105 protein-coding genes, 1 tRNA gene, 1 pseudogene and 1 riboswitch (1 of these 108 cut by a window edge) are annotated in these 112,216 nt (G+C 74.3%); of the genes and pseudogenes, 52 read left to right on the top strand and 55 right to left on the bottom strand.

The annotated features are described in order from the left end of the window. Nucleotides 1–110 precede the first annotated feature (110 nt). On the top strand, nt 111–3,296 hold the full coding sequence (locus ACFYON_RS10280) for a penicillin acylase family protein (protein WP_387188410.1): 3,186 nt from the start codon (nt 111–113) through the stop codon (nt 3,294–3,296). Between the two features lie 97 nt (nt 3,297–3,393). Further along, nucleotides 3,394–4,581 (top strand): DNA polymerase IV, encoded by a 1,188-nt coding sequence (gene dinB / locus ACFYON_RS10275; RefSeq protein WP_355095978.1) that lies wholly within the window; start codon nt 3,394–3,396, stop codon nt 4,579–4,581. Nucleotides 4,582–4,586: 5 nt separating this feature from the next. Here dinB and ACFYON_RS10270 read toward each other — a convergent pair whose 3' ends face one another. Together ACFYON_RS10270 and ACFYON_RS10265 are read right to left on the bottom strand one after the other, a co-directional pair. Then, on the bottom strand, nt 4,587–5,300 hold the full coding sequence (locus ACFYON_RS10270; RefSeq protein ID WP_387188412.1) for an RraA family protein: 714 nt from the start codon (nt 5,298–5,300) through the stop codon (nt 4,587–4,589). A 117-nt stretch (nt 5,301–5,417) separates the two neighbouring features. Then, complete coding sequence (locus ACFYON_RS10265) at nt 5,418–6,170, bottom strand: dienelactone hydrolase family protein (protein ID WP_355097453.1); 753 nt, start codon at nt 6,168–6,170, stop codon at nt 5,418–5,420. Nucleotides 6,171–6,304: 134 nt separating this feature from the next. Between ACFYON_RS10265 and ACFYON_RS10260 the strand changes: the two genes are divergently transcribed. Further along, nucleotides 6,305–6,700 (top strand): DUF2267 domain-containing protein, encoded by a 396-nt coding sequence (locus ACFYON_RS10260; protein WP_354863427.1) that lies wholly within the window; start codon nt 6,305–6,307, stop codon nt 6,698–6,700. Here the strand turns inward: ACFYON_RS10260 and ACFYON_RS10255 are convergent. Continuing rightward, on the bottom strand, nt 6,694–7,623 hold the full coding sequence (locus ACFYON_RS10255) for a diacylglycerol kinase family protein (RefSeq protein ID WP_357707845.1): 930 nt from the start codon (nt 7,621–7,623) through the stop codon (nt 6,694–6,696). The two genes, ACFYON_RS10260 and ACFYON_RS10255, sit on opposite strands and share 7 nt — an antisense overlap. A gap of 111 nt (nt 7,624–7,734) precedes the next feature. On the opposite strand from ACFYON_RS10255, the gene ACFYON_RS10250 reads away from it, so the two are divergent. Genes ACFYON_RS10250 through ACFYON_RS10230 form a run of 5 tightly spaced genes read left to right on the top strand, consistent with a single transcriptional unit; the run spans nt 7,735 to nt 14,826 of the window. Then, on the top strand, nt 7,735–9,441 hold the full coding sequence (locus ACFYON_RS10250) for a sugar ABC transporter permease (RefSeq protein WP_357707847.1): 1,707 nt from the start codon (nt 7,735–7,737) through the stop codon (nt 9,439–9,441). 47 nt (nt 9,442–9,488) lie between these two features. After that, complete coding sequence (locus tag ACFYON_RS10245) at nt 9,489–10,040, top strand: hypothetical protein (protein ID WP_357707849.1); 552 nt, start codon at nt 9,489–9,491, stop codon at nt 10,038–10,040. Between the two features lie 11 nt (nt 10,041–10,051). After that, a complete protein-coding gene (locus ACFYON_RS10240) occupies nt 10,052–10,597 on the top strand; it encodes a hypothetical protein (protein WP_357707851.1) in 546 nt (181 codons plus the stop codon). Next, on the top strand, nt 10,594–12,027 hold the full coding sequence (locus ACFYON_RS10235) for a hypothetical protein (protein ID WP_387188415.1): 1,434 nt from the start codon (nt 10,594–10,596) through the stop codon (nt 12,025–12,027). The genes ACFYON_RS10240 and ACFYON_RS10235 overlap by 4 nt, the downstream gene beginning before the upstream one ends. A gap of 48 nt (nt 12,028–12,075) precedes the next feature. Then, the gene (locus ACFYON_RS10230; protein WP_354863433.1) at nt 12,076–14,826 is read left to right on the top strand and encodes an AAA family ATPase; all 2,751 of its coding nucleotides are present in this window, start codon (nt 12,076–12,078) and stop codon (nt 14,824–14,826) included. A 54-nt stretch (nt 14,827–14,880) separates the two neighbouring features. Here ACFYON_RS10230 and ACFYON_RS10225 read toward each other — a convergent pair whose 3' ends face one another. From ACFYON_RS10225 to ACFYON_RS10215, 3 genes are read right to left on the bottom strand one after another with little or no spacing between them, the layout of a single operon-like run. Then, entirely contained in the window at nt 14,881–15,717 is an 837-nt protein-coding gene (locus ACFYON_RS10225; RefSeq protein ID WP_354863434.1) for a Sir2 family NAD-dependent protein deacetylase, read from the bottom strand. Next, on the bottom strand, nt 15,714–16,001 hold the full coding sequence (locus ACFYON_RS10220) for a DUF1905 domain-containing protein (protein ID WP_354863435.1): 288 nt from the start codon (nt 15,999–16,001) through the stop codon (nt 15,714–15,716). The genes ACFYON_RS10225 and ACFYON_RS10220 overlap by 4 nt, the downstream gene beginning before the upstream one ends. A gap of 4 nt (nt 16,002–16,005) precedes the next feature. Continuing rightward, nucleotides 16,006–16,650 (bottom strand): DUF998 domain-containing protein, encoded by a 645-nt coding sequence (locus tag ACFYON_RS10215; protein WP_354863436.1) that lies wholly within the window; start codon nt 16,648–16,650, stop codon nt 16,006–16,008. Nucleotides 16,651–16,783: 133 nt separating this feature from the next. Between ACFYON_RS10215 and ACFYON_RS10210 the strand changes: the two genes are divergently transcribed. Together ACFYON_RS10210 and ACFYON_RS10205 are read left to right on the top strand one after the other, a co-directional pair. Then, nucleotides 16,784–18,067 (top strand): histidine kinase, encoded by a 1,284-nt coding sequence (locus ACFYON_RS10210; protein ID WP_354863437.1) that lies wholly within the window; start codon nt 16,784–16,786, stop codon nt 18,065–18,067. Next, nucleotides 18,064–18,714 carry a response regulator gene (locus ACFYON_RS10205; protein ID WP_387188332.1) on the top strand — a complete coding sequence of 217 codons (651 nt, stop codon included), beginning with the start codon at nt 18,064–18,066 and terminating at the stop codon, nt 18,712–18,714. Before ACFYON_RS10210 ends, ACFYON_RS10205 begins: the two co-directional genes overlap by 4 nt. Nucleotides 18,715–18,720: 6 nt before the next feature. On the opposite strand, the gene ACFYON_RS10200 is transcribed toward ACFYON_RS10205, so the two are convergent. Continuing rightward, on the bottom strand, nt 18,721–19,143 hold the full coding sequence (locus ACFYON_RS10200) for a thioesterase family protein (RefSeq protein WP_354863439.1): 423 nt from the start codon (nt 19,141–19,143) through the stop codon (nt 18,721–18,723). Nucleotides 19,144–19,274: 131 nt separating this feature from the next. Beyond that, nucleotides 19,275–19,580: a DUF1330 domain-containing protein gene (locus ACFYON_RS10195; RefSeq protein WP_354863440.1), complete on the bottom strand. Its 306-nt coding sequence runs from the start codon at nt 19,578–19,580 to the stop codon at nt 19,275–19,277. A gap of 443 nt (nt 19,581–20,023) precedes the next feature. On the opposite strand from ACFYON_RS10195, the gene ACFYON_RS10190 reads away from it, so the two are divergent. From ACFYON_RS10190 to ACFYON_RS10165, 6 genes are all read left to right on the top strand, one after another. Then, complete coding sequence (locus ACFYON_RS10190; RefSeq protein ID WP_354863441.1) at nt 20,024–20,218, top strand: hypothetical protein; 195 nt, start codon at nt 20,024–20,026, stop codon at nt 20,216–20,218. Further along, nucleotides 20,203–20,712 (top strand): hypothetical protein, encoded by a 510-nt coding sequence (locus ACFYON_RS10185; protein WP_354863442.1) that lies wholly within the window; start codon nt 20,203–20,205, stop codon nt 20,710–20,712. Before ACFYON_RS10190 ends, ACFYON_RS10185 begins: the two co-directional genes overlap by 16 nt. A gap of 60 nt (nt 20,713–20,772) precedes the next feature. Beyond that, nucleotides 20,773–21,105 (top strand): putative quinol monooxygenase, encoded by a 333-nt coding sequence (locus ACFYON_RS10180; protein ID WP_354863443.1) that lies wholly within the window; start codon nt 20,773–20,775, stop codon nt 21,103–21,105. Between the two features lie 102 nt (nt 21,106–21,207). Then, nucleotides 21,208–21,567 (top strand): hypothetical protein, encoded by a 360-nt coding sequence (locus ACFYON_RS10175; protein WP_354863444.1) that lies wholly within the window; start codon nt 21,208–21,210, stop codon nt 21,565–21,567. A 413-nt stretch (nt 21,568–21,980) separates the two neighbouring features. After that, nucleotides 21,981–23,426 (top strand): endo-1,4-beta-xylanase, encoded by a 1,446-nt coding sequence (locus ACFYON_RS10170; protein ID WP_354863445.1) that lies wholly within the window; start codon nt 21,981–21,983, stop codon nt 23,424–23,426. A 115-nt stretch (nt 23,427–23,541) separates the two neighbouring features. Continuing rightward, nucleotides 23,542–24,474 carry a superoxide dismutase gene (locus tag ACFYON_RS10165; RefSeq protein WP_357707870.1) on the top strand — a complete coding sequence of 311 codons (933 nt, stop codon included), beginning with the start codon at nt 23,542–23,544 and terminating at the stop codon, nt 24,472–24,474. Between the two features lie 41 nt (nt 24,475–24,515). Here the strand turns inward: ACFYON_RS10165 and ACFYON_RS10160 are convergent, their stop codons facing one another. Further along, on the bottom strand, nt 24,516–26,090 hold the full coding sequence (locus ACFYON_RS10160; RefSeq protein WP_354863447.1) for a Na+/H+ antiporter: 1,575 nt from the start codon (nt 26,088–26,090) through the stop codon (nt 24,516–24,518). Nucleotides 26,091–26,165: 75 nt separating this feature from the next. Next, nucleotides 26,166–26,786: an L-threonylcarbamoyladenylate synthase gene (locus ACFYON_RS10155; RefSeq protein WP_354863448.1), complete on the bottom strand. Its 621-nt coding sequence runs from the start codon at nt 26,784–26,786 to the stop codon at nt 26,166–26,168. Between the two features lie 96 nt (nt 26,787–26,882). Here ACFYON_RS10155 and ACFYON_RS10150 point away from each other — a divergent pair, with 96 nt between their 5' ends. Both ACFYON_RS10150 and ACFYON_RS10145 read left to right on the top strand, forming a co-directional pair. After that, on the top strand, nt 26,883–27,227 hold the full coding sequence (locus ACFYON_RS10150; protein WP_354863449.1) for a hypothetical protein: 345 nt from the start codon (nt 26,883–26,885) through the stop codon (nt 27,225–27,227). Between the two features lie 259 nt (nt 27,228–27,486). Further along, complete coding sequence (locus tag ACFYON_RS10145; protein ID WP_354863450.1) at nt 27,487–30,471, top strand: glycosyl hydrolase; 2,985 nt, start codon at nt 27,487–27,489, stop codon at nt 30,469–30,471. A gap of 55 nt (nt 30,472–30,526) precedes the next feature. On the opposite strand, the gene ACFYON_RS10140 is transcribed toward ACFYON_RS10145, so the two are convergent. From ACFYON_RS10140 to ACFYON_RS10110, 7 genes and pseudogenes are all read right to left on the bottom strand, one after another. Beyond that, nucleotides 30,527–30,907, bottom strand: coding sequence for a VOC family protein (locus tag ACFYON_RS10140; protein ID WP_354863451.1), 381 nt, complete (start codon nt 30,905–30,907; stop codon nt 30,527–30,529). Nucleotides 30,908–30,952: 45 nt separating this feature from the next. Then, nucleotides 30,953–31,819, bottom strand: a complete 867-nt coding sequence (locus ACFYON_RS10135) for an SDR family NAD(P)-dependent oxidoreductase (RefSeq protein ID WP_354863452.1) — start codon at nt 31,817–31,819, stop codon at nt 30,953–30,955. A gap of 109 nt (nt 31,820–31,928) precedes the next feature. Next, nucleotides 31,929–32,126 (bottom strand): annotated as a pseudogene (locus tag ACFYON_RS10130) (glutaredoxin family protein); the annotation flags it as partial. A 15-nt stretch (nt 32,127–32,141) separates the two neighbouring features. Next, the gene (locus ACFYON_RS10125; RefSeq protein WP_354863453.1) at nt 32,142–32,348 is read right to left on the bottom strand and encodes a hypothetical protein; all 207 of its coding nucleotides are present in this window, start codon (nt 32,346–32,348) and stop codon (nt 32,142–32,144) included. Beyond that, complete coding sequence (locus tag ACFYON_RS10120) at nt 32,348–35,140, bottom strand: FAD-binding and (Fe-S)-binding domain-containing protein (protein ID WP_387188422.1); 2,793 nt, start codon at nt 35,138–35,140, stop codon at nt 32,348–32,350. Before ACFYON_RS10120 ends, ACFYON_RS10125 begins: the two co-directional genes overlap by 1 nt. Before the next feature lie 45 nt (nt 35,141–35,185). Then, complete coding sequence (locus tag ACFYON_RS10115) at nt 35,186–35,614, bottom strand: hypothetical protein (RefSeq protein WP_387188424.1); 429 nt, start codon at nt 35,612–35,614, stop codon at nt 35,186–35,188. A gap of 29 nt (nt 35,615–35,643) precedes the next feature. Then, on the bottom strand, nt 35,644–36,585 hold the full coding sequence (locus ACFYON_RS10110) for a diacylglycerol/lipid kinase family protein (protein ID WP_387188425.1): 942 nt from the start codon (nt 36,583–36,585) through the stop codon (nt 35,644–35,646). A gap of 156 nt (nt 36,586–36,741) precedes the next feature. On the opposite strand from ACFYON_RS10110, the gene ACFYON_RS10105 reads away from it, so the two are divergent. The 4 genes from ACFYON_RS10105 (at nt 36,742) to ACFYON_RS10090 (ending at nt 42,960) form a co-directional block, all read left to right on the top strand. Further along, nucleotides 36,742–37,281 (top strand): hypothetical protein, encoded by a 540-nt coding sequence (locus ACFYON_RS10105; protein ID WP_387188427.1) that lies wholly within the window; start codon nt 36,742–36,744, stop codon nt 37,279–37,281. Between the two features lie 143 nt (nt 37,282–37,424). Further along, a complete protein-coding gene (locus ACFYON_RS10100; protein ID WP_387188429.1) occupies nt 37,425–38,084 on the top strand; it encodes a hypothetical protein in 660 nt (219 codons plus the stop codon). 115 nt (nt 38,085–38,199) lie between these two features. Further along, nucleotides 38,200–40,521 carry a transglycosylase domain-containing protein gene (locus ACFYON_RS10095; protein WP_387320714.1) on the top strand — a complete coding sequence of 774 codons (2,322 nt, stop codon included), beginning with the start codon at nt 38,200–38,202 and terminating at the stop codon, nt 40,519–40,521. A 375-nt stretch (nt 40,522–40,896) separates the two neighbouring features. Next, on the top strand, nt 40,897–42,960 hold the full coding sequence (locus ACFYON_RS10090; RefSeq protein ID WP_354863460.1) for a M4 family metallopeptidase: 2,064 nt from the start codon (nt 40,897–40,899) through the stop codon (nt 42,958–42,960). A 155-nt stretch (nt 42,961–43,115) separates the two neighbouring features. On the opposite strand, the gene ACFYON_RS10085 is transcribed toward ACFYON_RS10090, so the two are convergent. Both ACFYON_RS10085 and ACFYON_RS10080 read right to left on the bottom strand, forming a co-directional pair. Next, nucleotides 43,116–43,565, bottom strand: a complete 450-nt coding sequence (locus ACFYON_RS10085; RefSeq protein ID WP_357707878.1) for a YbaB/EbfC family nucleoid-associated protein — start codon at nt 43,563–43,565, stop codon at nt 43,116–43,118. A 220-nt stretch (nt 43,566–43,785) separates the two neighbouring features. After that, nucleotides 43,786–44,424, bottom strand: coding sequence for a transglycosylase family protein (locus ACFYON_RS10080; RefSeq protein WP_354863462.1), 639 nt, complete (start codon nt 44,422–44,424; stop codon nt 43,786–43,788). Beyond that, a riboswitch (cyclic di-AMP (ydaO/yuaA leader) is annotated at nt 44,423–44,568 on the bottom strand. (Overlaps the previous gene by 2 nt.) Before the next feature lie 165 nt (nt 44,569–44,733). Between ACFYON_RS10080 and ACFYON_RS10075 the strand changes: the two genes are divergently transcribed. From ACFYON_RS10075 to ACFYON_RS10065, 3 genes are all read left to right on the top strand, one after another. Then, nucleotides 44,734–46,290, top strand: a complete 1,557-nt coding sequence (locus ACFYON_RS10075) for an LLM class flavin-dependent oxidoreductase (protein ID WP_354863463.1) — start codon at nt 44,734–44,736, stop codon at nt 46,288–46,290. 46 nt (nt 46,291–46,336) lie between these two features. Beyond that, the gene (locus ACFYON_RS10070; protein ID WP_354863464.1) at nt 46,337–46,813 is read left to right on the top strand and encodes a helix-turn-helix domain-containing protein; all 477 of its coding nucleotides are present in this window, start codon (nt 46,337–46,339) and stop codon (nt 46,811–46,813) included. Between the two features lie 160 nt (nt 46,814–46,973). Continuing rightward, nucleotides 46,974–47,222, top strand: a complete 249-nt coding sequence (locus ACFYON_RS10065) for a hypothetical protein (protein ID WP_354863465.1) — start codon at nt 46,974–46,976, stop codon at nt 47,220–47,222. 66 nt (nt 47,223–47,288) lie between these two features. Here the strand turns inward: ACFYON_RS10065 and htpG are convergent, their stop codons facing one another. Further along, nucleotides 47,289–49,172, bottom strand: a complete 1,884-nt coding sequence (htpG, locus tag ACFYON_RS10060; RefSeq protein ID WP_354863466.1) for a molecular chaperone HtpG — start codon at nt 49,170–49,172, stop codon at nt 47,289–47,291. A 137-nt stretch (nt 49,173–49,309) separates the two neighbouring features. Here htpG and ACFYON_RS10055 point away from each other — a divergent pair, with 137 nt between their 5' ends. The 9 genes from ACFYON_RS10055 to ACFYON_RS10015 all read left to right on the top strand — a co-directional run bounded on the left by ACFYON_RS10055 (nt 49,310) and on the right by ACFYON_RS10015 (nt 56,592). Further along, nucleotides 49,310–50,038 carry a GntR family transcriptional regulator gene (locus ACFYON_RS10055; protein ID WP_354863467.1) on the top strand — a complete coding sequence of 243 codons (729 nt, stop codon included), beginning with the start codon at nt 49,310–49,312 and terminating at the stop codon, nt 50,036–50,038. Beyond that, on the top strand, nt 50,035–50,862 hold the full coding sequence (locus ACFYON_RS10050; RefSeq protein WP_354863468.1) for a sterol desaturase family protein: 828 nt from the start codon (nt 50,035–50,037) through the stop codon (nt 50,860–50,862). Before ACFYON_RS10055 ends, ACFYON_RS10050 begins: the two co-directional genes overlap by 4 nt. Further along, nucleotides 50,859–51,527, top strand: a complete 669-nt coding sequence (locus ACFYON_RS10045) for a lysoplasmalogenase (protein WP_354863469.1) — start codon at nt 50,859–50,861, stop codon at nt 51,525–51,527. Before ACFYON_RS10050 ends, ACFYON_RS10045 begins: the two co-directional genes overlap by 4 nt. Beyond that, complete coding sequence (smpB, locus tag ACFYON_RS10040) at nt 51,500–51,991, top strand: SsrA-binding protein SmpB (protein ID WP_354863470.1); 492 nt, start codon at nt 51,500–51,502, stop codon at nt 51,989–51,991. The genes ACFYON_RS10045 and smpB overlap by 28 nt, the downstream gene beginning before the upstream one ends. A gap of 109 nt (nt 51,992–52,100) precedes the next feature. After that, the gene (locus tag ACFYON_RS10035; RefSeq protein WP_354863471.1) at nt 52,101–52,538 is read left to right on the top strand and encodes a VOC family protein; all 438 of its coding nucleotides are present in this window, start codon (nt 52,101–52,103) and stop codon (nt 52,536–52,538) included. 57 nt (nt 52,539–52,595) lie between these two features. Then, on the top strand, nt 52,596–53,171 hold the full coding sequence (locus tag ACFYON_RS10030) for a winged helix-turn-helix domain-containing protein (protein ID WP_354863472.1): 576 nt from the start codon (nt 52,596–52,598) through the stop codon (nt 53,169–53,171). Further along, entirely contained in the window at nt 53,168–54,448 is a 1,281-nt protein-coding gene (locus tag ACFYON_RS10025) for an MFS transporter (RefSeq protein ID WP_354863473.1), read from the top strand. The genes ACFYON_RS10030 and ACFYON_RS10025 overlap by 4 nt, the downstream gene beginning before the upstream one ends. Nucleotides 54,449–54,561: 113 nt before the next feature. Further along, on the top strand, nt 54,562–55,797 hold the full coding sequence (locus ACFYON_RS10020; protein ID WP_354863474.1) for a ricin-type beta-trefoil lectin domain protein: 1,236 nt from the start codon (nt 54,562–54,564) through the stop codon (nt 55,795–55,797). Nucleotides 55,798–55,947: 150 nt separating this feature from the next. After that, nucleotides 55,948–56,592 (top strand): GNAT family N-acetyltransferase, encoded by a 645-nt coding sequence (locus ACFYON_RS10015; RefSeq protein ID WP_354863475.1) that lies wholly within the window; start codon nt 55,948–55,950, stop codon nt 56,590–56,592. Here ACFYON_RS10015 and ACFYON_RS10010 read toward each other — a convergent pair. Further along, complete coding sequence (locus ACFYON_RS10010) at nt 56,589–62,363, bottom strand: TIR domain-containing protein (protein ID WP_354863476.1); 5,775 nt, start codon at nt 62,361–62,363, stop codon at nt 56,589–56,591. The two genes, ACFYON_RS10015 and ACFYON_RS10010, sit on opposite strands and share 4 nt — an antisense overlap. Nucleotides 62,364–62,471: 108 nt before the next feature. Here ACFYON_RS10010 and ACFYON_RS10005 point away from each other — a divergent pair, with 108 nt between their 5' ends. The 3 genes from ACFYON_RS10005 to ACFYON_RS09995 are packed head-to-tail and all read left to right on the top strand — an operon-like array spanning nt 62,472 to nt 64,994. Beyond that, complete coding sequence (locus ACFYON_RS10005) at nt 62,472–63,704, top strand: SLC13 family permease (RefSeq protein ID WP_354863477.1); 1,233 nt, start codon at nt 62,472–62,474, stop codon at nt 63,702–63,704. Nucleotides 63,705–63,714: 10 nt separating this feature from the next. Then, nucleotides 63,715–64,038, top strand: a complete 324-nt coding sequence (locus ACFYON_RS10000; protein ID WP_354863478.1) for a nuclear transport factor 2 family protein — start codon at nt 63,715–63,717, stop codon at nt 64,036–64,038. Between the two features lie 56 nt (nt 64,039–64,094). Beyond that, nucleotides 64,095–64,994 carry a GNAT family N-acetyltransferase gene (locus ACFYON_RS09995; RefSeq protein WP_354863479.1) on the top strand — a complete coding sequence of 300 codons (900 nt, stop codon included), beginning with the start codon at nt 64,095–64,097 and terminating at the stop codon, nt 64,992–64,994. 12 nt (nt 64,995–65,006) lie between these two features. Here the strand turns inward: ACFYON_RS09995 and sigJ are convergent, their stop codons facing one another. Next, nucleotides 65,007–65,873, bottom strand: coding sequence for an RNA polymerase sigma factor SigJ (gene sigJ / locus ACFYON_RS09990; RefSeq protein WP_354863481.1), 867 nt, complete (start codon nt 65,871–65,873; stop codon nt 65,007–65,009). A 139-nt stretch (nt 65,874–66,012) separates the two neighbouring features. Here sigJ and ACFYON_RS09985 point away from each other — a divergent pair, with 139 nt between their 5' ends. Continuing rightward, nucleotides 66,013–66,783: an NAD(P)H-binding protein gene (locus ACFYON_RS09985; protein ID WP_354863483.1), complete on the top strand. Its 771-nt coding sequence runs from the start codon at nt 66,013–66,015 to the stop codon at nt 66,781–66,783. 16 nt (nt 66,784–66,799) lie between these two features. On the opposite strand, the gene ACFYON_RS09980 is transcribed toward ACFYON_RS09985, so the two are convergent. From ACFYON_RS09980 to ACFYON_RS09955, 6 genes are all read right to left on the bottom strand, one after another. Continuing rightward, nucleotides 66,800–67,210, bottom strand: a complete 411-nt coding sequence (locus ACFYON_RS09980; RefSeq protein WP_354863485.1) for a VOC family protein — start codon at nt 67,208–67,210, stop codon at nt 66,800–66,802. A gap of 25 nt (nt 67,211–67,235) precedes the next feature. Continuing rightward, entirely contained in the window at nt 67,236–68,138 is a 903-nt protein-coding gene (locus ACFYON_RS09975; protein WP_354863487.1) for an inositol monophosphatase family protein, read from the bottom strand. A 15-nt stretch (nt 68,139–68,153) separates the two neighbouring features. Then, nucleotides 68,154–68,807, bottom strand: a complete 654-nt coding sequence (locus ACFYON_RS09970; protein WP_354863488.1) for a hypothetical protein — start codon at nt 68,805–68,807, stop codon at nt 68,154–68,156. Beyond that, a complete protein-coding gene (locus tag ACFYON_RS09965; protein ID WP_073828530.1) occupies nt 68,804–69,805 on the bottom strand; it encodes a hypothetical protein in 1,002 nt (333 codons plus the stop codon). The genes ACFYON_RS09970 and ACFYON_RS09965 overlap by 4 nt, the downstream gene beginning before the upstream one ends. A gap of 55 nt (nt 69,806–69,860) precedes the next feature. After that, complete coding sequence (locus tag ACFYON_RS09960) at nt 69,861–70,637, bottom strand: class I SAM-dependent methyltransferase (protein WP_354863490.1); 777 nt, start codon at nt 70,635–70,637, stop codon at nt 69,861–69,863. Nucleotides 70,638–70,744: 107 nt separating this feature from the next. Beyond that, nucleotides 70,745–71,695: an LpqB family beta-propeller domain-containing protein gene (locus tag ACFYON_RS09955; RefSeq protein WP_354863492.1), complete on the bottom strand. Its 951-nt coding sequence runs from the start codon at nt 71,693–71,695 to the stop codon at nt 70,745–70,747. 148 nt (nt 71,696–71,843) lie between these two features. On the opposite strand from ACFYON_RS09955, the gene ACFYON_RS09950 reads away from it, so the two are divergent. The 5 genes from ACFYON_RS09950 (at nt 71,844) to ACFYON_RS09930 (ending at nt 74,051) form a co-directional block, all read left to right on the top strand. Beyond that, on the top strand, nt 71,844–72,437 hold the full coding sequence (locus ACFYON_RS09950; protein WP_354863494.1) for an HD domain-containing protein: 594 nt from the start codon (nt 71,844–71,846) through the stop codon (nt 72,435–72,437). An 82-nt stretch (nt 72,438–72,519) separates the two neighbouring features. After that, nucleotides 72,520–73,161 carry a dihydrofolate reductase family protein gene (locus ACFYON_RS09945; protein WP_354863496.1) on the top strand — a complete coding sequence of 214 codons (642 nt, stop codon included), beginning with the start codon at nt 72,520–72,522 and terminating at the stop codon, nt 73,159–73,161. A 31-nt stretch (nt 73,162–73,192) separates the two neighbouring features. After that, entirely contained in the window at nt 73,193–73,672 is a 480-nt protein-coding gene (locus ACFYON_RS09940) for a DUF2975 domain-containing protein (protein WP_116506070.1), read from the top strand. Further along, entirely contained in the window at nt 73,672–73,887 is a 216-nt protein-coding gene (locus ACFYON_RS09935) for a helix-turn-helix transcriptional regulator (protein WP_354863498.1), read from the top strand. The genes ACFYON_RS09940 and ACFYON_RS09935 overlap by 1 nt, the downstream gene beginning before the upstream one ends. Further along, nucleotides 73,887–74,051, top strand: coding sequence for a hypothetical protein (locus ACFYON_RS09930; RefSeq protein ID WP_354863500.1), 165 nt, complete (start codon nt 73,887–73,889; stop codon nt 74,049–74,051). The genes ACFYON_RS09935 and ACFYON_RS09930 overlap by 1 nt, the downstream gene beginning before the upstream one ends. Nucleotides 74,052–74,083: 32 nt before the next feature. On the opposite strand, the gene ACFYON_RS09925 is transcribed toward ACFYON_RS09930, so the two are convergent. The 3 genes from ACFYON_RS09925 to ACFYON_RS09915 all read right to left on the bottom strand — a co-directional run bounded on the left by ACFYON_RS09925 (nt 74,084) and on the right by ACFYON_RS09915 (nt 76,082). Further along, entirely contained in the window at nt 74,084–75,283 is a 1,200-nt protein-coding gene (locus ACFYON_RS09925; protein ID WP_354863502.1) for an RtcB family protein, read from the bottom strand. A gap of 30 nt (nt 75,284–75,313) precedes the next feature. Beyond that, a tRNA-Glu gene (locus ACFYON_RS09920) sits at nt 75,314–75,386 on the bottom strand. Nucleotides 75,387–75,689: 303 nt separating this feature from the next. After that, on the bottom strand, nt 75,690–76,082 hold the full coding sequence (locus tag ACFYON_RS09915; protein ID WP_354863504.1) for a hypothetical protein: 393 nt from the start codon (nt 76,080–76,082) through the stop codon (nt 75,690–75,692). 145 nt (nt 76,083–76,227) lie between these two features. On the opposite strand from ACFYON_RS09915, the gene ACFYON_RS09910 reads away from it, so the two are divergent. Next, the gene (locus tag ACFYON_RS09910) at nt 76,228–77,001 is read left to right on the top strand and encodes an alpha/beta hydrolase (RefSeq protein WP_387320712.1); all 774 of its coding nucleotides are present in this window, start codon (nt 76,228–76,230) and stop codon (nt 76,999–77,001) included. A gap of 10 nt (nt 77,002–77,011) precedes the next feature. Here the strand turns inward: ACFYON_RS09910 and ACFYON_RS09905 are convergent, their stop codons facing one another. Genes ACFYON_RS09905 through ACFYON_RS09895 form a run of 3 tightly spaced genes read right to left on the bottom strand, consistent with a single transcriptional unit; the run spans nt 77,012 to nt 79,401 of the window. Further along, complete coding sequence (locus tag ACFYON_RS09905; RefSeq protein WP_354863507.1) at nt 77,012–77,518, bottom strand: DinB family protein; 507 nt, start codon at nt 77,516–77,518, stop codon at nt 77,012–77,014. A gap of 44 nt (nt 77,519–77,562) precedes the next feature. Beyond that, a complete protein-coding gene (locus ACFYON_RS09900) occupies nt 77,563–78,387 on the bottom strand; it encodes a M15 family metallopeptidase (RefSeq protein ID WP_387320710.1) in 825 nt (274 codons plus the stop codon). Between the two features lie 48 nt (nt 78,388–78,435). Continuing rightward, nucleotides 78,436–79,401, bottom strand: a complete 966-nt coding sequence (locus ACFYON_RS09895) for an acetylxylan esterase (protein ID WP_357707898.1) — start codon at nt 79,399–79,401, stop codon at nt 78,436–78,438. A gap of 197 nt (nt 79,402–79,598) precedes the next feature. Between ACFYON_RS09895 and ACFYON_RS09890 the strand changes: the two genes are divergently transcribed. After that, the gene (locus ACFYON_RS09890; RefSeq protein ID WP_357707900.1) at nt 79,599–80,624 is read left to right on the top strand and encodes a LacI family DNA-binding transcriptional regulator; all 1,026 of its coding nucleotides are present in this window, start codon (nt 79,599–79,601) and stop codon (nt 80,622–80,624) included. A 15-nt stretch (nt 80,625–80,639) separates the two neighbouring features. On the opposite strand, the gene ACFYON_RS09885 is transcribed toward ACFYON_RS09890, so the two are convergent. The 6 genes from ACFYON_RS09885 to ACFYON_RS09860 form a co-directional block, all read right to left on the bottom strand. Then, on the bottom strand, nt 80,640–81,920 hold the full coding sequence (locus ACFYON_RS09885; RefSeq protein WP_357707902.1) for a D-alanyl-D-alanine carboxypeptidase: 1,281 nt from the start codon (nt 81,918–81,920) through the stop codon (nt 80,640–80,642). Between the two features lie 99 nt (nt 81,921–82,019). Beyond that, nucleotides 82,020–83,294: a serine hydrolase gene (locus tag ACFYON_RS09880; protein WP_357707904.1), complete on the bottom strand. Its 1,275-nt coding sequence runs from the start codon at nt 83,292–83,294 to the stop codon at nt 82,020–82,022. A gap of 101 nt (nt 83,295–83,395) precedes the next feature. After that, the gene (locus tag ACFYON_RS09875; RefSeq protein ID WP_354863518.1) at nt 83,396–83,812 is read right to left on the bottom strand and encodes a protein phosphatase; all 417 of its coding nucleotides are present in this window, start codon (nt 83,810–83,812) and stop codon (nt 83,396–83,398) included. 98 nt (nt 83,813–83,910) lie between these two features. After that, complete coding sequence (locus tag ACFYON_RS09870; protein ID WP_355096519.1) at nt 83,911–84,525, bottom strand: hypothetical protein; 615 nt, start codon at nt 84,523–84,525, stop codon at nt 83,911–83,913. Between the two features lie 13 nt (nt 84,526–84,538). Further along, nucleotides 84,539–86,323 (bottom strand): DUF4012 domain-containing protein, encoded by a 1,785-nt coding sequence (locus ACFYON_RS09865; RefSeq protein ID WP_355096521.1) that lies wholly within the window; start codon nt 86,321–86,323, stop codon nt 84,539–84,541. A 93-nt stretch (nt 86,324–86,416) separates the two neighbouring features. Then, nucleotides 86,417–87,658: a glycosyltransferase family 4 protein gene (locus tag ACFYON_RS09860; protein ID WP_354863524.1), complete on the bottom strand. Its 1,242-nt coding sequence runs from the start codon at nt 87,656–87,658 to the stop codon at nt 86,417–86,419. 144 nt (nt 87,659–87,802) lie between these two features. Between ACFYON_RS09860 and ACFYON_RS09855 the strand changes: the two genes are divergently transcribed. Then, entirely contained in the window at nt 87,803–88,357 is a 555-nt protein-coding gene (locus ACFYON_RS09855) for a low molecular weight phosphatase family protein (protein ID WP_354863526.1), read from the top strand. Here the strand turns inward: ACFYON_RS09855 and ACFYON_RS09850 are convergent. Further along, entirely contained in the window at nt 88,338–89,786 is a 1,449-nt protein-coding gene (locus tag ACFYON_RS09850; protein ID WP_354863528.1) for a polysaccharide biosynthesis tyrosine autokinase, read from the bottom strand. The two genes, ACFYON_RS09855 and ACFYON_RS09850, sit on opposite strands and share 20 nt — an antisense overlap. A gap of 184 nt (nt 89,787–89,970) precedes the next feature. Here ACFYON_RS09850 and ACFYON_RS09845 point away from each other — a divergent pair, with 184 nt between their 5' ends. Both ACFYON_RS09845 and nhaA read left to right on the top strand, forming a co-directional pair. After that, complete coding sequence (locus ACFYON_RS09845) at nt 89,971–91,818, top strand: polysaccharide biosynthesis protein (RefSeq protein ID WP_354863530.1); 1,848 nt, start codon at nt 89,971–89,973, stop codon at nt 91,816–91,818. A gap of 161 nt (nt 91,819–91,979) precedes the next feature. Beyond that, entirely contained in the window at nt 91,980–93,281 is a 1,302-nt protein-coding gene (nhaA, locus tag ACFYON_RS09840; protein WP_354863532.1) for a Na+/H+ antiporter NhaA, read from the top strand. 57 nt (nt 93,282–93,338) lie between these two features. On the opposite strand, the gene ACFYON_RS09835 is transcribed toward nhaA, so the two are convergent. The 7 genes from ACFYON_RS09835 to ACFYON_RS09805 form a co-directional block, all read right to left on the bottom strand. Beyond that, on the bottom strand, nt 93,339–93,926 hold the full coding sequence (locus ACFYON_RS09835; RefSeq protein ID WP_354863534.1) for a TMEM165/GDT1 family protein: 588 nt from the start codon (nt 93,924–93,926) through the stop codon (nt 93,339–93,341). Between the two features lie 223 nt (nt 93,927–94,149). Continuing rightward, the gene (gene egtD / locus ACFYON_RS09830; protein WP_354863536.1) at nt 94,150–95,115 is read right to left on the bottom strand and encodes an L-histidine N(alpha)-methyltransferase; all 966 of its coding nucleotides are present in this window, start codon (nt 95,113–95,115) and stop codon (nt 94,150–94,152) included. Nucleotides 95,116–95,147: 32 nt separating this feature from the next. Further along, nucleotides 95,148–95,894, bottom strand: coding sequence for an ergothioneine biosynthesis protein EgtC (egtC, locus tag ACFYON_RS09825; RefSeq protein WP_354863538.1), 747 nt, complete (start codon nt 95,892–95,894; stop codon nt 95,148–95,150). 9 nt (nt 95,895–95,903) lie between these two features. Next, nucleotides 95,904–97,169: an ergothioneine biosynthesis protein EgtB gene (egtB, locus tag ACFYON_RS09820; protein WP_354864476.1), complete on the bottom strand. Its 1,266-nt coding sequence runs from the start codon at nt 97,167–97,169 to the stop codon at nt 95,904–95,906. Nucleotides 97,170–97,207: 38 nt separating this feature from the next. Then, on the bottom strand, nt 97,208–98,443 hold the full coding sequence (gene egtA, locus ACFYON_RS09815; RefSeq protein WP_354863540.1) for an ergothioneine biosynthesis glutamate--cysteine ligase EgtA: 1,236 nt from the start codon (nt 98,441–98,443) through the stop codon (nt 97,208–97,210). Nucleotides 98,444–98,598: 155 nt separating this feature from the next. Beyond that, nucleotides 98,599–99,348 carry a hypothetical protein gene (locus ACFYON_RS09810; RefSeq protein WP_355014828.1) on the bottom strand — a complete coding sequence of 250 codons (750 nt, stop codon included), beginning with the start codon at nt 99,346–99,348 and terminating at the stop codon, nt 98,599–98,601. Nucleotides 99,349–99,367: 19 nt separating this feature from the next. Next, a complete protein-coding gene (locus ACFYON_RS09805; RefSeq protein ID WP_354863544.1) occupies nt 99,368–100,003 on the bottom strand; it encodes an RNA polymerase sigma factor in 636 nt (211 codons plus the stop codon). A gap of 496 nt (nt 100,004–100,499) precedes the next feature. On the opposite strand from ACFYON_RS09805, the gene ACFYON_RS09800 reads away from it, so the two are divergent. Beyond that, nucleotides 100,500–101,885 carry a serine/threonine-protein kinase gene (locus ACFYON_RS09800; protein WP_387188478.1) on the top strand — a complete coding sequence of 462 codons (1,386 nt, stop codon included), beginning with the start codon at nt 100,500–100,502 and terminating at the stop codon, nt 101,883–101,885. A gap of 67 nt (nt 101,886–101,952) precedes the next feature. Here the strand turns inward: ACFYON_RS09800 and ACFYON_RS09795 are convergent, their stop codons facing one another. The 5 genes from ACFYON_RS09795 to ACFYON_RS09775 all read right to left on the bottom strand — a co-directional run bounded on the left by ACFYON_RS09795 (nt 101,953) and on the right by ACFYON_RS09775 (nt 108,090). Beyond that, nucleotides 101,953–104,433 (bottom strand): ABC transporter permease, encoded by a 2,481-nt coding sequence (locus ACFYON_RS09795; RefSeq protein WP_387188481.1) that lies wholly within the window; start codon nt 104,431–104,433, stop codon nt 101,953–101,955. 5 nt (nt 104,434–104,438) lie between these two features. Further along, nucleotides 104,439–105,203 carry an ABC transporter ATP-binding protein gene (locus tag ACFYON_RS09790; protein WP_387188483.1) on the bottom strand — a complete coding sequence of 255 codons (765 nt, stop codon included), beginning with the start codon at nt 105,201–105,203 and terminating at the stop codon, nt 104,439–104,441. Between the two features lie 147 nt (nt 105,204–105,350). Then, entirely contained in the window at nt 105,351–106,016 is a 666-nt protein-coding gene (locus ACFYON_RS09785; protein ID WP_355097417.1) for a response regulator transcription factor, read from the bottom strand. Further along, nucleotides 106,013–107,230: a sensor histidine kinase gene (locus ACFYON_RS09780; protein WP_387188487.1), complete on the bottom strand. Its 1,218-nt coding sequence runs from the start codon at nt 107,228–107,230 to the stop codon at nt 106,013–106,015. Before ACFYON_RS09780 ends, ACFYON_RS09785 begins: the two co-directional genes overlap by 4 nt. A 164-nt stretch (nt 107,231–107,394) precedes the next feature. Continuing rightward, complete coding sequence (locus ACFYON_RS09775) at nt 107,395–108,090, bottom strand: DUF305 domain-containing protein (protein ID WP_387188489.1); 696 nt, start codon at nt 108,088–108,090, stop codon at nt 107,395–107,397. Between the two features lie 138 nt (nt 108,091–108,228). On the opposite strand from ACFYON_RS09775, the gene ACFYON_RS09770 reads away from it, so the two are divergent. Both ACFYON_RS09770 and ACFYON_RS09765 read left to right on the top strand, forming a co-directional pair. Next, complete coding sequence (locus tag ACFYON_RS09770) at nt 108,229–109,680, top strand: hypothetical protein (protein WP_355096811.1); 1,452 nt, start codon at nt 108,229–108,231, stop codon at nt 109,678–109,680. A gap of 112 nt (nt 109,681–109,792) precedes the next feature. After that, a complete protein-coding gene (locus tag ACFYON_RS09765) occupies nt 109,793–110,221 on the top strand; it encodes a hypothetical protein (protein WP_354863554.1) in 429 nt (142 codons plus the stop codon). On the opposite strand, the gene ACFYON_RS09760 is transcribed toward ACFYON_RS09765, so the two are convergent. Both ACFYON_RS09760 and ACFYON_RS09755 read right to left on the bottom strand, forming a co-directional pair. Then, nucleotides 110,200–111,192: a carcinine hydrolase/isopenicillin-N N-acyltransferase family protein gene (locus tag ACFYON_RS09760; RefSeq protein ID WP_355096809.1), complete on the bottom strand. Its 993-nt coding sequence runs from the start codon at nt 111,190–111,192 to the stop codon at nt 110,200–110,202. The genes ACFYON_RS09765 and ACFYON_RS09760 overlap by 22 nt on opposite strands. A gap of 48 nt (nt 111,193–111,240) precedes the next feature. Beyond that, on the bottom strand, nt 111,241–111,714 hold the full coding sequence (locus tag ACFYON_RS09755) for a DUF1203 domain-containing protein (protein ID WP_354863558.1): 474 nt from the start codon (nt 111,712–111,714) through the stop codon (nt 111,241–111,243). Between the two features lie 122 nt (nt 111,715–111,836). Here ACFYON_RS09755 and ACFYON_RS09750 point away from each other — a divergent pair, with 122 nt between their 5' ends. Next, nucleotides 111,837–112,216, top strand: the beginning of a protein-coding gene (locus ACFYON_RS09750; protein ID WP_387188493.1) for a transglutaminase domain-containing protein. Its footprint extends 496 nt past the window's final position; only the first 380 of its 876 coding nucleotides appear in the window; it begins with the start codon at nt 111,837–111,839; the stop codon falls past the right edge of the window.

Genomic DNA, 112,216 nt, shown 5'->3' with positions numbered 1-112,216 from the left:
AGATAGATATGAGTCATTCTCACCTCCGGGCACGACGCCCGGCGCGGAGGGCGAGACACCGTCAGCCGGGCGTACCGAACGGCCCGACTCCGCGTCCCCGGAGGATCGCCATGCCACGACCCGCCATCCGTGCCCGCCTCGCGGCGCTCACCGCCGCCGTCCTCACCGCGAGCGTCCTGACGGTCACCCCGCCGTCACCGGCGCTCGCCGACACCACGTTCACCCCCGACGACTACTGCCTCGGCCAGTGCGCCGACATCCTGCCGCCCGGCCAGAACGGCAACGCCACGCTCGCCGGCATCCTGGCCCACCAGGCGCTCGGCACCCGGCCCGCGCACTCCAGCGACCAGCTCGACGAGTACGCCAACCTGGTCTACAACTACGCCGGGCTGACCGACGAGCAGATCGCCCACTTCTACAACGACGCCTCGTTCGGCGTCCCCGACGCGCAGGTCGAGAGCAGGATCTCGCCGCGTTCGGACGTCACCATCGTGCGGGACAAGGCCACCGGCGTCCCGCACGTCACCGGCACCACCCGCGCCGGCACCATGTTCGGGGCCGGCTACGCCGGCGCCCAGGACCGGCTCTGGGTGATGGACCTGCTGCGGCACGTCGGCCGCGGCAACGTCACCTCGTTCGCCGGCGGCGCCCCCGGCAACCGGGAGCTGGAGCAGAGCGTCTGGGCCAACTCGCCCTACACCGAGGCCGACCTCCAGGCCCAGGTGGACGCGCTGCGCCTCAAGGGCACCCGGGGCCAGCAGCTCCACACCGACGTGGCCGACTACATCGCCGGCATCAACGCCTACATCGACAAGTCGATCGCCGACGACAACTACCCCGGCGAGTACGTGCTCACCGGCGCCGGCAAGCCGAAGCACTTCACCATGACCGACCTGATCGCCACCGCCGGTGTCATCGGCGGGCTGTTCGGCGGAGGCGGCGGCAGCGAGATGCAGTCCGCGCTGGTCCGGGTGGCCGCCCGGGCCAAGTACGGGCCGACCGAGGGCGACCGGGTCTGGACGGCGTTCCGCTCGCAGAACGACCCGGAGACCGTGCTGACGCTGCACGCCGGGCAGAGCTTCCCCTACGGCGCGACGCCGCCCGGCGCCACCAGCGCGGTGCTGCCGGACGCCGGCACCGTGGTCGCCGAGCCGCTCGCGTACGACGCCACCGGCGGGGCCGCCGCCCGCACCGGCACCAGCGCGGCCACCAAGGACCTGCTCGGCGGCCTGTCCACCCTGCGGTCGCACGGCATGTCCAACGCGGTGGTGGTCTCCGGACGGCACACCACCAGCGGCAACCCGGTGGCCGTGTTCGGCCCGCAGACCGGCTACTTCGCTCCGCAGCTGCTGATGCTCCAGGAACTCCAAGGGCCAGGGATCAGCGCACGCGGCGCCGCGTTCGCCGGGCTGAACCTCTACGTGCTGCTCGGCCGCGGCCAGGACTACGCGTGGAGCGCCACCTCCGCCAACCAGGACCTGACCGACACGTACGCGGTGCCGCTGTGCACCACCGACGGCACCGCGCCGACGCTGCGCTCCAACCGCTACCTCTACCGCGGCCAGTGCGTCGCGATGGAGGTGCTGGAGAAGCGCAACTCCTGGTCGCCGACGCTCGCCGACTCCACCCCGGCCGGCGCGTACACGCTGCGCTCGCTGCGCACCAAGTACGGGCTGGTGGCCTACCGGGGGCTGGTGAACGGGCAGCCCACCGCGTTCACCAAGCTGCGCTCCACCTACCGGCACGAGGCCGACTCGGCGATCGGCTTCCAGGCGTACAACGACCCGGCGGCGATGGGCAGCGCGGCGGCGTTCCAGGCGTCCGCGGCCAGCGTCGGGTACGCGTTCAACTGGTTCTACGTCAACTCGACCGAGGCGGCGTACTTCAACTCCGGCGCGAACCCGGTCCGCCCGTCCGGGCTCGACCCGAACCTGCCGGCCAAGGCGGAGCCGGCGTACGAGTGGGCCGGCTGGAACCCGGACACCAACGACGCCACGTACGCCCCGGCGTCGGCCCACCCGCAGTCGGTCAACCAGGACTACTACGTCAGCTGGAACAACAAGCAGGCGCGCGACTTCGGCGCGGCCGACGGCAACTTCAGCTACGGCGCGGTGCACCGCGCCCAACTTCTCGACGGCCCGGTCAAGGCGGCCATCGCCCAGCGCAAGGTCGGCCGCGCCGACGTCGTGCGGATCACCGCCGAGGCGGCGGTGACCGACCTGCGCGGCCAGCAGGTCCTCGGCGAGTTGCTGCGGGTGCTGGACAGCACGCCGGTCACCGATCCGGCGCTGGCCGCCGCGGTGAGCAAGCTGCGGGCCTGGCAGCAGGCCGGGTCGCGGCGGGTGGAGACGTCGCCCGGGTCGAAGATCTACCAGCACGCCGACGCCATCCGGATCTTCGACGCCTGGTGGCCGCTGCTGGCCTCGGCGCAGTTCCGGCCCGGTCTCGGCCCCGACCTGTACGGCGCGCTCGTCGGCGCCCTCCAGGTCAACGAGTCGCCCTCGGGCGGCCAGAACGCGGCGCGCGACGGCACCGTGAACTGGGCGTCGCAGGGGCAGGCGCACAAGGGCTCGTCGTTCCAGTACGGCTGGTGGGGTTACGTCGACAAGGACCTGCGTGCCGTGCTCGGCGACCCGGTGGCCGGTGGGCTCGGGCGCACCTACTGCGGCAACGGCAACCTGGGCGCGTGCCGGCAGGCGCTGCTCGACACGCTCGGCCAAGCCGCGGCGGCGCCGGCGACCACCGTCTACCCGGGCGACTCGTCCTGCGGGGCCGGCGACCAGTGGTGCGCCGACTCGATCGCCCAGTCCGGGCTCGGCGGCATCACCCACCCGCTCATCGCCTGGCAGAACCGGCCCACCTACCAGCAGGTCGTCTCGTTCCCGGCGCGCCGGGGCGACGCGGTGACCAACCTGGCGCAGGGCCGCACCGCCACCGCGTCGAGCACCCAACTCCTGACCAGCAACACCCCGGCCAAGGCGGTCGACGGCAGTCTCGGCAGCCGGTGGTCCAGCAGCTACAACGACAACCAGTGGCTGCGGGTGGACCTCGGCTCGGCCCGGACGATCAGCCGGGCGGTGCTGCGGTGGGAGGCGGCGTACGCCACCGGCTACCGGATCGAGGTCTCCGGTGACGGCAACTCCTGGCAGCCGGTGTTCAGCACCACCACCGGCAACGGCGGCGTCGACAACGCGACGTTCGCCCCGGTCGGCGCCCGCTACGTACGGATGTACGGCGTCACGCGGGCCACCTCGTACGGCTTCTCGCTCTACGAGTTCGAGGTCTACGGACGGTGACCGCTCGCGACCGGCCGGCGGGTGCTCCCGCCGGCCGGTCGCCTGTGTCCGGGCAGGTCAGTCCCGCCAATTCGAACATGTGTGCGAGAATGTCGGGGTGTCGAGCGAGGCCACCATCCTGCACGCCGACCTGGACGCGTTCTACGCGTCGGTCGAGCAGCGCGACGACCCCCGGCTGCGCGGCCGGCCGGTGATCGTCGGCGGCGGCGTGGTCCTCGCGTGCAGCTACGAGGCCAAGGCGCGGGGCGTGCGCAGCGCGATGGGCGGCCGGCAGGCGCGGCGGCTCTGCCCGGACGCGACAGTGGTGCCGCCCCGGATGGCCGCGTACACCGCCGCCAGCCGGGCGGTGTTCGAGATCTTCCGGCACACCACCCCGCTCGTCGAAGGGCTCAGCATCGACGAGGCGTTCCTCGACGTGGGTGGGCTGCGGCGGCTCGCCGGGCCGCCGGCCGGCATCGCGGCCGTGCTGCGGGATCGGGTACGCCGCGAGGTCGGCCTGCCGATCACCGTCGGCGTGGCCCGGACGAAGTTCCTGGCGAAGGTGGCCAGCGGCGTGGCCAAGCCGGACGGGCTGCTGGTCGTGGAGCCGGAGCGGGAACTGGCGTTCCTGCACCCGCTGCCCGTCGAACGGCTGTGGGGCGTCGGCCCGGTCACCGCCGCCCGGCTGCGCGAGCGCGGCATCCGTACCGTCGGGCAGGTGGCCCGGCTGGACGAGCCGACGCTGGTGTCGCTGGTCGGCGCGGGCGCCGGCCGGCACCTGCACGCCCTGGCGCACAACCGCGACCCCCGGGCGGTGCAGGTGGGCCGCCGCCGTTCCTCGATGGGCGCGCAGCACGCGCTGGGACGCGGGCCGCACTCCCCCGCCGACCTGGACGCGGTGCTGGCCGGCCTGGTCGACCGGGTCACCGGGCGGATGCGCGCCGCCCGGCGCACCGGCCGCACCGTGACGCTGCGGCTGCGCTTCGCCGACTACACCCGGGCCACCCGGTCGCACACGCTCGACGAGCCGACCGCGCAGACCGGGCCGCTGCGTGCCGCCGCCGGTGACCTGCTGCGCGCCGCGCTCCCGCAGATCGCAGAACGTGGCGTCACGCTGCTCGGCGTCTCCGTGGGCAACCTGGGCGGCGGGCACACGCAGCTCACCCTGCCGTTCACCGCCGACCCGGGCCCGGCGCTGGACGCCGCCGTCGACGCGGTGCGAGACCGCTTCGGATCACGGGCGCTGACCCGCGGCGTGCTGCTCGGCCGCGACCCGGGCGTCGAGACGCCCCGGCTGCCGGACTGACCGGGTCACTCCTCGATCGCGCCACCCACCGCGCGCAGGTGCGCCCGGAACGTCAGCGCCGGGTCGGCGGCCCGGGCCGCCAGGTACGCGCCGAACCCGACCTGCGCGCGCAGCGACTGCCCGGCCCGGATCCGGTCGGCCTGCCGCCGCTCGGTGTCCCGGATGGACTCGGCCAGCTCGAACAGCTCCCCGGCCCGATCGGCGGGTACGAACAGCACGCCGTCGTCGTCGGCCAGCGCCAGATCCCGCGGGCCGACAGTGAACGGACCGACCCGGGCCTGCTCCAGCGCACCGTCCGGGCGCGGGTCCAGTTCCAGCGGCCCGCTCGGGGTGGCGCCGAGGCTGAACACCGGCAGGCCGACCGCGACCAGGTCCGCGGTGTCGCGGTGCGCGCCCCACACCACCAGCCCGGCCAGGCCGGCGGCCCGCGCCTCCAGCACCACCAGGTCACCGACGCAGGCCCGGTCGGTGCGCCCGCCGTCGTCGACGACGAGCACGTCCCCGTCGGCGGCCTGCTCGATCGCCTCCAGGAAGACGTCCACGCTACCGGCGTGCCGGGCCGGGCGAACCCGGCCGGCCAGGCGCCGGCCGGGCAGCACCGGGACGACGGCGGCCGGGGCGCAGCGGACGGGGACGCCGGCGCGCAGGCAGGCGTCGGCGACGTGGGCGGTGCTCAGCGCGGCGAAGCGCGCGGCCGGCTCGTCGTGACGGGTGTCCATGCGCCGACGCTAACCAGCCGGAGCGGCGCGGGCAGGTGCCAGTCGGCACCCGGTGGCCTGCGGCCCGGCCCGGCCCGGTGGATCCTCCCCCGGCCGGACCCCGCACGCCGGGGCGGGTCAGCGCCCGAACGTGCGGTCGAGCAGGTCGAACAGGGCCGTCCAGTGCCGCTGCGTGGCCCGCTCGTCGTACATCGGGGTGTCCGACTGGGTGTAGCCGTGGCGGGCGCCGGCGTACACCTCGGAGCGGTAGGTCACACCCGCGTCGTCCAGCGTCCTCTCCAGCGTGGCGATCTGCTCGGCGGTCATCGACGGGTCGGCGTCGGCGTGCCCGAAGTACAGTTCGCCGGTCACCGCGCCGACGGCCAGGTGCGGGCTGTCCGGGGCGTCGGTGACCACCCGCCCGGCGTGGAACGCGGCCACCGCGGCGATCCGGTCCGGAAGCGCCTCGATCGCGCGCAGCGCGTTCGTGCCACCCATGCAGTAGCCGGTGAGCACCGCCGGGCCCGGCGCGACATCCGGGCGGGCGGCGAGGAAGTCCAGGTAGGCGGCGGTGTCGCGGGCCACCGCATCAGGCGTCAACGCGGCCATCATCGGCCCGAGCCGCTCGAACAGGGCGGCCCGGCGGCTGTCGTCGGCGAGCGCGCCGAGGTCGACAAGCGGCGCGCGCCCGGAGCGGTGGAACAGGTTGGGGGCCAGCACCACGTAGCCGCGGGCGGCGATCGTGGCGGCCATCTCCGCCACCCGGGGCCGCAGCCCGAACGCGTCCATGAACAGCAGGACGGGCGGGAACGGCCCGGCGGCCTCCGGCACGGCCAGGTAGGCGTCGGCCGTCCCGTCGGGGGTGGGCACGTCCACGGTCGTCGGCTGCACTGTCGGGGCCTCCTCGCTGCGGGTTCGCGCTGCACGCTACCCGGGCCCGACGACGCCGGCACCCGAGGGCGCACCGGCCGTTTGCGGAGGTCCAGGGCGGGAATCCCGCACTCCCGGCGGAGGAAGGCGGCGAGATGGACCAGGACCAGTTCATCGACGCGGTGGCCCAGCGGTGCGGCGCGTCCGCGGAGCAGGCCACCGCCGTCACCCGGGCCACGTTGACCACGCTGGCCGAGCGCATCGACGGCGGGGAAGCCCGCGACCTCGCGGACCGGCTGCCGGAGGCGCTGCGGGCGTACGCCTTCGGCCCGGCCGAGGATGCCGAGCCGTTCGGCCTCGACGTGTTCGTGGAGCGGGTGAGCGGGCGCGCCGACGTGGACGCGGACGCCGCCCGGGACGGGGTCACCGCGGTGTTCGACGTGCTGCGCGACGCCGTCGACCCGGCCGCCTACGCCCAGGTCGTCGGGCAACTCCCGGCCGAGTACGGCGAGGTCGCCGACCAGAGCGCCAGGTATCTGACCGGTCAGTGATCCGGGCTGTCCGGGCGGGCCATCAGCCGCAGCGCGTTCGGGTCCAGGCCGATGCGGACCGGGGTCCGCCCGTACGGCTCGCCGTCGACCTCGATGCGGGCCGGCCGGTCGGTGTCCAGCCACACCTGGCGTACCGCCAGGAACGGCTCCTCGCCGAGCGTGCGGCGGTGGCCGGCCGCCGCGTTGCGCGCCGTCTCGCGCAGCAGCCCGCGCCGGGTCGGCCCGCCCACCGGGTACGCGACCAGCAGCCGGTCGTCGGCGGTGGCGTCGGCGGTGATCGGCCGGCCGGCGTGGAAGCCGCCGTTCGCCACGTACACCTGGTGCGTGGTGAAGGTGTGCTCGCGGCCCTCGGCGCGGACCGTCACGGCCAGCGGGCGGTGCCGGGCCAGCAGCCCCAGCCCGGTCAGCGGGTACGCGAGCCGCCCGACGACCCGCTTCAGCGCCGGGGGCGCGGCCTGCATGATGTCGGCGGACAGCCCGATCCCGACGTGGTTGGTGAACCGGGTGTCGCCGATCAGGCCCAGGTCGACGTCGATCACCTTGCCGTCGGTGAGCACTCCGATCGCGGCGTCCAGGTCGAGCGGGACGCCGACGGTGCGGGCGAAGTTGTTCGTGGTGCCCAGCGGCAGCAGGCCCATCGCGATGTCCCGGTGGGCGAGCAGCCGGGCCGCCGCGCCGACGGTGCCGTCGCCGCCGCCGGTGACCAGCAGGTCCGGCCCGAGGCCGGCGGCCTCGGCGAGCACCTGGTCCAGCTCGCCCGGCCGGTCCACCGGGTAGGCGCCGAGCAGCGTGAACCCGGCCGCGCGCAGGCGCGAGTGGACGGTGTCGTAGAGCCGCCGGCCACGGCGGGAGTGCGCGTTGACCACCAGCGCCGCCCGCCGCCGTTCCCGGATCGCCGCCGACAGTTCCTGCTTGGTCCGCACGGGTGCGACAGTAGCCGCCCGCGGCCGTGGGCCGGTCGCACTGCCGGTGTTGAGCGGGTCGGTTATCGTCGCGGCGGTCGAGATCATCGAGCTTGGAGGGTGGTTGTCCAGATGAGTCAGCCCGCAGCGCCGCAGGCGACAGTTCCTGGTCCCCCGACCGCACCGCGGAGTCGTCCGGGGCGGACCCTGATCGGGCTGGCACTGGTCGTCCCGGCGGTGATCGCCTGGATCTGGTCGTACGTCCTGCCCACCCTCTCCACAGTGGCCCGCAGCTTCGACAACGACGGGCCGCGCCGCCCGGATCAGGCGGCCGGTGCGTCGAACTACGAGTCCGTGTTCGCCTCGGGGTTCGTCGGACAGGTCGGCTTCGCGGTGCTGCTCAGCCTGATCCCGCTGGCGGTGGCGCTGCTCGCCGCACCGCTGCTCGCCGTCCTCGCCGACCGGGCCGGCCGGGTCGCCCGCCTGGTCACCCGGGGCGTGCTGGCGCTGCCGCTCGCCGCGTACGCGCCGGTCGCCGTGTACCTCGGCCGACGCACCGAGAACATCGAGAGCGGCACCTACACCGAGAATCTGCAGTCCCCCCGGACGTTCCTCGTCTCGGCGCTGGCACAGGTGACGTTCGGGCTGGTCGTCGCGGTAGCCGCGACGCTGTACCTGAGCGCACTGCGCCGCCGTGACCTCGACCAGCGACCCGCGCCCGCCATGCTGGCCGTCGGCGGGCTGCTCGGGCTGGGCGTCCTCGCGGTCGGCCTGCAGACGTTCACCGCCCCGTACATCCTGACCGGCGCCGGGCCGGGCGGCGACTACACGGCGACGCCGGTGTTCAGCATCGCGCAGACCTCGTTCCGGACGTTGCGCCTGGGCGTCGGATCGGCCACGTCGACGCTGCTGCTGGTTCTGCTCGGGCTGCTCGGGTTGGCCGCGGTGGGACTGATCCTGGCGACCCGGCTGCGCATCGAATTCGACGGCTGGCGGGACGGCCCGGCCGTCCGGGAGGCGGAGTCCTTCGCCGGCCGCCGACCGCTGCTCGTCGGGTCGACCGTCGCCGCGCTCGTCGTGGTCGTCGGCGTGACCGTCTGGGCGTCGCTGCCGTGGCTGCGGAACTTCTCCGCCGATACCGGGCCCCTGCCGCGGGGGATCGAGACCACCAACGTGTTCGCCAACACCTGGGTGCCGCCCCTGCTGTCCACACTCGTCGCGGTGACGCTCGCCGCGCTGGCCGGATTCGGGATCGGCGCGCTGCGACCGCTCGGACGCTGGAGCGAACTGCTGCTGGTGCCGTTCGCGCCCTGGTTGTTCGTCGGTGCCGGCCCGCTGGCCATCGCCAATTTCGAACGCACAATGGAGCGCGAACAGCTGGGCCTGTTCCTCGCCCTGGTGCCGCCGACCTGGCTGTCGGTGCCCGCGCTGTTCGCGTTCACGCTGCTGTTCCGGGGCCAGCACGAGCGGTGGCGCTCCGGCGGTGGCGCCAGCCGTACGCTGCTGCTGCCGGCGCTGCCGATGCTGGCCGTGACCGCGTTGCTGACCTGGCTGGCGCACGCCCAGTCGCCACTGTGGACGACACTGGTGGGTAAGGGTCCGGACAGCCTCACCGCGCCCGCGCTGGTGACGATGATCGCGAACCGCGCGTTCGGCGGCGGCGGTGAGCTTCCGCTGGGCCTGATCCTGCCGCTGCCGATGCTGGTGCTGTTCGTGCTGCTGTTCGCCGCGCTCATGATCGGCTACGTGGAGCGGCTCGCCATCCGGGTGGGGCGGCGCAGCGACGCGGACGCGCCGCCCGCCGGGGCGGACGAGCCCGTCGCCAAGGTCACCGCATAGGGAAATCCCCGATTACGGGCGGTGACGTCGCGCCTAGCGTCGCAGGCATGGCAACTGACGCGCTCACCCCGGTCCGGACCGCCCGTCTCCACCGCGCCCGCCTGGCGCTGCCCCTGGTGCTGCTCGCCCTGCTCGCGCCGGCCGGGTGCGACTCCGGCGGCGACGTGTTCGACGGCGGCTCGGCCGACACCGTGGCGGGCGAGGACGGCGGCGACCCGGACGCGGGCGCGGTGGACGACGTGCGGCCACCGTGCCCGTTCACCGCCGCCCAGGTCTCCGAACTGGTCGACCGGAAGCTGCGCGACGAGGGCAACTGCTCGTTCGGCGACGGCATCGCCCAACTGTCGGTCACCACCGCCTCCGTCACCGCCGGCAAGACCACCTACAACTACCAGCACAACCAGGCCGTCGAGCAGTACGAGAAGGTCGTCGACCTGGACCGGGGCGAGCAGGGCTACCTCGCGGTCAAGGACGTGCGCGGCGAGGCGGTGCTGATCGACGGCAAGGGCGCGTACACGGTGACCATCAGCAGCTTCAGCGGCGGCACCACCGGCAACGAACAGATCCTGCGTCGCGCTCTCGACGCGATCCCGGCCTGAGCGGGGCAGGCGTGCGAACCCGCCGACTGATCGCGCTCGCGTTGACCGCGACCCTGCTCATTGCGCCGGCCGGCTGCGGCGGCGACGACCCGCCGGCCGCCGGTGGCGCAGCGCCCGGCGCGGGCACGCCGGTCGCGGACCCGACCGGGGAGGCGCCGGCCGAGCCGAGCACCGAATCGGTGGACGCCGCCGACGCGCCGGACGCCTGCGCCCTGGTGCCCGAGGCCGACGCCGAACGCCTCGCCGGCACGCCGCTCGACGAACCGGTGGTGGCCGGGCAGTCCTGCACCTTCACCGCACCGACGAGCGGGCCGACCGCCCAGGTCGAGGTGTTCGTGGGCGAGGGCGCCAAGAAGTACCTCGACATCGAGCGGCAGCTCGGGCACGAGATCCGCGAGCTGACCGGAGTGGCCGACGAGGCACTGCTCACCTATGAGGCGTTCTTCCTCCGCAAGGGGGACCTGTGGGTCGCGGTGCGGCTGGTGCGGCTCAACGACCCACAGGAGAACCGGGCGCCGCTGGAACGACTCGCCCGTACCGTCGCCGGCCGGATGTGACGGCGGCGGTGCGCGGCCGGCGGCTGCTCGCGGCCGGTCTGGCGGTGCTGCTCCTGGTGACCGGCTGCGGCGGGTCCACGCCGGACCCGGCCGGCGCGGGCGACGGGGAGCAGCCCCGGTACGGGCGGGCGCCGGCGCCGGGGAAGGACGTCACGCTGCAACCGGACGTGGTGCTTGTCGGCGGGGGCAGCCGCACCGTGCGGTCGGTGAGCCCGGACGGGCTGATCTGGCGGCTGGACCCGGACGCGCGCGACGCCGACCGGCTCGCACCCGGCCGGGTCATGTTCCTCACCGGACGCGGCGTGGGCCGGGTGCTCGACCTGGCCGAGGACGGCGGCGACCTGGTCGTCACGATCGGCCCGGTCACGCTCACCGAGGTGATCCGGGACGGCACCTTCGGTGGGGACGACGTCACCCTCGACCGCCCGACGGTCTACGTGGCCGGCGAGCCGTCGTGGACCCGGGAGACCGCGGCGGCCGGCGGCACGCTCGGCCGCTCCCGCCCGCTCTCCGTGGCGCCCGCCCAACCGCCACCGGCACCGGGCGGGCAGGCGGGCGCCACCGCACACGGCTACCGGGTGCGGACGTTCTGCTGCGCCGGTGGTGTCGGCACGCACTTCACGTACGACGACGGCGGGCTCCGGCTCGCCGGCACCGCGACGCTGACGGTCGGGCGGCCCGCCGCGTCGTTCCACCTGGCCATCGGCGCGGGCAAGGTGAATCGGGCCGAACTGGAGATCGGCGGCGGCTTCGGCATCAAGGTGGACTTCACCGCCGGCATCGACGGCGGGCAGAACCACCGCCGCACGTTTCCGGTGCCGGTCGACATCGCGTTCCCGATCGGGCTGGTCGCCGGCCTGCCGCTGTCGTTCACGGTGAGCCAGACGCTGGAGGTGGCCACCGCGTTCGGCGCACGCCGGGGCACGTTCCGCGGCGCCGGCGAGTACGCGCTGGCCGGCAAGCTCGGGTTCGGCTACGCCGGCGGCCAGGTGGGCTCGCGTGTGACGGAGGGCTTCGCCCGCCGGGTGAGCCTGCTCGACTCGCTCACCGGCGTGCCGGTCGGCGTGATGGGCCTGGTCGTCCGGCACGGCGTGCGGTTCACCATGGGCATCAGCGCGTTCCTGTTCACCGCCGGCATCTGGTTCGAGCTGATCACCTCGTACGGCGCCACCATCGGTTCCGCGCTCGGCGCGCCGTACGCGCTGTGCCGGGGTGTCGGGCTCGGCGTGCGGGCGAGATTCGGGATCGGCTACCGGATCCTGGAACCCGTCATCCAGGTGATCAACAAGTTCCTCAGCCTGCTCAGCCCGTCCCGGGCGCCCCGGATCCCGCCGGTCGCGGCGACCGCCGGACCGAGTTGGCGCGCCGACGTCTACCACGACGAGGAGGTCATCCCGCCCGTCTCGATATGCAAACAGGTTCCAGGCTAGGCCGCGCCGACGCTGGGTTCGCGGGCGCCGCTGTGCCACGATCCCGCCATGGACGCCGCACTGGTCGGCCGCGACGCGGTCGTCGAGCGGGTGTGGCGTGCCCTGGCGGCGGGCACTCCGGTGCTGCTCGACGGTCCCAGCGGCATCGGCAAGACGGCGCTGTGGCGAGCCGTGCTCGACCACGCCCGGCGCACCGGCTGGCGGCTGCTGTCCGCCGCGCCCACCGAGGCCGAGACGGCGCTGCCGTACGCGGCGCTCGCCGACGTGCTCCGCCCGCTGGTCGACGCGCTGCCAGGGCTGCCGGCGCCGCAGCGGGCCGCGGCCGACATGGTGCTCCTGACCGGCGAGCACGACGGCGCGGCGGTCGACGAACGGGCCGTGGGCGCCGCCACCCGCACCCTGCTCGACACGGCGGTGACGGACACGCCCCGGCTCCTGCTCGCCGTCGACGACCCGCAGTGGCTGGACCCGCCGAGCGCCCGGGCACTGCGGTTCGCGCTGCGCCGGCTGTCCCGGTGGCCCGCCGTCCTGGCCACCCACCGCACCGGCGGGAACCCGCCGGCGCCGGTGCCGCTCGGGCTGGACGACGACCCGACCGGCCGGCACCCGCTGCTGCGCGCCGACGTACCGCCGCTGCCCGCGCCCGACCTGCACCGCATCCTGCAAGCCCGCCTCGGCGGCACGCTCAGCCGCCCGCTCGTCGAGCGGCTGGCGCGTGACGCGGACGGCAACCCGCTGCTCGCCGTCGAACTGGCCCGGGCGGTGCTGCGGCTGCCCCGCCCGCCCGCGCACGACGAAGACCTGCCCGTGCCGTCGTCGCTGCGCCGGCTGCTCGCCGAGACGCTGCGGACGCTGCCCGGCCCGAGCCGGGAGGCGGTACGGCTGGCCGCGTTGCTCACCGTGCCGGACATGCGGGACCTGACGGCGGCGGGGACACCGCCCGGCGCGCTGGACGCGGCGGAGGACGCTGGGCTGGTCGTGGTCACGCCGAGCCGGATCAGCTTCGCGCACCCCCGGTATGCGGCAGCGGTCCGGGAGAGCATCCCGCCGGGGGCCCGGCGGCGCCTGCACGCGGTGCTCGCCCGCGCGGTCGCCGACCCGGACGAGCGGGCCCGGCAACTGGCCCGGTGCGCGGTCGCGCCGGACGCGGACGTCGCCGCCGACCTGGCCGCCGCGGCGGCCCGGCAGCGGATGCGTGGCGCGCCCGCGCTCGCCGCCGACTGGTTCGCGCGGGCGGCCGAGCTGACCCCGCCGGCCGCGACCGCCGACCGCAACCGGCGTCGCCTGGACGCGGTGCAGTGCCGCATCGACAGCGGGGACTACGCAGCGGCCGGCCGGGCCGCCGAGGCCGCGGCCGCGGAGCTGGCGGGCGCCGAGCGGGGTGAGGCGCTGCTGCTGCGCGCGCTCGTCGCCTGGTGCGCCGACGACCTGGTCACCGCCGTGCGGGTGGCCGAGCAGGCGCTCGCCGCGGCCGGACCGGACGGGCACCTGGCCGGGCGGATCCACACGCACCTGACGATGTTCCACGACCAGCCGGAGGCCGCGCGGGCGCACGCGCGGGCGGCGATCGCCCGGCTCTCCGACCGCGACGACCACCGCCCGCTGCTCACCGCCGCGCTGCTGCTGCTCTTCTTCCACGAGGTACGCGCCGGCGGAGAGGCGCCGACCGGGCTGCTCGACCGGGCGCTGGCGCTGGAGGCCGGTGAACCGTCCTACCTGGCCGGTTCGGTGCCGGCGATCTGGTGGAAGGCCGTCGACGACCACGACCGGGCGCGGGCCCGGCTGCACCTCATGCTGGACCGGGCGGTGGCGCGCGGGGACGACCCGCTGCGGCACGAGGTGCTCACCCACCTCGGCGAGACGGAACTGCTGGCCGGGCGTTTCGCCGAGGCCGGTACGCACATCGCCGCCGCCCGCGACCTGGGTGAGCAGCTGGGCACGGGCCTGGTGGGCGAGAGCTGGCTGGCCGGCATGCTCGACGCGCACCGTGGCCGGCTGGCGCGGGCGGGCGCCGCCGCTGCCGGACTGCGCCGCGACGACGACCACGGCGACGCGTGGAGCCGCCGGCTGCACCGCCAGCTCGCCGGGCTGGTGGCGCTCGCCTCCGGCGAATGGGCCACGGCCGCGGCGGCGTACGGCTCACTCGCGGCCGACCTGGACGGTTCGGGCATCGCCGAGCCGCTGGGGCAGCGGTTCGAGCCGGACTGGATCGAGGCGTGCGTGGGCGCCGGTGACCTGGACACCGCGCACGCGGCGCTGGACCGGCTGGCCCGGCGGCACGGGCGGCTGCCGCGACCGTGGACGACGCTCGGGCTGGCCCGCAGCCGGGTGCTGCTGGCCGGTGCGACGGGAGCGGACCCGGGCGAGGCGCTGGACGCGCTGGCGCAGGCCCGGGCCGCCGTGCCGGAGGCGGTACTGCCGCTGGACCGGGCCCGCTGCCTGCTCGCCGCCGGCCGGGCGTACCGGCGGGTGCGTCGCCGGCGGGAGGCGCGGGCGGCGCTCGACGCGGCGGTGGCCGAGTTCGACGCCCTCGGCGCGTCCGCCTTCGCCGATCGGGCGCGGGCGGAGCTGGGCCGCATCGGCGCCCGCAGTCCGGCCCCGACGACGCTCACCGCGACGGAGGAGCGGGTGGCCCGGCTCGCCGCCCGGGGGCAGACGAACCGGCTCATCGCCGACGCGCTCTACATCAGCCCGAAGACGGTCGAGGCGAACCTGGCCCGGGTCTACCGCAAGCTGGGCATCGCCAGCCGCGCCGAGCTGGGCGCGGCGATGGGCCGGCCGCCCGGGCAGCGACCGTGAGACTCACCCCTCCGCGGGTGCTGCGCGGCCCATCGGGGCGGAGCGGCCCGACGGTCAGCCGGCGTCCGGCCAGGCGGCGCGGACCAGCGCCGGCAGCACCTCGCCGGCCGGGCCGCGCAGGTTCACCGCGCAGATCGCGTCCAGCGGCGTCGGCACCGGGTTCACCTGCACCACCGGTGCGCCGAGGCGGGCCGCCACGAGCGGGATCTCGGCGGCCGGATGCACGAGCGCCGAGGTGCCCACTGTCAACAGCAGGTCGCAGGCGGACGCCGCCTCGACCGCCGCGCTGAGCGCGGTCTCCGGCAGCGCCTCGCCGAACCAGACCACGCCGGGCCGTACCGGCGCCCCGCATCCGGCGCACGCGGGCGGGGTCAGCGGCCCGTCCGGCGGTTCCGGCGCGTGCGATTCCACCCCGCCGTGCGGTTCCGGCTCGCCGGGCGGCACCGGCGGATCGGAGGGCGGCGGCAGATCGGACGGCAACGGCGCGGGGCGGGCGCAGGCCGAGCAGCGGGGCGCGAACAGGCTGCCGTGCAGGCGTACCGGGGCGGGGACGCCGCCGCGCTCGTGCAGGTCGTCGACGTTCTGCGTGATCACCACGGTTTCCGGCAGCCGGGCCTGGATGGCGGCCACGGCCAGATGTCCCGGGTTCGGGCGGGCCCGGCGTACCCCGCGCCGCCGTGCCTCGTACCAGCCCCACACCAGCGCCGGGTCGGCCCGGAACGCGGCAGGGGTCGCCAGCTCCTGCGGGTCGTAGCGCTGCCAGAGCCCGGTCTGGGCGTCCCGGAACGTCGGCACGCCGCTCTCGGCGGACATGCCGGCGCCGGTGAAGACCACCGGCCGCCGCGCGGCGGCGAGCAGCCGGCCCGCCTCGGCCGGCTCCGGCCCGGTCACACGTCCACCGTCAGCCGCACGTCGACCCGGTCACCCAGCTCGATGCCCTCGGCCCGGCGCGCCGCGACCCGCAGCGGCACCACGTACCGCCCGTCCTTCGGCCACAGCGACGTCCGCCAGTCGGTGCCGCCGATGCTCACCGTCACCGGGATCATGCCCCAGCCGTAGGTGACCGACGCCGCGGCGGCCTCGATCGCCGCGCTCTGCTCGTCGGGCACCGTGACGAAGTGGTACGGCGCCGGGCCGCGCCAGAACCACACCTCGCCGCTGAACGCCAGCTCCATCGGCTCAGGATAGGGGCCGGGACCGACGGAACCGGAGCAGCCGCAGCCCGGCCGCCGTCACCCAGGCGAACAGCGGGAACACGGCGACGCGTTCCATGCCGCCCACGCCGATGCCGGCGTCCACCCGGGACAGGAACAGCACGACGCCGGCCAGCCCGAGCAGGCCCAGGAACGTGCTGACGGCCCGCAGCTCGCGCAGCAGCGGCGACCGCCCGGCGAACGCGGCGGCGAGCATCGCGGCGTTTCCGAGGGCGAAGACCAGCAGCGCGCCGAGCACGTGAAGGTTCTCGTCCACGTCCGCCGGATAGGCACCGGCCAGCACGTACCCGAAACCGGCGGCCACCATCGACGCGACGGTGACGGCCGCGGCGCGGCCCGGGCGCAGCGCCCGGTGTGCGAGCAGCGCGCCGAGCGCGAGCAGCAGCCCGGCGCCGACGAACACGGCGTTCATGGCCGGGTGCCACGGCGAGCAGACCGGGCGGGGCCGGCTGGTGTCCCACACGCCGCAGGTCACGTTCCCCAGGTCGCTGATGTTGTGCTCGGCCCAGCTGAACCCGGGTTGCTCCCAGGCCAGGCCCACGATGACGTTGGTGACCAGGAACGACGCGGTGGCGAGCAGCCAGCAGGCGCCCGCGAGGCGGTTTCTCATCCGCCGAGTGCACCGTCGCGGGGCGGCCCGGCGCACGGGGCGTGGCGGGCCGGTTCGGGGTAGGGCCAGACCTACCCGGGAAGCGGGGTCCAGCCGGCTGGGCCGGGCGGCGGGGCCTGGCTAGCGTCGGGCCATGACCGTTGATCACGGGCTGGCCGCTGCGTTACGCCGCCGCCGCTACCTGCTCTCCGCGTGGCCGTGGCGGGCCCTGGCGTACGCCCTCACGACCCTGCCCCTGGCCGGCGCGGCGGCGTTCGGGGCGGCGGTGGTCGCCGCGCCGCTGCTGCTGGTCGTCGGCGCGCTGCGGCGGGGCCGCCCGGTCGACGCCGGGGTGCTGGCGGTGCTGGCCGTGGTGGCACTGGCGGTGGTGGCGCTCGCCCCGCTGGCCGGCGCGCCGGTCGCGGCGGTCGAGCGGTGGCGCCTCGGCGTGGTCGACGACCGTCCGGTGACCGCGCCGAGGTGGCGAGGGCTCGCCGCGCGCCTCACCACCGCCACCGGATGGCGGGAGGGCGCGTACCTGGCCGTGCTCGGGGTGGCGGTGCCGCTGGCGTACGGGATGTTCGGCCTGCTCGTGCTGCTGGACGTGGCGCTCGTCGCCGGTCCGTGGCTGGCCGGCGACGAGGACCGGATCGTGCTGGTCTGGGCCACCGTCGACTCCCCGGCCGAGGCGGTCCCGTACGCGCTCGCCGGCCTGCTGGCCGTCCCGGCGCTGGTCTACCTGGCCGGGCTGCTGGTCGCGGCCCAGGCGGCGGTGGCCCGCCGGCTGCTCGACGACGCGCCCGGCGGGGCTGCCCTGCGCGAGGTGGCCCGGTCGCGCGCCCGCCTGGTGAGCGCCTACGAAGCGGAGCGCCGCCGCATCGAGCGGGACATGCACGACGGCGCGCAGCCACGCCTGACCGCCCTGACACTTCAGCTCGGGCTGGCCCGCCTCGACGTGCCGGACGAATCCCCGGCGGCGACGCCGCTCGCGGTGGCGCACGAGCAGGCCAAGGAGCTGATGGTGACGTTGCGCGGGATCGTCCAGGGCATCCGCCCGCAGCAGCTCACCGAACTCGGCCTGGCCGGGGCGGTCGGCGAGCTGGCCGCGCGGTCGGTCGTCCCGGTCACCGTGCGCGCGGACCTGACCCGCCCGGTGCCCGACCTGGTCGAGACCACCGCCTGGTACGTGGTCTCCGAGACGCTCGGCAACGTCGCCCGGCACGCCGGGGCCGGCCGGGCCGAGGTGCGGCTGACCCGCGACGACCGGCGGCTGGTGGTGGAGGTGCGCGACGACGGCCGGGGCGGCGCCGACCCGGCGCGCGGCACCGGCCTGACCGGGCTCGCGGACCGGGTGGCGGCGGTGGACGGGCGGCTGCTGCTGTCCAGCCCGCCCGGTGGGCCTACCCTCGTGCGGGTGGAGCTGCCGTGCCGTCCGTGATCCGGGCCGTCCTGGCCGAGGACGAGGTGCTGCTCCGGGAGGGCCTGGTGGGCCTGCTCACCCGGTTCGGCTTCGCTGTGGACGCCGCCGTCGGCTCCGCCCCGGAGCTGCTCGACGCGGTTCGCACGCACCGGCCCGACCTGCTGGTCACCGACATCCGGATGCCGCCGCAGCACCGCGACGACGGCCTGCGCGCGGCGGTCGCGCTGCGCGCGGAACGCCCGGACCTCGCGGTGGTGGTGCTCAGCCAGCACGTGCAGAGCGGGTACGCCGCCGCGCTGCTCGACAGCGGCGACGGCAACCGGGTCGGCTACCTGCTCAAGGACCGGGTCGCCGACGTCGCGGAGTTCGCCGAGACGCTGCGCCGGGTGGCGGCCGGCGGCACCGCCGTCGACCCGGACGTGGTGCGGCACCTGCTGCGCCGCCCGCGTGACCCGCTCGCCGCGCTGTCGCGGCGGGAACGGGAGGTGCTGGGACTGGTCGCCGAGGGCCACTCCAACACCGCGATCGCGGCCCGCCTGCACGTCACCGAGGCGGCCGTCGGCAAGCACGTGGGCAACATCCTGGCCAAGCTCGGCCTGCCGCCGGACGAGGACAGCAACCGCCGGGTGCTGGCGGTGCTCGCCTACCTGCGCGCGGAGAGTTGACCGGCGCTACAGGCTCATCGGCGCCGGGTCGGTGACCAGCGCCCGGAACCGCTCGCGCGGGTCGGGCACCAGCCGCCGCTCGGCCAGGTCGAGCAGGCCGCCGATGCCGCTGACCGAGGCGACCGGGATGCCGTCCGCGCGGGTGAACTCCTGGCTGATCCGGAACGTCTTGCCCTCGCCCCAGTGGAACTCGCAGGTGACGTCGACCTCGTCGCCACCGCGCAGCTCCCGCAGGTAGCGCACCGTCACCTCCAGCGCGACCGGCCCGACACCGCCGGCGAGCAGCCGTTCCTGGCCGACGCCGGACGCCCGCAGACACTCCCAGCGGGCGTGCTCGGCATACTGGAGGTAGACCGCCTGGTTGAGGTGGCCCTGGGTGTCGAGCTCGTAGCCGCGCACGGTGACGCGTACCCGGAACGGATCTGCCATGCCGGCAGCCTAACCAGCGGCGCGACGGTGACCGGCATGCGGTCCGGGCCGCGTCGACGTCGACCACGACCGCGCCGCGTACGTCGAGCCCGACGTGTGGTGCGGGCACCCCCTCCGGGCGGGCCCACCGGTCAGGCCGGCCAGGCGTGGCCGATCCCGTCGAGCAGCAGGACGACACCCTCGGTGGCCGCCTCCCGGTCCCGGGAGATCTCCCGGTACTCCGGCGAGGTGGACCAGCGCTCGAAGTCCTCGCGGCTGTCGAACGACAGCAGCACCGCCTTCTGGTGCGGCCAGTCGCCTTCCACCACGCGAGGGGCGATGTCGGCGGCGAGCAGCTTCCCGCCGTAGCGGGCCAGCACCGGCGGGAAGGCGGCGGCATACCTGTCGTAGCGCGCCCGGTCGTGGATGGTGAGCTGCGCGAGGGCGTAGACGGTCACCGGCTCAGGCTATCGACCGCCCGGCCCCGGCGGTGTCGTCCGTCAGGTCGGCCCGGGCGTCGTCGCGGCCCGGACGACTCTCCGTTGTGGTCTGGCGATGATGGCACTGACCTGCGAATACTGGTGGCAGGCTCGCGCCCGCCCCGCGTCGGGTGGGGGGAAGAGGTGGGGCACATGATCGGACACGAGACCCAGCCGGGGGTCATACCCGGGCCCCGCACGCCGGCGGGCCAGGCGGCCCCGCCCACCGCGCCGGTTCCCCGCGCGGTCTGGGAGGTCCGCGTGCGGACCAAGCTCGACGACCTGTACGAGCAGCTCACCGCGCTCTCCCAGCGCGACCCCGGGCGGGCTGCGGCGCTGCTCGCGCTGCTGTCGCGGGTGGAGGGGGTGCTCGGACACAGCGGCGTGGTCGAGTGGTTGCGCGGAGGGAAGCTGGAGTACGCGTGGCAGACGATCCACTCCGTGGAGCGGGCCATGGTGGCGCTGCGCACCGGGGACGAACTGATCGGGCTGCTCCCCGCGTACCGCAGCGCGGCGGCGCGATCCTGCCGCCGGACGACAAGGTGTTCACCGACCTCGACCCGGTGGCCGGCGGGATGTCCGAGGCGCTGCTGCGCGCCCGGTGCAGGGGCTGCTGACCCGCTACCACTCCGCGTCCGACCAGTTCCACGAGTCGGCCCGGCGGCTGCGGAACCGGATCCTGGGGCTGTCGGTGTTCGCGCTGGTGGCGGAGGTCCTGATGGTGGTGGTGCAGTGGCGCAGCACCGACGTGCGGCTGCTGGAGGCGCCGGGCGACGCCGGTGGCGTGCCGGCCTGGCGGCTGCTGTTCTTCGTGCTGGTCGCCGGCGCGCTCGGCGCGTTCCTCAGCGCGCTGCCCTCGATGATCACCGCGCGGTCCGGCGGGCTGCCCTACAAGCTGCCGTTCCAGCAGGGGCTGCTGAAGCTCGCCGTCGGCCCGCTGGTGGCGCTGGTCGGGATCATGCTGGTCGTCGGCGGCCTGGTGGAGACCAGCGTGAGCAGCACCGCCGCGCTGCTCGGCCTGGCGATCGTGTTCGGCGCCGGGCAGCAGGCGGTCACCGCGTTCGCCGACCGGCGTGCGGCCGAACTGCTCGGCCCGGCGGCCAAGAGCTGACGCCGCACGGCCGGGAGCTGATGCGGCCCGGCGGCAGCCGGGCCTGGGTAGCCTGATCCCATGATCTTCATTACCGCCAAGTTCCGGGTCCGCCCGGAAGACGCCGACCGCTGGCCGCAGATCGCCGCGGACTTCACCGCCGCGACCCGGGCCGAGCCCGGCTGCCTGTGGTTCGACTGGTCCCGCAGCCTGGACGACCCGACGGAGTACGTGCTGGTCGAGGCGTTCCGCGACGACGAGGCGGGCGCGGCGCACGTGCAGTCGGAGCACTTCCGGGCCGCCCAGCGCACGCTGCCGCCGCATCTGACCGAGACGCCCCGGATCGTCAACGTGACGGTGCCGCAGCAGGACTGGTCGCGCCTGGGCGAGATGGCGGTGCCCGGCGGCGCCTGAGGTGAAACTTTCCCACCGTTTGCCGCCAGGTATTGAAGCTTGTCTTCAGCCCCCGCTACCCTCGGCGGGAAGATCCACCATCCACCGTGGAGGAGCTGGAGCATGCGCAAGCTGATGGCGGCGTTCGGTGTGTCAGCGATGACTGTGGCGGGCCTGGTCGCGGCCGGGACACCGGCCCAGGCCGCGACCTGCACCCTGGTGCAGTCGGAGATCTACAACGGCGCGAACATGATCGCCTGGTCGCGCGGCCTGGACGGCTGCGCGGGCGACGTCTACTGGGAGATCCGGTCCGGCGACGGCGGCGTGTGGCAGGTGACCGACAGCGGCACCACGCACTACGACGACCAGGTCGTCAGCTACTACGGCGACGTGGACCTGCCGTGCTACCTGCGGGTCTACGCGGCGTTCGGGGCCCAGGAGCGGCTGACCCAGCCGGTGCGCAACAACAACTGCGCAGGCTGAGCAGCGGCCGGGGCGCCTGAGGGCGCTCCGGCCCGCACCGCCTGGCCGCCGGCGACGAGCGGGCGCAGCCGCCCGGCTTCGTGGCGCAGCACCGCGCCGGCCCGGGCGGCGGGCGGTCTCCGAAACTTCCGGAGCCGCGCCGGGTGGCGCGTTCGCGCCCGACTGCCGCGCCTGCCCGCGGATTCACTCACCCACCCCGTGCCGCGTGCGGCGATGTCGACGTATCGAGGTGATTAAGTTTTCGGAACTCTTCCGGTAGGCTCCGGACAGAGATTCGCTTCGATCCACTCACGATGTGCCGGGGAGTCACTCCCCTACCTGGCGCGGCCACCGGGCGGCCGCGCGGAGCCGACGTCGTGGCGGGCGGTGGCCGAGGCGAGCCGATCCCATTGACAGGCTAGAGAGGCGAACAGATGGACAAGGTGCTCGCCCGCGGCAGCGGGAGCGCGGCAGCCCGGTCACGCCCGCGGACCGCAGTGGTCGCGATGGTGGCGGGGGCCGCGGTGGTCGCCGCCACGATAGCGGTGGCGACCAGCGCCAGCGCCGGCACGACGCTCGGCGCGTCGGCGGCGGAACAGGGCCGCTACTTCGGCACGGCGGTCGCGGTGAACAAGTTGTCCGACAGCACGTACGTCGGCATCCTCAACCGCGAGTTCAACATGGTCACCGCCGAGAACGAGATGAAGTGGGACGCCACCGAGCCGTCCCGCAACCAGTTCAACTACACCAACGGCGACCGGCTCGTCGCGCACGCCCAGGCCAACGGCATGCGGGTACGCGGCCACGCGCTGCTCTGGCACCAGCAGCAGCCCGGGTGGACGGGAAGCCTGTCCGGCAGCGCGCTGCGCGAGGCGATGCTCAACCACGTCACCCAGGTCGCCACCCACTACCGGGGCAAGATCTATTCCTGGGACGTGGTGAACGAGGCGTTCGACGACGGCAACAACGGCGCCCGCCGCAACTCGAACCTCCAGCAGACCGGCGGCGACTGGATCGAGGCCGCGTTCCGTGCCGCCCGCGCCGCCGACCCGGGCGCCAAGCTCTGCTACAACGACTACAACACCGACAACTGGTCGTGGGCCAAGACCCAGGGCGTCTACAACATGGTGCGGGACTTCAAGTCCCGGGGCGTGCCGATCGACTGCGTCGGTTTCCAGTCGCACTTCAACAGCGGGTCGCCGTACCCGAGCAACTACCGCACCACGCTGCAAAACTTCGCCGCGCTCGGCGTCGACGTGCAGATCACCGAGCTGGACATCGAGGGCTCGGGCAGCAGCCAGGCCACTTCGTACGGCAACGTGACCCGGGACTGCCTGGCCGTGGCGCGCTGCAACGGCATCACCGTCTGGGGCATCCGGGACACCGACTCCTGGCGGGCCAGCGGCACCCCGCTGCTGTTCGACGGCAGCGGCAACAAGAAGCAGGCGTACACCGCCGTGCTGAACGCGCTCAACGAGGGCGGCACCCCGCCGCCGAGCACCGCGCCGCCGACCAGCACCCCGCCCACCTCGACCCCGCCCACCTCGACGCCGCCGACCAGCGAGCCGCCGACGACTCCCCCGCCGACCGGCGCCTGCACCGCCACGTTCACCACCAACCAGTGGCCGGGCGGCTTCGTCACCAACGTCCGCATCACCGCGGGCTCCAGCGGGCTCAACGGCTGGACCGTGTCGCTCACCGTGCCGTCGGGCTCGGCGATCACGAACACCTGGAGCGCCCAGGCCAGCGGCACCAGCGGTGCGGTGACCTTCCGCAACGTGGACTACAACCGCCAGGTCGGTGCCGGTGGCACCACCGAGTTCGGATTCCAGGGCACGGGTACCGCGCCCTCCGGCACGCCGACCTGCGCGGCCGGCTGACAGTCGGCGCGACCCGGCACGGGACCACCGTGCCGGGTCGCGTCCCCGGCGGGCACGGGTCCGCGACCGTACAGTGGGGTAGGTCCTGTTCCACCGTTTCGCCGGAAGGACCACAGTGAACCGACGCATCAGGACCGCCCTCGGCGTCGCCCTGACCGCCACCCTCGTCACCACCGCCGCCCCGGCCCCCGCCACCGCCCACGACCGCCGCCCGAGCGTCATCGCGCTGCCGGACGGCTTCCAGCCGGAGGGCGTCGCCGCCGCCGGCCGGTACGCCTGGTTCGGGTCGCGGGCCACCGGCGAGATCTACCGCGCCGACCTGATCACCGGAGCGGGCAAGCAGGTCAGCCCCGCCACCGGCACGCCCTCACTCGGCCTGAAGGTCGACGCGCGGGGCCGGCTCTTCGTCGCCGGCGGCACCGCCGGTGACGCCCGGGTGATCGACACGCGCACCGGCGCCGTGCTCGCCAGCTACCGGTTCGCCGAGGCGCCGACGTTCGTCAACGACGTGACGCTCACCCGCGACGCCGCCTGGTTCACCGACTCGAACCGGCCGGTGCTCTACCGCCTGCCGCTGGGACGCGGCGGCACGCTGCCGCCCGCCGACGGCTTCACCACGCTGCCGCTGACCGGCGACTTCCAGCAGACCGGCACCGGCGTCAACCTCAACGGCATCGCGCCCACCCCGGACGGCCGGGCCCTGATCGTCGTGCAGTCGAACACCGGCACGCTGTTCCGTGTGGACCCGGCCACCGGCGTCACCACCGCCATCGACGTGCCGGGCGCGACGTTCCTCAACGGTGACGGTCTGCTGCTGCTCGGCCGCACGCTGTACGTGGTGCAGAATTTCCTCAACCAGGTCGCCGTGGTCGACCTGAACCGCTCCGGCACGGCCGGCGTCGCGCGCGGCGTCATCACCGACCCGGGCTTCGACGTGCCGACCACCGTGGCCGCCGCGCTCGGCCGGCTCTACCTGCCGAACGGCCGGTTCACCACCCCGCCGACGCCGACCACCCCGTACACGGTGGTCGCTGTCGACGCGCGCTGAGCCACGCCGGCCGCCACCCGTCCGGTGGCGGCCGGCCCGGCTCAGTCCTCCATCTCCGGCCCGAGCAGCCGGATCTCCTCGATGTCGATGGCCGCCTGGAGCTGCCGCAGCACCACGTCGTCGATCTGTCTGGTGTTGCGCAGCCGGGTGATCTCCTGCCGCTTGTGGTCGAGCACTCGCAGCCGCAACTGCCGGGCCAGCTCCCGCTCCCCCTGCGCGTCCTCGCCGCGTGGATCGCGGACGGCGGCCAGGTGCTCCTCGTAGTCGGCCCGCAGCCTGTCCACCGTGTCCGGCGCGGCGCCCACGTCGCTGGCGGCGCGGGGCAGCGCCTCCAGGGCGGCCTCGGTGGCCCGGATCCGGGCCCAGCGCACCTCCTCGTCGCGTTCGCGGTCGCCGGTCAGGCCCGCCCAGGTGACCACGGCGGGCAGCGTGGTGCCCTGCACCAGCATGATCAGCACGATCACCACGACGGTGACGAAGATGATCAGGTCGCGCTCGTGCACCGGGCTCCCGTCGTGCATGGTGACCGGCACGGCGAGCGCCGCGGCGAGCGAGACGGCGCCGCGGAAGCCGGCCCAGCCCGCGGCGGTACGCATCCGGCCGTCGAAGTGCCGCGCCCGGCTCGACTCCCGCCGGTCCACCCGTTGCAGCACCGACACCGACAGGTGCACCCAGGCCAGCCGGATCACCACCACGACCACCGCGACCAGCGCCGCGATGCCGAGCGACGCGGCGGGCGAGTGGCTGGTGATGCCGCGCAGCGAGCGCGGCACCTGCGTGCCGAGCAGCACGAACAAGCCGCCGTTGATCATGAATGTGGCCAGGTCCCAGAACGCGAACGCGGTGATCCGGGACCGGGCCCGGATCACCCGGGGCGCGGCGTACGACAGCAGCAGGCCGGACACCACCACCGCGAGCACACCGCTGGCGTGCACCGCGTCGGCGAGCAGGAACGCGACGAACGGGGTGAGGATGCTCAGCCCGCCCTCGCGCATCGGATCGTCGACGTGCTTGCGGATCAGCACCACCACCGTGCCGACGAGCAGGCCGGCGGCCACCCCGCCGGCGGACTTGCCGACGAACTCGCCGGTGAGCGTCAGCGCGCCGGGCACCGTCCCGCCCGCGACGACGCCGGCCGCCACGGCGAACAGCACGAGCGCCGTGCCGTCGTTGACCAGGCTCTCCGCGCGCAGCGTGGTGAGGATGCCGCGGGGCATCCGCTTGGCCAGGCCGGCCACGGCGGCGGCGTCGGTCGGGGCCAGGACCGCGCCGAGCACCCACGCGGCGGCCGGCCGCACGCCGAGGGCCTGCGCGGTGTACGCGACGGTGGCCATCGTGACGATCACCAGCACCACGGCGAGCCCGACGATCACGGTGAGGTTGGCGCGGATCTCCCGCAGGCTGACGACCAGGCTCTCCCGGTAGAGGATCGCCGGGAGGAACAGCACCAGCACGACCTCGGGTTCGAGGACCAGGTCGTCGAACGGCGGCAGCAGGCCGATCAGCGCGCCCATGCCGATCAGCAGAACCGGCGGCGCGACGCTGTACCGCCCGCCGATGGTGGTGCCGACGAGCACAGTGGCGCCCAGCACCGTGATCAGCACGAGTGCTTCCACGCCGTACCCCCGTCACCGTCCGCCGGTCCCACCGTGCCCTACGGCGGCGGCCCGGCGGGACGGAATCGGTGACCGCTACTCGAAGCGGGCCGGGTCGCCGGCGCCCCGGCGCAGGATCTCCGGCTCCGGGCCGGACAGGTCGACGACAGTGGTCGGCTCCAGCCCGCAGTCGCCGGCGTCGACCACGGCGTCGACGAGGTGGTCGAGCCGCTCCTTGATCTCCCAGCCCTGGGTCATCGGCTCGTCCTCGCCGGGCAGCAGCAGCGTGCTGGTGAGCAGCGGCTCGCCGAGTTCGGCCAGCAGCGCCTGGGTCACCGTGTGCCGGGGCACACGCGCGCCGACCACCCGCCGCCGCGGGTCCTGCAACCGGCGCGGCACCTCGGAGGTGGCCGGGAGCAGGAACGTGTAGCTGCCCGGGATGACGGACTTCACCTGCCGGAAGACCGCGTTGCTGAGCTTGACGAACTGGCCGAGCTGGGCGAAGTCGGCGCACATCAGCGTGAACGGGTGCCGGTCGTCGAGCCGCCGGATCTCCCGGATCCGCTCCACGCCGTCGCGGTTGCCGATCCGGCAGCCGAGCGCGTAGCAGGAGTCGGTCGGGTAGGCGATCACCCCGTCGGCGCGCAGCAGGTTCACCACCTGCCGGATCACGCGGGGCTGGGGGTTGTCCGGATGCAGGTCGTAGTACCTCGCCACGCCGGCCAGCCTATGTCCGCGCCCCGGCGGGCGCAGGTTTGGGCGGGGCGGATTCCGGAAACAGGTGGGGGCCGTTCACGACAGGGGGACCGAATCATGTCCGAAGCCAGCACAGACCGCGTCGCCGACCGCCCCGCGGAGGTGACCGATCCGCTGCTGTGGGACCTGGCCGCCGCGGTGGCCGACGCGCACCAGCCGGACGACGCGCGCGTCTGCGCCAGCCCGAGCTGCGCCGGGGCGGCGTGGCCGTGCGCCGCCTGGAACAACGCGCAGGCGGGGCTGAGCGCCGCCCGGACGCCGCGGCAGCCCGCCGCGCCCCGGCAACCGGCCGCCTCGCCGCAGTCCACCTCGCCGCGTCCCGTCGTCGCCGGGCAGCCCGGTGCGCCGGGCACGGTCGCGGCGCGGACCGACGCGCGCAGCCTCACCGCCACCGCCGCCTGACTGCGGGTAGGCGCACGTATCCCTCGCGCCGCCCCCGGCCGCCCGGCCGGGGGCGGCGCTCTGGCGCGTGTCGACGCTGGTCAGCGCGCCTCCGGAGAGGACCGGTGGGTCGGTCGTGAACGCCGGAGAGCGCTCTCTTTGGTAACAGGACATTGACGGATCCGTAACCCGAACCTTAATGTCGCATCTCAAGAGAGCGCTCTCACGACATCGGACCATCACCCCGAACCCCCGCCTTCTCCTCGTGAAGGGGACCTCCATGACCCTCCTGCGGGACTTCTCCCCCGACCCCGTGCCCCCGACCGCAACCGGCCCGTCCCCGGCCCGCCGACGTGGCCTGCGGGCCGCCGCCCTCGTCGCCGCCTCAGTGCTCGCCGCCGGCCTCCTCGGCGTCGTGGTCGGCGGCGGCGGCACCGCCACGGCCGGCGCGGTCGGCGCGGGCAGCTACACCGAGACGCGACCGGCCGGCGCCCTGCTGCCGAAGGGCTGCGGCGCGATCAGCACCAACCCGAGGACGTTCACCACCGCCGACGCCCCGGCCGGCGCGATCCCCACCAACGACTGGTGGTCCTCGCTGATCTGGAAGCGCAACAACTGCACGGGCAGCGAGGTCCTGCACGCGCATCCGCTGGCGTACAAGGCCGAGAACAACGGGCTCGGACTGTCCTACACGACCACGCCGGCGATCAGCGGCACCGCCACCGGCGTGGGCGAGTTCCACTACCCGTACACCGAGGACGTGCGCGTCGGGATGCCCGGCCTGGCCGCGCCGGTGGTCAAGGCCGCCGGCTGGACCGACTGGACGGTCACCGCCGACTGGAGCGACGGCAGCCGCACCATGCGCGCCACCATCGGCCACGGACTGCCGTTCAGCTACTACACGGTCAACGGCGGCACCGCGCAGCTCACCACGGCCGGGACGCCCACCGTCTGGCGCAACTCCGGCGCCACCATCGGCTTCACCGTCCGCGGCCACGACTACGTCGCGTACGCGCCGACCGGCGCGACCTGGACCGTCAGCGGCACCGACATCAGCTCGACGCTGGCCGGCAAGGGATACTTCTCGGTCGCCGTGCTGCCCGGCGGCGGAGACCGGGCCGCCCTCGCCGACACCTACGGCCGGTACGCCCACGCCCACGTCACCGGCACCCGGATGAGCTACGCGTACGACCCGTCCGCCGGCACGGTGCGCACCACGTACGCGTTCACCACCACACCCCGCGAGGGCAGCGAGACGAAGACCGTGATCTCGCTCTACCCGCACCAGTGGCGCAGCCTCACCGGCGCCACCCCGATCGGTCAGACGTACGTCTCCGCGCGCGGAGCCATGCGAGTGCTCACCGGCGTGCCGTCGTTCACCACCACCATGCGCTTCACCGGCGTGCTGCCCGAGGTGCCCGCCGTCGGCGACTCCAGCGGCGCGGACCTGTCCACCGTCACCGGCTACCTCAACGCCGAGCAGGGCAACCCGGAGGGCGTCAGCGGCCCGGACACGTACTGGGCCGGCAAAGGGCTCGGCCGGTCCGCCCGGATCGCCGAGATCGCCGACCAGCTCGGGCAGACCTCGGTCCGCGACGCGGCGCTGAACGCGATACGGAACCGGCTGACCAACTGGCTCACCGCCGGCTCCGGCGAGAGCGGCCAGCTGTTCTACTACGACCGCAACTGGGGCACGCTGATCGGCTACCCGGCGTCGTACGGCTCCGACGAGGACCTCAACGACCACCACTTCCACTACGGCTACTTCATCGCCGCCGCCGCCACGCTCGCCAAGTTCGATTCGGGCTGGGCCGACGACAGCCGCTACGGCGGCATGGTGGACCTGCTCATCCGCGACGCCAACAACTACGACCGCGCCGACAGCCGCTTCCCCTACCTGCGGGACTTCGACATCTACGCCGGGCACGACTGGGCCTCCGGCCTGGCGCCGTTCTTCGCCGGCAACAACCAGGAGTCCTCCTCGGAGGGGATGAACTTCGCCAACGCGCTGATCCAGTGGGGTCAGGCCACCGGCGACACCGCCGTCCGCGACGCCGGGGTCTACCTGTGGACCACCCAGTCCGCGGCCATCTCCGAGTACTGGTTCGACGTGTACGACCAGAACTTCCCGTCCGCGTTCGGGCACAAGACCGTCGGCATGGTGTGGGGCGACGGCGGGTCGTACTCGACGTGGTTCTCCGCCGCGCCGGAGATGATCCAGGGCATCAACATGCTGCCGATCACCGGCGGTCACCTCTACCTGGGCGACTTCCCCGAGTACGTCAAGGCCAACTACGCCGAGCTGGTCACCAACAAGGGCGGCCCGCCGACGGTGTGGCAGGACATCGTCTGGGAGTTCCTGGCCCTCGGCGACGGCGAGCAGGCGTTGCGCAACTTCCGTGCCAACAGCGGATTCACCAGCGAGGAGGGCGAGAGCAAGGCGCACACGTTCCACTGGATCCGCAACCTGGCCGCGCTCGGCACGGTGGACACCACTGTGACCGCGAACCACCCGCTGGCGAAGGTGTTCGTCAAGAACGGCGTCCGCACCTACGTGGCGTCGAACATCACCGCCCGGCCGCTCACCGTCACGTTCTCCACCGGCGTCACGCTCACCGTGCCGGCCGGGAAGACGGCGACCTCCGGGGCGTACACCTGGAGCGGCGGCAACGCCACCGGCGGCGGAACCGTGCCGACCGGCACCCCGACGACCTCGACGCCCAGCCCCACCCCGACCACCGCGAGTCCCACGCCGACCAGCGCGAGCCCCAGCCCGAGCACGAGCAGCCCGGCGACGTTGAAGCCGGTGCGGTACCTGCGCTCCGGCGGCGGGCTCGACGGCGCCGCCGGCACGAGCGGCACGGTGAACGTGGCGGCGGCGAACGGCAACTCCGACGGCACGCCGAAGAACCCGCAGGTGTTCACCGCCACCGGGCTGACCGGCACGTTCACCGGCGGCGCCACCGCGTTCGACCTGGCCGTCGACGCGGGCACCGCGGTCGGCAACGGCGTGCAGATCCGGGTCTCCTACGACCTGACCGGCAACGGCAGCGCCGAGCGGGTGGAGACCTACCGGTACTTCGCCACCGACCCGATCGCGGGCGCGGAGCGCTACCTACAGACCCAGGGCCTGCTCTCGGCCACCGGCACGCTCGGCAACCTGTCGGGCGGGACGGTACGCGTCGAGGTGTGGAACGCCATCGGCGGCGCGCCCACGGTCCTCGGCGTCGGCAACACCTCGACGGTCACGCTGCCGTACCGCTGACGGCACCGGTTCCGGCGCCCCGGCTCACCGCCGGGGCGCCGGTTCACGTCCGAGGTCACGGCCAGCGGGCGGCGGTGGTCTCGAACAGCTCGCTGTCGCTGGCCACCGGGATGACGCAGAGCAGGTGCCCGCCCGGCGCGCGCAGCACGTGGCAGTCGAGCCAGCGGGAGACGGGCGTGGCGCCCAGTGCGCACAGCCGCTCGACCTCGGCGGCCACGTCGTCGGTCTCGATGTCGAGGTGGTAGCGGGGCGCGTCGCCGACCGACTGCACGGCGGTGACCAGCCCGGGCACCACGTCGGCCAGGCCGGTGAACTCCGGTTCGGCCGGCTCGGTGCGCAGCTCCGCGCCGAGCGCGGCGGACCAGAACGCGGCCGCCTCCCCCGCCTCGTCCCGCGGCGCGTCGATGATCAGGGCGTACAACCGCGATCGATGCATCGCCCGAGCCTAGCCAGGACCGCCCTCACCGGCACCCCGGCGCGGTCAGGCGGTCACGTGCGCGCTGTCGCCCGCCGTCGCGGCGAAGGACGTGCCGCTGACCATCCGCGCCGCGTCGGAGGCGAGGAACACCACCAGCGGCGCGACGTCCTCCGGCTCCACCCACGGCACGCCCAGCGGTGTCTTCGACCGCAGCGCCGCCACCGCCGCCTGCTCCACCTCGGCCAGGTCGCCGGAGGCCGGCTTCGCCGCCTCGACCAGCGCCTGCACGTAACGGTCCCGGTGCCGGGTCAGCGCGGTGTCGACCAGGCCCGGGATCACCGCGTTCGCCGTCACGCCGTGCGGCCCGAGTTCCAGCGCGGCGGACTTCATCAGGCCGATCAGGCCCCACTTGGACGCCGAGTAGGCGGACCCGTTCGTGGTGCCGTGCTGCCCCTGGGTGGACGACGTGATGACGATCCGCCCGCCGCCGCGCCGTACCAGCAGCGGCGCGAACACCCGCAGCACGTTGGCGGCGCCGGTGAGGTTCACGTCGATCTGGTCGTGCCAGTGCTGGTCGGTCATCTCCAGCAGCGGCGCGAACGCCTGGATGCCGGCGTTGGCGAACAGCACGTCCACGCCGCCGTGCTCCCGTTGCACCGCCTCGGCCACCGCCCGTACCGCGCCGATGTCGCGCTGGTCGGCCTGGTGCGCCGACCAGCGGGCACCCGCCGCCGTGACCCGCCGGCCGGTCTCGGCCAGGTCCTCCGGCATGGCGGGCGGGAAGTCCAGGATCGGGCTGACCGGCCCGGCGACGTCCATCCCGGCCACGTCCGCGCCGGCCTCGGCCAGCGCCACCGCCGCGGCCCGGCCGATCCCCCGCGCGGCGCCGGTGACCACAGCGACCCGCCCCGACAACGTCCCGGCCGACATCGTTCCCCCTCCGCGGGCACCGTCCGTGACGCCCTCTTCGCACGGTATGCCCGCCGGGCCGTCCCGTGCCGGGGTTCGCCCGGTCAGGCCCCGAGCCGGGGTTCGCCGGTCAGGCCCCGAGCCGCGCCCGCAACCACGCCGGGTCGGGATTGACCACCGCCCCGTCCGGCAGCACCACTGTGGGGACCGTCTCGTCGCCGCCGGTCACCGCCCGGACAGCGGCGGCGGCCTCCGGGTCACGCCAGATGTCCACCCAGTACGCGCGCCGGGCCCGCCCGCCCAGCCGGAGACGCAGCCGCAGGCAGTACGTGCAGCCGGGCCGTCAGTAGATGACCGGCCGGCCGTCGTCCGCGCTGCGCCGCCGCGCCTGCGCCGCGGTCAGCGACCGGGGGAAGGCCAGCGGCGAGAAGAGCACCGCCACCGCGGCGAACGCGAGGAAGCCCACCACCGACGACACCCACGTGTCCTGACCGGCGCCCACCGCCACGCCGACGGCCAGCATCAGCGCGGCGAGCCGCCAGCTGCGCATCAGGCGGTTACCTCGGCCAGCAGCTCCAGCAGGTGGCGGTACGGCTGCCCGGTGGCCCGCGCCAGCCCGATCTCGCAGGTGCGGTTCACCGAGGCGTACCCGTCGAAGGGGCGTGCCGCGACGGCGGCGGCCTCGGCCCGGGTGGCCGACGCGGTCAGCTCCGGGTGCAGCAGCCCTCGGTCACCGGCGAAGCCGCAGCACTGCCAGCCCTCCGGGACCACCACCTCGTCGGCGACCGCGCGGGCCACGGTGAGCAGCGCGTCGTCCAGGCCGAGCCGGACCGACGAGCAGGTCGGGTGCAGCGCGAGCGAGCCGATCCGGCGGCGCACGGTCAGCCGGGGCAGCAGCGTGCCGGCGGTGTACGCGACCGCGTCGACGACCCGCACGTCCCCGGCGCCGTCGAGCAGCCGCTCGAAGCCCTCCGTGCAGGACGCGGCGTCGCTGACCACCGGCAACGTGCCGTCGCGGCTGGCAGCGCGCAGCACCGGCGGCACGCGGTCGCGCATCGCCCGGTAGCCGTCCGTGAGCCCCTTCGACGACCAGGGGGTGCCGCAGCACAGGTCGCCGACGCCGTCCGGCACGAGCAGGCGCACGCCGGCCCGCTCGGCGAGCGTGAGCAGCGCGGCGGCCACGCCGGTGCCGCCCCGCGCCGGGGCGAACAGCGTGCCGAGGCAGGACGGGACGAAAACGGCGTCCGGGTCGTCGGCCGGCTGAGGGCGGCGTGGGGTGCCGCCGCGGGGCAGGTCCCGCTGCCACCGCGGCACCCGGTCGGCGCCGAGGACCGCGCGGGCGGCGCGGGTGGCCGCCTCGGGCAGCGCGGGCGGCAGTGCCCCGGCCAGGTCGAGTCCCCGGGCCATGCCCCGGGTGGTGGCGTCCCAGCGCCGGGCCGCGCCGCGCCACGCGGTGCCCGCCGCCTGGCCGTGCTCCTCGGCGCGCAGCCGCTTGACCAGGTCACCGGTGTTGATCAGCACCGGGCAGGCGGTGGCGCACATGCCGTCGACCGCGCAGGTCTGCACCGCGTCGTAGTCGTACGCGTCGGTCAGCTCCCGGACCAGTGCGGTGTCGCCGGCGGCCCGCGCGGCGGCGATCTCCCGGCGCAGCACGATGCGCTGCCGGGGCGTGGTGGTGAGGTCGCGGCTGGGACAGACAGGCTCGCAGTAGCCGCACTCGACGCAGCGGTCCACCTCCTCCTCCACCGTCGGCACGGTCTTGAGGTGCCGCATGTGGATCTCCGGGTCGTCACCGATCAGCACGCCGGGATTGAGCACGCCCGCCGGGTCGCAGAGCGTCTTCAACTCGCGCATCACCTCGTACAGCTCGTCGCCGAACTGGCGGCGCACATACGGGGCCATCACCCGGCCGGTGCCGTGCTCGGCCTTGAGCGTGCCGCCGTGGCCGAGCACCAGGTCGACCATCTCCTCGGTGAAGTCGGCGTACCGTGCCGGAGCCTGCCCGCCGTCGAAGCGCTCGTTGAGCATGAAGTGCAGGTTGCCGTCCTTGGCGTGCCCGAAGATCACGCTGTCGGCGTACCGGTGGCGCTCGAACAGCTCGGCCAGCGAGGCGCAGGTGGCGGCCAGGGCCTCGACCGGGACGGCGATGTCCTCCAGCAGCGCCGTGGTGCCGGACGGGCGGGCGCCGGCCACCGCCGCGTACAGGCCCTTGCGGATGTGCCACAGCGCGGCCCGGGCGGCGGGTTCGCCGCTGAGCCGGGCCGGGGCGCTCAGCGGCAGGCCGGCCAGCACCGGCCCGGCGTCTGCGACCCGGTCGGCCAGCGCCGCCGGGTCGGACTCCTGCCACTCGGCGAGCAGCGCGGCGTGCCCGCGCACGGCCAGGCCGCGCAGCGTGGCGTCCGCCTTCGGGTCGCGCTGGGCGACCCGCAGTGCGGCGGCGTCGAGCAGTTCGACAGCCGCCGGCCCGGCGGCCACCAGCGCCGGCATGGCGGCCATCGCCGCACCGAGGGAGTCGAAGACCAGCAGGCCGGTCGCGGCGTGCGGGTGCACGGGTACGGTGCGGAACGTCGCCGAGGCGACGAACGCGAGCGTGCCCTCGCTGCCCACCACGAGCCGGGTGAGCAGGTCGGCCGGGTCGTCGTGGTCGAGGAACGCGTTCACCCCGTACCCCATGGTGTTCTTCATGGCGTACTGGGCGCGGATGCGGCGCACCGAGTCGGAATCGCCGCGCACCCGGTCGCGCAGCCGCAGCAGCCCGGCGTGCAGGTCCGGTTCGGCGGCGCGCAGCCGGGCGTCGGCGTCGGGAGCGCCGGTGTCCAGCACGGTGCCGCTGGGCAGGGCGAGGACCAGCGACTCCAACGTCCGGTAGGTGTTGAACTCGGTGCCGCAGGTCATGCCGCTGGAGTTGTTGGCGACCACGCCGCCGACGGTGCAGGCGGACTCGCTGGCCGGGTCAGGACCGAGCTTGCGGCCGTACGGCGCCAGCCGCGCGTTGACGTGCCGCAGCACCACTCCCGGCTGCACCCGTACCCGCCGCCCGTCGTCGAGCACGCTCAGGTCACGGAAGTGCCGCCGCACGTCGACCAGCAGCCGGTCGGTGACGGCCTGGCCGCTGAGGCTGGTGCCGCCGGAGCGGAACGTCAGGCCCGTGCCGGTGCGGCCGCCGTACGCCAGCAGCGCGGCGACCTGGCCGGCGTCGGACGGGGTGATCACCGCGCCGGGGTGCAGCAGGTAGTGCGAGGCGTCGTGGGCCATCCGCAGCCGGTCCGCGGCCCGGGTCGTCACGCCGCCGGGCACCACCGCTTCCAGTCCGGCCCGCGCGGACGCGCTCAACTCCGTCATGATCACCGCACCTCCCCGACTCACAGTAGTCACGCACGGCGGGGCTCACTGCGCGGTGATGAGGTCCAGCACCCGCCGCTGGCACGCTCGGGCAGCCGGGCCGGACGGCGGCGGGCCGCCGCGGCGGGCCGCGTAGGTGGCCCGGAACGGCATGGCCGCGCCGGTGTTCACTTCGACCTCGAAGCCCGGCTCCGGGGTGCCGGAGGCGGCCACGTCCCGCCGGTAGACCACCAGTTCCAGGCCGCGCGCCGGGCAGGGCAGCGCCTCGTGCCGCAGCCGGTCCACCAGCGTCCGCTTGGTCGTCTCAGGCAACGGCGCGGCGGCCGGCAGCGCCACGTCCACGTCACCGCGTCCCGGCTGGTACGCGCCCAGCCCGACCGACCCGGTGGCGTACGCGCCGACCAGGTCGTCGCCGAGCACGTCCCGGCAGCGGCGGAGCAGTTCGGCCAGGTAGTCGCGGATGTCGTCGGGCACTCCGGCATCCTGCCCCGGGCCGGGCGCGGTCAGTCCGCCGGGTCGGGGCAGCACACGGTCAGCGCGCCCGGGACGACCTTGACCTTGAGCCGTTTCGCCTTGCCCCGGGCGCCGCCGTCCAGCTCGTACGTCTTCGGCGCGTCGAACCGCACGGTGATCCTGCGGCCCCGGGTGATCCGCACGAACGGCGACTCCTCGGAGCGCCCGGCGGCCATCCGGCCCAGCGTGCGCGCCCAGTCCACGGCACCGCTGGCGGTGGACACGCCGACCTCCAGCGCCCCGTCGTCGGGGCGGGCGTCGTCGAAGGCGGGGATGCCGCCGGTGATGGTGCCGACGTTGCCGAACAGCACGCAGCTCGCCTCGTCGTCGAACCAGTCCGCGCCGTCGACCCGGACCCGGGTCCGCACGCACTCGCCGCGCACGTGACGCAGCCCGGTCCAGACGTACGCGATGCGGCCGAAGCGGCCCTTGAGCTGCCGGTCGGCGTCACGGATCAGGTCGCCGTCGAATCCCGCGCCGGCCATCACCGCGAAGTGCTCCCCGTTGATCCGGCCCAGGTCCAGGTCGCGGCGGCGGCCGTGCAACGCGATGCGGACCGCCTCGGGCAGGTCGACCGGGATGCCGAGGTTGACCGCGAACAGGTTGGCGGTGCCGGCGGGCAGGATCCCCATCGGCACGCCGCTGCCCGCGAGCGCGTCGGCGCATCGCTGCACCATGCCGTCGCCGCCCCACACCAGCACCAGCTCGGCGCCCTCGTCCAGCGCCGCGCGGACCCGCTCGGGCGCCTTGCGGCTCTTGGGCACCTCGTACCAGAGCAGCTTCCCGACGCCGGCGCCGACGAGGCGGGAGCGCAGCTCGTCGAGGCCGCCCCCGAACGTCTTCTTCCGGTGGGCGACGACAGCGACCACACCGACCGGGGGCGGGGCGAGGGCGGTGGCGGTGTCCGGGCGTTCGGCCGTGCGCGTGTCCATGGCCCCGCTGGTACCCGGACCGCCGGTTTCCCACGCCTGCGCCCGGCGCGACGCGCCCGGCGCCCCGGCGGCGGCGTTCCTGTGCCCGGGCCACCACGTTCGGTACAGTGCGGAACGTCGATCCGTGCCGCCGGGCGCGGATCCGAAGGGTGCGGAATGTCGGGACGGACCGGTCGGGTGGCGCGCTACACGCTGCGCCTCGGTCTGCTGCTCGGCGGCCTGGCCGTCGCCTGGGGCACCCAGGGGGTCACCTCCGGCCCGGATGCGCTCGCCGCCGACCGGCAGCCGTCCGGCCCGCTCACCGCCACCGCCGGGGCGCTCCCCCACACGCCGGAGGCGATGACCGGTCCGGCTGATCGGGTCGGCCCGGCCGATCCGGCCGGTCCGGCCGCATCCCCCGCACCGGCTCCCGCGCGGGCGGGCGACACACCGCCGGCGGCGTATTCCCTCACCGCCGCGAGCACGCGGTGGGTGGGCCCCGCACGCAGCCGGGCACCGGCGGCGCACGCCACGACCGGTCCCGCGGTGCCGCCGCACGAACGGGTCACCCACAGCGGCGGCGCGGTGCACAGCGAGGTCGCCGACGCGGACGCGAACCGCTGGCGGCTGCCGACGCTGACCCACCGGTACGCGCCGACCGCGGCCGAACCGCTGCCGCCCTCCCGCACGTCGCGCCCCGACACCAGGCCCGCCTGAGCGGGCTGTCCACCGGCGCCGGCTCCGACCCCGGAGCACGTACGCGTCCCGTCCGACCGCCGCCCGCCGCGGCCGCGCCGTCGACTGTCGTCCGGCGCCCGCAACCGACCCCACCCGACCACCCTGGACACAGGAGTCCGTCCATGAGCACAGCCCTGACCGTCGTCCGCGCCCGCTGGTGCGACATCGGCCGGATCGCCGATCTCGTCGCCGAGGCGCTCGCGCCCACCGCCCTGGCCGCCTGGCTCGTCCCCGACACGACGCGCCGCCTGCCGGTCCTCGCCGCCGTGGCGCGGATCTGGACCGAACACGCGATGCTGTTCGGCGATGCGTTCCTGCTGCCCGACGGCAGCGCCGCCAGCGTGTGGTTCCACCGCTACCGGCCGATCCCCGCCCCCCACCGGTACGCCGACCGGCTCGCCGGCGCCGCCGGGCCGGACGAGGGCCGGTTCCGCCGCCTCGATGACGAGCTGGCGGCACGCCGGCCGGTGGAGGCGCACAACCATCTGGCGCTGCTGGCCGCGCCCCGGGGCGGCGCGACGCAGGCGCTGACCGCGGCGCAGCGCCGGATGGACACGTTGAGCCTGCCCACGTACGCGCACCCGTGCGCCGGGCAGCAGGAGGAGCTGCTGCGGCGGCTCGGGTACGCCGAACGGGAGACCTTCGCCGTCCCGGACGGCACACGGGTGTGGTCGTTGTGGCGGCCGGCGCCGTTCCACGCGAGCGCCAACGACAGGTGGCGGACCCGCCGCGCCGGTCGACGGGAACGCGACGACAGCGCCGCCGGGTGGACGGCGCGCTGACCGGTCGAGCGCTCCGCCCGCGCCACACCGGTCGACGGCGTCGGCCGGTGCCGTCGGCGCCGCTCGGTTAGCCTGCGAGCCGGGCACGACTCAGCCGAGCAGTCGGAGGTATCGCGTGCGGAACAGCGGAACCACACCGGGACCGGGCGACGCGCCTGCGGCGCGTCCCCGGCGCAGGCGGCGGCGTCTGCTGGTCGTCCTCGCGGTCTGCGCGCTGCTGGCCGGCTGCGGTCTGGTCGCCGGCGGGTACTACTTCGACAGCGTGCCGACGCCCAGCGACCTGAAGCTGCCCGAGTCCACCACGGTCTACTACGCCGACGGGCGCACGCCGATGGCGAAGCTGGGCGCGCAGAACCGCACCATCGTGCCGTACGACCAGATGAACGACTCGGCGAAGCAGGCGATCGTCGCGGCCGAGGACCGCACCTTCTGGACGAACCAGGGCATCGACTTCAAGGGTGTACTGCGCGCGGCCTGGGCGAACGTCAGCGGCGGGCAGCGGCAGGGCGCGTCCACCCTCACCCAGCAGTACGCGCGCATCGCCGCCGACCTGCGCGGTGTCACCTACTCGCGGAAACTGCGCGAGGCGGTGATCGCCTGGAAGCTCGACGACGCGTACTCCAAGGACGAGATCCTCGGTTTCTACCTGAACACCGTGCCGTTCGGCCGGGGCGCGTACGGCATCGAGGCGGCCGCGCAGACGTACTTCGGCAAGACGGTGCGCCGGGACGGGCCCGCTGCCCGGCAGCTCACCCCGGCCGAGGCGATGGTGCTCTGCGCGATGGTGAAGCAGCCGGAGGCGGACCCGGCCGACCCCGAGGGCTCGCCCGGCTACGACCCGCGCCGCAACGCGCTGGCCCGGCAGAACTCGATCGACAGGTGGAACTACATCCGCGACGGCATGGTCAAGCTCGGCTATCTGACGCCGCAGCAGGCGGCCGATCTCGCGTACCCGGACACGGTCCGGCCGATCGACAAGGACGCGGGGCGGTCCGACCTGGACCGCCCGACCGGTCTGGTGGTCAACCACGTGCTCGCCGAGCTGCGCGGGATCGAGCCGTTCCGCGGCAAGCCCGACGAGGTGATCCGCGACGGCGGCTACCGGATCGTCACCACCATCGACAAGCGCGTGCAGGACGCGGCCGAGGCGGCGGCGGACATCCGCCGGGACACCGCGCCCCGGGCGGTACGCGGCCAGCCGCGCAACTGGCAGGCGGCGCTGGTGGCGGTGGAGCCGGGCACCGGCCGGGTGCTCGGCTACTACGGCGGCGACAAGGGCTCGGGCGCGGACTACGCCGGCTGGTACTCCGACGAGAACGGCGAGGCCCGCGGCTTCGGCCAGCACCCGCCGGGGTCGTCGTTCAAGGTGTACGACCTGGCCGCCGCCGTCCGCGACGGGATCTCGGTGAAGCAGCGGTTCGACTCGCCGGACACCAAGGAGTTCCCGGCCTCGGGGCGCACCAAGGGGAGCCCGGCCGGGCCGATCCGCAACGCCGAGCACGCTGCCTGCCAGCCGGACTGCGCGCTCTGGGAGGCCACCGTCGCCTCGCTCAACGTCACCTACTTCGAGCTGACCGAGAAGCTGGGCACGGCGAAGGTGATCGAGACGGCGCGGCAGGCCGGCGTGGAGTCGATGTGGGAGACGGTGCGGGGCAACCCCCGGCCGCAGCGGGTCGACCTGCGCAGCGACCCCGCCGATCAGGTCGCGAAGCGGTTCTCCACCGAGGTCGGGATCGGGCAGTACGGCATCACCGTGCAGGACCACGCGAACGGGATGGCCACGTTCGCGGCCGGCGGCAAGCGCGCCGACGCCCACTTCGTCCGGTCGGTGAGCAAGGACGACGAGGACGTGTGGACCGAGCAACTGCGCACGACGGACCTGGGGCTGGACCGAGAGGCGATCGACCAGCTCGACTGGACGTTGCGCCGGGTCCGGGCCGCCGAACTGGGCAACGGCTGGGACTCCGCCGGCAAGACCGGCACCTGGCAGGCCGGGCAGAGCACCACGCAGAACGTGCACACCTGGATGGTGGGCTGGACCGGCGCGCTCGCCTCGGCGGTGTGGCTGGGCACCACCGACGGCAAACCGCTGCGGACCAGGGGCGGCAGCTACGAGGTGTACGGCTCGACCGGCGCCGCGCCGATCTGGCGGCAGTTCATGACCAAGGCCACCGAGGCGATGAGACTCGACCCGGACAAGTACCGCTTCGGTGAGCCGAAGTTCCCCGGCGAGACCCCGGAGCCGACCCGGTCGGCGCCACCGCCGCCGACCACCGCCGCGCCGACGCCGTCGGAGTCGCCGAGCCCGAGCCCGAGTCCCTCCTCGTCGAGCCCCAGCCCGGACCCGACCGGACGGCCGACTTCGCGGCCGACGCTGACGCCGTCACTACCGCCGCCGCCCACCGGGGCGCCGACGCGGACCCGCGGTCCGCGCTGACCCGCTGTCGCCTCGCGTCTATGTGCGCCATCCGCGCACAGCGGCAACGTCCGCAATTTGCACCGGCACCCATTCACCATCGACGATATTCGCCCTGATCAGGGGCTATTGAAGATCATGGCTGCGTGCGTGGAGGTCCGCGGCGGGGCGCACGGCGAGTGTCGGTTGCCCAGGTCACCCATTGCTCCGGGCTCGGGCGGCGTGTGATTGTGCACCAGCGAGCCGCCGACCCCCGGCGACTCACGACGGTCGATCTGTCGACCCGGAGCCACGCCGGCAGCTCCGGTGACCGGCCGTCACCCTGCCTCGCACCACCGCGCCGCCCGACCCCACCGGGCTCCGTGCGGCGCACCTGTAGAACAGGAGCAGACCTCCGTGAAACTCTCACCTCGCCTCGCCGCGCTCACCGGCGCGGCCGCGGCCGGCATCCTCGCCGCCGGCACCGCCGCGGCCGTGCAGGCCGCGCCACCCGGACCCGCCGCCCCGAACCCGGCCCAGGCCCGTGCGGCCGCCGCCGACTCGGCCCGCGCCCTGGTCGCGGACCGCCCCGCGTACCTGCAGGCCGGCACTGACGACGCGTTCGTCCAGAAGCCGGTCATCTCCTCCGAGGGCACCCAGTACGTGCCCTACGAGCGCACCTACAAGGGACTGCCGGTGGTCGGCGGCGACTTCGTGCTCGCCACGGACTCCGCCGGCAACCTGAAGTACGCCTCGGTCGCCCAGCAGCGCCCGATCGGCGCCCTCGCCACCACGCCCGCGCTGACCCGGGCCGCCGCCGCGAAGACGGCACGCGCACAGCTCAAGACCGTGAGCGCGGTCGAGGGCACCACGCTCGTGGTCTACACGCTCGGCGCCGCACCGGCGCTGGCCTGGGAGACCACGGTACGCGGCACCAGCGCGGACGGCCCCAGCCGGCTCACCGTCGACGTCGACGCCCGCACCGGCGCGGTCCTGCGCCAGCAGGAGCACGTGGTACGCGGCACCGGCACCGGCGCCTGGAACGGACCCAGCCCGCTCACGCTCAACACCACCCAGTCGGGCTCCACGTACACCATGAAGGACCCGACCGTCACGAACCTGAGCTGCCAGGACGCGGCGAACAACACCACGTTCAGCGGCTCCGACGACGTGTGGGGCAACGGCACCGGCACCAACAAGGAGACCGGCTGCGTGGACGCGTTGTTCTCCGCGCAGACCGAGCACAAGATGCTCGCCCAGTGGCTGGGCCGCAACGGCGCCAACGGCAACGGCGGCTACTGGCCGATCCGGGTGGGCCTCAACGACCAGAACGCCTACTACGACGGCAGCCAGGTGCAGATCGGCAAGAACACCGCCGGTCAGTGGATCGGCTCGCTGGACGTGGTGGCGCACGAGATCGGCCACGGCATCGACGACAACACCCCGGGCGGCATCTCCGGCGGCGGCACGCAGGAGTTCGTGGCGGACACGTTCGGCGCGGCCACCGAGTGGTTCGCCAACGAGCCGTCCAGCTACGACGCGCCGGACTTCCTGGTCGGCGAGAAGATCAACCTGGTCGGCTCCGGCCCGATCCGCAACATGTACAACCCGTCGGCGCTCGGCGACCCGAACTGCTACTCCAGCAGCATCCCGTCGACCGAGGTGCACGCCGCGGCCGGGCCGGGCAACCACTGGTTCTACCTGCTGGCGAACGGCAGCAGCCCGACGAACGGGCAGCCGTCCAGCTCGACCTGCAACAGCAGCAGCGTGACCGGCCTGGGCATCCAGAAGGCCATCAAGATCATGTACAACGGCATGCTGCTGAAGACCTCGTCCTCGTCGTACCTGAAGTACCGCACCTGGACGCTGCAGGCGGCCAAGAACCTCTACCCCGGCAGCTGCGCGGAGTTCAACACGGTCAAGGCCGCCTGGGACGCGGTGAGCGTGCCCGCCCAGTCCGGTGACCCGACCTGCTCCGGCGGCAGCCCGACGCCCACCCCGAGCACCACGACCACCCCGCCGCCGGGCGGCTGCTCCGGCAACAAGCTCGCCAACCCGGGCTTCGAGTCGGGCAACGTGAGCTGGAGCGCCTCGTCCGGCGTCATCACCACCAACAGCGGCCAGGCCGCGCACGGCGGCTCGTACAAGGCGTGGCTGGACGGATACGGCTCGTCGCACACCGACACGCTCAGTCAGTCGGTGACGATCCCGGCCGGATGCCGTGCGACGTTGAGCTTCTGGCTGCACATCGACAGCGCGGAGTCGACCACCAGCACCGCGTACGACAAGCTCACCGTCAAGGCGGGCAGCACCACGCTGGCCACCTACTCCAACCTGAACAAGGCCACCGGCTACGTGCAGCGGTCCTTCGACATCTCGTCGCTGGCCGGCACCACGGCGACCATCTCGTTCAGCGGCGTGGAGGACAGCTCGTTGCAGACGTCCTTCGTCGTCGACGACACCGCGGTCAACCTGAGCTGACCGTGGCGTAGCGCGGCCGGTCGTCGTCCTCCCGACGGCCGGCCGCCTCGTCGCGCCCGGCCGGGTGTCGTCGCGCCGGGCCGGCCGCTTCGTCGCGCCGGGCCGGGCGCGTCGTCGCGCCGGGCCGGGCGCGTCGTCCGGCCGGCACCGATGCGTCAGGCCGGGCACGCGCCCTGGGACGCGGCGCCCCGGTCGCGGTGGATCCGCGCGGCCGCCTCGTGCATCGCGCGGCCGAACAGCTCGGCCTGGTCGCCCATGCTGCCGAGCCGGGCGGCGAGCGCGTCGGCGTCGGCCCGCGCGGACGCGCTGACCTGGGCGTCCAGCTCGGACAGCGCCGCGTTGGCGGCGGCGACGAGGTGTTCGCAGAGGACGCCCAGCGGCTCGCCGGCCAGCTCCGGGTCGATCGTCACGGAATCCAGCCGGCCACCCTGGACGGCGACGGCGCGGACCCGGCCGCCGGCGGCCGTGCCCTCGGCGCGCAGGAGGTCGCCCGCCTCGCCGTCGGCATGCGCCGAGGCCCGCGAGCGCATCGAGGTGAGCGCCTGCTGGGTACGGGTCAGCAGCTCATCGAGGCTCGCGGCCGCCGAGAACGGGTCGTTGGTCATATCCGCGCTTTCCTCACGTCTTAGCCGAGCACCGTGACCCTAGCAACCGGCCCCGACGAATCGCGCTCGCCTGCCGGCGTGGGTCGCCTCCCGGTGCCGCGAGCAGGCCGGACGCCCGTGGTGCGGCGTGTCGCGCCCGGGCGGAGACCCGTTGACGCGGCGTGTCGCGGACGGGCGAACGCCCGGCCGGGGTGACCCGGCCGGGCGCCGCCGGAGCCGCTCAGCGCAGGCGCAGCCGCTGACCGGGGAAGATCAGCCCCGGGTCGTCACCGACCACCGTGCGGTTGCGCTCGTGCAGGGCACGCCAGCCGCCGTCGACGCGCTGCGCCACGGCGATCTCCGACAGCGTGTCCCCGGGCCGGACCAGGTACGTCCCGGCGCCGGTACCGGGCCGCGGCGCGACGAGGGCCCGCTCCGGTGCGGCCCTCTTCGTGGCGGGACGCCGCGGCGCGGCCTTCTTCACGCCTGACCGCTTGTCGGCAGTGGCCGACCCGGAACCCTTCTTCGCCGAGCCGCCCTTCTTGCCGCAGACCGGCCAGGCGCCGATGCCCTGCCCGCGCAGCACCTTCTCCGCGACGGCGATCTGCTCGGACCGGCTGGCCAGGTCGGCGCGGGCGGCGTACTTCTGGCCGCCGTAGCCGTTCCAGGTGGCGCGGGAGAACTGGAGCCCGCCGTAGTAGCCGTTACCGGTGTTGATCTTCCAGTTGCCGCCCGACTCGCAGCGAGCGACAGCGTCCCAGTTGACGCCCGCGCTGGCCGGAGCGGCCGAGCCGAACAGGGTCGCGGCGCCGAGGGCGGCGCCGGCCATCACCGCTCCGAGAGCGGTACGGCGGCCTCGGGCTGAGTGTTCAGTTGCCATGTGGATTCCTCCACGCCGACGAGGTGAGCTGTCGGGTTCGGGCCGAGGAGCCCGGCCGCCGGTGGCGGCTTCACCCCGAGGTGACGATGCACCGTGGAACGTGTGGTTCCCCCGCTCCCGCACGAGGTTCGGTGACCGCGGCCGACGGCGGGATTTGGCGTTTCCGGCCTGCGGTGTCCGCTACTGCGAACGAAACCGACGCTAAGAGCGCTTTGCGTCGATCGTCCACTTCTTGTGATGCCCTTCACCCGGCCGGGCTACCGGGCGCTACCGTGGCAGGGCTGGGCAAGATCACGGGAGGCGGGACAGATGACCGATCACGGACACGAGCTGACCTTCGGCGGTTTCCTCACCCCCGCCGCCGCGCAGCCGGACCAGGTGGTGGCGCTGGCCCGGCTCTGCGAGCAGGTGGGGCTGGACCTGGTCACGTTCCAGGACCACCCGTACCAGCCGGGCTTCCTGGACACCTGGACGCTGATGTCCTACGTGGCTGCCGCCACCGAACGCGTCCGCCTGGCCGGAAACGTACTGAACCTGCCGTTGCGCCAGCCGGTGGTGCTGGCCCGCAGCGTCGCCAGCCTGGACCTGCTCACCGGCGGCCGGGTCGAGCTGGGACTCGGCGCGGGCGCGTTCTGGGACGCGATCGAGGCGGCGGGCGGGCGACGCCTGTCCCCGGGCGCGGCCGTCGATGCCCTCGACGAGGCGATCCGGGTGATCCGCGAGGTCTGGGACACCGACCGCCGCGGCATGATCCGCGTCGACGGCGAGCACTACCAGGTGGTCGGCGCCAAGCGCGGCCCGGCGCCCGCGCACCCGGTGGGCATCTGGGTCGGCGCGTACAAGCCGCGCATGCTGCGCCTGGTCGGCCGCGCCGCGGACGGCTGGCTGCCGTCCCTGTCGTACCTGCCGAAGGGCCCCGACGAGCTGCCCGCCCTGAACGCCCTGGTGGACGAGGGCGCCCGGGCCGCCGGACGCGATCCGGCCGCGATCCGCCGCATGCTCAACGTGACCGGCACGTTCGCCCGCTCGTCGGGCGGCCTCCTGGCCGGGCCGCCGGAGCAGTGGGTGGAGGAACTGGCCGGGCTCACGCTGGAGCACGGCATCACCACGTTCATCCTCGGCAGCGACGAGCCGCGCGCGATCCAGATCTTCGGCCAGGAGGTCGCGCCCGCGGTGCGCGAGCTGGTCGCCGCCGAGCGCACCGCGCCCGAGCCCCGCCCGGCCGCTGGACAACAGGCCGCCGGCGGCGGCGCCGGCACGCTCGGGGTCACCCCCACCCCGGACCCGGGGGTACGCCTGAGCGCACGCCGCCCCTGGGACGAGTCCACCCGCCCGAGCGCCCCGCCGCCGCCGGCCGGGCACGCCTACCCGCCCCGGGGACAGGCCGCCGGGCAGCACCTGGTCGACGTGCACGACCACCTGCGCCAGGAGCTCGCCCAGGTGCGCGACCTGCTGGAACAGGTCAAGCGGGGCACGGTGTCGCCGGGCCGGGCGCGGGCCGCGCTGAACGAGATGACCATGCGGCAGAACAACTGGACGCTCGGGGCGTACTGCGCGGCGTACTGCACCATGGTCACCCAGCACCACGGGCTGGAGGACGCCTCGATCTTCCCGCACCTGCGCCGCTCCGAGGCCGGGCTGGCCGCCGTGCTGGACCGCCTGGAGGAGGAGCACGTGGTGATCCACGGCGTGGTGGAGAGCGTCGACCGGGCGCTCGTGGAGCTGGTCCGCCGGCCCGGGGACTTCACCGGCCTCCAGGAGGCGGTGGACCTGCTCACCGACACGCTGCTGTCGCACCTGTCGTACGAGGAGCACCAGATCGTCGAGCCGCTGGCCCGGTACGGGTTCTTCCCCGGCCAGCTGTGAGACAGCTGACTTTTGCTTTCCTAAGTCAGGGGGTACCGTCGACGCCGTGACGGACCTCCTCGCCCAGCGTGACTCCTGGTCCACCGCCAACTGCTCGATCGCCCGGGCGCTGGAGGTGGTCGGCAACCGCACCACGCTGCTCCTGCTGCGGGAGGCGTCGTTCGGCACCCGCCGCTTCGACGACTTCGCCCGGCGGGTCGGCGTCAGCGAGCCGGTGGCCGCCGCACGCCTCAAGCAGCTCGTCAGCGACGGGCTGCTCGACCGACGCCCCTACCGCGAGCCCGGGCAGCGCACCCGCGACGAGTACGTGCTCACGGCCAAGGGAAGCGACCTCATCCCGGTGCTCGTCGCGCTGCGGCAGTGGGGCGACGCGTACGCCGCCGACGGGGCCGGCCCGGCGGTCCGGGTGACCCACGACGAGTGCGGCGCGGCGGTGCACGCCCGGCTGCGCTGCGACGCCGGGCACGACGTACCGCCCGGTGAGCTGGCCGTTCTGCCCGGCCCGGGCCTGCTGTCCGCCTGACGCACCCCTTCCCACACCCCGGAGCGAGACATGAAGATCGCTGGAAGCACCGCCCTGGTCACCGGCGCCAACCGCGGCTTCGGCCGGCACCTGGCCGCCGAACTCGTCGCGCGTGGCGCCACGGTCTGGGCCGCCGCCCGCAACCCGGGCACCGTGGTCGATGACGAACGCCCTGCGCCTCGAGCTGGCCGGCCGGGGCGTCCGCGTCGCGGGCCCGCACGTGGGCTACACGGACACCGAGATGACCGCCGCCGTGACCGGCCCGAAGACCGACCCGGCCAAGATCGCCCGGCTCGCGGCGGACGGCATCGAGTCGGACAGCTACGAGATCCTGGCCGACGACGTCGCGCGCCGGGTCCGGGCCGGACTGTCCGGCGGAGTGGCCGCGCTCTACCCCGCGCTCCCCTGAGCGCCAGGCGTTGAACGGGGGCCCTTCTCTGTCGCGCAGGCGACAAGAAAGGGCCCCTCCCTACGGCTACAGGCCGCGAGCCAGGCGGTCGGCGAGGATCCGGGTGAACCGGGCCGGGTCGGCCAGCTCGCCACCCTCGGCCAGCAGTGCCATGCCGTACAGCAGTTCGGCGGTCTCGGTCAGCGCGGCCGTGTCGCCGCCCTCCCCGTGCGCCTTACGCAGCCCGGTGACCAGCGGGTGGGCCGGGTTCAGCTCCAGGATCCGCTTGACGCGGGGCACCTCCTGGCCCATGGCCCGATACATCTTCTCCAGCGTCGGCGTCATGTCGTGCGCGTCGCCCACCACGCAGGCCGGTGAGGTGGTCAGCCGGGTGGACAGGCGCACCTCCCTGACGCTGTCGGCGAGCGCGCCGCCGAGGAACATGAGCAGGTCGGCGTACTCCTGGCGGTCCGCCTCGGCCTTCTCCTTCTCCTCCTCGGTCTCCAGGTCCACCTGGCCCTTGGCGACCGAGCGCAGCGTCTTCCCGTCGTACGCGCCGACGCGCTCGACCCACACCTCGTCCACCGGGTCGGTGAGGATCAGCACCTCGTAGCCCTTGGCGCGGAACGCCTCCAGGTGCGGCGAGTTCTCGATGGTGGTCCGGTTCTCACCGGTGGCGTAGTAGATCTCGGTCTGGCCGTCGCGCATCCGCTCCACGTACGCGCGCAGCGAGGTCGGCTCGGCCGGGTCGTGGGTGCTGGCGGCGCGCACCAGCTCCAGCAGCGTCTCGGTGTTGTCCGGGTCCTCCAGCAGACCCTCCTTCACCACCGGCCCGAACTCGGTCCAGAACGTGCGGTACGACTCGGCGGACATGTCCTTGAGTGTGGCGAGCACCTTCTTGACCAGCCGGCGGCGCACCGCGCGGATCTGCCGGTCCTGCTGGAGGATCTCCCGCGAGATGTTCAGCGACAGGTCGTGCGCGTCCACCACGCCCTTGACGAAGCGCAGGTAGTTGGGCATCAGCGCGTCGCAGTCGTCCATGATGAACACGCGCTTGACGTAGAGCTGCACGCCGCGGCGGCCCTGCGGGGAGAACAGGTCGAGCGGGGCGTGCGAGGGCAGGAACAGCAGCGCCTCGTACTCGAAGGTGCCCTCGCCGCGCATGTGGATGGTTTCGAGCGGGTCGGCCCAGTCGTGCGCGACGTGCCGGTAGAACTCCTTGTACTCGGCCTCGTCGACCTCGTCCCGCGAGCGCGCCCAGAGCGCCTTCATCGAGTTGAGCGTCTGCTCCTCGCGGATGGTGGCGCCGTCCTCGCCGGGCTTGTCGACAGTCATCCGGATCGGCCAGGAGATGAAGTCGGAGTAGCGCTTGACGATCTCGCGGATGGTCCACTCGGCGGTGTAGTCGTGCAGGTTGTCCTCGGTGTCGGTCGGCTTGAGGTGCAGCGTGACCGAGGTGCCCTGAGGCGCCTCCTCGACCTCCTCGATCGAGTACGTGCCCTCGCCGCTGGACTCCCAGCGGGTGCCGCCGGACCGCCCGGCGCGGCGGGTCAGCAGCGTCACCTTGTCGGCCACCATGAACGTGGCGTAGAAGCCGACGCCGAACTGGCCGATCAGCTCCTGGGACGCGGCGGCGTCGGCGGACTCGCGCAGCTTGCGCAGCAGCTCGGCGGTGCCGGACTTGGCGATCGTGCCGATCAGGCCGACCACCTCGTCGCGGGTCATGCCGATGCCGTTGTCCCGCACGGTGAGCGTACGGGCGTCCTTGTCGACCTCGATCTCGATGTGCAGGTCGGCGGTGTCGGCCGACAGCTCCTTGTCGACGAGCGACTCCAGCCGCAGCTTGTCCAGCGCGTCGGACGCGTTCGAGATCAGTTCGCGCAGGAAGACGTCCTTGTTCGAGTAGATCGAGTGCACCATCAGTTGCAGCAACTGACGGGCCTCGGCCTGGAACTCCAACGTCTCGCTCACACCGACTCCCTTCCACTCTGGCGGGCCTACGGCGGAAAGGATACGAGGCGTGACCATCGCGGCACGCACCGGCCGCCCCCGAAACCGGCTGGTCCAACCAGTTGACGGGTTGATCTGTTCGGGCCACACTGCTGCGCATGACCTTCGATCCCGCGCCTCGTGTCTCGGTCTCCGACCACGTCTTCGGCCGGCTTCGGGACGCGATCGTGTCCGGCCGCTACGCGCCGGGCGAGACGCTGCCCGGCGAGCGGGAGCTGGCCGGGGCGTTCGCCGTCAACCGGCACGCGGTCCGGGAGGCACTGCGCCGCCTGCAACAGCTCGGCCTGGTCCGGGTCAGTCAGGGCGGCGCGACCCGGGTACTGGACTGGCGGGTCCACGCGGGGCTGGACCTGGCGCTGTCCCTGGCGCGCTCCGGTGACGTACTCCCGGTCGAGACGCTGGTGCGCGACATGCTGGAGATGCGGGCCTGCGTCGGGACCGACGCGGCCCGGCTCTGCGCCGAGCGCGGGGACGCGGCGGTGGTCGCCGCGGTGGTCCGGGCCACCGAGGAGTACGGCGAACTGGCCCCCGACCTGGACCTGATGCACGAGGCGAACATCGCCGTCTGGCGGCTGATCGTGCGCGGCAGCGGCAACACCGCCTACCAGCTCGCGTTCAACAGCCTGGTGGCCGGCACGTTCGCGGTAGGCGACGTACCCCCGGACGCCCGCGCGGCCGAACTGCTCGACGTCGCCGGGCACCGCAGTCTCGCCGCGGCTGTCGCCTCCGGTCAGGGCGCGGCGGCGGCCCGGCACGCCCGGGCGCTGCTGACCGCGCCGGTCACCACCCCCCTCTCCCCCACCCCCCGAAGGGAAGCGCGCGCATGATCCCCGCCGTGCTGTACGCGGTCCCGGCGTTCCTGCTCCTGATCGTGATCGAGGCGGTCTCCTACCGCTTCCTGCCCGACGACGACGAACGCGGCTACGAGGTGCGCGACACCGCCACCAGCCTGTCCATGGGGCTGGGCAGCCAGATCATCGGCATCCCGTGGAAGCTGCTCACCGTCGGCCTGTTCGCGGGGCTGTGGACCGTGGCGCCGGTGCAGCTGTCCCCCGGCGACTGGTGGACCTGGGTGATCCTGTTCTTCGCCGACGACCTGGCGTACTACTGGTTCCACCGCTCCCACCACGAGGTACGCGTGCTCTGGGCCAGCCACGTCGTGCACCACTCAAGCGTCCACTACAACCTGTCGACGGCGCTGCGGCAGAGCTGGACGCCGATGACCTCGCTGCCGTTCTGGCTACCGCTGGCGCTGCTCGGCATCCCACCGTGGATGATCTTCCTGCAGCAGTCGGTCAGTCTGCTCTACCAGTTCTTCCTGCACACCGAGAGGATCAACGTGCTGCCCCGGCCGATCGAATGGATCTTCAACACCCCGTCGCACCACCGGGTGCACCACGGTTCGAACACCGAGTACCTGGACCGCAACTACGGCGGCATCCTGATCGTCTGGGATCGGCTGTTCGGCAGCTTCGAGCCCGAGCGCGCCACCGCGCGCTACGGGCTCACCAGGAACATCGGCACCTACAACCCGCTGCGGGTGGCCACCCACGAGTTCGCCGCCATCTGGTCCGACGTACGCCGGGCCGATTGCTGGCGGCACCGGCTGGGCTACCTGCTCGGCCGTCCCGGCTGGCAGCCCGTCCGATGAGGCGGCTGCTGCCCCTGTTCGGGCTGGTCGCCGCCGTCGAACTGATCGGCGTCGCGCTCGACTCGTCAGTGCTCCAGTGGCTGGCCAAGCCGCTGCTGGCGCCGGTGCTGCTGGCGTACCTCCTGGCGCACCGGCGCCGGTGGGACGCGGTGGCGGTGGGCCTGGTCGCCGCCACCGCCGGCGACGTCGCCCTGCTCCTGCGGGGCGACACCGCGTTCCTGGCCGGCATGGGCTTCTTCCTGGTCGCCCAGATCGCGTTCATCACCGCCTTCGTGCGGTACCGGCGGGCCCGGGCCGTGGCGTGGGCCGGCTACCTGCTCGCCTGGGCGGGCGCGAACGCGCTGCTGTGGAGCATGCTCGGGCCGTTGCGGCTGCCGGTGCTCGGCTACAGCCTGGCGCTGTGCCTGATGGCCGCCGCCGCGACCGGGGTGTCCGCCCGGGTCGCCGTGGGCGGGGCGCTCTTCCTCGTCTCCGACCTGCTCATCGGCATCGGCGCGGCCGGGGTGGAGCTGCCCGGGCGGGGCCTGCTGGTGATGGTCACCTACTGCGCCGCGCTGCTGCTGATCACCACCGGCTGGGTGACCGCGACGCGCCCGGCGACCGGCCCGCAGCCGCCGCCGGCCGGTACCCTGCTCGCGTGGCCAGGGAGAACGGGCGCAAGCTGATCGCCTCGAACAAGAAGGCACGGCACGACTACGACATCCTCAAGACGTACGAGGCGGGCATCGTGCTGGCCGGCACGGAGGTGAAGTCGCTGCGTGAGGGGCGGGTGTCGCTGGTCGACGCGTTCGCCCAGGAGCGCGACGGCGAGATCATGCTGTACGGCCTGCACATCGCCGAGTACGGCTTCGGCACCTGGACCAACCACGCGCCCCGGCGCACCCGGAAACTGCTGCTGCACCGGGTGGAGATTGCCCGGATCCTGGAGAAGCTGCGCGACGGCGGCGTCACGCTGGTGCCGCTGTCGATGTACTTCGCCGACGGCTGGGCCAAGGTGGAGCTGGGCCTGGCCCGGGGTCGCCGCTCGTACGACAAGCGCCAGGCGCTGGCCGAGCGGGACGCCAAGAAGGAGATCGCCCGGGAGATGGGCCGGCGCCTCAAGGGCCGCGCAGCCGGCCGTCGCACCTGATCCGCCACATGTCGCGGACAGTTCCTGTCCGCTGGTTCCGGCAGGGTGGAGGGCGACCGATCACACCTACCGCCGGTTCGCCGGTGGACCGGACGGAAGGGGAGCTGCCATGGCTCGCGACGTGCAAATCACCATCGACTGCGCCGATCCCGCGAAGCTCGCGGCGTTCTGGGCCGAGGTTCTCGGCTATCGGATCCAGGGCCCGCCGGAGGGCTTCGGCTCGTGGGAGCAGGCGCTGACCGCGATGGGCGTTCCGCCGGAGCGGCACAACGACGCCTCGGCCGTGGTCGACCCGGAGGGCTCCGGTCCGCGACTGTTCTTCCAGCGGGTGCCGGAGCCCAAGCGGGTCAAGAACCGGGTGCACCTGGATGTCCGGGCCGCGCCCGGGCTGACCGGCGAGGCCCGGATGGCGGCGCTGGAGGCGACGGCCGACCTGCTCGTCCCGCTCGGCGCGACGCGCGTCGAGCGCCACGAGCCCGCTCCCCCGCTGGACGCGGGCCACCTGCTGATGACCGATCCGGAGGGCAACGAGTTCTGCCTGGACTGACTCCGCCGATATACAAGACGTCTTGTACATCATTTCTTGTTGTTCTAGCCTGCCGGTATGGCGGACGAGACCGGCAACCGGCGCGTGAGCGACCCGCGAGCCATGCGGGCGCTGGCCCACCCCACTCGACTACGGCTGCTCGGCGAGCTGCGCCTGCGCGGCCCGCAGACGGTCGGCATGCTGAGCGAGCGGACCGGCGAGGCGGTCGGCTCGGTCAGCTATCACATCGGCAAGCTGGCCGAGCACGGCTTCGTGGCCGAGGCCCCCGACCTGGCCCGGGACCGGCGCGAGCGGTGGTGGCGGGCCGCGCACGCCACCACCCACTGGGATCCGTTGGAGTTGCTCGACGACCCGGAGCGACGGCTCGCCGGCAACCTGCTGCGCCAGGCCGCCATGCAGCGCTACGTGGACCGCTACCAGGCGTACCTGGACTCCGAGGCGAGCCTCGACCCGGCCTGGGTACGCGGCACCACCAGCAGCGACATGGTGCTGCGCCTGACGCCGGAGGAACTGGTCGAGCTGCGCGACGAGTTGTCCGCGCTGGGCCGGCGCTGGCAGGAACGCGGCGCACCCGGGCGGTCCGGCGCCGAGATGGTCACGCTGATCTGGCAGGCGTACCGGGGGCCGCAGTGAACCGCGACCGCCGGCCCCTGACCGGACTGCTGATCGGGCACGCCGTCTCGCTGACCGGCAACGTGCTCACGCTGATCGCGCTGCCGCTCTACGTGCTGTCCGAGACCGGCTCACCGGCGGCCACCGGGCTGGCCGGCGCGTTCGCCACCGCACCCGTGGTGCTCGGCGGCGCGTTCGGCGGCGTACTGGTCGACCGGATCGGCTACCGCCGCTCCAGCGTGCTCGCCGACGTGGTCTCCGGCGTGACCATCGCCGCCGTACCCCTGTTGCACGCCACCGTCGGGCTGCCGTTCCCGGCGCTGCTGGCCCTGGTCTTCGTCAGCGGCCTGCTGGACACGCCGGGGCAGACCGCGCGCACCGCGTTGCTGCCGGAGGCGGCGGAGGCGGCCGGGGTACCGATCGAGCGGGCGGTCGGCTGGGCGGAGGCGACCGCGCGCGGCGCCCGGATGATCGGCGCACCGGTGGCCGGTCTGCTGGTCGGCGTGTTCGGCGCGCTGCCGGTGCTGGCGGTGGACGCGGTGACGTTCGCGGTGTCGGCGCTCGTGGTGACGCTGCTGGTGCCGCGCGACCTCAGCCCCGGCGGCGACGAGAGCGAGCCGGAGGCCGGGGGCTACTGGCGGCAGTTCGCCGCCGGGCTGCGTTTCCTGGTCCGCGAGCCGCTGCTGCGCGCCATGGTCCTGCTGGTGCTGGTGACCAACCTGTTCGACGCGGCAAAGAGCCAGGTGCTGCTGCCGGTGGTCGCCGACCGGGAACTCGGCGGACCGGCGGCGTTCGGCCTGCTGGTGGGCGTCATGGGTGGTGGGGCACTGGTCGGCTCGCTGGTGTTCAGCGCGATCGGGCACCGGCTGCCCCGGCGGGCCACGTTCGTCACCGCCTTCGCGCTGTGCGGCGCGCCGCCACTGTGGGCGCTCGCCGCCGCGCCGCCGCTACCGGTGGTGATCGCCGTGGTGGCGGTGGCCGGGCTGGCCGCCGGCTCGCTCAACCCGCTGATGGGCGCCGTCGAGCTGGAGCGGGTGCCGCCGGCCATGCGGGCCCGGGTGTACGGCGTGATCGGCGCGGGCGCGTGGGCGGCCATGCCGGCCGGCGCGGTCGGCGCGGGATTCGCCGCGGACCGGTTCGGCCCCACGTCCACGCTCGTCGTGATGGGCGCCTGCTACCTGCTGGTGGTGCTGACACCGCTGCTGGGCGGTCCGTGGCGGGACATGCGCCGGCCCACAGTGGTACGGCAGCGTGAGCCCGAGCCGACGCCGGAGCGCCAGCGGGAAGCGCTCTCTTGACATCGACCGACTTCGTTCATACCTTCATCGAAGTCTATTTGTATGGTTTGTTAACCGTCGGGCGGGGCCGGCCGCCGCGACGGTGACGGCCACCATCCCGCAGGAGGCGCCCCGTGCGCACCATCCGTACCCTCGCCGCCCTGGCGGTGACAGCGGTCGGCCTCACCGCCGCCCTCGCCACCGTCCCCGACTCCCCCGCGATCGCCGCCCCCGGGGCGGTCACCTGGTCCGACGACTTCAACGGCCCGGCCGGCGCCGCCCCCGACGCGAGCAAGTGGCGCTACGACATCGGTGGCGGTGGCTGGGGCAACAACGAGTTGCAGTACTACACGAACAGCACCCGCAACGCCGCGCTCGACGGCAACGGCAACCTGGTCATCACCGCCCGCAAGGAGAACCCGTCCGGCTACTCCTGCTGGTACGGAAGCTGCCAGTACACCTCGGCCCGGCTGCTCACCAACGGCACGTTCGCCCAGGCGTACGGGCGGTTCGAGGCGCGCATCAAGGTCCCGCGTGGACAGGGACTGTGGCCGGCGTTCTGGATGCTCGGCAACGACATCGGCACGAACCCGTGGCCCGGCAGCGGCGAGATCGACATCATGGAGAACGTCGGCTACGCGCCGTCGACCGTCTGGGGCACGCTGCACGGCCCCGGCTACTCGGGCGGCAGCGGCGTCGGCGCGTCCACCTCGCTGCCGGGCGGGCAGGCGCTCGCCGACGCCTTCCACACCTTCACCGTGGACTGGGCGCCGGACTCGATCACCTGGTACCTCGACGGCGTGGCGTACTCGCGCAAGACGCCCGCCGACATCGGGGGCAACCGCTGGGTCTTCGACCACCCGTTCTTCATGATCATGAACGTCGCGGTCGGCGGCAACTGGCCCGGCTCGCCGGACGGCGGCACCACGTTCCCGCAGACCATGACGATCGACTACGTCCGGGTCCAGGCCTGGGACAACGGCGGCGGGGGCACCGGCGGGCAGATCGTCGGGTACGGCGACAAGTGCGTCGACGTGGCCAGCGCCAACACCGCCAACGGCACCCCGGTGCAGCTCTGGACCTGCAACGGCACCGCCGCCCAGCGGTGGACCTGGAACGCCGACGGCTCGGTCCGCGCGCTCGGCAAGTGCCTCGACGTGGCCGCCGGATCCACCGCGAGCGGCGCCAAGGTGCAGCTCTACGACTGCAACGGCACCGGCGCGCAGAAGTGGGTGTTCAGCGCGGCCGGCGACATCGTCAATCCCCAGGCCAACAAGTGCCTGGACGCCACCGGTCCCAGCTCGGCCGACGGCACCCGGCTGCAGATCTGGGACTGCACCGGCGCCGCCAACCAGAAGTGGCGGCGCTGACCGGCACCCCCGGGGCCCGGGGCGGGCGCCACACCCCGCCCGCCCCGGGGGCGGCACGAATGGCGTTGCGTCCCGGTGGGCGGTCTGGGTTACCGTGAGGTCCGTTTCGCTCCCGCGAGACCGGGTCCTCGATCTCCTGGAAGCGTGATCATGGATGAATCGACCGGCGCGCCGACGCCGACGGGCGGGCTCACGCCGGAAACGATCTCCACCGCACGGCTGAACCTGCTGCCCCTGGCCGTCGAGCACGCCCAGGAGATGGCCGCCGTCCTCGCCGACCCGGCGCTGCACACGTTCATCGGCGGCGAGCCCGCGGCCCCGGCGGCGTTGCGGGCCCGCTACGAACGGCTGGTCGCCGGCTCGCCCGACCCGGCCGAGTCGTGGTGCAACTGGGTGATCCAGCTCCGGGACGACGGCCGGCTGGCCGGCTTCGTCCAGGCCACAGTCACCGAGCCAGCCGGGACGGCGGCGGACACCGCCACGGCGGGTGCGCGCGCGGTCGGCCACCGGCACCTCGACGAGGCGACACCGGCCACCGCGGGACCGGTCGCGGAGATCGCCTGGGTGGTGGGGACGCCCTGGCAGGGGCGCGGTATCGCCACCGAGGCCGCCCGTGGAATGGTCGGCTGGCTGGGGCGACGCGGTGTGCGTACCCTCATGGCCCACGTCCATCCCGACCACCGCGCGTCGGCGGCGGTGGCCACGGCCTGTGGCCTGGCCCCCACCGACGTGTGGCAGGACGGCGAGGTCCGCTGGACCGGGCCCCTTGATCACCGGGAAAGGCGTAAGGGCTAGAAGGGGGCGTCCACGGGGAGGCGGCGGACCTGGGTGAGGTAGGGATCCAGCTCGCCGACCTCGAAGCGGCACGTGCCGATGACATGCCAGAACTGGCCGCCCGGGTCGCCGTCCAGCTTGTACCGGCCGTCCGGGCTGACCGCCGCCCACCCGTCCGGCAGGCCGATCAGCGTGGTCCGCAACTGGGCGTGCTCCGGGTCGGCGACGTCCCACAGCCGTACCGTGCCGTCGTCACCGGCGCTGGCGAGCAGGCTGCTGTCCGGGCTGAAGTGCACCGACCAGACGCGCCGGGTGTGCGCGGCCAGGGTGCCGTGCAGCCGGCCGGTGACCGGATCCCAGAGCCGGATCACCAGGTCGTCGCCGGCGGTGGCGAGCAGGTTGCCGTCCGGGCTGAACGCGCAGGACCACAGCCGGCCGTCGTGTTCGGTGAGCACCAGGCGCCGCTCGCCGGTGACCGCGTCCCAGACCACGGCCGTGCCGTCGTTGCCGGCGCTGGCGAGCAGCGTGCCCTCGCTGTTGAAGCAGACCGAGTAGACCCGGTCGGTGTGGTGGTCGAGGGTGAGCCGGCAGGTGGCGGTGGCGGCGTCCCAGAGCCGTACCGTCTGGTCGTCGCAGCCGGTGGCGATGGTCTCGCCGTCGGGGCTGAACGCCACGGTGCGCACGCGCCCCCGGTGCGGGGTGAGCGTGGCGAAGTGCCGGCCGGTACGGCGGTACCACAGGCGTACCGTGTCGTCGTCGTTCGCGGTGGCCAGCGCGTCGCCGTCGGGGCTGAACGCGACCGCCCAGACGTGGTCGGTGTCCACGTTGAGTTCGCGCTCGTCGGCACCGGTGTCGGTGTTCCACAGGTGCACGCCGCCGTCACCGCTGGGTGTGGCGACCAGCGGCTCCTCGGGGCAGAACACCACCGACAGCAGCCGGTCGGCCGGGCTGGCGAGCTGGCGCAGCAGGCGGCCCGTACGCGGCTCCCAGAGCCGGATCACGCCGTCGTTGCCGCAGGCCGCGAGCACCTCGCCGTCGTCGCGGAAGGACAGCGCGGTGACCCGGCGGCCGTGCCCGCGCAGCGTGTGCTGGAGCTGGCCGGTACGCACGTCCCACAGCCGGGTGGTGCCGTCGTTGCTGCTGGTCGCCACCTGGTTCTGGTCCGGCCGCCAGACCACCGGCCAGACCGAGCCGCGGTGCCGGGTCAGCTCGTGCCGCACCTGCCCGTCGTCGGTGTCCCAGAGCTGGATCGCGCCGTCGCTGGCGGCGGTGGCGAGCAGGCTGCCGTCGCCGTTGAACCGGACGCTGTAGATCGCGCCTCGCTGCCGCCCGAGCACCCGCACCGGGCGGCCCGTCTCGGTCTCCCACAGCCGAAGCGCGCCGTGCGTGTCGCCGGTGGCCATGAGCGTGCCGTCGGGATTGATGTCCAGGGCGTACACGTCGGCCTCGTGACCGCGCGGCGCGCGCAGCAACTCCCCGTCCGCGGCCCGGCGGACCCAGACCCGGCCGTGCTGCCCGACGGCGGCCAGCAGCCGGCCGTCCGGCGAGTGCACCACCCGGTAGACCACCTCCGGCTCGCGGACCTCGAACGCCAGCTTGCCGGTGGGGACGTCCCAGCCGCGTACGGTGCCGGCGCTGTCGGCGACCACCACCCGCCGCCCGTCCGGGCTGAACGAGGTGCCCCAGATCGGCGCGGCGTGGCCGGGCCACTCGTGGCGCAGCCGGGCGCCGCGGGTGTCGTACAGGCGCACCACGCCGGCGGCGTCGCCGACCACCAGGCGGCCCCGGCGGCCGTCGGTGAGCAGCGGCCACACCCAGCCGGCGAAGACGTCCTCGATGACGTGCCGCACGTCGCCGTGGTCGGCGTCCCACAGCCGTACGGTGAGGTCGGCCGAGCCGGTGACGAGCTGGTACGAGGCGGCGTCGTAGCGGACCGCGTACACCCGGGACCGGTGTCCCTGGAGCGTGCGCACCGGCAGCCCGGTAGCGGTGTCGCAGAGCAGCACACCACCGTCGTCGCTGCCCACCGCGAGCACCGCGCCGTCCGGGCTGTACGCCACCGGCACCGGCAGCCGGCCCACCTCGAAGCCGTAGCCGACGCCCACGGCGGGTGGGGCCAGGCCGGGCGCGACCGGCCGGCCCGGCGCGACGACGGCGCCGCGCAGCTCCGGGGCGCGCAGCAGCGCCGCGTCGGCGCTGACGTCGATCAGCGCGGTGCGGTGCCAGCTGCTGCCGGCCACCCGGGCCCCGCGCAGGTCGGTACGGAACAGCCGCGCCCCGGCCAGCTCCGCGTCGCGCAGGTCCGCCCCGGCGAGGCGGGCCTGGTCCAGGCGGGCGCCGCGCAGCCGGGCGTGTTCCAGGCGCGCCTCGGTCAGGTTGGTGGCGACCAGCCGCGCGTCGGTCAGGTCGGCGCCGGTCAGGTCGGCGCCGGCGAGTTCGCGGTGCGACAGGTCCTCGCCGCGCAGCACCGCGCCGCGCAGGTCGGCCCGGTCGGGCAGGCGCAGCCGGGCGGACAGCCGCAGCGCGTTGGCGCGCAGCGTCTCGCCGGCCGACTCGTCGCCGAGCACGCGGGCGGTCCACGCGGTGCAGCGGGCCGGGTCCGCGAGGTCGCCGAGGAACTCCACGGCGAGCGCGGACAGCGACCGCACCGCCAGCGCGGCCGGTTCCTCACCCCGGTTGAGCTGCTCGGCCACCCCCTCGGCGACCAGCCATTCCATGACCGAGGTGTGGATGAACCCGAACAGCCCGTCATCGGTGCGGACCAGCAGGCTGCCCGCGCCGACGGCGTGCGCCGCCTGCGGGCCGGACAGCCGCGAGTCGGCCCGCCCGGCGAGCCGGCCGGTGGAGTCGGCCAGCTCGGCCAGGCGCAGATAGGCCTCGCCACTCTCCCAGAGCTGGAACGCCAGCCGACTCACCGCCTGCCACAGCTCGGGCCGGCGCAGGCTCACCGGCGCGCCCGGGATGCCCTGGGTGCGACGCTCCTCGAAGTCCAGCCAGGACTCCAGGATCTCCCGGTACAGCCCGGCGGCGCTGAACGTGCCGCCCGCCCCGGCCACGGCGGCCAGCCGACCCTCGTCGAGGTTGGCGATGAACCCGAGCATGCGCGGATTGCGGGAGAGGCCGAGCAGGTCCTTCACGCCGGCGAGCAGGTCCATCCGCTCGCGGGCGGCCCGCTCGTCGCCGCCGTACCGGTTGCGCAGGAACGCCTCGATCTGCCCGGGGGTGAAGTCCTCCACGGCGAGCACGCGCCGGTGCGGCAGCAGGCCGACCCGCTCGCCGAGCGCGGTCAGCACCTGGGAGTTGGTCTTGAAGTGCTGGGTACGGCTGCTCACCACGATCTTCGCGTTGCCCTCGGCGGCCTGGAGCAGCGTCTCCAGGTGGTCGGCGGCCCGGTCGTAGGTGACCCGGGCGACCAGCTCGTCGAACCCGTCGAAGAGCAGCACGATGCGGCCCTGGCGCAGCATGTAGCGGAACGCCTTGAGGTCGATGACCTGCTCGCCGTGGTTGGCCAGGTGCGCGGCGACCAGGCCGTCGACGGAGTGCGCCTTGTCCAGCGCGCGCAGCTCGACCAGGATCGGGATCAGGTCGGGCGCCGCCGTGGGCAGCCGCCGGGCCACCTCGCGCAGCGCGAACGTCTTGCCGCGGCCGAAGTCGCCGAGCACCAGCACGAACCGGCCGTCCGGGGCGGAGACGGTCTCCAGCAGCTCGTCCACCACGTCGTCGCGCACGCGCTGGTCGGCGCCGACGAGGTGGCGGTAGCGCTGCGGCACGTACTGCCCGGGCGGGTAGAGCCGGTCGGCCTGCAGGCGGGCGGTCTGCGCGGCGACGTACTCGCGCAGGTCGAGCAGGCCCTGGAACTCGGTCAGGTGCAGCACGCGGACGCCCCGGCGTTGCGCCTCCTCGGCCAGTCCGCGCGGCACCCGGTCACCGTCGTAGACCAGCTCGGAGGCGATGTCCGGATCGGTGGCGTGCACCCGGCGGGCGAAGACGTCCAGGTCGGCGGCGGTGGGGGTGCCCACGTGCGCGCCGACCCGCTGCTGGCGGACCACGCCGTCGGAGCGGTAGCTGATGTACAGGTGCGGCGGTTCGGTGTCGACGCGGCGTACCACCACCCGGTCGTAGCGGGCCTCGCAGACCTCGGCGAGCCGGTCCAGCAGGCGCTGCACCGGGGCGACCGGCGCGGCAGCCACCGCCGCGCCCTGGGTGGCTCCCTCGACGGCGACCGGGCGGCGCGGGTCCGGCACCTGGGCCGGACCGGACGCGCCGAATGTGGCCTCGGCATTCGGCCAGTTCACCGCCGTCACCGTGCCGGAGTCGAGGCGGTCGTCGCGGCCGAGCACCCAGCGGGTCGTGCCGTCGCCGCCGAGCCGCAGCACCTGCGCCCGGCCGTCGCGGGGGGCCGCGGCCAGCGGCACCACCGGGTCCACCCGCGCCGACGGCGCGGCGTCGGAGAGCAGCAGATTGAGCATCGGGCCGACGAGCCGGTTGACCGCGCCGCGGTCGCGCAGCGACACCGGGTCCGGCGGCACCTCGTCGGCGTACGGGCTGCGCGCCCCGGGGGCGTGCGCCATCGCGCCCAGCCGCAGCCAGCCGGACTGCTGGTAGTGGCGCAGCCGCTGGGCGAACCAGCTGGACTGCGCCTCGCCGAGGAAGCCGTACCGGTCCTCCTCGCGGTGGGTGATGGCGATGGTGGAGTTCAGCCCGGCCACCACCACCCGCAGGTCCGGGACCGGGAACAGCGTCCAGGGCTGCTCGCTGTCGAAGATCCGGTCGTCGAGGCCCTGGTAGAGGTCGTCGAACAGGCGCGCGTAGTGCCGCCACTTCGGCCAGTACGGCGGCTGCGGGTCGACGTCGTCGGCCTCGCAGGTGGCGAAGTACGCGCGGCAGGCCGCCATGGTCACGTCACGCGGGCCGGGCACCACGACGAGGCGGTGCGGCTCCAGCCCGAGCAGCACCCGCAGGCCGGTGAGGAAGCTCAGCGCGTCGGAGAACTCGCGCGGGCTGCCCGACTCGGTCAGGTTGCCGGCGACGACGAGCAGGTCCGGCCGGGGCACGCCGTCGTTCATCAGCAGCGTGAGGTCGCCCATCAGGTGTTCCTGCACCTCGCCGGGGGTGACCGGCGCGCCGGGGGTGATCACGCCCCGGCCGAAGCGCGGCCCGGCGACCTGGAGCACTGTGACGGTGTCCCGGGCGGTCGGCGGCGCCACGGCGGCCGGCGGGAACGGCGGCGGGTTGATCGGGGTACGCCGGGCGCGGCGGGGCGCGGGCGCTCCGGCGGCCGGCGCGGCGAGCACCCCGTGCGGGTCGGCCGGGTGGTGCGGGAACGCCGGCTGCCGCATCGGTTTGGCCCGGCCGTCGAGCGCCTCACGGATGCGGTCGAGCACCCGGTTGCGGGCCTGCGCCGGGTCGTCCACACCGACCAGGTCCACATAGGTGATGGTGGCGAGCAGCCCGTCGATCGGGCAGTCCTCGACGCGTACCGTGACGAGCTTGTTGCCGGTGCCGTCCGGGTCGGCGCGCAGCGCGGCCTGCCACTCCAGCTTGCCGTAGGTGGAGTGCAGGTAGCGTTCGGACAGCACCGCCACCACCACCTCGGCCTCACGGACGCCACGGTCCATGAAGTCGATGAAGTTGGTGCCGGCCACGAAGTCCCACGCCTGCAGCAGCGTGCGGTAGCCGGCCGCCTCGAACTCCCACGCCAGCCACGTCGCCCAGCGTTCGTCGGCCGGGGAGTAACTGATGAAGAAGTCGATGGGGCGGTCGGACCGGGTGGGGTGCGCGCCTACAGCCACATGGTCATTATGGCCACCGACGGTCAACAGATCGACACCCTCGGCAGCCCGGATCGCGACCGCGTCGGGCTCCTGCGCCCGCGCCGCCGTGTGCGAGGATCGTCACTCGTGGAGACCCCGGGCGATCCGCCGAACGCCGTGCCCGACCGTTCCCGCTGGGGCCGTCTGCACGTGCTGGACTGGATCGCGATCGGGCTGGCCGTGGTCGGGCTGGTGTGCGTGCTCACCGGGCTGCTGCCCCGCGCCGACGCCGAAGCGACCATGCGGCGGATCGTCCCCATCCTGATCTTCCTCGGCACGGTGGTGGTGCTGGCCGAGCTGACCGCTGTGGCCGGGGTGTTCGACGCGCTCGCGACCCGGGTCGCGGTGACCGCGCGGGGCAGCTTCCGGGCCCTGTTCTGGCTCTGCGTCGGCTTCGCCTCGGTGACCACGATCGCGCTCAACCTGGACACCACGGCGGTCCTGCTCACGCCGGTGATGATCGCGCTGGCCCGGGCGCTGAACGTGCCGCCGACACCGCTGGCGATGACCACCGTGTGGCTGGCGAACACGGCGAGCCTGCTGCTGCCGGTGTCCAACCTGACGAACATCCTGGCCAGTGACCGGGTCGACCTGGACCCGGTGCCCTGGGCGGCCCGGATGTGGTGGCCGCAGCTCGTCGCCGTCGCGGTGACCGCGCTGCTGCTGTGGTGGTGGTACTGGCGTCCGGCGCGCGCCGGTGCCGACCCGTTCGACCCGCCGCCGCCGTACGTGCCGCCGGACCGGGCGCTGTACCGCACGGCGCTCGCCGCCTGCGTGCTGTTCGTGGCCGGGATCCTCGCCGGGGTGGAGATCGGCATCGCCTCCGGGGTGGCCGCCGCGATCCTCGTCGCGGGCTTCGCGGTCCGGGCCCGGCACCGGCTGCGGCTCGCGCTGGTGCCGTGGCGGCTGCTGGTGTTCGTGACCGGGCTGTTCCTGGTGGTGCAGACCATCGGCCGGTTCGGCCTGGACACCGTGATGGGCACGCTCATCGGCACCGACCCGGGCGCGGAGGGCGCGCTGCGGGCGGGCGCGGTCGGCGCGCTGTTCAGCAACGTGGTGAACAACCTGCCCGCGTACCTGGCCGGCGAGGCGGTGATCGCGACCGACCGGCACACCCAGTTGCTGGCGTTGCTGATCGGCACGAACGTGGGTCCGCTGGCCACGCCGTGGGCGTCGCTGGCGACACTGATCTGGTACGAGCGCTGCCGGGCCGCCGGGGTGGGCGTGCCGCTGGGCCGGTTCGTGGCGACCAGCGCCGTGCTCGCCGTGCTGGCCACCGCCGCCACCGTCACGGCTCTTCTTGTCGGTCCCGGCGCCTAGCATCGCGACCATGAGCAATCCGCCCGAGATCGTCCGCCGCTACTTCGCGCTCGCCGGCCAGGCCGACAAGGAGCCCTACCTGGCGCTGTTCGCCGACGACGCGGTGGTCGAGGACGAGGGCCGCACCCACCGCGGGATCGCGGAGATCCGCGCCTGGCGCAGCCGCACGCCGCTGGTGTCGTACGAGATCACCGACGTCGAGCAGACGCCGGCCGGCACGGTGGTGACGGCCACGATCAGCGGCGACTTCCCCGGCAGCCCGTTCGCGGGGCTGCGGTTCCGGTTCGAGGAGTACGACGACACCCACATCCGCCGGCTGCGCATCGCCCCCTGACCCGAGGGCGGGAAAACCGCTACGACCCGGCCGCTGGCAGTGACTACCGTGCCCGCATGACCGCCACGCCCACCCTGCACTTCTACGCCGACCCGGACGAGTTCCTCGCCGCCGCCGAGGCGTACCTGGCCGCCGACCCGGTGATCAACACCGTCGTCGCCAGCGTCACGCGCCGGATGGCGGCCCGCCGCGCCGAGGGCGTCGCGCTGCCCGAGGACGACTGGTGGCTGGTGGTGCGCGACGGCTCCGGGGCGGTGGTGGGCGCCGCGATGCGTACCGCGCCGTTCCCGCCGCGACCGCCGTTCCTGCTGCCGATGCCGCCGGAGGCCGCCGTGGCGCTGGCCCGTGCGTGGCACCGGCGCGGCGAACGGATCCGCGCGGTCAACGGCGCGTTGCCCGCCGCGCGCGCCTGCGCCGAGGAGGTCGCCCGTCTCGACGGCGGCCGGGTCGAGGTCGCCCAGCACACCCGGCTGCACGTGCTCGACCACCTCACGCCGCCCGCGCCGGTGCCGGGCGCGTTGCGGGCCGCCGGGCCGGACGAGGTCGACCTGGTCGCCGCGTGGTTCGCCGCGTTCATGGCCGACGCCGACGAGCAGGCGGGCCGCCCGCGCGGCGCCAGCGCACACGAGACGCCCGACCGCGCCGAGTTGCTGCGCCGCATCCGGGACGGCCGGGTCTGGTTCTGGACCGACGGGTCGGGCGTCCCGGTGCACCTGACCGCCGCCAACCCGCCGTCGTACGGCGTGGCCCGTGTCGGACCGGTCTACACGCCACCCGAGCAGCGCGGCCGCGGCTGGGCCGGCAACGCGGTAGCCGAGGTGTGCCGGCTGCTCACCGCCGAGGGCGCGCGCGTGTGCCTGTTCACCGACCAGGCCAACCCGGTGTCGAACCGGCTCTACGCCGGGCTGGGTTTCCGGCCGGTGGTCGACATGGCCAACCTGGTTCTGGTCGACTGAAGCAGCTCCGGGTCAGCCGGCGAGACCGAGCGCGGCCAGCCGGCGCGGGTCGGCGATCACGTCCACGGCGGCGATCCGTCCGCCGATGACGGTGAACGCCATCACCGACAGCGGGCGGTTCCCGGCGCTCACCAGCACCCCGGCGGCGCCGTTGACGAGCACCGGGCGGGCGTGCGGGAACAGCCGGCCGAACGTGGTGGCCTGCGCTGCCACCACCGTCGCGCCGGTGAGCACGACGGTGTGCCGGGCACGGGCGCTGCCGGCGTCGGAACGCAGCACCACGTCCGGGTGCAGCACCGCCACCAGGGCGTCGAGGTCACCGTCGCGGGCGGCGGCGAGGAAGGCGTCGACCACCGCCCGCTGGCGGGCCAGGTCCGGGTCCGGCGCGGGCGCCTGTCCGCGTACCCGGCGGCGGGCCCGGCTGGCGAGCTGCCGGGCCGCCGCCGGTGAGCGGTCGACGAGCGGGCCGATCTCGTCGAACGGCACCCCGAACATGTCGTGCAGCACGAACGCGAGCCGCTCGGCCGGGCTCAGCGTGTCCAGCACCACGAGCAGCGCCAGCCCCACCGAGTCGGCGAGGACCGCGGCGTGCGCCGGGTCGTCGGCGCCGGTGTCCACCACCGGGTCGGGCAGGCGGACGTCCAGCGGGTCCTCCCGGCGGGCGGCGCGGGACCGCAGCGTGTTCAGGCTGACCCGGGCGACCACAGTGGTCAGCCACGCGTCCGGGTTGTCCACTGTGGCCGGGTCGGTGCGGGCCAGCCGCAGCCAGGTCTCCTGCACGGCGTCCTCGGCGTCGGTGAGCGAGCCGAGCAGCCGGTAGGCCACCGCGCGCAGCCGCGGCCGCTCCCGCTCGAACCGCTCCGCCAGCCCGTGGTCCATCACCTGAGCCTCCCCTCCCGCACGTCGTCTCGACCCGCCACGGCCCGCGGATGTGACCGGAGGTGACCGCTGTCACATCTGTCACGTCGGCGGGCCGCCGCGGGTCGACGTGGCAGCACAGGCGACGGAGGGGAAGACGATGAACCCACACATCCTGGTCACCGGCGGCACCGGCACGATCGGCCGGCACGTCGTACCGCTGCTGCGCGCCGCCGGGCACCCCGTGCGGGTGCTCAGCCGACGCGGCGGGCGGGCCGGCGACGGCGTCACCCACGTGACCGCCGACCTGCTCAGCGGCGCCGACCTCGGCCCCGCCCTGCGCGGGGTGCGCACGGTGCTGCACCTGGCCGGCGGCGCGAAGGGCGACGACCGGGCCGCCGCCCACCTGGTCCGGGCCGCACGCCGGGCCGGGGCGACGCATCTGGTGCACATCTCGGTGACCGGCGCCGACCGGGTGCCGCTGGCCTGGATGCGGTCCAAGCTCGACGCCGAACGCGCGGTGGCGGACTCCGGCGTCCCGTGGACGGTGCTGCGCGCCGCGCAGGCGCACGACCTGGTGCTGACCATGCTGACGGCGATGACCCGGCTGCCGGTTGCGCCGGTGCCGGGCGGCCTGCGGTTGCAGCCGGTCGACGCCGCCGAGGTGGCGGCCCGGCTGGCCGAGCTGACGCTCGGCGCGCCCGCCGGGCTGGTGCCGGACCTGGCCGGGCCGGACACGTACGGCATCGGCGATCTGCTGACCGGCTACCTGACGGCCACCGGGAAACGCCGGGCCCGGCTGCCGGTGCGCATCCCCGGGCGGGCCGGCCGGGCGTGCCGGGACGGCGCGAACCTGGCCCGGCCGGGCGCCACGACAGGCGTGCGGACCTGGGCGGATTTCCTGGCCGCCCAGACGCCGCCAAGGCCCTGACCCGCCGCGACGCCCGTCAGGCGTCGGCGGAGCGCGACGCCGGAGGGAACTGCTCGAACATGACCTCGTAGCCGTCCGGGTCGAGGCCGTAGAAAATCCGCGCCCAGCCCACGTCCTCGGGTTCGAGCGTGACCGGCAGCCCCTCGTCGCGCCACAGCGCGTACGTGGCGTCCAGGTCGGCAGTGGGCACTGTGAGCACCACACCGAGCCCCGGCGGCCCGGCCTTCACCTCGCGTTCCCGCTCGGCGTCGTGGTGGCCGTGACGGTGCAGGTCGGCCAGGATCAGCCAGGTGTGGCCGAACGTCAGGTAACGCAGGTTCGGCTGGTCGGGCTGCGGGATCTGCTTGAAGCCGAGCCGGAGGTAGAGCCGGTGGGAGCGGTCCAGGTCGCGGACCCGGAGCCCCACCTTGAGTTGTCTGGCGGCCATCCGGCCGAGGCTAGCGGATCGCGCCTCACCAGCCGACCGAGCCGAGGCTGACCGGGGTGAGGCGGCGCACCTGCGGCTCGATCCACTGTGCCGCGGTGACCAGCTTGACCAGCCGGTCGATGGTCTCCGGCGGCCCCGCCACGAAACTGCGCTGGTCCGCCGGGCAGCCGTACCTGTCGTCGAACGTGCCGCCGTCGAGCGCGCGTACCGCCATGCCGGCTTCGACGGCGAGCAGCATCCCGGCGGGCAGGTCGACCGCCTCGGGCCGGTAGCCGACGATGCCGTCGATGTCGCCGCGGGCCAGCATCACCCAGGACAGCAGCGGCGCCCACAGTTGCAGCACCCGGCGGGCAGTCGTGTCGAGCACCACCTTCAGCGCCCGGGCGGTGCTGTCGTCCCGGCGTACCTCGTGCCCCTGGGTCCAGGCCAGCACCGGCGCGGGCGGCACCGGGCGGTGCACGGCGCGCAGCGGCCGCCCGGCCACGCCGGAGGTGTGCACGAACGCGCCCCGGCCCCGCACCGCCGACCAGGTACGGCCGGCGACCGGGTCGTGGACCACGCCGAGCACCGGCGAGCCGTTGTCGCACAGGGCGATCCCGACCACGTACGCGGGCAGCCCGATCGCCACGTTGTTGGTGCCGTCGAGCGGGTCGACAAGCCACGCGAAGGCGTTGTCCGGGGCGTACTCGCCGCCCTCCTCGGCGATCACGCCGTGCTCCGGCCAGCGGGCCCGGATCCGGTCGACGATCAGCCGCTCGGCCGCCAGGTCGAGGTCGGTGACCAGGTCGCCGGTGTCGTTCTTGGCCCGGGCGTGCACGTCCCCCCGGGTGCCCCGGCGCAGCAGCCGGCCCGCCGCCTGGGCGGCCTCCACCGCGAACCGGTGCGCCTCGCGCAGGTCGGGCCCGCCTCTGCTCGGCTCCACGTCCATGGCTCCTCCAGCCAGTCAGCCCCGTGCCACAAGTCGCGCGATCGCCCGCGCCATCCGCGCGGTCTCCGCCGCGTCGCATCGGTCCCGGCGTACCCGGTGGCTGCGCCCGTCCACCGCGCCGAGGCTCAGGTCGCACGCGCCGGGAGTGGTCCGGCCGAGCGCCACTGTCACCGCCGGCTCACCGGCGTCGACCTCCGAGGTGTGGAAGCCGCCGGCGCGCAGCGCGTACGAGTCGCCGGCCGAGTGCGTCTCCACAGTGGCGGTCATCGCGGTGACCAGCCGGTCGGTCGCGGCCATCTCGTCCACCTCGCCGAGGCTGCGCACCTCGTACACCCGCCAGGACGGGTCGGCGGGCGCGTCGTCGACCTCGATCAGCTCGTTGCGGACGGTGCCGTGCAGCACGTGGCTGAGCAGGTCCCAGCTGTGCGAGTGCATGGTGGAGGTGGTCGGGCGCACCTGCGGCGGGCCGGCGGGCCAGGCGTGCACGCAGACGCCGTCGGGGCCGTCGCGTTCCACCGGCAGGCAGGTGAAGCCGAGCGGATGCCGGACCGCGCGCAGCGGGCGCCGCCCCTCGGCGACGTCGTCGAGCACGTCCAGCACCCAGCCGCGTAGGAGCTCCGGCCGGGTGCCCCGGTCGATCTCCCGTTCGAGGTCGGTGTAACTGGTCATGAGTACGGATTCCTCGCCTGGACGGCTTTGCCGATGATGTCGGCCACCTCGCGGTCGCCGAAGGAGCGGGGCAGCGTCAGGCCGAGCGCGGCGAACAACCGCCGTACCTGCTCGACCGACGGTTCGTCGTCGAGCTTGACCTGGGCCGCGGCCTCGATCGGCACGCGCCGGCTCTGCCGGCGGCTGTAGTCCAGCTCGATGTTGAAGCGGTTGTAGTAGACCTCGCCGCGGTCGATGCGCAGCGCGGGCGTCTGCGGGTTCTCCTGGGTGATGACGACGCAGGAGGAGGAGAGGTCGTAGCGGAACGTGGTCATCTGCGCGGAGAGCCGGACGTCGACGGTGAGCAGGCCGGAGCGTTGCAGGTGCCAGCAGGCGGCCAGCACCGTCGCGTAGGACTCCTTGCGGGTGCGGTCGACGGTCCACGGCTCGCCCGGCGCGTCCGGGTCGAGGCTGCGCCGGAACCGCGCGTACCGCTCGCAGACCTCCTCGTCGGTCGGGTCGATGATCTCGATCGCGACGGTGAGCGTGGCGTTGCGCCGCCGGGCGTGTTCCAGACAGTCCGGCAGCGTGACCGCGCGCAGGAAGGTGCCGGTGCCGCCCTTGAAGCTCCACTGGTCGGTGTGCCGGCGCGCGTCGGCGAGCGCCTGCCCGACCTCGCTGCCGTGCAGGACACGCACCATGGACACGCTGTCGATGGCCTCGCGGGCCCGGTTCAGCGCGCCTTCCGGGCCGGTGATCTCCTGCATCTGCGGCACCAGGTCGGTCAGCCGGTCGCGGGTGTCCGAGATGACCTGGCGGACCTCCCGCTCGGTGGTGCGCCGGCGCAGCCGGTCGCGCAGCATCGCCTGTGCGAGCAGACCCAGGACCAGCAGGATCGCGCTGTTGACGACCTCCTGGTCGACCGCGTTGGTCAGGCCGAGCACGGACACCGTGAGCGCCAGCACCAGGCCGATGAACGCGTCGAGATTGGTCACGACCCAGGCGAGCAGGCGCGTCATGACATCCCCCGGTCGACGACGGAACCTCCATGATAGCCCGCTGTCAATGTCACCATCACACCCTGTTTCCGGCCGGCGGCGCCCCGCCCTGCCGGCGGGCGGCGCAGATCAGGGAGCCGCCGAGCCCGGGCGCGGCGCGGGCGAGCCGGCGCGAGGTCACCCACCGGCCGCCGGGCAGCCGCCAGCCGACCTCGTTGGAGCGCAGGGCCACCGGCGTGAACCCGGCCCGGCGCAGCGTCCGGCGCAGCAGCGAGGCGGTGAACGGGCGGATGTGCAGCCACAGATAGGGGTGCAGCGGGTCCACCTGGCGCGGCGCCCGGCCGGCGAGGAACGCCAGCCGGTCCTGCACCGGCGCCAGATTCGGGGTGGTGAGCACCAGCAGCCCGTCCGGCGCCAGCACCCGGTGACACTCCCGCAGCAGCGCCAGGGGGTCGTACACGTGCTCGATCAGCTCCCCGGCGAGCAGCCCGGCGAAGCTGCCGGCGCGGAAGGGCAGCCCGCGGGTGGCGTCCAGGCAGACCGGCAGCGCCCGGCCGCCGGTCACCGCGCGGGCCGTGCCCAGCGCCGCCTCGGCCATGTCGGCGAGCACGAGCGGGCCGGGCAGCGCGTCCGGGTCGAGCATGCCGCGCGGCCCGCAGCCCAGTTCCAGCACCGGCCCGCCGCCGGTGACCCCCTCGGCCATCAGCCGGGCCGCGACGGCGCGGCGCACCCGGTGGTACGGGTCGTCGACGTACCCGTCGACCTCCGCGCCGTCGTGGTACCGGCGGTGGTTGGCGTGCCGGCCGTGCGCCAGCGCACGGTGCGACGACGTCCCGGTCGGCGGCTCGGCCATCATCCCTCCACAGCGGACACCGGCCCCGCCGGCGGCGTCCGCACCAAGCCTCGCACCGGTCGCGCCCGGCGGTGCGCACATCCGCACCGCCGGGCGTGGGGCGGGCGTCAGAGCGCGCGCGCCCAGTCCAGCCGGGTGCTGTCGTCGTACTCGTCGCCGGGGATCCACCACTGCTCGCCGAAGCCGCTGGTGGACACGATGATGTTGCCGCCGTCGGGGTACTGGTTCTCCGGCGGGACCGACAGCGCGGCGCAGTACCGGCCGTCCGGGGAGAACACCGGCGACAGGTAGAACCGGGGTTCGCCGGTGAGCCTCTTCAGGCCGGTGCCCCCGATCCGCACCGACGCCAGCGAGTGGTTGCTGGAATCCAGGTCGGGATACCAGCGGTCGGTGCGGAACACCACGCGCCCGGAGTCGGGCATGAAGACCGGCGAGCCGAAGAGCTCGCCCGGCGCACCGGGCGTGTAGAGCCGCCGCGCCGTGCCGGTCGCCAGTTCGAGCACGCGCAGTTGCGGGCCCTCCGAACGGCTGTGCCACCGCAGGGCGATCATGGAGCCGTCCCGGGACCAGTCCGGGTCGGCCATGGGGTGCCCCTGGATCAGCACGCGGGTGGCGCCGGTCGCGACGTCGACAGCGATCAGCCGGTCGTTGTTCTCCCCGGTGACCAGGGCGATCTCGGTGCCGTCCGGCGACCAGGTCGGCGCGCCGTAGTGGACGCCGAACGGGTCGGCGAGCAGCGTGCGCTTCTGGCCGGTGGTCCGGTCGTACACCGCCACGAACGGCTCCAGCGAGCCGTCGCCCGAGCGGGCCGTGTTGACCCAGGCCACGTACCGGCCGTCCGGCGAGGTCTTGGCGTGGTCCCCGTTCGGCAGCAGCTCCCGTGGAGTGGTGTGGCCCGGGTCGATCTGGAGCACGCCCCAGCCGACGCTGACCAGCCACGGCCCGTTGACCGCCTCGGCGGCGGGCGCGGCGGCCCCGGCGGTGGACGTGGCGGCCAGCCCGGTCGCGGCCGCGACCCCGGTCAGCGCGGCGGTACGCAGCAGGGCACGACGATTCATTGCTGTCATTCGACAACCCCCGTGAGAGACGTGGCCCTCACCCTCGCGAGTGGATCGATCGACCGGAATCGGACGAGCGGCTCCTTCACGTTCGGTTGCTCGTCCATCACCGCCGGTGAGAGCGGCGAGGACCGGTACGCTCGCTCCGATGACCTCCGACGCCCTGCGCCACGCCCTCACCGAGCCGGGTGACCCGCCGCTGCTCCCGCTGCCCGGCGTCGCGGTCGAGCTGCTGGCCGCCGTCGCCGCCCCGCCGCGCCTGGGCGCGCACCTGCGGCTGGTGCACGACGTCGCCTGGCACCTGACCGCCGCGTTCGCCGACCGGTTCGCCGCGGTGCCGTTCGACAGGCAGGCGGTGCTGTTCGGCGCGGCGGTGCACGACTTCGGCAAGGTCGAGCATCCCGCCGAGCTGACCGGCCCGGGCTCCGCGCACGAGGAGGCGGGCTACCAGTTGCTGCTGCGCTTCGGCGTACCCGAGGAGCGGGCCCGCTTCGCCGTCACCCACGCTGCCTGGCACTCCCCCGGCGTGCAGCTGGAGGACCTGCTGGTCAGCCTCGCCGACAAGGTGTGGAAGGGCCGCCGGGTCACCGATCTGGAGCAGCTCGTGGTCGACCGGCTGGCCGCCATCACCGGCCAGGAGCGCTGGCAGACGTTCCTGGAGCTGGACGACGTGCTCGCCGAGCTGGCCGCGGGCGCGGACCGCCGGCTGGCGTTCCAGGCCGAACATCCGGTGTACGGCTGACGCCGGACCGAAGGCGGCGATGAGTCCGGGGCCGGTGCGCGGTCTTCCCTGAGTCGTTGTTCTCCGATCTCCGGGAGGAAACATGAGCACCAGCGAAGCGCGGGGCCGGGTGCGGGCATTCGTCACCGTGTCCCTGGACGGCTACGTCACCGGTCCGGACGACCACGCGGGCCAAGGGCTCGGCGTCGGCGGCGAGCGGCTGCACCACTGGGTGATGGGCGGACCGTGGACGTACGACTCGCCACGCGAACCCGGCACCGGCATGACCGACGAGGACCGCGCGTACTTCGACGAACTGCTGGCGGGCGTCGGCGCCGCGTTGTGCGGCCGGGGCATGTACGACGCCGCCGGCGCCTGGGGCGGCCGGAACCCGTTCCAGGCGCCTCTGGTCGTGCTCACCCACCGCACCGCCGACCAGCCCGATCCGAGCGCCGGTTTCCTCATGGTCGACGGGTTCGACGCGGCGCTGGCGGCGGCCCGGCGTACGGCCGGTGACGGCGCGGTGGTCATCGGCGGGGGCGCCGACGTCATCCGGCAGGCGCTCGCGGCCGGCGTGGTCGACGAGCTGGGCCTGTCCACCGCGCCGGTGATCCTCGGTCACGGGAAGCGGCTCTTCGACGGCTTCGACCGGGACGTCGATCTGGAGATCCGCGCGGTGCACCACTCGCGGTACGCCGTCCACGTCCGCTACGCCATCGACCGCCGCGCGAGCGGTACCGATTGACTTTCGATAGGTTCCGCGCGATAGTCGATGCATGCTTACTGCTACACGCGCGGTGACACCACTCCGCGCATTCCTGGTCCTGCTGTTCGCGATCCTGGTGCTGTTCCAGACCATGTCGCTGCCCGGTCAGTTCGCACACATGGCCCGGGAAGACCCGGACATGGCGTACCTGCGATGGCCCGCCACCGCGGTGACGATCTTCTGGGTGCTGTGCGTGCAGGTGGTGATCGTCTGCACCTGGCAGCTGCTCACCCTGGTCAAGCGCGACCGCATCTTCACCGAGGCGTCCCTGGGCTGGGTCGACGGGATCGTCTGGGCGGTCGCCGCCGCCTGGGTGGTGCTCGTCGGCGTGTTCCTCTACGTCGGCTTCAACGCCGACGACCCCGGACTGCCGCTGCTGCTGTTCCTGCTGGTCACCGGCGTCAGCGTGCTGGGGCTGCTGATGGTCGTCCTGCGCGCGCTGCTGCGCCAGGCCACCACGCTGCGCACCGACATGGAAGCGGTGATCTGATGCCGATCGTCGTGCGCATCGACGTCGAACTGGCCAAGCGCAAGATGAGCGTCGGCGAGTTCGCCGAGCGCGTCGGGCTCACCCCGGCCAACGTCGCCGTGCTCAAGAACGGCCGCGCCAAGGCCGTCCGGTTCAGCACCCTGGAGGCCATGTGCCGGGTGCTCGACTGCCAGCCCGGCGACCTGCTCGAATGGGTCGCCGACGAGGAGGAGTGATGAGATACCTGGCCGCCGCCGTGGCCCTGCTCGCCGTCGCGCTCGGCGTCGCCGGCTTCGTGTACGGGGAGGCGGACGACTCCCCCGGCCTCCAACTCCTGTCCGCGCTGCTCGTCATCGGCGCGGTCGCCGTCGGCGTGCGCGTCGCCCGGCGTACCCGGTAGGGCCGGCGCCCCCTCGACGCCGGCCCCATCACTCAGCCCTTCACGCAGACGACCTGCTTGAGGTGGGCGACCACCTCGACCAGGTCCTCCTGCCGGGCCATCACCTCGGTGATGTCCTTGTACGCGCCGGGGATCTCGTCCACCACCCCGGCGTCCTTGCGGCACTCCACCCCGGCGGTCTGCGCGGCCAGGTCCGCGGTGCTGTACGTCCGCTTCGCCTGCCCCCGCGACATCCGCCGCCCGGCGCCGTGCGACGCCGAGCAGTACGCGTCGAGGTTGCCCTTACCGCGCACGATGTACGAGCCGGTGCCCATCGAGCCGGGGATGATGCCCAGGTCGCCCTTGCCGGCCCGGATCGCGCCCTTGCGGGTCACCAGCACGTCCACCCCGTCGTAGCTCTCCTCCGCCACGTAGTTGTGGTGGCAGGAGATCGGCTCGTCGTAGCCGACGTGCGGGAACGCCTCCCGGACCACCTGGCTCAGCAGGGCGAGCATGACCGCCCGGTTGCGCCGGGCGTACTCCTGCGCCCACCACAGGTCCCGCCGGTACGCCTCCATCTCGGGCGTGCCGGCGAGGAACACCGCGAGGTCGCGGTCCGGCAGGCCGGTGTTGTGCGGCAGCCCGCGCGCCACCGCCATGTGCCGCTCGGCCAACTCCTTGCCGATGTTGCGGGAGCCGGAGTGCAGCATCAGCCAGACCCGGCCGTCGTCCGGGCCGCCCTGCTCCAGGCAGACCTCGATGAAGTGGTTACCGCCGCCGAGCGTGCCGAGCTGCCGCTGCGCCCGCGTCTGGAGCTGCGCGACCTTCCGGTCCAGCGTGCCGAACCGCCGCCAGAAGTCGTCCCAGCCCGCCTGCTCCAGCCCTCGGACCCGGCGCGGGTCGACCGCGTCGTCGCGCATCGCGAAGCCGACCGGGATCGCCGCCTCGATCGCCGAACGCAGCGGCGCGAGGTCGTCGGGCAGGTCGGCGGCGGTCAGCGAGGTCCGTACCGCGGACATGCCGCAGCCGATGTCCACGCCGACCGCGGCCGGCGACACGGCCTGCCGCATCGCGATCACCGAGCCGACAGTGGCGCCCTTGCCGAAGTGCACGTCCGGCATCACCGCGACGCCCTGCACCCACGGCAGCGCGCCGATGTTGCGCAGTTGCCGGGCCGCCTGCGCCTCGATCGCGTACGGGTCGGTCCAGACCCGGACCGGCGCCCGGGTACCGGCCAGCGGGGTGAAACCCATCGTCGTCTCCTTGCTCGTGTCCATTCGACGTAGGCCGTACGGGACTCGAACCCGTAGCCTCCCGGATGAGAGCCGGGTGAGCTGCCAGTTGCTCCAACGGCCCCTGGACGGCGCGGCGCCGTCGGCAGGAACGCCCCGGACACGGAGAACCGCCCGGCTCCGGTGTCGGGGCGGGCGGTTCGCGCGGATCGTCGCGCCGGCGCTAGACGCGCCACCACCCTGGTTGCCACTCGCCACAGCGGCGGCCCGCGCCCGGTTCGGGCAGCAGGACACCGGCGCGCGGCGCTTGCCGCTCGGCGCGGGTGCGGTTCTGCTGCGACACGGTGCGCTCCCCTGGATCAGATCGACGTTGCCCGCTCACGGTACGACCGCCGCACTCGGGCGGCAACACGATATTCCTTCGTGGTCAGCCGGCCTGCGCCACCGGATGGCGGCGCATCTCCTCCATGAACGGGTAACGCGCGGTCAGCTCGGCGAGCGTGATGCCGGCCCGCCAGGCGGCGGCCACCTGCGCGACCTGGAGCAGGTCGGTGGCGTCGCCCCGGGCCTGGACGTCGCCGTCCACCCGCAAATCGATCATGAAGTAGCGGGCCTGCGAGCCGAGGCTGACGCAGACGACGCCCCGGGCGGAGGTCATCTCGGCGCAGGTGAAGCGGCTGCGCCCCTGCTCGGGCGCGGTCACGTCGCCGACGTCGAGCTGGTGCGCGGCGGCCGTCGCCACGAGCGCGGGCGCGAGACCGCCCGGCTCGACCAGGTCCGGGTAGAGGCGCACACCCAGTGCGGCGGACACGTCGCTCATGCCTGACTCCCACTTCCTTGTGACAGAGACCAGCAGCGCGCAGGTTACGAACACGTTTCCGGCACGCACGGCCATCCTGTCCCGCCCGACCGCCCGGGGCAAGAGGAACGCCCTCATCGAACCCCTCCGGGTACGCTGCCGCCTCATGGCGCACATCCGCTGTGACTTCTTCTCCGAGGCGCTCGGCATGGGCACCTCGATGACGGTGCTGCTGCCCGACCACGGCGCGGCCGGGATCGGCATGCCGGGGGCCGCCGCCGGCGGTGACCCGCCGGTGCTCTACCTGCTGCACGGGCTGACCGACGACGACACCGTGTGGACCCGGCGCACCTCGATCGAGCGGTACGTCGCGCCGCTGGGGCTCGCCGTGGTCATGCCGCAGGTGCAGCGGAGCTTCTACTGCGACGAGGTCCACGGCAACCGCTACTGGACGTACCTCAGCGCGGAGTTGCCCGAGGTGTGCCGGTCGTTCTTCCGGCTGTCGACCCGCCGGGACGACACGTTCGTCGCGGGCCTGTCGATGGGCGGCTACGGGGCGGTGAAGTGGGCGCTGCGCCACCCGGAACGGTTCGCGGCGGCGGCCACCCTGTCCGGCGCGCTGGACGTGACGCGCCGCCGTCACCATCCCACCCACCCGGTCGACCCGGCGGTGTGGCACACCGTCTGGGGGGACGGCCCGGTGCCCGCCGACGACGACACGGTGGGGCTGCTGCAACGCTCCGGCGACGACCTGCCGGCGCTCTACGTCGCCTGCGGCACCGAGGACTTCCTGTACGAGGACAACCTGCGGTTCCTCGACGTGGCCCGCGAACGCGACGTGCCGGTCACCGTCGACTTCGGTCCGGGCGACCACGACTGGGCGTACTGGGACGCGCGGATCTCCGACGTGCTCGCCTGGCTGCCGCTGCGCGGGCGCTGACCGGGCTCGCTCAGACGCCCACGGTGCCGTCGATCGCCTCCCGGATCAGGTCGGCGTGCCCGTTGTGGCGGGCGTACTCGTGCAGCATGTGCAGCATGACCAGGCGCAGCGAGACGTCCTCGCCCCAGCGCGCCTGGTGACCGGTCACGTCGAGCGAGGCGGCCTCCCGCTCGATGCGCCGGGCGTGCTCGATCTCCCGCCGCCACGCCTCGAACGCCTCCGCCACGTCGGCGTCGCGGGCGTCGTACGCCTGCTGGAAGTCGCCGCTGTCCGACCACACCAGCGGCACGTCCTCGGCGGCGATGACCCGGCGGAACCAGGTGCGCTCCACCTCGGCCATGTGCCGGACCAGGCCGAGCAGGGACAGGGTGGACGGTGGCGACGCCGCCCGGCGCAACTGCTCGCCGGTCAGCCCCTCGCACTTGAGGGCCAGCGTGGCCCGGTGGAAGTCGAGGAAGGCGCGCAACGACTCCCGCTCGTCGGCGAGCAGCGGCGGGCCGATCCGTTCGGTGTCCATGAGCGCCCAGCCTAGCCGCAACCGATCATGGTGGAACGACCGCGTCACCGCAGCGACGAACCGGCCACCGGGAAGTCGAACCAGGTGTCCGGGTACGGCTCGTCGACGTACCGGTAGTGCCACCACTCCAGCGGATAGTTCTCGAAGCCCTGCGCGGACATCAGCCGGCGCAGCAGGTCGCGGTTGCCGCGGGCGGTGTCGCTGATCCGCGCGTCGGCGGTGTGGGCGCGCGGGTCGAAGCAGTCGAACCCGGTGCCCATGTCGATCGAGTCGTCGGCGAAGCGCCGTCCGGCCGGGTCGGTGCACGGCACGAGCGGCCGGCCGGGCGTGTACGCGGGCTGCGCGGCGGCGGAGACCGGGACCAGGGTCAGGTCGACGGTGCTGCCCCGGCTGTGCGCGGTGGGGGCGCCGATGTAGCCGTCGGCGAACAGCCGGTCCTTGGGCACGGCGGGGTAGAACTCCCCCTTCATCCGCTGCTCGCCGGGGAGTTTCGCCCAGGCGACGAAGTCGTCCGCCGCGCGCTGCGGGCGGTAGCAGTCGTACACCTTGAGGCTGTGCCCGCCGGCGAGCGCGGCGGTCTGCACCCGGTGCAGCGCCTGCGCCGCCGGGCGGGTGAGCAGGCAGCGCGGCTCGGCGTACCCGTCGATCGGGCGGCCGACGAAGTTGTGCGGGCCCGCGTACCGGATGTCGGTGCGGACCGTGGGGTCGACGGTGGCGAGATCCACGAAGTCCGCCGGGGCGCGCGGGCCGGTCGGCGTGGGTGACGGCGGCGCGGACGGCGACGGCGACGGCGCGGGCCGCTGGCAGGCGGCGGCGAGCAGCGTGGCCGCGACGGCCAGTACCGCCGTCGCGCGTCTGCCGGTGCCCACCCGCCGTGTCTACCAGCCCTGGCGCGCCGGCATCGGCGGAACTGCTGGTCAGCCGCCCAGGACGGTACGGAGGAAGTCGACGGCGGCGGCGTCGTCGTCGATGCCGCCCGCCTCGTGGCCGTTGAACCGCCACACCGTCAGGTCCTTGTCTCCCCGGTATTCGTGGTAGGCGGCGTAGACGGTGGACGGCGGCGTGATCTCGTCCATCAGCGCGACGGAGAAGCGGGCCGGCACGCTCGCGCGCCGGGCGAACGCGACGCCGTCGACGTAGCCGAGCGTGCGCAGCGCCTGCTCCTCGCGGTCGCGGTGCACGGCCAGGTAGTCGCGGATCTCCCGGTACGGCGCGGCGTCGGTGATCGTGATCGCGCGCGGGATGTCGCAGAGGAACGGCACGAGCGCGACGGCCGCGCGTACCTTCGGCGCCAGCGCGGCGGCGGCGAGGGCTGCGGCGCCGCCCTGGCTGTGCCCGAGGACGGCAATCCGGTCGCTGTCCACCGCCGGCACCTCGCACGCGGCGTCCACGGCGCGGACCGCGTCGGTGAGGAAGCGCCGGTAGTAGTACCGGTTCGGGTCCTCGATGCCCCGGGTCGCCATGCCCGGCGCCTGCGGTCCGCCGGCGGCGACGTCCGGCGTGTCGCCCCGGCTCCACCCCGAGCCCTGGCCGCGCGTGTCCATCTGGAGGTGGGCGAAGCCGGCGGCGGACCAGAGCAGGTTCTCCAGCGCGTGGCCGCGCCCGCCGCCGTACCCGACGTACTGCACGATCGTGGGCAGCGGCTGCGTCGCCCCGCGCGGCACCCGCAGCCAGGCTCGGATCGGCTGGCCGGCGAAGCCGGGGAAGGTCACGTCGAACACGTCGATCCCGGCCAGCGGCGTGGGCAGCGGGGTCACCGACACAGGGTCACCGCAGGAGCGCGCCTGTGCCAGCGTGTCAGCCCAGAAGGCGTCGAAGTCCGGCGGCTCGCGCAGGTCGCTGCGGTAGGCACGGAGTCCGGCCTCGGCAAGGTCGGTGAACACGCCTCGGATTCCTCGTCGTTCGTCGGGGGTGGACGGCGAGCCGCCGGAGGTGACTGGCACGTTTCCGGAACGTTTCCGCAACTCGTGCGAACGCTAGGGCCGGTCCGGCCTGTCGTCAAGCCCTCGCCGTACGGCAAGATGTGCGTGGGGCGGGACGGTCTACCGGTCGGTTCCGGCAGCCGGCGAAGGGAACACGGGTGAGCGCGGACGACGAGCGCAGGGTGACCATCACCGCGATCGCACGGGAGGCCGGCGTCTCGGTCCCGACCGTGTCGCGCGTGCTCAACGGGCGTTCCGACGTCGCACCGGACACCCGGGAACGGGTCGAGGAGCTGCTGCGCCACCACGGCTACCGGCGCCGGGGCAGCCGTACGGTGCGCCGGGCGGACCTGGTCGACCTGGTCTTCAACGACCTGGACAGCCCGTGGGCCGTGGAGATCATCCGCGGTGTGGAGGACGTCAGCCACGCCGCCGGGGTGGGCACCGTCGTCTCGGCGATCCACCGCGAGTCCAGCTCCACCCGGCAGTGGCTGCACAACCTGCGCGCCCGCGCGTCCGACGGCGTGATCGTGGTGACCTCGCACCTGAGCCCGCCCGTGCAGGCCCAGTTGCGGCGCCTGAACGTGCCGGTGGTGGTGGTCGACCCGGCGGCCGGCGTGGCCTCCACCGACGTGCCGGCGATCGGCGCCACCAACTGGACCGGCGGCCTGGCCGCCACCGAGCACCTGCTCAAGCTCGGCCACCGCCGGATCGGTTTCGTGGCCGGCCCGCCGCACCTGCTGTGCAGCCGGGCCCGGCTGGACGGCTACCGGGCCGCGCTGGCCGCCGCCGGGGTCACCGCCGACGACCGGCTGGTGCAGCCCGGCGACTTCTACCACGCGTCCGGGTTCACCGCCGGTGGTGCGCTGCTCGACCTCGACGACCCGCCCACGGCCATCTTCGCCGCCAGCGACCAGATGGCCTTCGGGGTGTACGAGGCGATACGCCGCCGCGGGCTGAGGGTCTGCGACGACGTGAGCGTGGTGGGCTTCGACGACCTGCCCGAGGCGCGGTGGGCCTCACCGCCGCTGACCACCGTGCGCCAGCCGCTCGTGGAGATGGGCCGGCTCGCCGCCCGCACGGTGCTGCGGCTGGCCCAGGGCGAGGAGATCGACTCGCCCCGGGTCGAGCTGGCGACCGAACTCGTGGTGCGGGACAGCACCGCGGGGCCCGCCTGCCGCTGATCCGGGCCGCCGCTTTCACTCCTGTTCCGGAATTTCCGGCTCCCGCAGGGCCGGCCCGGTCGACATGGCGACGGCTGCGGCGTTGCGGCGGCGCCGGGCCAGCAGCAGCGCTCCCCCGGCCGTCAGCACCGCGCCCACCGCGACCGTCACTCCGGGGCCGGGCCGTGGTCCGGGTGCCGCCCCGCCGCCGCGCAGGCCGGCGTGCCCGGCCAAGGCCGAGGCCGCCCCGCCCGCCGGTGGCGCGGCCCGGTCCAGCTCCCCCGGCTCGACCAGCCGTCCCACCGAGGCGTCGCGGGGCTGGGCGAACCCCCAGTCCAGCAGCGCCGCGCCCTGCTGCCAGCCGCGCTGGGTGGTCACCTCGGCGCCGAGCAGCGTGACCACGAGACGCCGCCCGCCGCGCTCGGCCGCGCCGACGTACGTGTGCCGGGCCAGGTCGGTGAAGCCCGTCTTGCCGCCGAGCGCGCCCGGATAGTGGTCCAGCAGCATGTTGTCGTTGGAGATGGCGAACCCCTTCGCCCGCTGCGCCGGCTGGGCCGGGATCGGCGCGGTCCGGGTGGTGTCGTACCGCCGGAACGCCGGGTCGGCGAAGCACGCCCGCGCGATGAGCGCCAGGTCGTACGCGCTGGTGAACTGCCCCGGCCCGTCCAGCCCGGACGGGGTGACCGCGTGCGTCTGCCGGGCGCCGAGCCGGTGCGCCTCCTCGTTCATCGCTCGGATCCCGCCGGCCAGCCCGTCCGGGCCGCCCCCGAGGCGGGCCAGCGCGTTCGCCGCCTCGTTGCCGGAGCGCAGCAGCAGGCCGAGCCAGATCGTCTCGATCCGGTAGCGCCCGCCCTCGACCAGCCCGACCGTCGAGCTGCCCGGCTCGACTGCCAGGTCGCCGGCGGTCACCGTCACCTCCCGGTTCGGGTCCAGCCGGGGCAGCATCGTGGCGGCCAGCAGCAGCTTCTGCACGCTCGCGGGCACCCCGTACTCGTGCGGGCCGCAGCCGCCCAGCACCGCGCCGCTGTCCAGGTCGGCGACCACCCAGGAGGTGGCGGTCACCGCCGGCGGCGCGGTCGACGCGGGCGGGACGACCAGACCCGTGGTGTCCAGCGCGGCGCCGCCGACGCCCCGCGCGGCCGGGTCGGGCGCCGGCGGCGGCTGGGGCGGCCGGGTCGCCGGGGCCGGCACGTTCGGGCAGGGCGGCGCGGACGGCAGCCGGCGTACGGGCGCGCGGACGGCGGCCACCGCGGGTGTCGCCGACGCCGGCAGCAGCAGGGCGGCGGCCAGCGCCACGAAGGATCCCCAGGTCCTCATGACCCGCACGCTAGCCACGCCGACCCGAACGGGTCACCGGCTCCGGGATTCGGGCCTCGGCGCCGCTGCCAGGCGGTAGGGTCATCGGCCCGTGTCGGGTCAGGCGCGGCGACGCCCACGTCGGCCGGGCCGGCCCCGGCGGGCGGCGAGCACCGCGACCACTCCGCCGACAGTGAGGGCCAGCAGACCGGCGACCGGCACGATCATCCGCCAGTCCCCGTCGCCGATGCGGCGCAGCGCCGTACCGGCCGGCCCCCGCCAGGGCTCGGCGGGGGTACGGGTGGGTTCGGCGGCCGCCGCCTGCCGGGGCTCCACCGCCTCGGCGGCCGGTTCGCCCGGCTCGACCAGCCGGCCGACCGAGGCGTCCCGGGGCAACCGGAAGCCCCAGTCGAGGAGCTGGGCGCCCTGCTGCCAGCCGCGCACCGGGCGGGCCTCGCCGCCGAGCAGCGTCACGACGAGGCGGCGTCCGTCGCGCTGGGCGGCGCCGACGTAGCTGTGCCGGGCCAGCTCGGTGAAGCCGGTCTTGCCGCCGAGCGCGCCGGGATAGCGGTAGATGAGCTGGTTCTCGTTCTGGATCTGGAACCCGCCCTTCTTCAGCGCGGGCTGGGCCGGGATCTGCGTGCGCTCGGTGCGCGCGTACCGGCGGAACGCGGCGTCGGCGAAGCAGGCGCGCGCGATGAGCGCCAGGTCGTACGCGGTGGTGAACTGGCCGGGACCGTCGAGTCCGGACGGGGTGACCGCGTGCGTCTGCCGTGCGCCGAGGCGGCGGGCCTCGGCGTTCATCTCGGCGACGCCGGCCTGCGCGCTGCCCGCGCCGAGGCGGGCCAGCATGTTCGCGGCGTCGTTGCCGGACTGGAGCAGCAGACCCAGCCACAGCGTCGCCACGCTGTAGCGCCCGCCGACGAGCAGGCCGACGGCCGAGCTCCCCGGCTCGATGTCCAGGTCGTCCCGGGTCGCCACGGCTACCTGCTTCGGGTCCAGCCGGCTCAGCATGGTGGCGGCCAGCAGCAGTTTCTGGGTGCTCGCCGGGGTGCCGGGGAGGTGCGCGCCGCACGCGCCGAGGACCGCGCCGGTGTCCAGGTCGGCCACGAGCCAGGTGGTGGCGGTGACCGCCGGGGGCGCGGGGCTGCCCGGGGGCATGGCCAGCCCGGCGCCGGCCAGCGCCGCGCCGCCCACCGCCTGCTGTTCGGGCGTCGAGGGCGGCGGCGTCGGCCGGGGCGGCCGGCTGACCTTCGGCGCGGGCAGGCGCGGGCAGGGCGTGGTGGCGGGAGCGGCGCCCGGGGCGGCGACTGTGGCGGGTGTCGCGGCCGGGGCGGGTGCCCCGGTGGCGAGCAGGGTGACGGCGGTGGCGGCGGCCAGGACCCGGGCTGTCATGAGGAGGCACCCTACCGAGCCCGATGATCGGCTCGGAACGGCTCACCGGTGTCGTGACGCCGTGCCGATCGCGTGGCCCCGCTCGGTGACCGGCGCGGGTCTCAGCGCACGCCGCGCAGCCACCACCGCTGCCACGGCGTCTCCACCGCGCGCCGGTGGTAGCGGGACCGGACCCAGGCCACCGCCCGCGCGGGCGGCAGCCCGTCCAGCACGGCGAGGGCGGCCAACGCGGTGCCGGTGCGCCCGACGCCGCCGTGGCAGGCCATCTCGACCCGCTCGCCCGCGTACGCGCGCCGCCACGCCTCCCGCAACGCGTCCAGGGCGTCGGCGCGGTCGGACGGGATCCAGAAGTCGGGCCAGCGGACTCGCCGGGACGGCCAGGCCGGCTCGGGACCGGGTGCCAGCAGCAGGGCGAAGTCGGCCGGTGAACCGGGCCCGGCGATCCGGCGCCCGCGGACGGTGGCGCCGCCGGGCAGCGTGAGCAGGCCGGCCGGGTCGGTCCACGGTGTCGCGTCCATGGCTCATTGTGTCGCGTGGCGCGGACACGTGAGTGCCCGCCGGACCGGGTCCGGCGGGCACTCACGTGCGGGACGGGTCGTGCCCGGCGCGCCTCGGATCAGCCGAGGCGACGGCGGCGCCAGGCCATGGAGGCCAGCAGCAGCACCGCGCCGGCGGCGGCGAGGCCCCCACCGAGCTTCAGCGGCGTGCCGACGCTGTCACCGGTGACCGGCAGTCCGCCGTGGTGCGGCGATGGGGTCGGCCGCGGCGGCCGGACGATACCGGTGGCGCTGGCGGTTCGCTTGCCGGTGGCGGTGAACGTGTACCGGCCCGGCCGGTCCGGCCGGTAGGTGGTGGTGAAGTTGCCGCTGGCGTCGGTCGTCACGGTGAACGTGGTCGGCGCGGGCTGCGGCTGGGCGCGGCCGGGCGTGTAGGCGACCGGTGCCATCGCCACGGTGCTGCCGTCGCTGCGCCGCGCGGCCCCTTCGGCGGGGGCGGCCACGGGCCGACCGGAGATCTCCACGGCGATCTGTACCGTCTCGTTCTGCGCGAAGTTCGAGCCACTCAGGGTGAACGTCTCGCCGACGCAGATGGTGTGCGGTGAGACGGTCAGCCACGCGCCGTGGTGGGGCGGGTAGACCGGGGGGTGCGACTGCGCCGCCCCGGCTGCGGTCGGCGCGGCCGCGACGGCCAGGCCCACCGTGAGCGCCATGATGATGCGGGATAGCCGCATGATGGTTTCCCTCCTACTGTTCACAGCTTGATGCGTTGACTACTTGGGTGGTCCATGGGGTGACGGTGGGCGTGTGCACCAGTTCGGCCGTCCCGGCGCCGGTCTGGCCGGTGAGAACGGTGACGTCGAGCGTCCTGGTCTGCCCCGGGCGGGTGTCCACCTGCGCCACCGCCACCTGGCGGCGGCCGTCGGTGCCGCTGCCCATCGCGGTGTCCCGCCCGTCCAACCGGCCGGTGAGGACGGCGCCGTCGGTGGGCGTGTGCACGGAGACGAAGGTGCGCGCGGTGTACTTGTCGCCGGCCAGGGCCAGCCCGGTGACCGACTCGGTCAGGCCCGACCTCGGGGCGGTGGAGTGCACCGTGACCCGCAGCTTCAGTTCGCGGTGTCCGTCCGGCTGGCATTCACCGACCGTCACGGTGGCCGAGAACCTGAGGTAGTAGCCGAGCTTCGCGCCGCTGCCGTCGTTGAGGAACACGCCGACGGTCGGCGTGGTGTCCTTGGCCGGGAGCTGACCGGCCAGCCCGCTGCCGGCCAGTGCGCGCTGCTCCTCGGATCGGACACTCCAGAACAATATCCGGCGTTCATGGACCGAACGGGCAATAACGGTCAAAAGCGCACGCGGATCCACCGCCCTGGTGAACAGGGAGTCGAACACGCCCGAGGCGGCCCGGGCGAAGAACCGGTCCTGGGCGTCGGTGCCGAGGTCCCGGTACGAGTCACTGAGGAGCGTGCGCACCGCGGTGCTCGCCGCCAGCGACGGCCCGTCCGGCACGGCCACCGGCCCCACGACGCCGAGCAGGTACGACAGCATCACGGGGTCCACCGCCAACACGCCGTCCACTGTGGTGCCGATCCGGCGGCGCACCATGTCCCGGTAGAGCGCGGCGGCGGCCGGGAAGTCCGGGTTGAGGTTCACGTCCGCCGGATAGATGCCCGGAAGGTCCCCCCAGAGGCGCCGCGTCTCCGCGTCTGTCGTGAGCGGTGGGTCGAACAAGCCCATGTCCGACGAGCTGCCCTGCTTGACCAGCTTGATCCGGCCGTCCTCGGCGCGCAGGACGGCGTACGCGCCGAACATGCCGCCGGTGGCGCGCAACTCGGCCGGGTTCTGCGAGATCAGCAGGTAGCTGCGCGGTCCGTCCGCGCCGAGCAGCGGCGGCAGCAGCCGCACCCCGCGATCAGCCGCCGAGGTCAGCTCGCCGAGCTGGTCCAGCTCCGCACGCAGCGCGGTGACCGCGTCGCGTACCTGCGTCACGAGGTCGTCGGTGGTCACCTGCCGGAGCCGGTCGGCGGTCCTGCGAACCGCCTGGTCGGCGGCGGAGACCTCGGCCGAGACGGCGCGCAACCGGGCCAGGTCCAGCCTGCCCTGCTTGGGCACCAGCGAGGCGAGGTCGACCCGCAGCAGCGTGGGGAACGCGAGCCGGGCCAGGTCGTCGACCGCCACCGAGATCTGCCGGACCGCGGCCAGGTTGCCGCCCGCGTACGGGGTCTGCTGGCCGGCCCACCACGCCGGATCCCCGGTGGCGCCGCGCGCGGCGGCGGCCTGCTCCTGCAAGGCGGCGAGCGTGCGCTGGGCCCGGACCACGTCGCCGTCGAGCACCTGGGCACTGAGCTCCTTGGCCAGCCCGGCGGCGTTGACCAGGTGGGCCCGGGCCTGCCAGCCCCGGAACGCGACCCAACCGCCGACGCTGAGCAGCACCGACACCACGACCAGCCCGGTCAGCAGGATCCGGCGGATCCGCGCGCGCCGGCGCCGTCGCGAGCGGCGCCGCCGCCCGGGCGTGGTCCCAGCTTCGGTCACGGATCTCCCCCTGCCTGTCGGTCGAATCGGACACAATGCGCGGTCGAGTGGTTTTTAGCACGAGTAAGTGCCCGTTCAAGGCTTCATGCGGGGTTAGTCGCTCTTCGCGGCTTTTGTTCTTTTCGGCGCCCGCTCAGTCGCCTCGTGCATCAGCGCCTCGATCCGGTCCACACCGGTCCGCATCGCCATGTCCCGCAGGTACGCGTCGCGGCCCCGCCTGCCCATGTCGGTCCGGGCGGCCGACGGGATCGCCGCGGCCAGCCAGAAGCGGTCGGCCAGCGCGGCCCAGTCCTCCGGCGGGCAGGACAGGCCGGCGCGGGCCCGCTCCACCAGCTCCGCCGTCTCCCCCGCTGCGGCGGCGACCACCGGCGCGGCGCAGGACAGCGCGGCCTGGAGCTTGCCGGGCACCCGTCCGCGCAGCTCCGGCAGATCCCGCTGCGCCACGAGCTGGTAGTCGGCGGCGGCGTAGAGCTGCGGCATGTCCACAGCGGACCGTCGTTCCAGGAACCGGACGTTCGCCGCGCCGAGATCGGTGGCGAGCCCACGTACCTGCCGCTCCGCGGGACCCGAGCCCACCAGTACCAGGTCCATCCGGTCGCCGAGCGCCGCCGCCGCCCGGACCGCCGTCTCCAGATCCTGGCGCGCGCCGATCGTGCCGGCGTGCATCACCACGCAGCGGTCGTCCCGGCGGACCAGCCGCCGCACCGCCGGACCGGCCTGGGTGGGTCGGAAGACACGCTCGTCGGTCCAGTTCGGCACCGTGCGCACCCGGCCCGGATCGGCGCCGGCGGCGTGGACCAGATCCGCCATGGCCGGCGAACCGACAGCCACCACCGCGGCCTCCCGGTACAGGCGCCCGGTGGCGGTCTCCAGCCGCGCCGGCCACCCGCTGTCCGGCGCCGTGCGCCGGTCCCGTTCCGTCCAGACCTCCTGTACGTGCAGCAGGGTGGGCGTACGGCCGAGCAGCCGCAGCAGCCCGGTCGCCGCGAAGGTGACCGCCGGGTGGCCGTGGACGTAGAGCACGTCGACGTCGCGCAGCAGGCCCCGGCCGGCGAGCGCGGCACCGGCGGCGAAGGAGAGCCAGCTCGCGGTACGGGCACGGGCGGAACCGTCACCAGCGGCGTACCGGGGCACCCGGCGCACGGTCAGCCGCTCGCTCTGCGTCTGGTGCCGCCAGCGCTGCCGCCAGCCGGGATAGACGTGGCCGCCCGGGTAGTCCGGGAAACCGGTGAGCACCCGTACCTCGTGGCCCCGGGCCACCAGTTCCTCGGCCAGGCTGCCGGGGATGAACGCCGGCTCCGGCGGGAAGTGGTAGGACAGGATGCCGACCCTCATGGCCGCGCTCCCGGCGCGGCTTGCCGGACGGCCGGGCGCCGCGCCGCGTACCATTCCCGCATCCCCTCTGCGTCCGGCCGCGACCGCCGGAAGAACGCCGTCGCGGCGCCCTCCGTCGCGGCCGCGCCGACGAGAGGGGTGCAGATGGTCGACGAGGTCCTGTTCGTCTGCCACGCGAACATGTGCCGGTCACCGATGGCCGAGTTCATCGCCCGCCGGATGCTGGCCGGCCTGCCGCTGGCGGTGGCCAGCGCGGGCACCGACGCGATCGACGGCGCGGCCATGCACCCGTACGCGGTCGAGGTGACCGCGCGGACCGGCGCGGACCCGGCGGGCTTCCGCACCCGCCGGCTCCGCCCCGAGCACCTGACCAGGGCCGCGCTGGTGCTGACCGCGACCCGCCGGCAACGCTCGGCCTGCACCGCGCTGGCCCCGGCCGCGCTGGCCCGGACGTTCACGCTGCGGCAGTTCGCCCGGCTGGCCACCGCCGCCCGGCCCGCCGAGGCGGAGGCCGGCACGCCGTTGCGAGCGGCGGTGTCGGCGGCCGTCCGCGCCCGAGGGCGGCTGCAACCCGCCGCCCCCGACGCGGAGGACCTGCGCGATCCGATCGGCGGCTCGCCCGCCGACTTCCGGCGTTGCGCCGAGGAGATCGAGCGGTCGATCCGGCCCGTGCTCGCGCTCATCGCGACAGCCGGGTGAGTTCCTGCGTCCGGTCGCCCACGGCCTTCGCGCCGCGGCGGGTACCGGCCCGGTCGGCCGGCACGGAGGGCGCCGCGGGCGGCAGGACCACCTTGTACGCCTCGTACTGGTAGGCGTCCGCCTTGCCCACCTTGGCCATGTTGAGCACGCAGCCGAGCAGGCGTACCGAGACCGAGCGGAGCGCGTGCGCCGCCGCGGCCACCTGACTGCGGGAGGTACGCCCCTGCTGGGTGATCAGGAGCGCGCCGTCGGCCTGCACGGCCACGACCACGCCGTCGGTGACGGCCAGGAGCGGGGCGGTGTCGATGACCACGATGTCCGCCGAGTCCCGCAGCGCGACCAGCAGGTCCGCCATGGACTTGGAGCCGAGCAGCTCGCTCGGATTGGGCGGGGTGGCGCCACTGGGCAGCACCAGCATCGACTTCTCCCCCCAGCGCTGCACCACGTCACCGACCTGGACGTCGCCGACGAGCACGTCGGTGAGGCCGACGCCGCCGTCGAGCCCGAGGTAGTCGGCGACCTTCGGGCGGCGCAGGTCGGCGTCGATCAGCAGCACCCGCCAGCCCGCCTCGGCCAGCGCGATGGCCGTGTTGCAGGCCATCGTGGTCTTGCCCTCGCCCTGCACCGCGCTGGTCACCGCGATGACCCGGGCCGGTTCGTGCACGTCCACGAAGCGCAGGTTGGTGCGCAGCTTGCGGACCGCCTCGGCGCGGGCCGAGGTGGCCGCGTCGCCCACGATGAGCGGCGCCGACCGCGCGCTTGCCTCGTACGGGACCTCGCCCAGCAGCGGACTGCCGGTCACCCGTTGCAGGGCGGCGCCGTCGCGCATCCGGACGTCGGCCAGCCCGCGCAGCACGGCCAGGCCGGCGCCGAGCAGCAGGCCCAGCACACCACCGAGGACCAGGTTGCGGGTGGGCTGCGGTGAGACCGGGCTGGAGGTGACGCGCGGGCCGCTCACCACCTCGATCTTGATCGGTGGGGCCTTGCCGTCCGGTGGCGTCTCGACCTTGCGGACCAGTTCGGTGAACTTCGTCGCGAGCGTCTCGGTGGTCTTCAGCGCCCGGGTCTGGTCGGTGTCGGTGATCGTCGCCTTGAGCAGGACCGTGCCGGTCGTGGTGGCGGTGCTGATCCGGCTGCGCACCTGGTCGGCGGTGAGGCCGAGCGGCGTGTCGGCGACCACGCTCTGCGCCAGCCGGTCGCTGGTGAGCAGGTCACCGTAGGACTTCACCCGCTGCTGGAGGAAGAGGCTGCCCTGGTAGGCGTCGGTGACCCCCTGGCTGGGCGTGGTGACGAAGAACGTCACCGAGGCCTCGTACCGAGGCGCCGTCCGGACCGTCACCAGCGCGGCGGCGCCCAGACCGAGCATCACCACCACCAGCACGATCCACCAGCGGCGTCGGACCAGCCGCAGGTAGCCGAGAACGTCCATCACGCCCCCCCTCGCGACACGCCGGTCTGCCCATGAAACTGCACGAAAGCCCCCTAAATACCCCAGTAACCGTGCCAGGATCGAATCGCCCATTCACGACTTCGCGTGATGAGACGACAGTAAACGACCGGACAGGCATAGACGGTCTAATCCTTTCAATACGGATAGGATGCAGGGACAGCACATGGATCGTGACGCGATCACCCCCGTACAACCCTCCGGCCGGATCACCCACCGCGCCGCCACCTCCTCCCTGTTAACGCTGGACACGGCCGCGTGGTGCGGAGGTTTTCTCGGCGCCGCCTGGACCCGGTACGAGTTCGACCTCACCGCCGCGGTCAGCCTCCGCACCCTCGGCCTGGCGCTGGCCTGCGCGGCGCTGTACGCCGTGCTCACGTTGCTGCGGTTCCGGATCTACGGCAGGTATCCGATCGGCAGCGCCGGCGACGCGCAGGGCCTGGCCGTCACCGTCGCGCTCGTCGCGGCCGCCGGCTTCGCCACCCTGCTGCCGTGGGCAGAGCACCCGGTCCCGGCCAGCACGCCGCTGGTCGGCGGCGCGGTGGCGCTCGTGGTGATGGCGACCGCCCGTGGCCTCTGGCGGGCCCACGCCGACCGCCGGCCGACCACCGCCCGGCACGCCGAACGCTGCCTGGTCTACGGGGTGGACGCGGCGAGCGAGCGGCTCGTCCGGGTGCTGCTGCACGACCCGGACAGCAGCTACCAGCCGGTGGGACTGCTCGACGACGCCCCCGACAGCCGCGGCCTGCGGCTGGAGGGCCTGCGCGTGCTCGGCGGCCGGGAGCAGGTAGGCGCCGCCGTCCGGACCACCCGGGCGAGCACCGTCATCTTCTCGATGAGCGGCTCCGACCCGCGGTTGCTGCGCGACGTGCGCACCCGCACGCTGGAGGCCGGTGCGGCGTTCAAGGTCCTGCCGCCGGTGCGCGAGGTGCTCGACCGCCCGGTGGCCGCCACCGACGTCCGCGACCTCCAGCCCACCGACCTGCTGGGCCGCGCGCACCGGGTGGCCGAGCTGAGCGTGGAGCGCGGCGGGCTGGCCGGCCGCCGGGTGCTCGTCACCGGCGCCGGCGGGTCGATCGGCTCGGAACTGTGCCGGCAGATCGCCCGCTGCGAGCCGGACGAGCTGATGATGCTCGACCGCGACGAGTCCGCGTTGCACGCGTTGCAGATGTCCCTGCACGGGCGCGCGCTGCTGGACGGGCCGGAGCTGATCCTGGCCGACATCCGCGACGCCGAGGGCATCGCCCGGGTGGTCGCCGACCGGCAGCCCGACGTGGTGTTCCACGCCGCGGCGCTCAAGCACCTCACGCTGCTCCAGCGCCACCCCGGCGAGGCGATCAAGAGCAACATCCTGGGTACGCTCAACGTGCTGGAGGCGTGCCGGGACGTCGCCGAGTTCGTGAACATCTCCACCGACAAGGCGGCCAACCCGGCGAGCGTCCTGGGCTACTCCAAGAGGATCACCGAGCGGCTGACCGCCTACCACGCGCAGCGGCTCGACGGCAGATACCTCAGCGTCCGGTTCGGCAACGTGCTCAGCAGCCGAGGTTCGGTGCTCACCGCGTTCCAGGCGCAGATCCGGACCGGCGTGCCGATCACCGTCACCCACCCCGAGGTCACCAGATACTTCATGACCGTCCAGGAGGCGGTGCACCTGGTGCTCCAGGCCGCGACGATCGGCCGGGGCGGCGAGGCGCTGGTGCTCGACATGGGCGAGCCGGTCCGGATCGCCGACGTGGCACGCCGGCTGGCCGCCGAGGCGGGCCGGCCGGTGGAGATCGTGTTCACCGGCCTGCGCCCGGGCGAGAAGCTGCACGAGCACCTGTTCGGCGCCGACGAGGTGGACAGCCGCCCGCTGCACCCGTTGATCTCCCACGTCGCGGTGCCCGAGCTGGATCCGGACGAGGTCCGCGGGCTGGACCCGTACGCCGACCCGGAGGAACTGGTCAAGCGGATGGCCGCCTTCTGCGAGCCGGCCGGTGCGCCCCTGCCGGCGCTGCCCGGGCAACGCTGACTGCCGGACGACGGGACGCCGCACCCACGAGGTGGGATCGGCGTCCCGTCGGCCGGAGACCGGCTCGCGCGGACGGCCGGTGCTCGATAGGGTTGGCCCAGGTGTGCCGGGAAGCCTGGTCGGCGATGACTCCGCCGACCCCAGCTTCCGAACGGACCCACATGCACCAGCACACCCCGCGCCGCCCCCGCCTGCTGTCCCGCCGCTCCTGGCCGGAGGCCCGCTTCCTGGCCGACGTGCTGCGCACCGAGACGGTCGGCGGCGGCCTGCTGCTGCTCGGCGCGGTGCTCGCCCTGATCTGGGCCAACTCGCCGTGGCGGGCCGGGTACACCGAACTGAGCCGCTGGGTGCCCTGGCCCGGCGGCGCCGGGCTGCACCTGGACCTCGACCTGCGCACCTGGGCCGCCGACGGGCTGCTGGCGATCTTCTTCTTCGTGGTCGGTCTGGAACTCAAGCGCGAGTTCGTCGCCGGTGACCTGCGTGACCCCCGGCGGGCCGCGTTGCCGGTGATCGCCGCGCTCGGCGGCATGGTCGCCCCCGCGCTGATCTACCTGGCGGTGACGCTCAGCGCCGGTGGCACGGGCCTGCGCGGATGGGCCATCCCCACCGCCACCGACATCGCCTTCGCGCTCGCCGTGCTCGCCGTGATCAGTTCCCACCTGCCGCAAGGGCTGCGTGCCTTCCTGCTCACCCTCGCCGTGGTCGACGACCTCTTCGCGATCACCATCATCGCGATCTTCTACACCGCCGGGTTCCAGCCGTTGCCGCTGCTCGCCGCGCTGCTGCCGATCGCCGCGTTCGGGCTGCTCGTGCAGCGGCGGCGCACCTGGTGGTGGGCGCTGATCCCGCTCGCGGTGACCGCCTGGGCGCTGGTGCACACCTCCGGCGTGCACGCCACTGTGGCGGGCGTGCTGCTCGGGTTCACCGTGCCGGTGCTGCGCGGGCGCGACGGCGCACCCGGCCTGGCCGAGCGGCTGGAACACCGCTGGCGGCCCGTCTCCGCCGGCCTGGCCGTACCGGTCTTCGCCTTCTTCGCCGCCGGGGTGACGCTGGTCGGTGTGGACCTGGGCGGCGTGCTCGGCAACCCGGTGGTGCTCGCGGTGGCCGCCGGGCTGGTGCTCGGCAAGGTGATCGGCGTGTTCGGCTCGACGTACCTGCTCGCCCGGTTCACCCGGGCCGAACTGGACGAGGAGATCACCTGGGCCGATCTGCTCGGGCTGGCGCTGCTGGCCGGCATCGGCTTCACCGTGTCGCTGCTCATCGGCGAGCTGGCCTTCGGCGCCGGCAGCCCGGAGGAGGACGGCGTGAAGGTGGCAGTGCTGCTCGCCTCGCTGACCTCGGCCCTGCTCGCCTCGGTGGTGCTGGTCCGCCGCAACCGGGCCTACCGGCGGATCAGCGAACGGGAGAGCCGGGACGCCGACGGTGACGGCATTCCGGACGTCTACCAGGAGCGCCCGGCCTGACGGCGACGGCACCGGCCGCCGTCCCCGCTGGGGGGACGGCGGCCGGTGCCGCTGCGGTCAGTTCAGCTCGGTGACCGCCTCGAAGACCAACCACAGGCCGCAGATGGCGAACAGCACCGCCGCGCCGTAGCGGATGGCCCGCTCCGGCAGGTGCCGGCCGAGCATCCGACCCACCATGATCGCCAGCGCGTCCGCGGCGACCATGCCGAGCGTCGAGCCGAGCCAGGTGCCGAACCAGCCGTACTTGGTGGCCAGCGTGATGGTGGCGAGCATGGTCTTGTCGCCCAGCTCGGCCAGGAAGAACGCCACGCCGACGGCGATGACCGCGGAGCGGCCGCCACGCTCGGCCTTGCGCTTCTCCTCCTCGGTCAGCCGGTCGCCGCGCAGCGTCCACGCGCCGAAGCCGAGGAACGCCAGACCGGCGATGAGCGAGATCCACCCGGTGGGCAGGGCGGCGTTCAGGCCGTACCCGATGGCCACCGAGGCCAGGTGGACGACGGCGGTGGCGATCGTGATGCCGATGAGCACCGGCACCGGCTTGAATCGCGTGGCGAACGTCAGCGCCATGAGCTGGGACTTGTCGCCCAGCTCGGCGACGAAGATGACGCCGAAGCTGACCACCAGCGCGACGAGGAAACCCTCCATGTGAACCTTCCCGATCAAGCCGGGAGGAGGAACGGGGGCGCCCTCGACCCGGCTGCGACAGCCTGAGTCGAAGGTCTCGCCCGCCCCGGAGACCGGGGCCGCGTGGCCGGGTGCGGAACGCACCAGTGTGTCGACCACGACATTGGGGGCTACTCCCCTTCGCGCCAACCAGCCTAGCCGATCGCCGGCCGGCCCGGTCACCGGGTGTGGATCATGGCGCCCCTCAGTCGGCCCGGGCCAGGCTCACCCCGAACAACCCGTCCGGATCGGTCCAGAACGCCCGGCTGTCGAACCCCGCGGCGGTCAGCTCGGCGGCGATCCCCTCCGGGCGGAACTTCGCCGACACCTCGGTACGCAGCTCCTCACCGGCGGCGAACAGCACGTCGGTGTCCAGGATCCGCACCCGGGTCGGGTGCTCGGTGCGCAACCGCATCTCGATCCACTCCCGCTCGGGATCCCAGACGGCCACGTGGCGGAACGCGTCGACGTCGAAGTCCGCGCCCAGCTCGCGGTTGATCACCCGGAGCACGTTGCGGTTGAACTCGGCGGTCACGCCCGCCGCGTCGTCGTAGGCGGGCACGATCACGCCCGGGTCCTTGACCAGGTCGGTGCCGACCAGCAGCCAGTCGCCGCTCTCCAGCGCCGCGCGCATCGCGGTGAGGAACCCGGCGCGCTCCGCCGGCAGCAGGTTGCCGATGGTGCCGCCGAGGAACGCCACCAGGCGCCGGCCCCCGGTGGGCAGCCGGTCCAGGTGGCGGGTGAAGTCGCCGACGATCCCCCGGACCCGCAGCCCCGGGTACGCGGCGGCGATCTGCTCGGTGGACGACCGCAACGCGCTCACCGACACGTCCAGCGGCACGAACGTCCCCAGGTCGCCGTGGCGGGTGAACGCATCCAGCAGCAGCCGGGTCTTCTCCGACGAACCCGAGCCCAGCTCGATCAGCGTCTTCGCGCCGGTCGTCGTGGCCACGTCGGCGGCGTGCGCGGCGAGCACCGCCCGCTCGGCCCGGGTCGGGTAGTACTCCGGCAGGCGGGTGATCTCCTCGAACAGCTCGCTGCCCCGGGTGTCGTAGAACCACTTCGGCGGCAGCCACTTCGGCGTGTCGGCCAGCCCGACCCGCACGTCCTCCCGCAGACCACGGTCGAGGTCCTGCTGCTCCAGGTGGATCTCCAGCGGCTCCGCGCTCATCGAGTGTCCTCTCTTACGGTGGGTACGGATCGTCAGGCGGCGGTAGTCTCCCGCACGTCGAGCCCGCCCGCGGTCGCCACCACGAGCCGGCCGTCGGGCACGGACCGCCAGGCCGGGTCGTCGTCGAACGGTTCGGACGCCAGCAGCACCGAGTCCGGGCCGCGGCGCACCGACAGCGCGTGCCCGGCCGTGCTCGCCACCACCGTCGTACCGTCGGTGAGCAGCAGGTTCAGCCGCGAGCCGGGAGCGGCGGCGGTCACCGCCGCGACGGTGTCCGCCACCGCCACGTCCGGCGGGGCGCCGCCGCGCAGCCGGTGCCGGACCAGCGCCCACAGCACGGCCGAGTCGGTCGGCACGTCCAGGGTGATCAGGTCGCGGACGGGCAGGCCGGCGGCGAGCGGGACCAGGCTGTCCGGCCAGCCCCGCACCACGCCGTTGTGGCTGAACAACCACCGCCCCTCGGCGAAGGGGGCGGCGGCGGTCTCGTGCAGCGGCATGCCGACGGTGGCGGAACGGACGGCGGCCAGCACCGCGCCCGCGCGGGTCACGGCGGCCAGCTCCGGCAGCGTGGTGTCGCTCCACATCGGCTGGGCCCGCCGGTAACGGACCGGGTCGCCGTCGCCCGCGTACCAGGCGACGCCGAAGCCGTCGGCGTTTATCGTGCCGCCGCCGCGCATGTCACGCGGCGCCCACGACTGGCGCAGCAGCCCGTACGGCGGGTCGGACAGCAGGTCGCGCAGGAGCACGGGTGGACCGAGGTACGCGAGGTGACGGCACATCGAGCCGGCTCACTCCTCCGGCCCGGCGTCGCGGGCGCAGCGGAAGCCGCTGAAGATCTGCCGCCGGATCGGGTAGTCCCAGTTGCGGAACGTGCTCCGGCAGGCGGACCGGTCGGTGCCGAACGAGCCACCGCGCAGCACCCGGTGGTCGTCGCCGAAGAAGACCTCCGAGTACTCCCGGTACGGGAACGCGGTGAAGCCCGGGTGCCCCCGGAACGGCGAGGAGGTCCACTCCCAGACGTCGCCGACGAGCTGGTGCACGCCCAGCGGCGAGGCGCCGGCCGGGTACGCGCCGACCGGCGCCGGCCACAGGTGCCGCTGGCCCAGGTTGGCGTGCTCGCCGGCCGGGTCCTCGTCGCCCCACGGGTAGCGCCGGGACCGGCCGGTCGCCGGGTCCCAGCGGGCCGCCTTCTCCCACTCCGCCTCCGTCGGCAGCCGCTTGCCGGCCCACGCCGCGTACGCCTGCGCCTCGTACCAGCAGACGTGCACCACCGGCTCGTCGTCGCGGACCGCCGACCAGCGGCCGAACCGGCGGTACGCCCAGCCGTCCCCGTCGCGCCGCCAGTGCAGCGGCGCGCTCAGGTCCGCCTCGACGCGGTGCCGCCAGCCGGCCTCGCCCCACCAGCGCGGCTCGTCGTAGCCGCCGTCGGCGACGAACGCCCGGTACTGCCCGTTGGTCACCGGCGCGGCGTCGATGAAGAACGCGGGCAGGTCGACGGTGTGCGCCGGACGCTCGTTGTCCAGCGCCCACGGGTCGGTGGAGGTGCCCATCGTGAACGGCCCGGCCGGCACCCGTACCTCCCCGCCGACCCGGGCCCGGGGCTCCGGCGGGGGCGGCGCGTCCAGCACCGGGGCGCCGGCGCGCAGCTGGTGGGTGGCGAGCATGGTCTCGTCGTGCTGCTGCTCGTGCTGCACGATCATGCCGAACGCGAACCCGTCGGCGACGAGGGGCCCCTCCGTGAAGCGGATGCCGTCGAGCAGGTCGAACACCTTGTCCCGCACGGTCCGCACGTAGGCGCGGGCCTCGGCGGGCGGCAGCAGCGGCAGCGCCGGCCGGTCCTTGCGGGGCTGCTTGAACGCGTCGTAGAGGTCGTCGATGTCGTGGCGCACCGGGTCACGGCCGCCGACGTCGCGGACCAGCCACAGCTCCTCCTGGTTGCCGACGTGCGCCAGGTCCCAGACCAGCGGCGACATCAGCGTGGAGTGCTGCCGGACCAGGTCGTCGTCGTCCACCGCATCGGTCAGCAGGGCGGTACGGGCCCGGGTCCGCTCCATCTCGGCGGCGATTCGGTCGCGTAGTCGCTCGGTGGTGGTCACCGGTGTCCCCTCTCCGCGGCAGCGCGGCGCCGCCGGATCGCTCGTTCGGTCTCGTCGTGGATGCCGTCCGGCAGGCCGAGCCGGGGCAGGGCCGTCAGGGCCAGGTCGAACAGCGCCGCCGCGGCGCTCGCCAGCGGACGCTCTGCCAGCCCGCACCGGGCCGCCGCGCGCCACCGGTCGGCGACCGGAGCGGCCACGGCGAGCGCGTCCAGGGTGGTGGCCGGGTCGGCGAAGAGCGCTGCCAGCACCGCCAGCGGCACCGTCCACTCCGGGCCGGGCTGGGTGTCCAGGTAGCGCAGTTCCAGGTAGCCGCGCGGGCGCACCGGCGGGAACAGCGTGCTGACGTGGTATTCCAGGTCGTCGGTGGTGGGCGGGCGGGGCAGCGCGCCGGCCAGCCAGTCGGCGAACGTGACACCGGGCGGCGCGGTCCAGTCCGGGCCGTCGCCGCGTACGCACAGCAGCGGCGCGGCGAGCGCGTACCCGGTCCAGGCCGTCACCGGGTCCTCGTCGGCGCGCTGCGGCGACCACACCGGCCTGGTCCGGGCCGGGTCGATGGCCAGCCAGGTGGCCATCCGGGCGGACGCCCAGCCGGTGCGGCGGCCCGCATGCCGGTCGGCGGTGGCGAACGCGGCGAGCAGCGGCGGGCCGACGGCGTGCGCGGCGGCCCATCGCTGCGCGAAGTGGTGCGGCTCGCCCGCGTCCAGGCAGACCTGGAGGCCGGCGGTGCTGTACATCATCGCCCGTCCGGCCGGGCCGCGCCGGTCGAAGGCGCAGCGCATGGCCCGGTAGCGGGGGGTCTCCACGACGGGCCGGGGCAGACGCCAGGGGTCGATCCCGCTGCGGCCGAGCACCAGGCCGGCGGCGTCCAGCCGGGCCCGCAGCTCGGCGACGTCTGCCTCGGTGGCCAGGATGAGCGCGGCAACCGACGATCGCGGTGTCGCGGAGATCTCCACCTGCCCGCCGGGCTCCACGGTCACGGCGCCGCCGCGCCGGAGCTCGTCGGCCGGGCTGGTGGGATCGAGGGTCACGGGGCTGTGCCGCCCCAGCGCCTCGCGTAGTCGCTCGCGGTCGACCGGCCGGGCCGGGTCCGCGGCGTCGTGCACGGTCCACTCCAGTTCGACGCCGACGAGTGCGGGGGGCCCGGTCTTGAAGCAGATCCGGGCGAGGTGGCCCCGGGCCGCCTCCTCGTCCCCCAGGACGACTGCCCGGTCCAGGTCCGGCGACATCACCATGGGACGGCTCCTCCTCGGCGATGGGCGACGACGTCGTCGCGACGCGCCCGGCCGGGACGGCACGGGACGCCGCCCCACCATCCTCTGTCTAGCAGACGAGATCCGCTTGCCCGGAGAGATGAAATTTTGTCCGGAATCTGATTGCGCCGCGGCGTTCAGTCGTCCGTCCGCGGACCCGGGCGCTCGGGCTCCGGCTCGTCGTCCGGGTCGTCCGCCGGCGCGCCGACCAGGTTCCGGCAGTAGCTCTCCACCTGCTCGGGGCCGCCCGCGGCGGCCACCAGGTCGGCGAAGCCCGGCGTGGTGAGCGCCTTCTCCCGCTGCCGCTCCGACTTGGCCAGGTAGGCGCGGCAGTGGCCGGCCATCCGGCCCGTGGGGGCCGGGGACGCGGGTGGCCCGGCCTTGGCGCTCGGTGTCCCGGACGGCGCCGGTGGCGACGCCGCGTCGGACGCGTCACCGGCCGGGGTGCTCGGCGCCGGCCGGGACGGCCCGGTGACGGCGGGGCCGGTGCCGGTCGGTCCGGCGCCGGTGGGGCCGGCCGTCGTCGCGGGCGGGACAACCGGCTCGGGAGGGCGGTCCAGGCGCACGGCGGCGAACGCCACCCCGGCGACCGCGGTGGCGGCCAGCCCGGACAGCGCGGCGGCGATCCGCAGGCGCCGACGCGGGCGCGGCGCGGCCACCGCTGCCGCCGCCGGGGCCGTCCCGGCCGCCTCGCGGGCCGCCCGGAAGGCGGCGAGCGCCCGCTCCTCCCCGGCGATCTCGCCGGGGACCGCCGGTCCGGCAGCGGCGGACAGCAGCCGGGTCAGCGGGTCGGCGTCGGTCCCCGGCGGTGTGCCGACACGCGCCGCGTCGAGCAGGCGGTCGGATTCCGCCCGGTCGGCGGGCCCGCCGGACCGGCGAGCGTGCATGCCGTCGTCTCCCCTCACGTCAGCCCTCCGCCGGCTCGGCCTCGGGCGCGTGCGGCACCTGGCGGTCGGTACGGGGACGCGACGCGACGGCGTCCCGGGCGTCGTCCGGCGCGGCCTGCGCCGCCGAGCGCTCCAGCAGCGCGGCCAGCCGGCGCAGGCCCCGGTGCGCGGCGGTACGAACCGCACCGGGACGCCGGCCCAGCACCCGCCCGGCCGTCTCCGCGTCCAGGCCGATGACGGCCCGCAGCATCACCGCCTCGGCCTCGGCCGGCGGCAGCGTACGGATCAGCGCCAACGCGCTCTCGGTGGCGATCGCCTCACCGGCCCGGTCGGCGGTGTCGACGTCGGCGGCCAGGTCGTTGAGCGCCTGCACGGGCACCGGCACGGAGGGACGCCGCCGCTGCCGGCGCAGATGGTCCATGGCTCGGTTGCGGGCGATCGTGACCACCCAGGCGCGGAACTCGCCGCCGGTGAACGACGGCAGGTCGCGCGAGATCTGGAGCCACGCCTCCGAGGCCACGTCCTCGGCGTCGGCGCCGACGAGCGCGGTCAGGTAGCGCAGCAGCGCGGGTTGCAGGCTGCGGTAGAGGAAACGGAACGCCTCCTCGTCGCCCGCCTGCGCCCCGGCGACCGCCTCGTTCAGCTCGGCCGTCACGCTCGCCGTCCCGTGACGGCCCGACGCCGGGCGTCGACGGGAGCCGACCACACCGCCATCCGCACTCGGCCCCCCGGTGAGCTGATCAGGCACGCGCACGAGCGTGCGGTGCGCCTTGGACACTGCCGCGCGGCACGGGCGTCGGCGGGACATACCGTACCGGCGCCCCGGGGCAGCCGGGAGTCGGGCCGACACCGGGAGGGACCGGGTGCTTCGCAAGCCGTCGGAGGCGGGGAAAACAGAGAGAAATGTCTAGCCCTGCCATCGGCGTGTCGGGGTAACACTCAGGGCGGTCGCGACGCTCCCCCGGACGGATCACCGCCGGTACGGCGGACCGCGAGCGCGGGGGCGCCTGACTTTCTGGCCGATCGTACCGGGTCGATCACGATCAGCCGATCGGCGTCCCGGCTGCCGGACACCCGGCCGTTCGGGCCGGCGGAGCCGGACGCGGATATCGCGGGAAATACTTCGCGCCTGCTGTGGGTACGGTATGGGGGTGCTGTCCTCAGACGTCGTACTCAGCGGTCGGTACCGCCTGGATGACCGTGTCGCCACCGGCGGCATGGGCGACGTCTGGCGTGCCACCGACCTGGTCCTCGGTCGCCAGGTCGCGGTGAAGGTGCTGCTTCCCGCCCTGGTGTCCGACCCCGACTTCATCGCCCGATTCCGTTCCGAGGCGCGGATCATGGCCTCGCTGCGCAATCCCGGCGTGGTCCAGGTCTTCGACTGCGGCGAGGACGAGCTGCCCAGCGGCGGGCGGGCCGACTACCTGGTGATGGAGTTCGTCGCCGGTGAGCCGCTGTCGCGGCGGATCGAGACCGCCGGGCAGCTCGAGGTCGCCGAGACAATGTCGATCGTGGCCCAGGTGGCGCAGGCGCTGCACGCGGCGCACGGCCGGGGCATCGTCCACCGGGACGTGAAGCCGAGCAACCTGCTCGTGCAGGACGACGGCACCGTGGTCCTGGTCGACTTCGGGGTGGCCCGCTCGACCAACGTCACGAGCATCACCAGCACGAACGCGGTGCCCGGCACCGCCCTCTACATGGCGCCGGAGCAGGCCGCCGGCCGGCCCGTCTCGGGCGCCACCGACGTGTACGCGCTCGGCGCCGTCGCGTACTGCTGCCTCACCGGCAGCCCGCCGTTCACCGGCGACAACCCCCTCCAGGTGGCCGTACGCCATCTCGACGACGAGCCGCCGGAGCTGCCGGCGGAGATCCCCGCGTCGGTGCGGGAACTGGTGTCGCGGGCGCTGGCGAAGGACCCGGCCGACCGCTACGCGAGCGCTGCGGCGATGGCCGACGCGGCCCGGGCCGCGCGTACCGACACGTCGACCGCGACGGTGGCGCTGCGCGGCGCGGCGGGTACGGGGCGGTCCCGCGACGACCAGCCGGCGGTCCGCCCGGGCGCCGCGGTGGCGACGTCGCGGCGGCGGGGCCGGCGCGGCACGCTCGTCGGGGCGCTGGGCGCGGTGCTGGTGGCGATTGGCGCGCTGGGCGCGCTGTTGGCGGCCGCGAACGACACGGCCGAACCGGCTACGAAGATCGACAAGACGGCGCCCGCGGTGGCGCCGAGCGACCAGGCCGCCGAGCCGGTCGCCGACGAGCCGTCGGCGGACGACGACTACTACACCTACCGCCCGGCCGGTCCGGGCGGCCGGGCGTCGGCCACGCCATCGGTGACGCCGAGCGCCTCGGCGATCCCGTCGGCGCAGCCGAGCGTGACTGACGAGCCGGCCCCGACGGACGAGCCGAGCAGCACGCCGTCCAGCGCGCCGACGACGACGGCACCCACCACGGCGCCGGCGCCGGACCCGACCACCGCCGACCCCGGCACCGGCACCGGCGGCGGAGACACCGGCGGGCAGCCGGCCACGCAGCCCTGACCCACGGCACCCACGAGCCGGTCCCGCCCACGGCGGAGCCGGCTCGTCCGTGTCCGGACCGAGGCGGTCAGTCCGCGCCGAGCGACGCCACCACCGGCCGGGACAGGGCCCGGCGGGCCGGCAGGACCGAGGCGAGCAGCGCGGCCACCACCGACACCGCGACGATCAGTCCGATCCGTCCCCAGGGCAGCACCAGCGTGAAGTCACCGCCGATGCGGGCCACCACGGCCATCGCCCCGGCCGCCGTCCCGGCGCCGAGCGCGATGCCGAGCAGCGTGCCGACGAGCGCGGTGAGCACCGCCTCGACCGCGAGCACGCCCCGCATCCCGGCCCGGCTGAGGCCGACCGCGCGCAGCACCGCGGTCTCCCGGGTGCGTTCCACCACGGACAGGCTGAGCGTGTTGGCGACCCCGACCAGCGAGATCACCACGGCCAGGCCGAGCAGCGCGGTGACGAACCCCAGCACCAGGTCGACCGTGCCGGTGAGCATCTTCTTGTACGCGGCCTGGTCCATCACGTTCACCGTCGGGTATCGGGCCAGCACCGACTGGACAGCGGCCCGGGCCGCGTCGACGCTCACCCCGGCGACCGGGTCCACCTCGGCCAGGTAGCCGCGCTCGGCGGGGAACAGGGCGCTGAAGTCGGTGTCCAGCACGTCCACCAGGTGACCGGCGGGCACCCGGCTGCCGGCCAGCACCGGCTCCTCGTCGGCCACCACCGCGGCGACCCGGAACGGCCGCCCGGCGAGGGTGATCGTGGAGCCGGCCGTCCAGCCCCGGTCCGCGGCCAGTTCGCGGTGCACCAGCACCGAGCCCGGCCCCAGGTCCGCCGGGTCACCGGCGTCCACAGCGGACAGCGTCCGCCGGACCAGCGCCGGATGCGCGGCGCGTAGCTGCACGTCGCCGACCACCCGGCTGCGCTGTTCGTGCACCACACCCAGCTCCGGGCGGGCGGCCAGGTCGCCGGCGAGCGTCGCCGGCAGGTCACCGCCGATGCCGGTGACCAGGAAGTCCACGCCGATCCGCGCGTCCACCGCGCGTTCGATGCCGGACTTGACGCTCGCCGCGCCGACCACGAAGGCCGAGACCAGCCCGATGCCGATCACCATGGCCGTCGCGGTGGCGGCGACCCGGCGCGGGTTGCGCACCGCGTTCGACACGGCCAGCCCGCCGGTGGCGCCGAACGCCGCGCGGAACGGCCAGCCGAGCACCCGTACCAGCGCCGGCACCAGCACCGGGCCGAACGCCACGATGCCGCCGAAGGCCAGCAACCCGCCGGCCGCGACCAGCACCACCTGACCGGTGGCCCCGGCGCCGGCCAGCGCCGCCACACCGGCGGCGAGCGCCAGCGCGCCGACCGCCAGCCGGAGCCGCCCGGCCGGGCGGACCGGGTTGATCGCCGCGTCGGTGAGCGCGGCCACCGGGGCGACCCGGGTGCCCTGCCAGGCCGGCAACGCGGCCGACGCGACGGTGAGCAGCGTCCCCAGCCCCAGCGAGAGCAGCAGCGTACGCGGGGTCAGGGTGAGTCCGCCGCCGAGCGGCGCCCCGGCGCCGGCGAGCAGGAGGCCGAGGCCCACGGCCACCGCCGCACCGGCCAGCACCCCGGCCGCGGAGGCGAGCAGGCCGGTCACCGCCGCCTCGGACAGCGTGGCCCGGTAGATCTGACCCCGGGTGGCGCCGACCAGGCGCAGCAGCGCGGTACGCCGGGAGCGCTGGGCGAGCACGATGGCGAAGGTGTTGGCGATCACGAAGCCGGCCACCACCACCGCCACCGCCGCGAACGTACCCAGCAGCATCCCGAACTGCCGCAGGTCGCGTACCGCGTCGTCGACGGCCGCGTCGAGGACGGCGTCCCGGTCCCGGACCGTCACGTCCGGCCCCACCACGGCGCGGACCCGGTCGGCGAGCGCCGCCGCGTCCACTCCGGGCCGCGCCGCCACCATGATCCGGCCATAGCCCTTCTCGCCGCTGACGGTGAGCGCGTCCGGGCCGGTCAGCCCGATGTACGGGCCACCGACGTCGCGGGAGCTGCCGTCCACGTCGACGGCGCCGACCAGGGTGTACGGGCGGGCCGCACCGTCCCGCCCGCCGATCGACACCGGGCCGCCCACTGTGAAGCGCTGCTCGGCGACGGTCTCGTCGTCCAGCACCACCTCGCCGGGGCGCTGCGGCAGCCGCCCGGCCACCACGTCGTAGGACTGGAGGTCCGCCTCGGTGGGGATCGCGGCGAGCACCGCGTACCCGAGCACGGGACGGCCGTCGGCGCCGACCACCCCGGCGGAGCCGGTCAGCTCGCCCGCGGCGGCCGCCACCCCGTCGACGGCGCGTACCCGGTCCACGAGCGCCGGGGGCAGCGGGTCGGTCCCGGCGTACGCGGCCACGTCGGTGTGTCTGTCGAACTCACCGGCGCGCTCGTACGCCCCGGCGCGCATGCCGTCGATGAACATCAGCGTCCCGGCGACGAACGCGACGCCGAGCACGATCGCCAGCGAGGACAGCAGCAGGCGCAGGCCGTCGGCGCGGACCTGGCGCAGGGTCAGGCGCAGCATGCCGCTCACCGCCCCGCCGGGGCCACGGCCGGGTCGAGCCGGCTCAGCGCGTCCCGGACGTCGCCGACGGTCGGCGCGTGCAGCTCGTCGACCAGCCGGCCGTCGGCGAGGAAGACCGCCCGGTCGGCGTGCGCGGCGGCAGCCGGGTCGTGGGTGACCATGACGACGGTCTGGCCGAGGATGTCCACCGCCTCGCGCAGCAGTCGCAGCACCTCCGCGCCGGAGCGCGAGTCGAGGTTGCCGGTCGGCTCGTCGGCGAAGATCACCCACGGCCGGGTGATCAGCGCGCGGGCCACCGCGACGCGCTGCTGCTGCCCGCCGGACAACTCCGCCGGACGGTGCGCGAGGCGGTCGGTCAGGCCCACCGCGGCGACCACCTGACGCAGCCACGTCGCGTCCGGCCGACGGCCGGCGATCGCCAGCGGGAGGACGATGTTCTCCTCGGCGGTGAGCGTGGGCAGCAGGTTGAACTTCTGGAAGACGAAACCGATCCGGTCCCGGCGCAGCCGGGTGAGCCGCCGGTCGTCGAGGCGCGTCAGGTCGGCGTCACCGATGTGGACCGCCCCGGCGGTCGGCCGGTCGAGGCCGGCGAGGCAGTGCAGCAGGGTGGACTTGCCGGAGCCGGACGGGCCCATGACGGCGGTGAACCGGGCGGCGGCCAGGTCGAGGTCGACGCCGTCGAGTGCGACGACGCGGGACTGCCCGGCGCCGTACTCCTTGCGCAGCGCGCGGGCGGCGAGGGCGACGCCTGTGGTCGGTGTTGCGGACACGGTGGTGCTCCTGTCGGACACGGCCTGAAGACCCTTCCGACGCTAGGTCCGGCACCGGCTCGTTGATCTCCACCTGCGCGCTCGACCTCGGTGCGACCACGGTCGTCCCCACCGGGGAAACCCGTACGACCTGAGACGTACGACCGGTCAGCCGCCGGGCGTGATCAGGCCACTCTCGTACGCCAGCACCACCGCCTGGACCCGGTCACGGAGCTGGAGCTTGGCCAGGATCCGGCCCACGTGTGTCTTCACCGTCGCCTCCGCGACGTGCGCCCGGGCGGCGATCTCGGCGTTGGAGAGCCCTTGCGCCACCAGCAGCAGCACCTCGCGCTCCCGCTCGGTGAGCTGCGCCAGCCGGGGGTCCGCCGCCGGCGCGGGGCCGAGCTGCCCGGCGAACCGGTCGAGCAGCCGCCGGGTGATCGACGGGGCCACCACCGAGTCGCCCTGTGCCACCACCCGGATCGCGGCCATGAGCTCCTCCGGCGGCACGTTCTTGAGCAGGAACCCGCTCGCGCCCGCGCGCAGCGCGGCGAACGCGTCGGCCTCGGTGTCGAACGTGGTGAGCACCAGCACGCGCGGGCCGCCGCCGGCCGAACGGGCACAGATCCGCCGGGTCGCCTCCACTCCGTCCATGGTGGGCATCCGCAGGTCCATCACCACCACGTCGGCCTCGACCCGGTTCAGCACCCGCAGCGCGTCCGCGCCGTCGATGGCCTCGCCGACCACCTCCAGGTCCGGCTGGGAGCCGAGCACCATCCGGAACCCGGCCCGCACCAGCGCCTGGTCGTCGACGATCATCACCCGCACGGTCACGCCGCCGCGCTCCCTTCCTCGATGCCGGCCGCCGCCGGCAGTGGCAGCCGCGCCTGCACCCGCCAGCCACCGGCGAATGTGGGGCCGGCGGCGAGGCTGCCGTCGTACACCCCGACCCGTTCCCGCATGCCGACGAGGCCGTGCCCGCCGGACGGCGCCGGGCGGACCACCGGTCGGCCGCCACCGTCGTCCACCGCCCGCACCACGACGGCGTCCGCGCCCCAGTCCAGCGTCAGCTCCACCGACGCGCCGACGCCGGCGTGCTTGAGCGCGTTGGTCAGGCTCTCCTGCACCACCCGGTAGACGGTCAGCTCCAGGCCGGGCGGCAGCGCCCGCGGGGTGCCGGCGCCGCCGCAGGTGATCCGCAGCCCGGCAGCGCGGAACCGGTCGAGCAACGCTGGCAGCTCCACCAGCGCGGGTCGCCGGTGCGCCGGCTCGGCGGCCGGCTCGTCCACCGCCGGCGGCGACTCCGGGTGCTCGGGTTCCCGGAGTACGCCGACCAGCCGCCGCATGTCCTCCAGCGCCTGCCGGCCGGTGTCCGCCACGACCTTGACCGCCTCCCGGGCGGTGGCCGGATCCCGGTCCAGGGTGAACCGCACCCCGTCCGCCTGCACGATCATCACGGCCATGCTGTGGGCGACCACGTCGTGCAGCTCACGGGCGATGCGTGTGCGTTCCTCGGCGACGGCGGCGCGCGCCTCCGCCTCCCGTTCCCGCTCCAGCGTGGCGGCACGTTCCTCCAGGCTGACCACGTAGAGCCGGCGGGTCCGCAGGTTCAGCCCGGCCAGCCAGACCGCGCCGACGATCAGGGCGTAGAAGAACGCGCCCATCCACCAGGGCGCGGCGCCGGGCGACTGGAGCGCGGCGAGCACCCCGCCGATCACGGCGACGACCCCGGCCACGATGCCGTCGCGGAGCCGATCGGCGTACTTGACCACGCTGTAGAGGGCGATCAGCACGGAGATGTCGTAGCTGAGCGGACCCCAGCCGGCGATCACCTGGACCAGCGCGAGCGCGGCCACCAGGGCGCCCACCGCCGACGGGTGGGTACGCCGGAAGAACAGCACCGCCGCCATCGCCAGGCCGACCGCGCACGCCGCGAGCCCGGTCTGCCCGGCGAGGTACCCGGACAGCGCGAAGAACACGACGAGCCCGCACACGGCGGCGTCGAACGCGACGCCCCGCAGCGGACGACCGAGGATCAGGCGGTTCACGATCCCCCAGCCTAGGCCCGCCCTCCCCCTCCCCACCCTCCCCCGCCTCCCACCCCCGCCTCCCACCCGTCGATCATGAAGTTGGCGGCGATTGCTGTCCGATATGTCGCAGCCAACCTCATGATCGACGGGGCGAGGGCGGGGTGGGGGTGGGGTCAGGGGGGTCAGGGGGTCAGGAGGGCCTGCATGCGGGTGATCTCGGCGGACTGCTCGACCGCGACGGCGGTGGCGAACTCCTGCATCGGCTGGTCGACGCCGACCTTCAGCAGGTCGGTGGACATGACGATCGCACCCCGGTGGTGATCGGACATCATCTGCACGAACAGCCTGTCGAACGTCGCACCGCGGGCATCGGCGAGCCGCCGCATCGCCTCGGCGGACTGCATCCCGCGCATGCTGCCGTGGTCGTGTCCCGGCACGTCGGCGGGCAGGTCGCGCGTGTTGAGCCAGGCGCGCAGCAGGCCGACCTCCGGACCCTGCGCGGCGCGGATCCGCTCGGCCACGGCGCGCACCCGCGCGTCGGCGGCGCGCTCTGGCGCGAGGGCCGCCATCTCCAGGGCCTGCTCGTGGTGCGGGATCATCATCCGGACGTACCAGACGTCGAGGTTGTTCCACCGCGGCGTGGTGGCGCCCCGGACCTGCTCGGCCGGACGGGTCGCGGCGGGCTCCCCGGGTCTGCCGGGGACCACCACCGGCGGCGCCGACGCGGCCGCGCTCACGCTCGGCGCGGCCACCGCCGTGGTCGTGACCGCCTCCGGGGTACGGGTGTCCTCGCGACCGGTCAGCGCGAACCCGCCGGCCACCACGAGGGTCACCAGTGCTGTGACGCCCACCCAGACACGCGCCTGCCGGCTGGTCATACGACGCCTCCTCCGGTCAAGGTGACAGCGATCCTATCCATAGAGGAAAGTTCCCAAGAGTGACCCAGATCACATTGATGGTCGTCACAAATAGGTAAGGTGTGGCGAATCATGACCCCCTTTCGAAGGGTGTTGCCGGTGATAAGCATCCGCACGTCCCGCACCCGCATCATCAGTCTCGCCGCCGCCGGCCTGCTGCTCGCCGGTGTCTTCGCCGCACCGCCGAGCAGCGCGCAGGCGGTCCCCCGCGCCGAGGCCGCGCCGGCCACGGTGGACAACGCCGTCCCCGGTGTCGACGAGATCGCCAGCAGCCCCAACCTGCGTCAGGTGGCGAACCTGCCGAAGCAGGCGCCGTTCGACACCACGGCCGCCCTGGGCACCGACATCGCCTTCCAGGGGCGGTACGCCTTCGTCGGCAACTACGACGGGTTCGTCGTCTACGACGTCTCCCGCCCGAACCGCCCGACGATCGTGTCGCAGGTGCTCTGCCCCGGCTCGCAGAACGACATCTCGGTCCACGGCAACCTGCTGTTCCTGTCGACCGACTCCTCCCGCAGCGACGACTCCTGCGCCAGCACCACCCAGCCGGCGTCGGTGAAGGAGTCCTGGGAGGGCGTCAAGATCTTCGACATCGGCGACAAGCGCAACCCGCGCTACATCAAGTCGGTCGAGACGGCGTGCGGCTCACACACCCACACGCTCGTGCCCGGCAAGGACAAGCGCAACGTCTACCTGTACGTCTCCTCGTACAGCCCGCGGGCCGAGTTCCCGGACTGCCAGCCGCCGCACGACTCCATCTCCATCGTCAAGGTGCCGGTGAAGAACCCCACCACGGCCTCCGTGGTCGCCACGCCGAACCTGTTCCCGGACGGCGGCTACCCGGGCATCCCCGGCCAGACGTCGGCCACCACCGGGTGCCACGACATCACCGCGTACCCGGCGAAGGACCTGGCCGCGGGCGCCTGCATGGGTGACGGCATCCTGCTGGACATCTCCAACCGCGAGGTCCCCCGGGTGATCGAACGGGTCACCGACGCGGAGAACTTCGCGTTCTGGCACTCGGCCACGTTCAACAACGCCGGCACCAAGGTCGTCTTCACCGACGAACTGGGCGGCGGCGGCGCGGCCACCTGCAACGAGGTGGTCGGCCCGAATCGGGGTGCGGACGCCATCTACGACATCACCGGCCGCGGTGACGCCCGCAAGCTGGAGTTCCGCAGCTACTACAAGATCCCCCGGGCCAACACGGACACGGAGAACTGCGTGGCCCACAACGGCTCGCTGATCCCGGTGCCCGGCCGCGACATCATGGTCCAGGCCTGGTACCAGGGCGGCATCTCGGTGTGGGACTTCACCGACTCCCGCAAGCCGACCGAGATCGCCTACTGGGAGCGCGGGCCGCTGGACGCCGCACAGCTTCGTACCGGCGGATCCTGGTCGGCCTACTGGTACAACGGCCACATCTACTCCAGCGACATCCAGAAGGGACTGGACGTGCTGGAGCTGCGTGACCCGCGTACCTGGCTGGCGCAGTTCCTGCTGGTGCCCGAGCTGAACGTGCAGACCCAGGCGGGCTATCTGAGCTGGTGACCCGCTGACCCGTCCCGGGCCCGGCGCTCCCCTCGCGGGGACGCCGGGCCCGGTGCGTGCGTGGGCCCGGAAACCCCTGGCCGCACCGGCCGCCGCGGGCCATCCTGTCTGCGTGAAGCGGTACGTGAGCGACCCGCTCGACGGCGCCGACGTCGTGCTCGTCGGGCTCTTCCCGGCCAAGGACAAGGACTACGAGGCCCGCCTCGACCGGCTCGCCGCCGTGGCTGAGGAACGCGGCGCCCGGGTGGTGGGCCGGTTCGTGCAACGCCGAGGCGTCTCCGACCGGTGGCACGCGCGTCCCGGCGGTGCTGCCCGGATGTCCCGGCCGTTCTCCCGCCGGACGCTGCTGACGCACGGCAGGCTCCGCGAGATCGCCGAGGCGTGCCGGGAGGCCGGCGTCGACGCGGCCGTCTTCGTGAACACCCTGACACCGGTTCAGCGGACCGTGCTCGCCGATGTGCTGGGCTGCCTCGTGATCAGCGGCGACGACCTCGGCCGCAGCGGTCCACCCGGCCCGGATCAGCTCATCGGCAGGCGGTAGTCGCGGGTGCCGCCACCGGCGGTCACCACCCGCACCTCGCCGCTGCGCAGCCCGTACGTCACTGACCAGCGGGTGTGCGACTGGCGTACCGCGTTGAGCAGCCGCAGCGCCCCGGCCGCGTCGACCACCCCGTCGGTGCGGTCCAGTTCCTTTGCCAGGACCCCGTACCTACGGTCCTGGCGCAGCTCCCGGTCCGGCACCCCGACAGCGGGCACATTGGTGAGCGCCTGCCACGGGCCCTGTCGCCGGTCCACTGTCATCTTCCCGTCGACGAACTCCACCACCGCCGACGTGCCCGTCGCGTCGGCGAGCAGGTAGTGCAGCGGCGGCCCGCCGTCGAAGTCGAGGTTGTAGCGCCGGAACACGGCGACCGCCTCGTCCACGGTGGCGGCCGAGTCGAGCACCAGGCGCAGGATGCGCACCGAGCCCACCTTCGGCAGTCCGGGCACCGGCTCGGCGCGTGCGCCGTCGTCGGCGGCCAGCCCGACCGCGAGGCCCCGCTCGTTCATGCCGTCGAACGGCAGCAGCGGCGCGTCCAGCAGCCGGCGGTCGCCCGTCGGGTCGGCGGCCACGCCCAGGTACGAGATGTCGACGAGGGAGATCGAGGCGTACCCGTCCGGCGGGTCGGTGCGCAGCACCAGTGCGGGGTTCGGCTCCCAGTCGAAGTTGCGGGCGAACAGCGGCCGGTCGCGGTCGGCCAGGGCGGCGAACAGCGAGCAACCGAACGGGCTCGGCGGCGTCGACCCGGCCAGCCCGGCGGTCGGGTCGTAGTCGCCGTCGTACGTCATCTCGTACATCGGCAGATCGTCGATCTTGCGGAGGCTGGCCAGCGTCCGTTCGACCTGCCCCGGATCCTGCCGTGAGGCGGTCGGCGAGCCGGCCGCGGCCGGCGGGTCGGACCGGCGGCTCTCCCCGCAGGCCGCGCCGAGCAGGAGCAGCGCGAGCCCGCCGGCGATGATGGTCCTCCGCATGACAGCGACGCTAGAAGAGGCGTCCGCCGATGTCCATCCGGGACCAGGTCAGCTCCGCACGACAGCGAACATCCAGCAGCCGTACACGACGTTGCGGCTGTGCAGCAGGTCCACCGCCGGGTCGGCGAACAGCTCCGCGATCACCGCCTCCGGGTCGCCGCCGTCGTGTCGCCGTCCGCCCACGATGCGGCCCCGGCTGTCGTACGCGCGCAGCACCTGCTCGCGTCCGCGCCACCGGGACGGGTACGCCGTCACGTCGTCCGGGCCGGCGCAGCCGGTGGCGTGCGCGAACACCGGCCCCACCTCGCGGTACGGGCTCGGCGGCAGCGGCGGGGCGTACCCGAACAGCAGCAGCTCCTCGTCGGGCCGGGCGTCGCGCAGGCAGCAACGCAGCGGCTCGCCGCCGGTGGCGCGCCGGTGCTCGGGCGGCTGCCCGGTGGCGTCGCGGCCGGTGCGGCGCAGCTCGGCGAGCGTCCCGGCGGGCAGCGGGTGGATCCGGAATGCGGTACGGGTGGTCGTCACGGTCCCAGCCTGGCGCGGCCCCGGGCGCGGCGCTGGCGGTGATCGGACCTGGCGTTCGGGCACCGTGAAATTGCGCGCCGAGCGGGCACCTGCCGGCCGCGTGCCGCGCCGACAATGGCCGGATGGACCTCGACGACTACCGGACCCACTCGCCGTACAGCGACCCCCGCCACCGCGCGGCACTGCTCGACGCCGTGCCCGCCGACCTGCCCACCATCGCGGCGACCGCCCGCAACGTGATCATCCACTACCGCGCCGGTGGTGTGGAGCTACCGGACGCCCGCCGGGCCGAGGTGAACCTGCGCTGGCTGGACCGCATCCTCGACGCCGACCAGTCCCGGTTCCCGCTGCCGCTGGCCGCCGAGCGCCCGGCCGCCGAGCGGGTCGCCGGCTGCTGCCGGGACCACACGCTGCTCACCGTCGCGACGCTGCGCCAGCACGGCATCCCGGCGCGCAGCCGGGTCGGGTTCGTGAGCTACTTCGTGCCCGGCTGGCACCACGA

This window comes from Micromonospora sp. NPDC005686, from assembly GCF_042871665.1.
Lineage (GTDB): Bacteria > Actinomycetota > Actinomycetes > Mycobacteriales > Micromonosporaceae > Micromonospora.
The sequence above is the reverse complement of the archived record's forward strand: the minus strand, read 5'-3'. Positions and strand labels throughout refer to the sequence as shown.

Coding starts and splice junctions, on each gene's coding strand:
- ACFYON_RS10200 (WP_354863439.1), bottom strand. CDS start 19,143: ATGGCAGATCCGTTCCGGGTACGCGTCACCGTGCGCGGCTACGAGCTC.
- ACFYON_RS10100 (WP_387188429.1), top strand. CDS start 37,425: ATGAGCACAGCCCTGACCGTCGTCCGCGCCCGCTGGTGCGACATCGGC.
- ACFYON_RS10280 (WP_387188410.1), top strand. CDS start 111: ATGCCACGACCCGCCATCCGTGCCCGCCTCGCGGCGCTCACCGCCGCC.
- ACFYON_RS09885 (WP_357707902.1), bottom strand. CDS start 81,920: ATGAGGACCTGGGGATCCTTCGTGGCGCTGGCCGCCGCCCTGCTGCTG.
- ACFYON_RS10000 (WP_354863478.1), top strand. CDS start 63,715: ATGAGCAATCCGCCCGAGATCGTCCGCCGCTACTTCGCGCTCGCCGGC.
- ACFYON_RS10080 (WP_354863462.1), bottom strand. CDS start 44,424: ATGGCAACTGAACACTCAGCCCGAGGCCGCCGTACCGCTCTCGGAGCG.
- ACFYON_RS09835 (WP_354863534.1), bottom strand. CDS start 93,926: ATGGAGGGTTTCCTCGTCGCGCTGGTGGTCAGCTTCGGCGTCATCTTC.
- ACFYON_RS09935 (WP_354863498.1), top strand. CDS start 73,672: ATGCCGATCGTCGTGCGCATCGACGTCGAACTGGCCAAGCGCAAGATG.
- ACFYON_RS10030 (WP_354863472.1), top strand. CDS start 52,596: ATGGCGGACGAGACCGGCAACCGGCGCGTGAGCGACCCGCGAGCCATG.
- ACFYON_RS10050 (WP_354863468.1), top strand. CDS start 50,035: ATGATCCCCGCCGTGCTGTACGCGGTCCCGGCGTTCCTGCTCCTGATC.
- ACFYON_RS10035 (WP_354863471.1), top strand. CDS start 52,101: ATGGCTCGCGACGTGCAAATCACCATCGACTGCGCCGATCCCGCGAAG.
- ACFYON_RS09995 (WP_354863479.1), top strand. CDS start 64,095: ATGACCGCCACGCCCACCCTGCACTTCTACGCCGACCCGGACGAGTTC.
- ACFYON_RS10175 (WP_354863444.1), top strand. CDS start 21,208: ATGCGCAAGCTGATGGCGGCGTTCGGTGTGTCAGCGATGACTGTGGCG.
- ACFYON_RS10105 (WP_387188427.1), top strand. CDS start 36,742: ATGTCGGGACGGACCGGTCGGGTGGCGCGCTACACGCTGCGCCTCGGT.
- ACFYON_RS09775 (WP_387188489.1), bottom strand. CDS start 108,090: ATGACCAGCCGGCAGGCGCGTGTCTGGGTGGGCGTCACAGCACTGGTG.
- ACFYON_RS10015 (WP_354863475.1), top strand. CDS start 55,948: ATGGATGAATCGACCGGCGCGCCGACGCCGACGGGCGGGCTCACGCCG.
- ACFYON_RS10170 (WP_354863445.1), top strand. CDS start 21,981: ATGGACAAGGTGCTCGCCCGCGGCAGCGGGAGCGCGGCAGCCCGGTCA.
- ACFYON_RS09960 (WP_354863490.1), bottom strand. CDS start 70,637: ATGGCCGAGCCGCCGACCGGGACGTCGTCGCACCGTGCGCTGGCGCAC.
- ACFYON_RS09810 (WP_355014828.1), bottom strand. CDS start 99,348: ATGCACGCTCGCCGGTCCGGCGGGCCCGCCGACCGGGCGGAATCCGAC.
- ACFYON_RS09795 (WP_387188481.1), bottom strand. CDS start 104,433: ATGCTGCGCCTGACCCTGCGCCAGGTCCGCGCCGACGGCCTGCGCCTG.
- ACFYON_RS09760 (WP_355096809.1), bottom strand. CDS start 111,192: ATGCGGAGGACCATCATCGCCGGCGGGCTCGCGCTGCTCCTGCTCGGC.
- ACFYON_RS10210 (WP_354863437.1), top strand. CDS start 16,784: ATGACCGTTGATCACGGGCTGGCCGCTGCGTTACGCCGCCGCCGCTAC.
- ACFYON_RS10135 (WP_354863452.1), bottom strand. CDS start 31,819: ATGTCGGCCGGGACGTTGTCGGGGCGGGTCGCTGTGGTCACCGGCGCC.
- ACFYON_RS10220 (WP_354863435.1), bottom strand. CDS start 16,001: ATGGAGCTGGCGTTCAGCGGCGAGGTGTGGTTCTGGCGCGGCCCGGCG.
- egtB (WP_354864476.1), bottom strand. CDS start 97,169: ATGGAGCGGACCCGGGCCCGTACCGCCCTGCTGACCGATGCGGTGGAC.
- ACFYON_RS09905 (WP_354863507.1), bottom strand. CDS start 77,518: ATGGACACCGAACGGATCGGCCCGCCGCTGCTCGCCGACGAGCGGGAG.
- nhaA (WP_354863532.1), top strand. CDS start 91,980: ATGCACCAGCACACCCCGCGCCGCCCCCGCCTGCTGTCCCGCCGCTCC.
- ACFYON_RS09950 (WP_354863494.1), top strand. CDS start 71,844: ATGACCTCCGACGCCCTGCGCCACGCCCTCACCGAGCCGGGTGACCCG.
- ACFYON_RS10065 (WP_354863465.1), top strand. CDS start 46,974: ATGACGAACGCCCTGCGCCTCGAGCTGGCCGGCCGGGGCGTCCGCGTC.
- ACFYON_RS09860 (WP_354863524.1), bottom strand. CDS start 87,658: ATGAGGGTCGGCATCCTGTCCTACCACTTCCCGCCGGAGCCGGCGTTC.
- ACFYON_RS10180 (WP_354863443.1), top strand. CDS start 20,773: ATGATCTTCATTACCGCCAAGTTCCGGGTCCGCCCGGAAGACGCCGAC.
- ACFYON_RS10075 (WP_354863463.1), top strand. CDS start 44,734: ATGACCGATCACGGACACGAGCTGACCTTCGGCGGTTTCCTCACCCCC.
- ACFYON_RS09925 (WP_354863502.1), bottom strand. CDS start 75,283: ATGGGTTTCACCCCGCTGGCCGGTACCCGGGCGCCGGTCCGGGTCTGG.
- ACFYON_RS10250 (WP_357707847.1), top strand. CDS start 7,735: ATGAGTCAGCCCGCAGCGCCGCAGGCGACAGTTCCTGGTCCCCCGACC.
- ACFYON_RS09985 (WP_354863483.1), top strand. CDS start 66,013: ATGAACCCACACATCCTGGTCACCGGCGGCACCGGCACGATCGGCCGG.
- egtD (WP_354863536.1), bottom strand. CDS start 95,115: ATGAGCGCGGAGCCGCTGGAGATCCACCTGGAGCAGCAGGACCTCGAC.
- ACFYON_RS09915 (WP_354863504.1), bottom strand. CDS start 76,082: ATGAGCGACGTGTCCGCCGCACTGGGTGTGCGCCTCTACCCGGACCTG.
- ACFYON_RS09930 (WP_354863500.1), top strand. CDS start 73,887: ATGAGATACCTGGCCGCCGCCGTGGCCCTGCTCGCCGTCGCGCTCGGC.
- ACFYON_RS10045 (WP_354863469.1), top strand. CDS start 50,859: ATGAGGCGGCTGCTGCCCCTGTTCGGGCTGGTCGCCGCCGTCGAACTG.
- ACFYON_RS09845 (WP_354863530.1), top strand. CDS start 89,971: ATGGATCGTGACGCGATCACCCCCGTACAACCCTCCGGCCGGATCACC.
- ACFYON_RS10270 (WP_387188412.1), bottom strand. CDS start 5,300: ATGGACACCCGTCACGACGAGCCGGCCGCGCGCTTCGCCGCGCTGAGC.
- ACFYON_RS10140 (WP_354863451.1), bottom strand. CDS start 30,907: ATGCATCGATCGCGGTTGTACGCCCTGATCATCGACGCGCCGCGGGAC.
- ACFYON_RS09980 (WP_354863485.1), bottom strand. CDS start 67,210: ATGGCCGCCAGACAACTCAAGGTGGGGCTCCGGGTCCGCGACCTGGAC.
- ACFYON_RS09970 (WP_354863488.1), bottom strand. CDS start 68,807: ATGACCAGTTACACCGACCTCGAACGGGAGATCGACCGGGGCACCCGG.
- ACFYON_RS10120 (WP_387188422.1), bottom strand. CDS start 35,140: ATGACGGAGTTGAGCGCGTCCGCGCGGGCCGGACTGGAAGCGGTGGTG.
- egtC (WP_354863538.1), bottom strand. CDS start 95,894: ATGTGCCGTCACCTCGCGTACCTCGGTCCACCCGTGCTCCTGCGCGAC.
- ACFYON_RS09875 (WP_354863518.1), bottom strand. CDS start 83,812: ATGGACGCGACACCGTGGACCGACCCGGCCGGCCTGCTCACGCTGCCC.
- ACFYON_RS09855 (WP_354863526.1), top strand. CDS start 87,803: ATGGTCGACGAGGTCCTGTTCGTCTGCCACGCGAACATGTGCCGGTCA.
- ACFYON_RS09965 (WP_073828530.1), bottom strand. CDS start 69,805: ATGACGCGCCTGCTCGCCTGGGTCGTGACCAATCTCGACGCGTTCATC.
- ACFYON_RS09945 (WP_354863496.1), top strand. CDS start 72,520: ATGAGCACCAGCGAAGCGCGGGGCCGGGTGCGGGCATTCGTCACCGTG.
- ACFYON_RS10145 (WP_354863450.1), top strand. CDS start 27,487: ATGACCCTCCTGCGGGACTTCTCCCCCGACCCCGTGCCCCCGACCGCA.
- ACFYON_RS10230 (WP_354863433.1), top strand. CDS start 12,076: ATGGACGCCGCACTGGTCGGCCGCGACGCGGTCGTCGAGCGGGTGTGG.
- ACFYON_RS10055 (WP_354863467.1), top strand. CDS start 49,310: ATGACCTTCGATCCCGCGCCTCGTGTCTCGGTCTCCGACCACGTCTTC.
- ACFYON_RS10125 (WP_354863453.1), bottom strand. CDS start 32,348: ATGCGCAGCTGGCGGCTCGCCGCGCTGATGCTGGCCGTCGGCGTGGCG.
- ACFYON_RS10085 (WP_357707878.1), bottom strand. CDS start 43,565: ATGACCAACGACCCGTTCTCGGCGGCCGCGAGCCTCGATGAGCTGCTG.
- ACFYON_RS09955 (WP_354863492.1), bottom strand. CDS start 71,695: ATGAATCGTCGTGCCCTGCTGCGTACCGCCGCGCTGACCGGGGTCGCG.
- ACFYON_RS09975 (WP_354863487.1), bottom strand. CDS start 68,138: ATGGACGTGGAGCCGAGCAGAGGCGGGCCCGACCTGCGCGAGGCGCAC.
- ACFYON_RS09910 (WP_387320712.1), top strand. CDS start 76,228: ATGGCGCACATCCGCTGTGACTTCTTCTCCGAGGCGCTCGGCATGGGC.
- sigJ (WP_354863481.1), bottom strand. CDS start 65,873: ATGGACCACGGGCTGGCGGAGCGGTTCGAGCGGGAGCGGCCGCGGCTG.
- ACFYON_RS10245 (WP_357707849.1), top strand. CDS start 9,489: ATGGCAACTGACGCGCTCACCCCGGTCCGGACCGCCCGTCTCCACCGC.
- ACFYON_RS10215 (WP_354863436.1), bottom strand. CDS start 16,650: ATGAGAAACCGCCTCGCGGGCGCCTGCTGGCTGCTCGCCACCGCGTCG.
- ACFYON_RS10110 (WP_387188425.1), bottom strand. CDS start 36,585: ATGGACACGCGCACGGCCGAACGCCCGGACACCGCCACCGCCCTCGCC.
- ACFYON_RS10260 (WP_354863427.1), top strand. CDS start 6,305: ATGGACCAGGACCAGTTCATCGACGCGGTGGCCCAGCGGTGCGGCGCG.
- ACFYON_RS09850 (WP_354863528.1), bottom strand. CDS start 89,786: ATGGACGTTCTCGGCTACCTGCGGCTGGTCCGACGCCGCTGGTGGATC.
- ACFYON_RS09940 (WP_116506070.1), top strand. CDS start 73,193: ATGCTTACTGCTACACGCGCGGTGACACCACTCCGCGCATTCCTGGTC.
- egtA (WP_354863540.1), bottom strand. CDS start 98,443: ATGGTGATGTCGCCGGACCTGGACCGGGCAGTCGTCCTGGGGGACGAG.
- ACFYON_RS10150 (WP_354863449.1), top strand. CDS start 26,883: ATGTCCGAAGCCAGCACAGACCGCGTCGCCGACCGCCCCGCGGAGGTG.
- ACFYON_RS09870 (WP_355096519.1), bottom strand. CDS start 84,525: ATGCGGCTATCCCGCATCATCATGGCGCTCACGGTGGGCCTGGCCGTC.
- ACFYON_RS09880 (WP_357707904.1), bottom strand. CDS start 83,294: ATGACAGCCCGGGTCCTGGCCGCCGCCACCGCCGTCACCCTGCTCGCC.